Here is a 115,343-nt window from a genome sequence, read left to right as displayed (position 1 = left end):
CCGAAGGCACCCATGTTGGCACTATGCGACACGGTGACGATTTGATCCCGATTAAATTGCGTAGCGCCGATGCCTCTTTGGAACATTTTGAAAATATTCCCGTGCGTTCATTACTCGGCACACACAGTGTACCTATGGGGCAAGTGGTTGAGAGTATTGAGATAAAAGGTGAAGAAAGCATGGTATGGCGTCGCAATCGCTTACCTGCGATCACCGCTCAAGCGGGCGTGAGTGGCGATACCGCATCGAACGTGCGCCAAAACATTGCGGCAGATATCGAGGCGATTGCGCTGCCCGAAGGCTATCGGATGGAATGGGGCGGTGAATACTACGATGAGCAGCGCTCGATTGACGACTTGATGCAGCAAAACCCTAAGGCAACCCTGTTGATGGTGATTATTTTGGTGGCGATGTTCAACGCCTTCCGTCAACCGCTGATCATTATGATTACTCTGCCATTAGCAGCTATAGGCATTGTCTTGAGTTTACTGTTATTGGACAAACCCTTCGGCTTTATGGCGATCGTCGGCATGATCTGTCTGTCGGGAATGATCATCAAAAATGGCATTGTGCTAATGGATCAGATTGAACTCGAACGCCGCAATGGCCGCAGAATTGCCGAGGCGATTAAGGCGGCGACGCTCAACCGCACTATGGCGATTTCGATGGCGGCCCTGACGACGGCGCTGGGGATGATCCCCTTGTTGACCGACAGACTGTTTGACCAAATGGCCGCGACCATTATTGGCGGTTTGACCGCAGCGTCTGTGCTGTCCTTGTTTGTGATGCCTGCCTTGTATCGACTCTTTTATCGTCGAGAAGAGCGTGAGGAAGATGCATTACTCGATGCTCAAACGGACAACACACCATCGGTTGTTAGCAGTGCCAAAGGGGCCTAAACATGAATAAACATCTATTAATGGCCTTTACGGCAATAAGCTTGCTTGGCGGATGCAGTATGTCTCCTGATTACACACCGCCAAAGGTGAAAGTCAGCGAGCTGTATTTAAATGCGGCGACGGAGGGCGTGAGCCAAGAGGCCTTGGCTTACCAAGCTTGGTGGCGTCAGTTTAACGACCCTCAGCTCAATGCGCTGGTGACAAAGGCGCAGCAGCAGAATATTAGTCTGCAGATCGCCAGTGAGCGCGTGCGCGCCGCACGGGCCTATCAGGCGGCGGTGTCATCGTTAAAAGTACCCACCATTTCGGTGGGCGCGGGCTACCTCGATATGCGCATCAGTGAAAACGATCCGCTGATGGGCAGTGCGGTAGGAGGTATCGATCTGCCCGCAGGTTTGGGTGGCGGCAACCTTAAGTTGATGAATCGTGACCCCAACAGTACAACCGTGGGCGCGACCATTGCTTGGGAAGCGGATTTGTTTGGCCGAATCGCGAGTTTAACTCAGGCTGCAGAAATCCGCGCCGAGCAGGCGCAATTGTACCGCGCTAATCTGACCACCCTAATGACGGCGGAGGTTATCGATAACTATCTGCAATACCGTGGTACGCAGGAGCGGATGGCGATCGCAAGGCAAAACATTGCCGAACAAGCCGAAGTCTTGGCCTTGGTGGAATCCTTGGAGCGCAATGGTTATGGCTCGCCGCTGGATGTCGCTAATGCCAAGGCGGCGCTTGCCGCCAGCGAGGCCATGTTACCCATGTTAAGTTCGGCCGAGCAGGCGCATTTGCATCGATTGGCGATTTTGCTCGGGGAAAACCTCAATGAGACGTCAGGGCGCCTTAGCACCGCGGTATTACCCGCAATGACGGAGTTAATCCCAACGGGCGTACCTTCAGAGTTACTGACACGCCGTTTAGATATTGCCATTGCCGAGCGTGAAATGGCCGCCAAAAACCAAGAGCTTGGCGCGGCGATTGCGGCTAAGTATCCGAGCTTTTTCTTAACGGGGGCACCGGGATTATCGGCCGATCATATTGACGATCTCTTCTCATCGGATTCCCTTACCTGGGCTCTAGGTGCGGGTGTGAGCTGGAATGTTTTCGATGGTGGTCGTACCCAAGCCATGGTGGAGATACAGGAAGCGGGTTTTAAAACTGCGGCGCTTAGCTACCAGCAGGCGGTGAATAACGCCATCAATGAAGTCGAAACCGTACTTAAGCATTATGGCAATAATCAGCAATATCATCGCTTTATTGCAAAAGCTGAAGCGCAATCTGAGGTTGCAGTACAAAAAGCGACTTCGCTGTATCGCGCCGGTTTAGAAAATCACTTGAGCGTATTAACTGCGCAGAATGTCAAAAACAATATGCAGGATGCGGAAGTGTTAGCCCGCCTACAAACGGCATCGAGTGTGGTGTCGCTTTATAAGGCATTGGGCGGCGACTGGACTCTGGCAAACACTGCGGATTAACGATTGTATGAGGTGCTCTTGTCGTTAGGTGGTACTACAGCGGCAGGGGCGCCTGATTTCATGACGATTATTCGTTGCTAATAATCCTCTTTAATCGTGACCAGAGTGAGGAGTTGCCGTGTCACAGAACATTTATTCCCGCCATGATGGCGTGTTACAGGCCTGTGAGGAGTGTGGTTTAGTCACGCCTTACACCGAGCCTCAGCCTGGCTATCGTGCCCATTGCCCAAGATGTCAGCATGGATTGCAGTCCGTGTTGGCCACTCCCTTTCAGCCGATTTGGGCCTATGGGGCCGCGACCTTAATCATGCTAGGGCTGAGTCTGGGGTTCCCTTTCTTATCCTTTAGCGTGCAGGGCTTATCCCAAAAGGCGAGTCTGTGGTCGGCGCTGATCAGTATGCACTATGCCAGTAACAGTCTGTTGGCCTTGGTCATCTTACTGTGTGTGGTGATCTTGCCACTGATTTATATCAGTTTTTCAATGCTGATTTATCGACAGGCCTATTTAGTCCAGCAAGGGAGAACGATTGAACTGAGCTGGCTTAAACGCGCTAGCAAGTGGGTATTTCGTTTTGAGTCTTGGTTAATGGCGGATGTGTTCCTTGTGGGGATCTTAGTCGCCATGGTGAAAATTTTGTCGCTGGCAGAAGTCGGCTTTGGACCGTCTTTCTGGGCGTTTTGCATTTATACCTTGCTGCTAGTGAAGTTTGTCAGCCTAGTCGACAGTTCATGGGTATGGGATAAATTAACCCCAAGAGTCACAACGCCGTACGTGAGGGTAGGTGAGTCGCACCTGCAACAGAATCATGGCGTTTGCCCTATTTGTGGTCAGTTAAATGCCATCAATGCGGCTGAATGCAGCCGCTGCGATGGCGCTGTGCACAAGTACTTACCCGCACACAGTATGCAAGCCGCGTGGGCATTTTTGCTGGCGGCAACGGTGTTTTATATTCCGGCAAACTTCTATCCGATTATGTACACCACCAGTGTCGGCCAAACCGAGGCGTCAACCATTATCAGTGGTGTCGTGCTGTTATGGCATTTGGGTTCTTACCCTGTGGCCTCAATTATCTTCTTTGCCAGCATAGTGATCCCCACGGCCAAAATCGCTTCTCTAGCGTATTTGTTCCGCCAAGCGGGTAAAGCTCACTCATCAGACCAATCCATTATAAATCAACAGTTATACCGCGTGACTGAATTTATTGGTCGTTGGTCGATGATTGATATTTTTGTGGTGGCCTTACTCACGGCACTGGTCCAGCTCGATGAACTAATGGCGATTAAACCCGGCCCAGCGGCACTGTCCTTTGCCATGGTGGTGATCTTAACCATGCTGTCAGCAATCACCTTTGATTCTCGCGTGCTGTGGCGACAATCCAGCACCACCAACTGCGAAAAATGACCCATTTAATATGAGTAGTAACATGATAAATAATGAAAATATCCGAGCGAAAGAGTCTAAGGTTAGACAGCTTTCGCCCGTGTGGTTGATCCCTATCATCGCAGCCCTGATTGGCTGCTGGATGTTGTATAGCTATTTCAACCAATTAGGGACCGAAATCCAGCTGCATTTAAAAACCGCCGAGGGCATAGAAGTCGGTAAAACCTTTTTAAAATCCCGCAATGTGAATGTTGGGGTGATAGAAAGCATTAAATTGAGCGATGACTACAGCGCCATAGTGGCGACGGCGCGGATCTCAAACGATGCCAAACGCATGTTAAAGCAAGATGCACGTTTTTGGGTGGTAAAACCACGGATTGGTATGGAAGGCGTCTCGGGATTAGATACCTTGCTCTCAGGCGCTTATATCGAACTAGAGCCAGGGAAATCTTCGACGCCCCAGTATGAATTTACTGTGCTGGACAATCCGCCAGTGGCATCGGCCGACGAGGAGGGGATGCGGATCACCCTGACTAGCCCGCAGGCCGGTAAGTTAAGTGTGGGCGATCCTGTGCTGTATGAAGGTTTTAGAGTCGGTCGAGTGGAAACCTTAGGCTTTAACACCGAGCGATGCGAAGCCTTTTACCAACTGTTTATCAATAAACCCTACGATGAACTCGTTCGGGACAACAGCCAGTTTTGGTTGACCTCTGGCATTAACATGCAACTCTCGGCCAAAGGGGTAAATCTGCAGGTGGGGTCGCTCGAAACCTTGCTCTCTGGTGGTGTGAGTTTCCGTTTGCCCGAAGGGCGCCTCGCGGGGGCAAAAATCACAGAGGATGGTCATGATTTTAGGTTGTATGACTCGCAGGAGCTTGCGAGCCAAAGCGTGTACGACAAGTACTTAGAATTCGTGATGTTATTCGATGAGTCTATTCGTGGATTACACGACGGTGCGACGGTGGAGTTCCGTGGCATCACCATAGGCGAAGTGGTGAAATCACCGCTCACTTTGCAGCAACTCGATCCGCATTTTGGTCGCTTTAGCCATGGCACGATTCCCGTATTGGTCAAAATAGAACTAGCACGTGTGTTTGAGCATGCCGAACAGGTCGGCTTGGACAATTTACGCGCTGAAATCGAGCGAGAGTTGCACTCGGGTCTGCGGGCGAGCCTGAAAACCGGCAATTTACTCACGGGTGCCTTGTTTATCGATCTGGATTTATACGCCGATGCTAAGCCCTATCAAACCGCCGATTTTATGGGCTATCCGGTATTCCCGACGCAGCGTGCGGGTGTGGCTGAGATCCAAAAGCAAGTTGGGCAGCTTATCAGCAAGCTTAATAACTTACCGCTGGAAAAAACCTTCTCTGAGGTCAATACCACGCTACAAAATACCGCCAGTGCATTGGCGCAGTGGGATAAGGTGGGCGCGAGCTTAGACCAAGTGTTACAGCAGCAAGAAATGATGTCACTGCCCGCAGAAATACAGCAAACCTTGAAAGCCGTAAGCTTGACGGCGAAGGGATATGGGCCAGAGTCGAGCGTTTATGCCGAACTTCAGACCAGTCTGCAGCAACTGCAAACCTTGATGAAAGAATTAGCGCCCTTGTCGCGTCAGCTGAATCAAAAGCCTAACGCACTTATTTTAGGGGCAGAACTGCCCGCGGATCCCATCCCAGTTAAAGGTAACTAATATGCGTATTTTACTGTTATTGATTGCATTTTTAATGGCGGGCTGTAGCAGTCAGCCCGCACCTCAAACCTATTTTATCGCCCTGCAACATACGGCAGTTTCAGGTACAACGGATACCCATCGTGACGTTATCCGTTCTGGCGAGCCGTGCGCATTAAGGGTTAATCGGGTGAACTTGGCTGACTATCTCAATACCCATGGTTTGATCTATCAAACTTCAGCACAGGAGTTGGTCGTAGCAAGGCAGCATTTATGGGCAGGTTCTCTGGCCGAGCAAATCCAATTGAGGTTAAACAATTTGCTAAGCCAGTCATGCAGCTTGCCTACTAGTTGGGCCTTAGCAACCGATAGCCCTGCTAAATCCGTCCAACTCGACCTAATAGTGACAGAATTTTATGGCAGCTATACAGGTGAGGCTGTTGTGGGCGGGCAGTGGCGCCTGATGGATAATACGCAGCTAGTGCTACGAGAGCAGGCGTTCCAATATCGTGTCTCTTTGCCTGAAGAAGGTTATCCGGCTCTCGTCAGCAGCCTAGATAAAGGCTTAATACAGCTTGCTGAAGATATACGCACAATGGCGTCGCCGCATACTACTCAGTCACAGCCTGTTGAGTTAGCGTCAGCTCAATAGGCAGCAATATTGCGCTGGCAGTGATAAGGCGAAATCACTGCTAAAGGGGACATTAAGCTAAGCTTTTGCCTAAGCTCAGGCATATGGGCTTTGGTCTGCGAGCTTTGGCATAACTGGCCAAAGTATAAATTGCTTAATGTCGCCTTTATCTTAACGTTTGTCGCAGGGAAAACCGATTAATGTTTCTGTGAGATAGTGCTAGCTTATCCATCCCAGTAAGTGCCACCAGAGGTAGTCGAGCGGCATCAGCACCAATAAGGTGATCAGCGCTAAGGGTAAAGTGACTTTCAGCAGATGGGCGAGGGACTCCTGAGACAATTGCATCGCCAAAATCAGCGGCGGCGCTTGATAGGGGAAAATTACCGTCGAAAAGCCGATCACTTGGGTCATCAATACCGCAGGGAGATAAAACCCTGTCGCATTCGCTAAGTCGGCAGCCATTGGGGTTAATACCGTGGGCACGCCAGGCACGGTTGCCACTAATCCGGTTAAGGTCGATATCAGTGATAAGGACATAAAGTTGAGGAAGGAGGCGCCTTGTGACAAGGGAAGGTATTGACTGAATACTTGGCCGAGTTCGCTGCCAAGCCCCGATTGATTGACTAAGACGCCGAGTCCGAGTGCGGCGGCAACAAAGATAACCGTTGAAAAATCAACCGATTGATTAAAACGCTTTGGCTCAATAATGCCCCATTTCGGTAGCAAAAGGATGATGGCGGTCGTTAGCCCCACCCATGCTGGATTGATCCCATGCCATGAGTCTGTTATCCAAAATAACAGGGTGATGATGAGTAACACCCCTAGTTTAACTTGCTTGACCACATCATACGTTTCGATATCCGTCGCTGCTGCCATCTGGGTTTTATCTATCTTGGCCGGAAACAAATACACCACGAGTGCCACTATGATGGCCGATTTGAGCAGACCTAAAATCGGAAAGTGCAGAAACAGATATTCTGCATAGCCAAAATGCACGTTAAACAGATTTTCGCTCGCACCAGCCAAAATCATGTTGGGAATATTGGCGGGCAGTACCGCAAGGCTTGGCATATTACAGGCGAGTGCTAGGGCGGTGGCTATGCCTATTCTACCATTGCTGCCGCGGCTAAACCCGAGTTGCTCGGCCAAGGCCATGCCGATGGGCAGCATCACAACCGCGCGCCCTACGGAGGATGGCATCACAAATCCCAGTAACATCGCGCTGATGACCAATCCTGCAATCATGCGCGGATAACTCATGGTTAACGCGGGGGCGATAAGGGCGGCGAGGCGGCGACTCAATCCCGATTCTGAAATGGCACTGCCAATCACAAAGCCGGAGATAATTAACCACACCGCCGCCGAACCGAATCCCGAGAACAACGCACTGGGATCGATCAGCTTGAAAATGGTGGCCAAGGCAAAAAAGATCAGCCCCGCCATAAAGGGCGGAATAAAACCCGTGCTCCAAAATAGCAGGGTAATGAGTACGACCGATGCGCTGTAGGAAAAAAGGGCCGGGTGCTGCTTGAGTGGAAACATGGCCAACAAAACGGCGACGAGCATGGCGCTAAACATCAACCATTTTTTAATACTTAACTTACCCATAGGGGATCACCTTAATATTGCGGGCATTGATATTGCGACCTAAGATAGCCCAGTTGATATGGCGTTTTAAGGTGGTAATGTGTCAGATGTTATTTCTAAAGCGACAATGTTGGCGCCCAGCCAATTTGCGTTCACGTTAGACGCAAATCGTCCCGTATTGAGTAATGCGCGCAATCTCGAGGCCGAAATGGGCGTCGAACCCCATTCTCACCCACGGGGGCAGTTACTTTGGGCGGCAAAAGGAATTTTACGGGTACAGAGCGACAATGCGGTTTGGGTGGTGCCATCGACCCATGCCGTGTGGCTCCCCAGTGGTTGTCGGCATCAAATTAACTGTGAAACCCATGCCCATCTTCGCAACTTGTATATCGATCCCAGTTATCGCGTAAGAGTGCAGGACACGCAGGTGGTGATGGTTACTATGACGCCGCTAATGCGCGAAATGGTGCTGAAGCTATGTCAAAACACCTCGATGGAACCCGCAAAGTATTTCCGCTTGGGCTTAAGTGCCATTGACGAGCTAGATACACTCGACAGTGTGAATACCTATTTGAATGCGGGCTCGGATCCGCGTCTTGGCCGAGTGATCCAACTGTTGATCAAAAAACCGCAGGCGGAGTATACCTTGGCCGAATTAGCTCAAGGCGCGGGGGCGAGTATCAGAACCATAGAACGACTCTTTAAAGCCGAAACCGGACAGACCTATAGACAATGGCGCCAAAGGTATCGATTACTCAACTCCCTTGAGCGGTTAACCCAAGGGGAGAGCACGACGGGCGTGGCCCATAGTCTGGGGTATTTGAGTGTCAGTAGCTTTAGCGCAGCATTTAAAGTCTTATTTGGTTGCACGCCTCAGGAATACGCCCAAAAAAGCGTGCAAGCCACGCGGTAGTATTACCATGTCTAAATCAAATTGTTACAAAGAAATCTGCATTGGATAGCTGCAAAGATAGTTCTTTAAGATAGTTCCTTAAGATTGCTCTTAAGGTTAGATCGTAGAGATAGCTCTTAGAAGTAGATCTTAGAGATCGACCTTAGAAATAGCCCCTTAAGAGCGTTCTTAAACAGAGTCCTTTAGTGCTAATCAGCACTAAAGGACACAATTAGATTGTCTCGAGTAGGATTTATTTCAACGCTTCTGGGACGATAGGGTAGTTATCCCATACTCGACCATCGCTCATTGAACGCACCAGCTTGATATATTCAGCGTGGGTCCAAGCGAGCGGGGTGGCGGAGTTAGTGCCTTGACCGAGTTGATATTGGTAGCGTGTGGCGTTACCCACACCGTCCCATGCTTGCTCGGGGAGCATCAGACCCGCGTTGGCGAAGGTTTCCATCCCTTGCACATAGGTATTGATAAGCTGCTGCTTGGTTTGCTGTGCGTTTGCACCCGTTAGCTCTCCCTTGGCGCTGGCGAGGGCCAGCTCAAAATGCCCACGCTCACCGGTGAAGAAGGGCCATATGCGGCCGCGTTGGTTGTCGCTATTACTGCCCGATTCGGCGTAGTTTGCGCCAGTGAGGGTATCTTCACCGTAGCCATCGTTACCGTAACGTCTAAAGCCGGGAACACTACTGCCATCTTTTGCAGTAAAGCTGTATTTGAGGCGTAAATTATCCTCAAGTTCGGTGTTATCCACCAGCGCAAGGCTTTGATTGATGAGCTTATCGGTTGCGCCACGTACGCCGTAGCGCACCAGTTCTAAAAAGCCGCCATCGAGGATCTGACGTTGGTCTAATCCCACACGACCATTATTAGCGGCGAGTGTCTCGGCCGTGTTTGGCTCACCGTTGGGGCTTAAGCGCAGATAATAAGGTGCCTTAATGCCTTGGCTATCCGTGAGCAAACCTTGAGTCGTCACTAAGTGTTTTTCAAGTTGTTGATTAAGCATTTTGGCGGTCGCTAAATAACGCTGACTAGCATCGCTGTCGTTTACTGCCTTGGCAATATCACTCGCAGCCACTAAGCCTGCGATCACGGCGGCCGTGGTCGATGGCGAATAACCTGCTTGTTCTTCCCAACGTTCTTGCTGGGTTTTTGGCGGTGTAATTTGGGTGTGGTTCCAGTCGAGATTGACCTCACCGCCGCTAACTAAAAAGTCCGCCGCGGCTTTTAACATCTCTTGATACCAGTGGCTCAGTTCAGCTTGACTCAGCACACCTGCCTGCCAGAGTTTCCAGCCGAGCATGATCGGCATCGCCGTTTGGTCGAGCTGTACGCCCACCCATTCGATTTGGCCATCCACATGGGTCTTTTGTAAGAACCAACCGGGCGTGCCGCTATAGCCTGGAGTTTTGTCACTCACTTGCACCTTTTTAAGGTACTCAAAGGCGACTTTAGGCGTTTGTGTATCGCCCATGGCGAGAAATGCCATGGCGCACTGGTAAAAGTCTCGGGGCCAAACGGCCTTGTAGCCCGTGCTGGGTGTGACAGCTGGGACGGTATCGCCCCAAGGATTAGAAAGCGACGCGATAAGGGCGCCCGCGTAGGTTTTATCTTCCTGCGCCTTGAGTACCATGGCACTGGTATACAGCAGTTTGCCATGATCTGTGGTGCTTTGCGCCATAGTAGGCATCGCAGGCAGCGATTGTAAATAACTGTGCCAACCTGCGTTGTATTGGCTCAGCACCGCATCATACCCCGCCGTTAAGCTGGCGTTGGCATTGGCTAAACTGTTAGTTTCATCATGGCCAAAACCGATGGCCAAATTCACATTAAGAGGTTGATTCGCTTGGAGTGTGGGATAACTGGCGGTAAAGGCAATGTTGCCTTGAGTCGGATTTTCGGCGCTGCTGGTGGCCTGATACAGCGTATCGAGCTTACCATTATCGGCTAAATCGGCCAAACCATCAGATACACCGACAAAGCCTGTGGTCGCCTGCGCAAAATCAATATCGGATTTAACCGTCATCACGCTGCTGTGTGGATCGGCGGTGCGAGCGATAAGGGCTTGATGATCGACTCGGCCAATATCATTCGCCCCCGCATTATCGATATGGGGGTTAACGTATAAATGCGGTGTGATGCCCGCTTCAAAGGCGGTAAACGTCACGCGCATCATCAGCGTATCGCGGTCGGGATCGGTAAAGATATGTTTTTCTATCTGATACTTACCTTCAACGTCGCGATTGATAATCTTATAAGCCAAGGATTGTGGGCGGCCATTAGCGTCGGTATCTAAGTATTCAATGCTGCTGATCGTGTTGTCTTTTTCGGTATCGACAAAGCCATTGCCGGTGATCACAAATTGCAACTCTTTGAGCTGAGCATTGTGAATAAGGCCGTACATGGTTTCGGTTAATATCCCCTGCGCGACGGAGAACCACACGCGGCTGATGGGATTTTGCGCATTATCTTGATATTGCCCTTGAGTATAAGGCTCATACGAGGTGCCAATCCCGGTTTTACCGGAGAACGCCCAAGTAGGCGCTTTGCCGGGGGCGCCGGGGGCAATCTGTACGTTTGCGTCTGAGGATTTGGCGACAGTCGGTGTGGATACGTCTGCATTGGGGGCCGAGGGTGAGCAGCCTGTTAAGCTGGCAACGCCGATAAGGCTTGCGGCAATCGCAAGCGCAATCGGCTTACGGTTTAAGTTGCGGCGGTCAGAAAAGCTGCGAACTGTTGTTGATTCCATATTCATCAAAATCTCCCCAATCAATAGATGGTGCTAATTGCGATTTATTCTTGTTGTAAGCTAAGTGGCTATACGTCTTGGCGTTTCGATGCCCAAACGCCTAAACGCCAAGTGTGCTGAGTTGTAGGATTTACACTTGAGTGTGCTGAGTATTCGGTTGCTCAACAAAGAGCACGGCAATCCCGGCGCAGAGCATCAGGACGCCACCGGTGATCAGGGCGTAGATGGGTTGACCATCAAACAAACCATTAAGAATTAAGCCTAAAACACTGGCTGCGAGCAGCTGTGGGATCACAATAAAGAAGTTAAAGATCCCCATGTACACGCCCATCTTTTTTGGTGGCAAGGCGCCGGATAACATGGCGTAGGGCACGGAGAGAATCGAGGCCCAGGCGATACCCACGCCAATCATAGGCAGCCATAACAGGCTAGGATCTTTGATAAAATAGAAACTGATCAAGCCAAAACCACCACAGAACATATTAAAAGTGTGGGTCAGTTTGATGCCGATACGTTTAGCAAGCAGTGGGATAAACAGGGCCGCAACGGCCGAAAATCCATTGTAGGAGGCGAACAGTACACCCACCCAATCGGCGCCATCGTTATAGGCCTTAGACAACACATCGCTGCTGCCAAAATGGTAGGACGTCACTGCCGAGGTGGTGTAAATCCACATCGCAAAGAGCGCGAACCAAGAGAAAAATTGCACTATCGCTAACTGATGCATGGCCTTCGGCATATGGAATAAATCATCGACCACATTAAAGACAATGCCCAGTTCCGAGCGTTGTGATGGCGTAGATTTGCCTAAACGCAGGGCGCAGTACAGTTGCAATGGGCCAAAGGCAAAAATCCCTAAGGTTAAAATATACAGCTGTTTATCTAAATCTTGTGCCCACACCGCAAGCGTCAGTAGTGCGCCTACGGCCATCCAAACGATAGCGGCAAATTGATAATTCTTATGGGTGCGAGTGCGATATTGTTGCTCATCTATGCCAGCGTCAGCATTGCCATGGAAGGCGGCGAGTTCATCGGGGGAATATTCTTTGGTGGACACAACAGTCCAAGCCACACTGAGAAACAGCACTGCGCCACCAAAATAGAAGGCATAACGCACCGAATCGGCGATCTCACCCGCGGGCGCGGTGTTGGCGACATTAAAGAAGTTACTGAGAATATAGGGTAGGGCCGAGGCCACAACTGCACCGATGCCAATAAAAAAGCTTTGCATGGCATAACCTTGGGTGCGCTGCTTGGGAGGCAAATTATCTCCCACAAAGGCACGGAAGGGTTCCATGGCGATATTGATTGAGGCGTCCATAATCCACAGCATGCCCGCGGCAATCCATAATGTAGGGGAATGCGGCATCACAAATATCGCAAGAGTCGTACAAATAGCGCCGATTAAAAAATACGGTCGGCGGCGACCTAAACGTCCCCAAGTGTTATCGCTAAGATAACCAATAATAGGTTGAACCAGCAGACCCGTTAACGGTGCGGCAATCCACAGGATGGGAATGTCATCGATAGAGGCGCCAAGGGTTTGGAAAATGCGACTGACGTTGGCATTTTGCAGGGCAAAACCGAATTGGATCCCCAAAAAACCAAAGCACATATTAAAAATTTGCCAGAAATTTAGCTCGGGTTGTAGCTTATGAACGGCGCGATGCACCACCTTGGGTGAGACACTTTCTAATGGGGTAATCGTTTGTTGATCCGTGGACATGCAACTTCCCTTCAGTAGCGGGCAGCGGGGCTGCCTTGAGTCATTTATCGTTATAATGTTTGGCCTATTCAATGGCCTTTGCTCAGTTTTACGCGTGTTGTGCTAGCTTCCACAAAAGTGCATTGGCGCTTGGCCGTGTGGGTGAAAAAATGGCGAATATACCTCTCCCTCAGAAGCATATTCGCCAATAAATTCATTTTCATACGCTATGATGCAAATGCTCAGTAGCAGAAAAGAACCTAAGCCTGACAGCTATCCTCAAAGGCAACCACCAGAAACGACCTCACATTGTTCAACCCCACAAGCAGAGGGTGAAACTAGCGAATTTATAGTAGCCGCAGCGCCAATTGACGCACAACCGCTTACATACGTATTCATCATTCCTTGATAACCCTAGCGAAACAGCCCTGTAACTAATAGTGTGTGGATTTTACGTGAGGCGTGGATGGGTTTAAACCCTCGATGTATCCAGTTATCACATCGGTGGGGATGAGTGCAGCGTCTTAGAATTGGGTTACTCGCGTTGTAATGAGGGGGAATGCGTTGAAATCTGCTAATTAGTAGGTAACTACATGGATCATTTTCAATTTAATTAACACGCCCTAGGCTATTGATAGCGAAAGCATAATGCATCACTATGTCGTCAGACTTTACGTACTGTTGGCTACTTGCCGCCATTGACGTGTGTGGCAAGTGCAATTGAATATTTATTCTGGCTTGGTATTACGCCCTTAAGGAACCCTATGTTTGTAATCACCTTAACCTACAAAAAACCGCTGGCCGATGTAGAACAGCATTTGGTGGCCCATATTGCCTATCTCGATGAATATTATGCCAAGGGGACCTTTATCGCCTCCGGCCGTAAGGTGCCCCGCACTGGCGGAGTGATCCTTGCCAAAGCAAATGGTCGCGCCGAACTTGAAGCCATTGTCAAACTCGACCCCTTCTATATCGAAGAGGTGGCCGAATTTGAGGTGGTAGAATTTGTCCCTACTCGAACCGCAGCAGGTTTAGAAGCTTTAATTGAGCAGATTTAAGTGTGCTTTCAATTTTTCTGATATCACCATTTATACCTATGGCTATATAACGAAATTTAAAGGTCCAAAGAATTTGCTCTAACTTGATTTGTTGGTAAATCAATGTGGGTGTATTTGTGTTAGTTAATTAATTTAAAGCGGATGTATATTTATTAAGCGAGTAAAGGTATTGCGATGAAATCTACAGATATTATTCAAGAAGTTAAAAAAGCTTTGGCTAATGCAAAGCAGAAAGGTGCTGTCTCGGTGTCAATTGATTCTATGGAAAAATTCATGCATCAACTTGATGAACGTGCTCAAAAGCAAGGTGATTTCAATCAACTTGAACATGCAAGAATATTAAAGGAGTTTGAAGCTGAAAACGCTCGAAATATTGCTCACTCTCAAAATGTTAACGCACATAGCGTTGAGATGTTCAAATCAGTCATAGCTTCAGGTCAAGGAGCCCTTAAATCGAGCATGATCATAAATGGCGGTGCAGCTGCGGCATTGCTTGCTTTTACGGGTAAAATATGGAGTGAAGGCTCAATTGTTCAAGTTACAAATGCGTTGACTCAGTCAATATTGTGGTTCTGTGTTGGCTTGTTAGTTGCCTGTGTGGCATCGGGAACAACTTACCTTTCCCAATTTGCTTATGCGAAAGGTCATGATAGGACTGGAGATGTCGTTAACGTGTTCACTGTTCTTATAGTTTTATCCTCTTACGTTATATTTGGTTTTAGCTGTTTCAATGCATCTAGTACATTCACTTTACATTTCGGTTCGTTATAAAAAGAGCTTAATAATATTAAGTATTGTGAGTATGGATCTCGAATGATGCGTTATTTCACGGCAGTCTTATTCGCACTGTTCTCTGAAGTCGCACTGTTTTCAGAAGTCACAGTTGCTGAGCCGCTTAAGTGGCAGACAAATTTTGCTGATCATGACGCGGTGATTTTTGCCTCAAGCACGGGTTTAGATAGCTTGAAAGACGTGATAGCCGCTGTTCCCAAGTCGGTGTGGATTCGCTCGGTACAAGTGTCAACCCTTGCACAGTTCGATGGTCTTCAGCACGAGTTGCACACTTATCTGCAGCGACATTACCCTCAGGAGTTAGCCGATGCTTTGGCTTCGGCGGGCAATATGCATAACCCCAAGGTGGTGGCCCTACGGGAGGGATTTAAGGAAGCCGTTCTCGCCTCAGATTTTGTTAAGCAGATGAATGCCGATTTTAGTGCGCGCTGCGAAAATATCACTTCCGTTGATATTGAGAAGTTTTTTATCACGACACAATCCGCAACGCCCCAATTTGAGGCCATGCTTTGGTTAAAGACCGAACAGTGCCACTAGGCTACAAAAATCCCTTATCTAGCGTGTGTCGCTATCAATATTTCCCTGACCAAACTGCTATCCCTCTATACTGAGTTAGCCAGTCAATGCTGTTAGATATTGGATACTCGCCAAAACATGACTGCTACGAGTACAGGTATTGAGGGCACTAGAGTAGGTGCCCTTGCTGGCTTTGAGGAACAGGCTTCCGATAAGCGTATTTAGCGCGATTAGAGCGGCTGTAGATGGAAGGCGATCGCGATGCGGTTCCAACCATTAATGGCGATGATGAGACTGGTCAGATCGACAATCTCCTTCTCTGAATAATGCTCGGCGAGCGCGGTATATTCACTGTCGTGCACTGGCGATATGGCGACGCGGGTTAAGGTTTCCGTCCAGCGCAGCGCTGCTTGCTCCCGTGCATCAAAGAGACCATCGACTTCGTGCCAAGCAGCCAGTAAATCTAAACGGCGCTGGGTTTCACCGTCGTTGCGCGCTTCTTCGGCGTGCATTCGCTGACAAAACGCGCAGCCATTGAGTTGTGATGCCCTCAGTTTGACTAAATGCACCAATAATGGCGAAAACGCCGAGTCAGCGGCTGCTTTATCTAGGCTAATGAGTGCCTTGGCGAGCTCGGGTTGGAGTTGGTAAATCTGTTGGCGCGGAATACGTTCTGACATAAAGCCTCCTGTAAGTTGAGGCTTGAATCTAAGGGATTAATCGGCCGTTATATTGGAGATTTGCGACATCTTGCGTTTTTTATATTGTCCCGGTGTTTGCTGCATCACCCGTAAAAAGTGCTGATGTAAATGGGCTTGATCGTAAAATCCACAATCGAAGGCCACCTGCGCTAGGCTAAGGGACGGCGATTGACTCAACAGGTTGCGGGCAATTTTGACTCGATTCAGCTGCAATAACTGCGCGGGCGATAAACCCGTTTCTTGCTTAAATTTGCGTTCAAATTGGCGTCGACTCATGGGGAGTTGCCCGTAAAAGGTCTCCAAATTGGCTTGGGTTTGAATGAGTCGAGGCAGAGTTGCCGGCACTAGGCTCATGCGCGTCGATAAGCTTAAGTCTAATTGCTGCGCTCGTAGCAATAGCCAACGTTCCACGAGGGCGATACGCTGGCTAGGCTTGGGCGTATCAACGAGTTGGTATAAGAGCGTTGTTAAACCAACGATGGGCCACTGCGTTACATCGATAACGCTTGCTGTCGTATCGGCCTGCATGGCGGCAAGCTCAACCCCCAGTAAATGGAAGGCGCCACCGGGCTGAAAACGCACCGTAATTTGCTCGGTACCCGGCGCGAAGCTGTGACAGTGCCGCTGCTGACTCGAGTAAAAATACACCGAAGGCGTGTCGCCAATACCGGGTGATGGCAAATAAAAATGCAGGCTTGTGCCGCCATCGGGATAGAAGGTTTGGTCGATTGGCTCGAGTAAATTCGCCGCGACATGCAAATGAAAATAGCGCTGCACCCAAGGGCGCAGTGGGGCAATGGCTTGAAAATGATTAAAGCCTAAGTGGGCAAATTGGGTCTCAAAACGCTTAAAACTGCGCATTTCGAGTTCATCGGCCGTGTATCGCAAGGTCGTTACCATTAAGCATTGGGGAGTTTAGCTTAAGCTAACTTAATGCAATTTGCATCCGTGTCGAGTGTGACTCAGTAGTGGAGGGCAGTGGTCCTGCTCAAATGAAATCCGCCAACGGTTGTTAGGCGCTGTAACTAAAACGAAGCAACTCAATAATAAAAAAATAGTCACTAAGAAGGGCTTCTTGGTGACTATTGTAATGGCCACTATCGCTTCGATTGCTGTTGCAAGAGTGACTGTCGCAAGAGTGACTATTGCTCGGGACTTTTAGCGTCCATTTAGCGCTTGAGTTTACAGCGCTTTAAAGCGGATCGCTGTGCCGCCACTGCTGGCTAGCTGTAATGTCAGGCTATCTTTGGAGATAACCTCTTTGGTTTCAATCACATAATCATAGGGATTGGTTTTCCAATCGGCTTTTGCGCCATCACGGTAGATCTGTGCTTGATAGCGTTTATTTGGGTCGAGGAAATCCAGTTTGACTTTAACCTGACGGGCATTTTCATCGGTCAGCGCGCCTAAGTACCAATCCTGTTGGTCCTTGGCTTGGCGGGCAAACACGACATAATCACCCACTTCACCAGCCAGTGCGATACTTTGATACCAGTCTGTTGGTACATCGCGAATAAACTGGAAAGCATCTAGATGTTTTTGGTAATTGCGCGGCAAATCTGCGGCCATTTGGATTGGGCTATAGAGCACCACATACAGGGCGAGTTGCTTCATCAAGGTGGTTTGCACGCGGTTTTCGGCATCTAAGCCCTTGGGGGCTAAGTCAAAAATCCCTGGGGTAAAGTCCATAGGGCCCGCCAGCATACGGGTAAAAGGCAACATGGCAGTGTGTTCTGGGCTATTTGGTGGACTGCCCCAGGCATTGTATTCCTGTCCACGTGCGCCTTCGCGGGTAAGCCAGTTCGGATAGGTGCGACGAAGCCCAGTATCTTTAATCGGCTCATGGCTGTTGATGCTGATATGGTGCTTGGCGGCTTCAGTCACGCTATGCAGATATTCGCCAACCATAAACTGACCATCGTGCCATTCGTGACGGGTAATACCGTTCTCATCGATGTGTTTGATTTGTCCACCGTCAGCCACATAGCCGGTTTTGACTTGGGTCACGCCATGTTTTTCATACAGGGCGAAGGCATCATCCATTTGATTACGGTAATGGGTTACTGAACCTGCGGTTTCATGATGACCAATCAGACGTACGCCTTTTTTCGCGCCGTAGGCGGTAATGGCGGGTAAATCGAAATCATCATAGGCTTTGGTAAAACTGAATTGATCGCCATTATGGAACCAATCACCATCCCAACCTTGGTTCCAACCCTCAACCAAGACACCATCAAACTGGTACTTGGCGGCGAAATCCATATAACGCTCTGTTTCGCTGGTGGTTGCGCCGTGTTTTGGGCCCGAGCCCCAAGTGTTTTCATTGAGGTGCATTCCCCACCAAATACCGACATATTTGCCCGGTTTAACCCAAGAGACATCCCCCAGTTTATTGGGCTCATTCAGGTTGAGGATTAGGTGAGAATTAAGCAGTCCCGTGGCCTTGTCGGCGATTTGAATCGTGCGCCATGGAGTATAAAAGCCCGCTTGGGTTTTAACCCGAATACCATCTGACCAAGGGGTGAGATCGGCCTTGAGCTTGCCATCGCGCTGTTGGTCGAGGGTCATCGAGGCAAAATCAACTAACGCCGCCTCGTGAATGCTTAAATGGGTGCCATCGACCAGTTTAAAGGTAAAAGGGGTGTGGGCTCGGTCGACCTGATTGAGCGCGCTGGTGCGATACAAATATTCGTAGCGGTTCCATCCACGAGAAGGGATCCACCAGGCGGTGGCCTTATCACTCTGACCAATATTAAATTCGGTGAGTTCATCTGTAATGGCAAGCGATGTATCAGCTGGCAGGGCGTTTTGAGCGGCTAAGTGATAACGAAAGCCGATGCCATCGTCAAAGGCTTTAAACTCGAGGTTTAAGTCGATTTTTCCGTCGGTTAATACCACGCTCAGTTGATTGTGTTGATCCTTTATCCACTCTTGTTCACCCCAAGGTTGCTGCCATTTGTCATCGGTGCTGGCGCTGTTGCTCGATTTGATACGTAGACCTTGGCCTAATTCGCCCAGTGAGGCAAAGACTAGCCCTAAGCGGCTCGGTTCGATAATGGTTTTGCCATGGAAACGGATTTGGTATTCGGGGCGGCCCGTATCATCACTCAGACTCAAGACGATTTGTTTATCGGGGGAGCTTAGGTTGAGAGTCTGCGCTGTGGCACTGGTGCTGAGCAGGCTGCCAATACTGAGTGCTAGCAAGCTGGGCGTAAATAGGCCGGCGGCCCAATGGCGGCTATTTCGCGTTGGCGAGTTGATGTGGCGTGCATGGGTAAGAGGATTGCTGAACATTCCCTGATCCTTGTTTTTATAGTGAATATGGGTCAATGCATACTAGTGGCGATGGGTTTTTGCTCGCAATGGTTTGCATACGTATTCACCATAGTGAGCGGTTAGGCGGCAGTCGGATAGTAAGGCGTAAAGAGATGGGTTTTAACCGCTGACTCGGGTAGAATGCGCGGCTTTCTTATTGTGTTTAAGGGGCTTTAGCTTAAGCCGATATGGGCAGTGATATAAACGCGTTTGGGAGTGAGCGGTGAAAATCAGTCAGCGATTACAGCAGATCAATCGAATGGTGGGCCCTGGATACGATCATATTTGGGACTGCTGCTGCGATCATGGTTTACTCGGCATGCTGTTACTGCAAAGAAATGCCGCACCTAAGGTGCATTTTGTCGATTGTGTCGCGCCCTTGATGCAGCAACTTAGCCTTGAGTTAGCAAGGTTTTTCCCCGAGCCGTCTATCTCAAACACTCAAAACGCTGAGCAACAGGCCAATCCCCAGAGTGAATGGCAAGTGCATTGCCTCGATGTGGCGGCCTTGCCACTGGCGCAATACGGAAAGCAAGCCAAGCACTTAGTGATTATTGCGGGTGTCGGTGGTGAATTATTGGTTGAATTGGTGCGCAGTATTGTGGCGAATCAGCAAAGTCAAAGTGATGCTCACAGTGGAAATGATTCGAGTAATCATGACCTTAGTCAATGCGCCTGCCAGCTCGAATTTATTTTGTGTCCCGTGCATCATAATTACCATGTGCGCAGCGCGTTGTCGGAATTGGGCTTAAAACTTAAAGATGAATATTTACTCGAAGAAAACCAACGTTTCTACGAAATACTGCATTTAACTCAGGCCAATGCCTGCTCAAAAACGAATACCTGCTCAAAAACAAATCAAGCTGTGCCCTTAAGTGCGACGGGCTCAATCATGTGGCAAGGGCTAAATGCGGATAAAACCAACCAAGCCAAGCGTTATCTTGACCAAACCATAGGCCATTATCAGCGTATTCCTGAGCATCGCATGCCCAACAAGTCGCAAATTGTGGCGGCCTATCAACACATTTTGCAGCAACTGAATTGTTAACCTCATAGGTCAACATGTGGTCATTGAGTACTTAGCCTTGGCGTTGAAACGGTTTTACTCTGTAAATCCATCGAGTTGGTTTATGCTATTAGGCCGTTAATCTTGAGTTTTATTATGCGTTTATTGAAGTCTACCCAAGCCGCCAATCTCAATCTTAAACAGGCGAAGATTTTTTATCGCCAAGCCGCCCGTGCCATAGTGCTGTCGGGGGAGGATATTTTGCTGCTCTATACCCAAAAATATCGAGATTATGGTTTGCCTGGTGGTGGAGTGGATAAAGGCGAGAGCCTCGAAGTTGGACTTATCCGTGAGTTGCAAGAAGAAACCGGCGCCATTGCCGCCAAAGTGTTAGCGCCCTTTGGTCGTTATGAGGAATATCGTTCCTGGTTTCGTGAGGGCGCAAATGTTGTACATATGGACTCTTACTGTTACCTGTGCGAAATCGATACGAGCCTTGGTGAGCGCGGCTTAGGTGAGCCAAGACTAGAAGCTCATGAGATAAAAAATGGCATGCGCCCAGGGTGGATCAATATTCACCAAGCGATTGCCCATAATGAAGAAATTCAGCGAACGTTTGCAAATAAAGGGCAATCCATTAACAGGGAAACCTTTCTGCTCAAACGAATCGTCGCAGAGTTGCTGTAGGTATAACCTGCTTGGAACATTAAGGAACAAAATTCACGCCATTTGAGACTATAACAAGAATTTTAAACTTTATTTAGCTAACCGATTCATTTTCAAATACGTCTCAAGTAGAGCTTCTACATTCAAAATGTTGACACACCAAAGCAATAAGCCGAAAATGACTTAACTTACTTAATTGTTTAATATTTTTGGTAAAGGACTTGCACATTGGCCATACCTAGAGTTTTCATTAGCTCCACATGCTACGACTTGAAGCATATTAGAGAAACCTAAAATACTTTGTTAAGACTATAGGTTATGAGCCTGTGCTATCCGATGATGGTGATGTTTACTACAGTGTCGATGCGCATACCCATGACGCTTGCCTTACCGAGGTAGCCACTTGCCAACTGTTTATCTTAATCATAGGTGGGCGCTATGGTGGAGAACATAAAGGCAAGGAAGGTTCAATTACTAACAATGAATATCGAGAAGCTGTTAAAAATAAAATTCCAGTCTTCGCTTTGGTTGAAAGTGCTGTGTATTCAGACCATTACACTTATCTATCTAATAAGAAAACTAATCCTGATTTCTACGAAAAAATCACCTACCCAAGCATAGATAACATCAAAATCTTTGGTTTTATTGACGAAGTTAGAAAAAATAGCCTCAACAACGCTATAGTTTCATTCAACGATTTTTCTGATATGGAAACATATTTGAAGAAACAGTGGGCAGGTATGATGTATGACTTGCTCGCTGAAAGAACCAGAAACGGTAACGCCAAAATAACCAATAGGTTAATTGATGATCTGACTATTGCTGCTAAGAAGTCTGAAGAATTAATTAAGGTATTACTTAGAACAACTAATACAGAACAGTTAGAGGTAGAGGATAAAATTAGCAAGATTGAGTTAATAGCTAAAGCAAGAAGTTTTCCTAATTTAGTTGAAACTTTGTACAATTCTCGATACTTGTCTGTGTTGGATCTTGGAGAGTTTCCTGACCCAAAAGAACACAAATATTGGTATGATTTTTTGGTTGCAACAAATGATTTCGTAATTCATGTTGATGACGATAGTGGTTATGAAACTTATTATTTATACGATAAAGCAAATACTTATATTGAACTTGGGCCAGAGCTTGACTCTAAGAAAGACGATCCTATGTTCCGCGAAATCCAATCAGCATTTGAAGCCTTAAAACAAGTTGACCCTGAGACAAGGAAATCTATATTAGAAGAAATGATTATTCCTTTTTAATCAAAAGATTAAGTTTTTTTTGGGTAAGATAAATTAAGCTTAAAAACTATTGTTACCCATTGCGGTGCTTGATGGTCTTATTGCACAGTGGTTTAAAGCGCAGCCATCAAAAAGCCATCCTGAAGATGGCTTATGAGGATCTGTTGTGCGAGTAGGCTAGCGTCTAGATCACGGTTGAATAAATACAAAAGAAATGGCTCATCGCGCCCGCCAATACAAATAAATGCCAAATCGCGTGATTGTATGGGATGCGTTTACCAACATAGAAGACCACCCCTAAGGTGTAAAACAACCCGCCCAATAGTAGAAGCTTAAATCCTAGCGGTGACATCGCCGCCGTCAAATCGCCCATTACAGTCACACACAGCCAACCCATCACTAAATAGAGCACTAGGCTCATTTTTTTAAAGCGATGAATAAACAAAGTCTTAAATAAAATCCCACCAATAGCCAAGGACCAAATCGCCGTCAGGATAATGGTCGAAAGTTGTCCTTGCAGGCTGATTAACATCAGTGGGGTATAGGTGCCTGCAATTAAGCAGTAGATGGCACAGTGATCGGCAATCTTAAGTTTATGTTTCCAGCCTACATGCGTCACGCTGTGATACAGGGTAGAACTTAAAAACAACAGGATAAGGCTTGCACCATAAATAATAACACCTGTGAGCTGAATGCTGGTGAGGTGGTCGGCGCCCTTGAGGATCATAAACACTAAGCCGACCACGCCTGCGATCACCCCTAGGCCATGGCTGATGCTATTGGCTATCTCCTCACTAAGGCTATAGCCACTGATATTCAATGGTTTTTCATGACTCATTTGCGGCTCTATCAAACTCTGGCTTGGCATGCTGTTGATCCACTCGATGGCGATAATGACTGAGTCTATCAGTTGATAAATTGGAAAGCCATAATTAGCTTACACGTGTAAGCTAATTTATTTTAAGGGTAACATCATCAACTGAGACTTAGGCGAGCTCTTATCTAGTTGTACAACATTATGGAGCCTGTTTACGACTGATTAATGTCAACGCCTTGGAACTTTGTGCGATACGCTTTCTCTAATCCCCCGTAGATGTCATGGATTTGTTAAGTACTTTGTCCATTAAGTACTAAGGGATGGATTTTGCCTGTTCGCTCGAATATAACCCCAGAAGATGATCTTAGTTTTGATGCGTACGGCCGTGTTAGAAACGACGAGACCGCACCATTTTCCGTTATGCCTTTTTGTGCAACGTCTTTCAGCGCTACAGCCCAGGGCACTACAGATTTAAACCCTAAGCCTTTTAGCGCTCATGCAGAGCCTTTGGGGAGCGATATAAGCCTTAATTTGCATGAAACTAACCCAAAAGATATCGATAGCACATTTCAAACATCTTCAAATCTAAGTGGGCGAGAGTGGTCGCAGTATTTCAATCTTAAGCCATTGTTTTGGGTCATCTTGGGCCATGGCTTACTGCTGTTATTATTAATTTTTTTATGGCGAACCCAGTCGGAACACTTAGGGCTGTCCTTTACTGAATCTTCAGCCAACACACGGACTACCACCAAGGCGTTAAAGGCATATTTTTTTTATGCGCCGCCAACGCAAACCGCTCCAACGGATCCGCCTCAAGATTCCTCCGTTGAAGAACCTACCGTTTCTAGTGAGCCGATCACTTTCCCGCCTAACACTACGCAGCTGAAAGTGGATGTTGAACCCGCCGCAAAAGTGCCACCAAAACCCGCGGAAAAGCTTGCGCCAAAAACTACAGAGCAGATTGCAAAACCTCCTGAAGTCAGCGCACAAGGGTCAAATAGAGCAGCTTCAAACACTTCAACACAGGGCCAAACCCAGCAGAGTGCAAAAGAAGCTATTAAACCTCAAAAGGCAGAAGTCCAATCAAGCTCGGCTGAAGCGGCAAGTACTGAGCAGTCAGATACTGGTGAGCAAAGCAGCGGTGCGGCTGGTAGCGTGGGGTTATTTACCCAGCGTTATTTTGAACGTCAGCGTGAGCAAGCCTTAGATGATTTAGTGCTAGAGCAGGCAAATCATTACACTAAACGGTCGACTATGTCTGAAATGAGCCCCGAGATGGAGGTGTTGATTGTGCCCAATGCCGACGATTTTAGCGGCCCCACCAGTTTAGATTTAGAGCTGGATCCCAATCGAATTGTCCGTAAAGGGGATACCTGCTATCGGGTCGTTAAAGTCGGCACCCAAATTAATCCCTATGCTGAGAATTTAGGGTTTCCCTTCAATTGCAGTGGCAAGAAAATGAATCAAGAAATTGACGATGCTATTAAGGCGCAACTGGATAAAATGATGGTAAAGCGGCCAAAAGGTTAAAAAGTAGTGATGATAAATTTTCACTGAAAATAGTTTTATCCATGAGCCATAAAACATATTTAAATTAAAAATGTTTAAATACAATGCGTTATATATTCTTTATTTTTGATTGATAATTTAATTTTTATTCTGAAATTACGCTTGTTTGTTCACTGCGCTTCTGCCTATACTTTTGCCCATCTTGTCGGAGTGCCTCTTGGCTGAGACCGTTTATTCGGGATCCGTTGAACCTGATCAGGTTAAAACCTGCGAAGGAAACAAGCATAATAACATCCATTAAATCGTACCAGCGGCCACCTTTTGCCCTGTATTAACCCATCGATTTAGTCGTTATTGAGTCCGCAAATCCGCTTCGGGTTTGCAGCGCTCAGCTTCAACACTCAAGTCTCCAGACAAGCAACCCCATTTTTATTTGTTAAAGTGAGATTGCTTATGTCCAGTTTAGAATCGTCCTCAGAATCGATTGCCGTGAACACCCAAGGGCAAACGAGCCGCCGTGCGGCGCGCGCCCAGGCCCAAGCCTTTATCGATACCCTTAAACCATTACAACACCCTAATTCGCAAAAGTTGTATTTGCAGGGAAGCCGTGAGGATCTCCGTGTAGGGATGCGGCAAATTCTGCAAACCGATACGCGGATTGGCGGCACTGCGACCGCGCCTGTAGTCGAGAAAAACCCTCCCATTCCTGTGTACGACTGCGCGGGGCCTTATTCCGATCCAGCTGCGCAAATTAACGTGCGCCAAGGCTTAGCCAAACTCAGATTACCTTGGATTATCGAGCGCCAAGATACCGAAGTGCTCGATTGTGCGACCTCAGATTTTACCCAGCAGCGCCTGAAGGATGATGGGCTCGATCATCTGCGCTTCGAAGCCGGCTCAAGTGCGATTGTTCGTCCTCGCCGTGCCTTACCGGGTAAGCGCGTGAGCCAATTACACTATGCCCGCCAAGGGATCATTACCCCCGAAATGGAGTATGTGGCGATTCGGGAAAATATGGCGCTCGCCGAGGTGCAAGATGAAATCTTAAACCGCCGCGGCCAAGGTGAATCCTTTGGCGCCGTAATCGGTAAATCGATTACCCCTGAATTTGTCCGCGATGAAATTGCCCGTGGCCGCGCCATTATTCCGTTAAATATCAATCACCCTGAAGCTGAGCCCATGATTATTGGCCGTAACTTTTTGGTGAAAGTGAATGCCAATATCGGCAACTCGGCGGTTACGTCCTCCATTGAGGAGGAAGTCGAAAAGTTAGTCTGGTCAACCCGTTGGGGCGCGGACACTGTGATGGACTTGTCCACTGGGCGGTATATCCATGAAACCCGCGAATGGATCATTCGCAACTCGCCAGTGCCGATTGGCACAGTGCCGATTTATCAAGCACTTGAAAAAGTAAACGGTGTTGCCGAGCACCTGACCTGGGAAGTATTTCGCGATACCTTGATTGAGCAAGCGGAGCAGGGTGTCGATTACTTTACCATCCACGCGGGCGTGTTATTGCGCTATGTGCCCATGACCGCCAAACGGGTGACTGGGATTGTATCCCGCGGCGGGTCGATTATGGCCAAATGGTGCTTGAGCCATCATCAGGAAAACTTCCTCTATACCCATTTCCGTGAAATTTGCGAGCTGTGCGTTGCCTACGATGTCTCGCTGTCATTAGGTGACGGTATGCGTCCTGGCTCTATTGCCGATGCCAATGATGAGGCGCAGTTTGCCGAGCTTGAAACCTTAGGCGAGCTGGTCAAAATCGCCTGGGAATACGATGTGCAGACCATTATCGAAGGGCCTGGGCATATCCCGATGCAGCTTATCAAGGAGAATATGGATAAGCAGCTCATTCACTGCGCAGAGGCGCCATTTTATACATTAGGGCCACAAATTACCGATATCGCACCGGGTTACGATCATTTCACCTCTGGGATCGGTGCGGCGATGATCGCATGGTATGGCTGCGCCATGCTCTGCTATGTGACGCCGAAAGAGCACTTAGGTTTACCCAATAAGCAGGACGTCAAACAAGGGCTGATTGCCTACAAGATTGCCGCCCATGCGGCCGATATTGCTAAAGGCCACCCAGGCGCGCAGATCCGCGACAATGCGTTATCTAAGGCGCGTTTTGAATTCCGTTGGGAAGACCAATATAACTTGGGACTCGACCCTGACACCGCGCGTGCCTATCACGATGAATCCCTGCCACAGGAGTCGGCCAAGGTTGCGCATTTTTGCTCTATGTGTGGCCCTAAGTTCTGCTCGATGAAGATCACCCAAGATGTGCGCGACTATGCGGCAAGTTTAGCGGCGGGTACGTTGTCAGTGGCTTCGTCAAGCCAAAATGTTGAGAGCGTTGAAGCGCTTGCATCGATAAATTCAGCTCCACAAGGGCAAGCTAGCAAAGAAGCAATCCAGCAGATCAGAGTCAAAACCCAAGATGAATTAGCGGCGGCCATGGCGAAAAAATCGGCCGAGTTTGCGGCCTCGGGCGCCAAACTGTATCTACCGCTAGGCGATGCTAATGCAGCCAATGAATCGGCAAAGCATCAGGATGGGACAGAGCTCAAACCCACAGTACAGGTTGCGGAGGTTTGATAATGACCCCTGCTATACATGTTAGCCACTTAGCGCCTAAACCTATCGTCTGGACCATTGCGGGTTCCGACAGCGGTGGCGGCGCGGGGATCCAAGCCGACTTAGCCACCATCAAGGATTTGGGCGGCCATGGATGCAGCGTGATTACCACGTTAACGGCCCAAAATTCGGTGGCGGTGGATTTAGTTGAGCCTGTGAGTGATGCAATGCTACTCACGCAGCTTTCGACCCTGTTCGCCGATCTACCGCCTCAGGCGATTAAAATTGGCTTACTCGCGAATCAGCAGCAAGTGCATTTAGTTGCCGATTGGTTGGCTGGTTTTAAAACCCAGTATCCACTCGTCCCCGTTATTCTCGACCCTGTAATGGTCGCAAGCTGTGGGGATGAACTAGGGGATAAGAGCACGGCGAGCCAGCCACTGGATTTTACTCCCTTTAAGGGTTTGATTAGCCTGATAACGCCGAATGTGCAGGAGCTGGCAAGGCTTACTGTCGCAAAAGACATACAAGCGTCACGACTGCACACAAAAGCAGAATTCGCCGCTGCGGCAATGCAACTCTCAACGCAATTAGCTTGCAGCGTATTAGCCAAGGGCGGCGATATTTACTTTGCGGCTCAGGCAAGTGTAGGCATTAATACAAGGGATAACTTTAGCGATCAAAAAAGCGATATCACAAGTCATCGCAGTGCCACAGATAATCAGGGTTTGGCGGAAGATTTGCTGATTTGTCATCAAGTTACTGGTTGCTCACCGCTCGACGCGAATGGCGGCTTTTGGCTCAGCAGTGCAAGGATAAACACGCGGCATAATCACGGCAGTGGTTGTACTCTGTCTTCAGCCATCGCCTCGGTGTTAGCCTTTGGCTTTGTGTTGCAGGATGCCGTTGTGGTAGCAAAAGCCTATGTTAATCAAGGTTTAACCCAAGCTCAGGGTATTGGCCAAGGCCCAGGGCCACTCGCGCGTACCGCTTGGCCGCAAAGCTTAACGGCGTTTCCTCATGTTACGGCTTATTCTCTAAACAGCTTGAGTGAATCCAGTGATGTGCAATGCGGCGCGTTTAAGCGCCTTGAGCCTGACTTAGGAATCTATCCCGTTGTCGATAACCTACTGTTACTAGAGCAGTTATTAGCGGCAGGCGTGAAGACGGTGCAGCTCAGGATAAAGTCTAATGCGCTAACGACAGATGTACTCGAGGCACAAATCCAAACCGCGATTGCCTTAGGTAAACATTATGATGCGCAGCTTTTTATCAATGATCATTGGCAGTTAGCGATAAAGCATGGCGCATTTGGGGTCCATCTTGGCCAAGAAGATTTGGTGGTGACGGATCTTAACGCCATTCATGCAGCAGGATTGGCGCTGGGCATCTCGAGCCACGGTTATTTTGAGTTGCTGCGTGCCCATCAACATGCGCCATCTTACATCGCCCTTGGGCATATCTTCCCGACGACCACCAAGCAAATGCCATCGGCGCCGCAGGGATTACTCAAATTAACTCATTATGTTGAGCTGTTAAAGGCGCACTATCCCTTAGTCGCAATTGGTGGCATAGGACCTTCGAATCTTGCGCAAGTCAAAGCGACTGGGGTGCGCAATATTGCCGTGGTGCGGGCGATTACCGAGGCAATAGACCCAATAATGGCCCTTGCCGAATTGACGCGAGCCTGGGAGTCACGCCTATGAGCATGACGCAGGCGCAATCCCTTGCCGATAAAGACTTTATTCGTTATTCGCGGCAAATATTCTTACCCGAGGTCGGCGAGGCTGGCCAGTTGCAGCTGAAACAGGCTCATGTGCTTATCGTAGGCCTAGGCGGCCTTGGACAATTGGCGGCGCAGTATTTAGCCTGCGCCGGTGTAGGACGCTTAACGCTTGTCGACAGCGATAGGGTGGAATTGTCCAATCTACCGCGACAATTGCTCTTTAGTGACGACGATATTGGCCATCACAAAGCCCTAATTGCTAAACAGAAATTAGCCGTGTTGGCGCAAGGTTGTGAGATTGATGCCGTTGCTGAGCATCTGACTCTTGAGTCTGCGAACGCGGTATTTGCTCGTCTGTTAGACCATAGCAAAGAAACGAGATTAGTACTTGATTGCACTGATAATCTTGTGGCGCGCCATTGCATCAATCGGCTGAGTGTTGAGCATGCCTTGCCTCTGGTGAGCGCCTCGATAGCCGCTTTCAACGGCCAATTGTTTGCCGTAGATCAGCAGCGTTTCCCTTTGGGAGGCTGTTATCACTGTATTTTCCCCTCGGATACTCGCGCGCCACAAAACTGTACCAGCCAAGGTGTACTTGGCCCCAGTGTCGGCGTGATGGCATCGATGCAGGCGCTGCTAGCCATGCAATTGTTGCTCCTAGCCACGCCGCCAACTTCTACAACACAACAAACGGGTAATCAATCTTTCGAAGAGACAAGTCCACCAATAGCCTCCACTAGAGCGTTACTTGGAAGATTTTGGCGCTTCGATGCCAAGTTGCTGCAATGGCATTCGGCCGCCTTAACCCGTGATCCCGAGTGCGAGGTGTGCGGATTAAAACCGAGTTCATTAAAGTCTAGTGCGTTAATGTCACGCGAACCAAGCAAGAGTGTAGAAAGAGCTAATGCTAACACCCATCATTCAACTACAGCCGTTTCATTCAAATCTGTCCCTAATCGAGGTTTGTTATGATTTTAATTCATCTCAATAATGTGCCCCAGACACTTCAACAACCGCTGAGTTTACAAGCCCTGTTAGAAGCACAAAATATTTGCCAACACTCGGTTGCCTTAGTGCTTAACGAAGCCGTTGTACCCAAACATAGATGGTCATCTATCCTCTGTCACCATGAGGATAAAATTGATGTATTTGCCGTTGTCGCGGGAGGTTAAGATGTTAACGATTGCGGGTGTGGAATTTGAATCACGATTATTTACCGGCACGGGTAAGTTCAGCTCAAGTCAGCTGATGCTGGAGTCAATTAAGGCGTCTAAATCGCAGTTAGTGACAGTTGCAATGAAAAGAATTGATTTAAAAACAGGGGCCGATGATTTGCTATCGCCGCTTAGGCAAGCGGGCGTGCGACTCTTACCTAATACCTCGGGTGCGCGTAATGCTAAGGAAGCGATATTCGCCGCCGAATTAGCGCGGGAAATGCTGGGAACACGATGGGTTAAACTTGAAATTCATCCCGATCCTAAATACCTGATGCCCGATGCGGTCGAGACGTTAGCCGCGGCCAAAACCCTGTGTGAACGTGGGTTTATCGTGATGCCCTATGTGCATGCCGATCCTGTGCTGTGTCGACGTTTAGAAGAGGTGGGCTGCGCCGCCGTAATGCCATTGGCAAGCCCAATTGGAACCAATCAGGGGCTGGTGACTGAGCCTTTTATCAAGATGATTATTGAGCAGGCAAAAGTGCCCGTGGTGATTGATGCGGGAATTGGCGCGCCATCCCATGCGGCCCACGCGATGGAGCTGGGAGCCGATGCCGTACTGGTGAATACCGCCATCGCAAGCAGTGCCTCTCCCATTGAAATGGCGCAGTGCTTTAAGGATGCGGTGGCTTGCGGACGACGCGCCTTTGAAGCGGGTCTTGGCCGAGTGCAGACTCAGGCTGTACATACCAGTCCACTAACAGGATTTTTGCAGCAATGAGTTTTGTCGACCAATTTGCCCGTATTGAACGGGATAAGTTATTGCTGGCGTTATATTCCTGCACCGCAGTAGAGGTTGAGCGCGCCCTAATGCAACCCGAGGGTAATCTAGAGAGTTTACTTGCCTTATTGTCTCCTGCAGCAGAACCCTATATCGAAGAAATAGCTCAACGCTCGGCGGCACTCACTCGGCAACGCTTTGGGGCCAATATCGGACTCTATCTGCCCTTATACCTGTCGAACCTGTGTGCCAACGAGTGCGACTATTGCGGCTTTAGCATGAGCAATAAGCTAAAGCGCAAAGTGCTCAATGAGCAGGAACTTGCGGCCGAAATGGCAATTATCAAATCCCGTGGTTTTGACTCCATCTTGCTGGTGTCGGGGGAACATGAAACCAAAGTGGGGATGGATTACTTTAAGCGTGTGTTACCCATTGTAAAACAGCAGTTTAGTTATTTGGCCATGGAGGTACAGCCACTTGAGAAGATTGATTATCGTCAGCTTGTCGAGCTAGGGCTGGATGCTGTGATGGTGTATCAAGAAACCTATCAAGCGGCGACCTATGCCAAGCATCATACCCGAGGCAATAAACAGGACTTTGCATATCGGCTGGCAACGCCCGACCGCGTTGCCCGAGCGGGTGTCGATAAGATAGGCCTAGGTGTGCTTCTGGGTTTAGATGACTGGCGGCTCGATGCGTTACTGATGGGCCATCATCTGGACTATTTAGAACGGCATTACTGGCGTACTCGCTTTAGTATTTCGTTACCGCGTTTACGACCTTGTACTGGTGGCATAACGCCAAAAGTGCATTTAACCGATCTTGGACTGGTGCAAATGATCTGTGCCTTTAGACTGTTTAATCAGCAACTTGATATCAGTTTATCGACACGCGAGGCGCCATCGCTTCGGGACAATTTACTGCCGCTTGGGATCACACAGATGAGTGCTGGGAGCTCAACACAGCCAGGCGGTTATCAGGCGCCAGAGAGCCAATTAGATCAGTTTGAGATAAGCGATGAACGCACCGTTGAGCAGGTCATGACTCAAATGCGGCTCAGGGGATTTAATCCGGTTTTTAAGGATTGGGAATCGGCTTGGATTGCGCGTTAATCGTGGGCTTAAAGTGATTTTAAAATGCCTTTATGGCGGGGGATAAACCTGTACTTTGCCTGAGGTTTGATTAATAATTAACCCAGTTATCATCAGATGCAGGAAAACTCCTATGCAAATCCAATCTGCTTATGCTTCCGGTCTGCAAGGCTTGCAAACAGCTCAATCAGGGTTAACGCAGGCAACGATTGATGTGGCAAAGCCTAGCCCTTCGCAAAGTGCTGCGCCCACAGAAACCGCTAAAGCGGTAGATGAGCCCGATAAAACCTCTGCATTACTGTCGGCAAATGAATCATTGCGACAAGGAGAGGCATCGACTGAGGTGCTTGAACGTGAATCTGAAGCAATAGGTTCGATAATCAACATCAAGGTATAGTTATGTCGGTTATGGCGCTGTCATCACAAATTGGCGCGCCATCCACTTCGTTTTTAGGTGTTGATAAGTCAATTGAGTCACCAAAAGGGGGAAAACCTCAAGGCGGACAGACTTATCAAGGAGGAATTGGTCAGGCGGTCGCAACGCTCTCCGCCTCAACCGTTAACCTGAATACACCAAAATTCGAAGCGAGTGGGGCACTTGCGCCATCATTAAGCAGTCTCGGGGCTGCGATGGACCAAGCTGTGCCCATGAGTACGACAACGCCCGCGTTATCGACAGATGTCAAACCTGCTAGTCCTCCGATTTCATCTAATGTTGATACAGTCTCTGTTCAGAAGGCTTTCACCGCACTCGGTGGAAACGCCACGGCACAGCTGAATTCAAAACAGTTACATTCGAATAAAGCGCCTTTACAAGCACTACAATTCAATCAGTCACATTCGGCTCCGTTAGATACAAGCCTACTAGCATCAAGTAATAGTAGTTTCAGCTTACTTACCGGCCCCCGCTCTATTGGTGGAATGAGGGAGGGGCAAATTGCTGCCATAGCCACTCAGCCATCAGTATCAGCCTTAAGTGCATCGGACGTCGGTTTTAGCGCCACAAGTGGTGCTATTACGCCTTTTGCTCCACCAGCCCCAAGCCTTGCGGCCACCATTGCTACTACTGGTAGTAGTGTTGGCTCCGCGAGTGTGGGGGTAGCCAATATATTCTCTACATCAACGCCAATAGATGCGAATATTGGCCCAACAGAGTCAAATGGCATATTGCCAAATGCGTCAAGTGCTGTAGTTACTCCTTTTACGACCGAATTTGCTGGTGCCGATGCGATGGGCAAAGCGTCAGATTTCAGCGCTTCAGCTTTTGCCAATTCAAATGCGCTTCCTGATAGCAATCAATCAAGCGGTTTAAGTGAGCAGTTAAGCCTTGTTTTTAATGAACCCTCGGAGGAAATTGGCCAAGTCGGTGCTGGGATAACCCCAAATGCTCAAACGCAACAGCAGCAGACTCAAGCGGAACAAATTCAAGCTCAAAATGCACGAGATGAACAAGCCAAGCAGGCAAGGGCACAGGCGGTACAAGAGCAGGAACAAAAGCAGCAAGCCTTAGCCGAGGTTTTTGCCAAAGCCGACCAAAGTAAACAAGCGCAGCAGGCTCAGGACGAGCAAACTCGTCAGCAAGATTTAGCGAAAGAGCAAGTCAAACAAGCGCAAGAAAAGGCAATTGAGCAGCAAAAAGCCCAACTGGACGCATTAAAATCAAGGGACACAGAAGTCAAAGCCCATGAGCATGCCCATGCGAGTGTGGGCGGTCAATATGCTCAAAGCCCCAGTTTCAAGTATGAAAAAGGTGCCGATGGTCAGCGCTATGCGACTGATGGTGAGGTGCAAATCGATGTGTCGATAGTGCCTGGCGATCCGCTGGCGACCATCAATAAGATGAAGCAAGTCTATGCGGCGGCAATGGCGCCAGTAGATCCCTCTTCGGCCGATATTCGTGTTGCCGCAGAAGCGCTACAGAAAATGAATGATGCCAAGGCTAAACTTGCTGAGGAACGTCAGCAGCAGATTGTTGATCAACCGACAACAGAAACCCTGATTGGCGCCGAGGCTCAGATTGACGGTTTACCACCGCTTAAGGTGCGCCAAATTCAAGTCACGGGCAAGATTGATGCTAATGGCAATATCACTGTGCCCCAAGAGGAACCATCGGCACCTGTGACAGAAGTGATTGATAAGATTAAGCAAGCCATTGCGGCGCAGGTTGCATCGAGTAAAACTTCAGATGCAGCAAGTACCCCTGAAGTTGATACGACAGAGACCATCGAGCCGCCAACGGCGATCTTAGCGATCGGCGCCGTATCAAATAAGGATGAAGCGCCAGAGGTTGCTATGCAGCGGTTGGCGTCGTCTCGTGACAACAAGGGCACATCGAGTCACACATTAAACGGCAGTAATGCGGTGCGTTTCTATGGCTCTGTCGCCGTGGCAACTCTAGCGAGTAAGGGAAACACTGAAGTTAATCAATCAGGTTCGAATGATGTTTCACTTGAGCGGATAAGTGATTCGTCTAGCTACGAGCCAGATAGTGTTATGTCCAATGGATTGGCGCTCGAGTCCTCAAGCGGTCAAAATACACGCGGTCTGTTCAATCCTCAAACCTTAGCACTGCACCGTCCACGCTTCTTAGATGTGAATGTCTAGCCTCTCGTTCTCGAAATGCCCGCAAATCTTAACTAACTAGCGTTTGGCCATTAAGACTAATCACTTAAGCCTGCTTTGTTTGGCAAGTTCAGTCGCCATTAAAGGATAAACCCATAGTGATTCCCTGCTAGCCAAGAGTTGGTTTTGGCGCACACGGTGGAAGAATGTGAGCGTGGTTACTCGCTTGTACTTACACCATGATGCTTAAGGAGATAAGAAGCCAGCAGTTTTGAAGCGGGCCCCTGTTGATCACGATTTGGGATCACAAGGCTTAGCATAATGCGCCGTTTTTGGCTGCCTTGGAGGTGTAAGCGCACCAGTTTGCCTGCGGCTAATTCTTCTTGAATCAGGAAAGATGGGATCCAACAGAAACCAATGCCCTGATTTAAAATGACTTTCGCCTCATGGAAGTTCGATACTGTCCAGCGCTGCTCGGCCTTTAACCAACCGATATCCACATTGGGTTGCAAGCCCGTGTCTTTGATGACCAGTTGCAGGTGCTGCGCCAGTAGTTTGTCATCGTCTAAGGTACCCATTTCAGCCAAGGGATGGCTCGGGTGGCAAACCAGATGCAGCTCCTGCTCACACAGAGGCTCGGATAAATAGCCCTTCGGTGGAATTCCGGCGCAAATCGCAATATCGACCTTATTTTGAAGGATTAATTCTTGAGTACCAGTGATGACTGAGTCCAACATTATGATGCGTGTGCCGCGGCTATGGGGTAAAAAGTCACTTAACGCGCACACTAGACTTTCCATCGGATAGACGATTTCGCGGGCAATGGTGAGTGTGGGCTCCCAACCTTGCTCGAGGTTGCTAGCAAGTTGTTCTAACTCATTCACCGCCTGAGTCACATGGCGCGAACGGCGCAATAATACTTCGCCCTGTGGTGTCAGGTAAGCTTTGCGGCCTCGAACTTCGAGTAGCTCTATGCCAAGCTGGTGTTGCAACTTTGCCACCGCATGATTGAGTGAGGATTGGCTCTTATTAAGCTTTTCCGCCGCCTGCGCGTAGCCGCCATAGTCGACGACAGCCTGTAAAATACGCCATTGCTCAAGGGTGGATTTCGCGCGAGTCATGGTTGTCCTCATGTCGAAAACGACAGGTTTCTAAAAAAGCGATAGATTGAGGCTTATAGTGGCGAGCTATGATCGTTTTTTCAATACTATTATCGTGTTAATTGAAAAAGAGGTTATCGCGTTGCAATGCAGCGGCGTGACAACCTCTTATCAGTAAGCTTTATGGGTAATGGGTTAATCGATAACCTTAGGCGTCACGCCCATAGGTAAATACTTTTTCGTCGCGTTAAGTTCGTTAAGATAAGGTCCGGGATAGAGGGTTTCTGGCCAATTAAGCAACATTATCGCAAGCACATTGCGATGCTCGCCAAGGGCTAAGTCAGGATTGCCCTTGGGTGAGGGGATAATTTGGCTGTCGGCATCAAACGAATTGGCAATATAAGCCCGAGTTTGAGCCACGATAGGATGGTCAGTTTTGCCTGCTAGCAGAAAACTAATGCCGACTTCGGCAATAATATCATCGGTCGCATCCTGTAAAATCCGCTCAATGTTGGCGTCAAAGTAATCCAAAATCCATGCAAATTCAGTGGTATCAACCCGATGCTGATAATATTCACTCGCGGCAAAGATAAAATGCGTCATGCCGTAGAGCTTATTGCGAAACTGTGCTTTGCTGAGAGTGGCATCGTGCGCGTCGGGGTAAACCCGAGTAAATGCCGTTTTATAATCCTCTAGATAATCTCCCACCCCCAATTGTTTGGCCCAATACACATAGTTAATCAGCTGCGCTGCCCAGGCTTTAATCATCGCGGGATCGGTCAAACCTTGGCGTAGGTCGGCCTTTTTGAGGGCTTGGATCATTTGACTATGGCATGGACCTGTAAAGCCTAACTCATCGATTCGACTGGCAAATCGCAGTAGTACATCGGAATAAAATAAAAATTCAGGAAAGGGCGCGAGGGCTTTTTTTCGGGCCTTGGCTCTGGGACCATTACCCAGTTCGGCGATAGCGTTCTGTGAGGCTTGGCGTACAAACTCAGGGTTATCCATTTGGCAGGCATAAAACGCTTGAGCTTCGGTTACCGCATAAAGATCGACTAATGCGGCGTTGGCATATTGCTCATCGCCCGTCAGGCGATAGAGGCGGATCCCATAATGCCCCTGTACCCGAGGCGGGAGTGTATAGAGATGGGTTTCAAGGTTGTGTTGAATAAGCTGCGCAACGTCGCTTTGGCTTAATTCAGTTTTATCCGCTGCGTTTGGCTTGAGAACGTTTTGTGAGTTCTCAAGCCCAACGTGACTCGGGGGCGTACTTTGTGTGTTGGAAAAAGCACTCTGTGCTGTAAAGAAGGCTAAACCGCTAAAAAGCGCAATGGATAGCGTGAGTTTGTGTTTCGGTTGTGCCGTGTGGGTGATTTTCAGATCCTGAGACATGGATAATCCTTTGGATAAGCGCAGCGGCATCCACGGGTTCGCCAAGTATGGCGCGCAGTTGCTCGCTCAAGGTGAGTGCGGTCTCATTGACCACGAGTAGATTAAAAAGCCCAAGTTTATCTTGGCAGTCTTGGGTGGATTGATGGACAAGCGTTGCGAGTTTGGCTTGCCACAGGGATTGATAATAGCGTGGGCCTTCGCTGGCGATAGCATTGAAACTATAGGGGTAATCAATCGCTTGCGCCCAGTTCGCCCCAAAGCTTTTGCTAAATTCAGCAGGTAAATCCGGATAGCTCTGCTGGTTTAAGGACTGGTAAAAGTTAAGTGCCACCTTAGCGCGAAAAACTTTAAGCTGAGTCGCATAGGCGCTTGCGAGCGTTTCCCTCGGTTGAATATATTGGGTATCAAATTGGGGAAATAGTGCTTGGCGTAACACCTTAGCGAGCCAAAGGCTTGGTAATTGATTGGTATCGAGAGTCGGGCCTAAGGTGTTGTTAAGGTAAAAATGACTGCCGCGTGCCAGCGAGGTCATCGCATCGGCAAGGGCTTGGGTAAAGCGTTCAATATCTTTGAAATTATTGAGTGTCGCGGGCAGCTCGAGCGCCTGTTGACCAAATTGCTGCCCAATCACACTTTGCCTGAGGGTGTGTTGGTTGGCATTGCTAGGTTTGTTCACTTTATCTTGAGCGCCTAAAGCCAGATACACTTCTCCTAATAATCTATCTGTATGGTAAACACGGAGGATCTGTTGCTGCGCTTGTGCTGGTGCCGTTTGAGAAAGTGCCGTTTGAGAAAGTGTCGTTTGCGTGGCTGTTGAATCTAGATGCTCGCCAATCACCTCAAAACGTAAACCAAACTCGCCTAAGGTTGTTAAGGCCTTGTCGAGTAGTTCACGGGTATTGAGGGCGGTGGTTTGTGCACTGGGTAATTGCGATAAGGTTCGGCCAAGATCCCAAGGGGCAACTTGAATCGCTTCGGTTTGACTGTCGAGAAACGCTTTAACTAATTCAGGGGTATTGAGTAGCTGATCCTTGAGGCTATAACTGGCGTAATCGCTAAAGCCTGCGTCATTGGCAATACGTTGGCGCAGCTCGGCAATACGGTGTAAGGCGACTTGATTATGCTCCCTAGCTCGACCTTGATAGGCTTGCCACAGGGTTTGACGGCATTCGGCATCGGGTTGCTTTAACAGATAACTGGCAATAGTCCCTGAGAAAGTGCCTGAATTTGCCGTTTCTTCCTCGTTATTGGCTGTATTCACTTCGGCTACTTCATCTGTAAGCTGGCAGTTAGCCGCTTGAATATCCAGTTGAAACTGCTGATTGCCCAAGCCTTGGCGAATGCTGGCCTGCGCCGTGTGCAGCTTAGCTTTATCCATAATGGATAGATGCTGGCGCAACAAAGCAGTTAGTTGCTCACCGAGTAAAGCCTGTTCCTGACTTGCTGCAGCATGATTTTCTAAAGCTGCTTGCGTCAGCTCAAACGCCAGTTGGCTAAATTCAGCTTGGTTTAGTAAGTGGCTCAGAGTGTCGGCCAAGCGCAACTGACACTGTAGTAAACCTTGGCGCTCATCCCCCGACAGCGGCAAACCTCGGTAGTAGGTGAGTCTGTCGTTGACGTTATTGAGCCCTATGGTTTGCTGCTCTAACACTAGGACCTTATCCGCCAGTGTTAAGGCAGATAGATTGCGGGTGCGAGCATAACTGGCGAAGGCGCCAGCCAAATCGATATTGGGTTGGCGCAAACACTGCTCAACCAGCAGCGGCACAGGACTTGGCGCAGCATAGGCTGCACCGAGGGAGGATAAACACCAGCCAAACAGGCTAGCCGTTAAAATGGATTTTTGCATAGGCTACACGTTCTGCAACTGTCATTGAATGGGATGACATGGCTTCGACATGCTTAAGTCTAGGCAAAATGCCTTTTCCATTTGCAATCTGGATCGCCAGTCCCGGGCGTGCATTGAGTTCCAATAACAGCGGGCCTTTAGTCTGATCAAGCACCATATCCGTGCCCAAGTAACCCATCTCACACATTTCAAAGGCGCTTGATGCGGTATGCAGCAAGCTGTCCCAGTGGGGGACGACGATATCGGTGAGCTTTTTGCCTGTATCTGGATGAAACTCAATTGGAGCATCAAATTGCACAGCATGTAACCCTTTTCCCGTGGCAATGTCAACGCCCACACCCACGGCGCCTTGGTGCAAATTGGCCTTGCCATCGGAGGCGGCGGTGGAGAGCCTGAGCATCCCCATCACCGGAAAACCTTTAAAGACAATCAAGCGGATATCGGGCACGCCTTCATGGCTGTAACCGTCAAACACGGGATCGAATTCAATCAGCCCCTCGACAATCGCCACATCGGGTTTGCCGCCAAGGGAGAATAATCCGCTGAGGATATTGGACACGTGTCTATCCAATTCCGATGGGCTGACCTCGTGTCCGCTGGGTTTATAGTAACGGCCATGTTCGATATGAGTGATCACTAAAATGCCTTTACCACCAGAGCCCTTGGCGGGTTTGATCACAAACCCCGTGCGGCCTTTCACGCGCTCGGGAATGTGCACGATTTCGTGCTGTTCGCGCACAACGGCGATTAAATCGGGCACGGCAATATCATTGGCCAGTGCTAATTGTTTCGTCAGCAGCTTATCGTCCACTCGTTTATAAAATTTACGCGGATTATAGCGACCTATGTAATCGATATTGCGCTTATTCATATTGAGCACGCCGCGCGCGCGAAGCTCCCATGGCCAGGCAATATTCATTAGGCATCTCCCGCGAGTGGTTTAAAGCGCTTGAGTTCCAGTAGGCGATAACCTGTGTATTGGCCCATTAATAGCACTAGGGCCAAGATCACTAAGTGGATCCCAAGGAAGTTAAATACCCAGTGTTGTACCCAACTGGCGCTCATGGCTAAGTAGGCGAGGGTGGCGACCATTAGACTGCCACCGCCTTGCACTATCACTTCTTTCGGGCCTTCTTCCTCCCACAGGATAGACATACGTTCGATGGTCCATGCCAAAATAATCATCGGGAAGAAGGTAATTGTCAGTCCTTCGCTTAAACCGAATTTATAAGACAGCAAGGTAAAGACGCCGATAATACCGATCACGACGATGATCACCGCCGATATTCGCGAGATCAGTAACAGATTTAATTGGGATAAATAGGAGCGGATCATCAGGCCGCAAGCAACGATCAGTAAAAAGCCTACTAAGCCCGTGACTAAACTAGTCTGAATAAAGGCGAGGGCGATAAGGACTGGCATAAAGGTGCCCGAGGTCTTGATCCCAATGATCACCCGTAAAAACACCACCATCAGTACCCCGATAGGGATCAATAAAATGCCCTTGAATAGACTCTGCTCCTCTAGCGGTAATTGGTAGAGTGAGAAATCCAAGGCATTGTTATTCATCATCATATCGATGGAGGTCGCTAATGCTGAGCGGGTGTCTTGCAACATCGAGAAATGCACCTGCGAGTTCACTCCGCCCATCACATCGAGCACGGAATGGCCCGAGCGTTCCCACAGCAGTAAGTTCTCTGGACGACCTTGCTTGCCTTTAACCAAATCGAATAAGACCCACTCGCCGTTATGGAACACTTCAACAAAGGGCGAGAGGGATTGACGGCGGCGTTGATCTTCAAGGTAGAGCCCGCTGACTTCACGGGCGGGAATGCCCTTAGTTTGCAGCATATGCAAAAACACTTGCGTCGCGGTTTGGCTCGACAGCAACAGCTCCATATTCTGACTGCGCTTAGTGGCCGTGATTGCATTCATCAATTGCTGGGCGAAGGATAAGTTCGATGCACTGCGCACCCAGGTTTCGTTAATCACTTGCTCTGCGGCGGTTTTCTCGGTCGCGGGCCAGAGGTATGGCTCTGGTTGACTAGGAATATCGTCGCTGTGGATTTGGGGCACGCCCGTCGGCACTAGGGTCACTTTATAGTAGAGATCTTGGCTGCCATAGGCCTCGCGAATCGACCAAATTGCACGGCGCGCGTCCTTATCATCACTCACCGATAACCCAAACCCCGGGGAACTGGCGTTCTCGACCAAGACTTCATAGGCGGGATCCTGCGGTAAGGAGAAGGACACTTCGGCCGCATCGCCAGTGCCATCGAAGCTTATCTTGGCGTCTACCGCCCAGCTTTGCACTTGCTCGCCGGGTAGAAAAGGCACTTGATGCTTAACGCCGCGGTAGATGCTGGCGCTTAGACCGACAATAAAAAGTAATGCCACCAAAATGTAAAAAGGTTTACGTGAATGCATACGTGTTTCCCATGTTGCGCCAATGGCCGAAAAGCGTGGGATTTCCCAGGGCATTGGCGGTTCGAACTCGACGTCACGCGTTAGATTGTCGCGTGGCGGGTTTTAGCTATGTCAGGCTCCGTCAGATTGAGCGTCGATGTCACAAGCTGGCAGACCAATGAGCGCAAGCGGCTCTATGCTTAGCTTGTGAACGGCTTTAGACCAAGCGGTTATTTTTTGCCGCTGGAGACGATAGCCGACTCTGCTTTAGGTTGCTCAGGATCGGCTTGTTTGGGTTTGGGCTGTTTGGCTTTACCGTGCACATAGCGCTGGCCGACATCGACAACGGCGATATCTTTGATAAATTTACGGCCGAGCAATAAGGGATAGTCGAGGTGACTACGGTCGGTGAGGTTAAGATCTGTCTCTGCGGAATATTGGCCAATCTTAAGGTGCGCGTGGATCACGGGGCGGCGGTCGTCCTTTTCATTGGCGTCCTGCTTGATGCGTACAAAACGCACGACCTTAGATTCGAAATTTGTCGCAGGCTGTTTTTCCCCTTGGGTAAACACATCGAAGCGTACCCATTGGGCGCCATCGCGCTCAAACAGGGTGATATTACGGGCATCGATGGAGGAAGATTCTGCGCCGGTATCAATGCGAGTGGCAAAACTGGCATTGAGTTCATCGATAAACACATTTTCGATTTCACCGAGTAAAAACTTGTCCCCAAGAGCGGATTTAGGGCATTGGCTCGGCGCTGGCGTCACCACCGCGGCTTGCTTTTGCGCGGTGAGATTTTTCGCCGCTTGATTTAAGTGATTGATTTGCTGACTTAACTGCTCGACTTGGCTGCTCAGGGTCGCAAGCGAGGTTAAATCTGCAGGCTGGCATTGCTGATTAATCGCAGCGACTAACTGATCTTGCTGCTGATTAAGACGGGTATTAAAGGTATCAGTATCGAGTGGTTTGGGGGCGTGGGCGGTCGGTTCTGTCGCTGCGCATCCCATTAAGCTGCTGGCAACGGCGATAGCGATCAACTGCTTTAGCATAGTACTTCCTATTGGCGTTAAAACGGGTTTTATGCCTAGGGTTTACCTAGGCATAAGCGTATTAGGCCACTGGAGTTAACTCGTTAGGTCAAATCTTGATTGGGTTGATTTTTCACCGCAATAATCGTTGCGCGTTTCGGCGCGGGGTAACCCTCGATAGTCTTAGTGATATCGTTAGGGTCAAGATATTCAACCAGTGACTCATTCGGCATCCAATCGGTTCGGCGCTGTTCGGCTAATGCGGTGACATCGGTGTCGACACAACGTATGTCTGTGAAATCACACTTCTTTAGCCAGAGCATCAGCGCCGCGACGGATGGAATAAACCATACATTATTCATTTTCCCATATCTATCTTGAGGGACGAGTACGGCGTTTTCATCACCATCTATTACCAAAGTCTCTAACACTAACTCCCCACCCATACGTAACTGATCACGTAATTGTAACAAGTGATCAATAGGCGAACGTCTGTGATACAAGACGCCCATGGAGAAAACCGTATCGAATGCATCCAGCGGTGGTAGCTCTTCAATGCCTAGCGGCAATAAGTGTACGGGGTGATTTTCACCGCTCAGGCGCTTAACCGCTTCAAACTGGCATAAAAACAATGGTGAAGGGTCGATGCCCACCACGCGCTTGGCGCCCGCGCCAAGCATGCGCCACATGTGATAGCCGCTGCCACAGCCGACGTCGAGCACAGTGCGGTTTTGCAAAGGAGAAATATGTGGGCTCACGCGATCCCACTTCCAATCGCTGCGCCATTCGGTATCGATATGAATGCCGTGAATATGGAAAGGGCCTTTGCGCCAAGGCATAAACAGGCGCAGTAGGTTCTCAAGCTTTTCCTTTTCGCCGGGCGTGAGTTGCTCACCTGTGCCGACGGTGACACTGCTGACAAAGTCCACTTGGTCTGGGGCGGGATAGTGCAGCTTATTGAGCACTTTTTCCCACTTGGGTAAGTTGCCGTGTTTATGTTCTCTTTGCCATTTGCCGAGAATGGCAGGCAAAGTCTCGAGCCAATGCTGCAAATTGGAGTCGGCAATTTGTTGGTAAAAGGAGCTGAAACTGATCACTTGATGGCCACCATGGAAGAGAAGTTAAAACATTGGAACCACAAGCTAAAGTGGCTAAACCCTTGGCGAGTCAAACGTTGCTGGTGGAGAGTTAAGGTATCGGGCTTCATCACGTTTTCGAGTGCGCTGCGCTTTTGGCTGATTTCGAGCTCGCTGTAGCCATTGGCGCGTTTAAAGTCTAAGTGCAGCTCTTCGAGCACACTTTGAATCGGCGCATCATCGAAGCGAATTTTTTCCGACAGCACTAACAGACCGCCGGGATTCAAGCCGTGATAAATCTTTGCGATCAGCGCTTCTCTGTCCTCTGGCGGTAAAAATTGCAGGGTAAAGTTAAGCACGACTAAAGAGGCGTTTTCGATGTGAATATCGCGAATATCGCCGCAGATCAGCTCAACCTCGGTATCACTCACATAGGCATTGAGGTTTTCTTGGCAGCGGGTCACCATGGATTCGCTATTGTCCACGGCGATAATGCGGCAATCGCGGCCCTGGATTTGACGGCGAATGCTTAAGGTAGCTGCACCTAAAGAGCAACCTAAATCATATACTTGGGTATTAGGCTTGACGAAACGATCCGCAAAATCGCCAATAGTATTGATAATTTGCGTATAGCCAGGCACCGAGCGGCGGATCATGTCACTGAAGACACCCGCGACACGGTTATCAAACTGGAAATCGCTAATGTGTTCGCTCGCTTGAGCGTAGATAGTATCTTGGGAAGCGTTCATCTGGGAATATCTCGAAAATTCAGCCATGCATTTTAACGAATCCCGTCGACTAGCAGCAAGTCTCGGCTAGTAATTTGCCCGAAATTTCTGTCTAATATGCATCAATAACAAAGTATTTACATTGTACATCAAGTACTAGGGACCCCAGTTGAAGTTAGTGCTCCAGCTTATCGTGATCCTGTGTTGCAGCATGTTGAGTAACGCAGTAAACGCCAGTCAAGGACAGACTGAATCGCTTATCGTGGTGATGGGGGAAGACAGTTTCCCCTATCAGTTTGTCGACAACGACGGCGAAGCCACGGGTTTATTAGTCGATCTCTGGAAGGAATGGGGCAAGCGCACCAATACACCACTAGTGTTTGTGGCGCGGCACTGGAATGAGTCGCTACAGCAATTGCAGCAGGGCAAAGCCCAAGTGCATATCGGTATGGGCCAGACGCCTGAGCGTGAGCAGCTGTTTGATTTCGCAGAGCCTATCGCCGATGTCAGTACCTATCTTTACCTGCATAAATCCTTGCAGGGTAAAAAGTCCATCAAGGAACTTGTTCCTTATCAAATCGGGATAGTGAGTGGTTCATCCCATGAGGCTGAGCTTCGCCGTATCGAGCCTAGTTTAGTTTTCAAATATTATGAAAGCCGTGAAAAACTGCTGGCGGGGGTTGCGGCGGGCGAGACGGTTGTATTTGCCGGGCTCGACGGCTATTTGCGCGATCCCGCATCAAGCCAAGCGATTGCGGGCAGTTTTCCCATCAGTGCACGTATTCCAATTAAGGCCATGCAGTTTGTCCCCGCCGTGATGAAAGGCAATCAGGCTTTAATTGAGAAGATTAATAAGGGTTTTGATTCACTCGATGCTCGTTTTGTGCAACAAACCGAGCGCCGCTGGTTAGGCTATCACGGGCAAAAGGCGGGACTTGTGGTGGCGATGCAGTTAGGTGTTGAGCCCTTTGTCGATTTAGGTGTTGATGGCTTACCCCATGGATTTTATGTGGATCTCTGGCAATTATGGTCGGCCAAGACGGGCATCAATGTGGATTTTATCTCGGGCGACATGAATGCCAGTGTTAACGATGTGCGCCAAGGTTTAGCCGATGCGCATATTGGTTACCCTGAAAGTGACGAGTTAAAAACCGGTTTAACCCGCGCTTGGCAACTCTATACGGTCAAGAGTCGACTGTTTTTATATCAACAGCAACTGACCGATTTGCAGAGTCTAAAGGGCAAACGCATCGGCGTTGTGCCGACCGCGCCTTATTTAGTTGCGCTGCGTAAAGCGCTGCCCGATGTTACGCTGCGCTATTACGAAAACATGGATAACATGGTGGCAGGCGCACGGTCTGGTGAGATAGCCGGTTTTGTTGCGGCAGGAGCATGGACTTCCCACTATTTACTGCAAAATAAGGCTTGGTCCGAATTTCACCAATATCCTGAGCTTGAGTTTCCGACCGATGTGTATGTACTGACCCGCAGTGACGATCCAGGCTTAACCCAGCGCATCGCCAATGGTTTTCGCAGTATCAGCATGCAAGAGTTTGCCGAGGTAGAGCAGAAATGGATGCTGAACCCTAAGGATCGTATTTTTAACCAGAAGGGATTACACGGCATTCAGCTTTCAAACAGTGAACAAGATTACCTCTCACAATTAGGTGAACTTAAACTCGGTTACTTAAAACAGTGGCCGCCGATGGAGTTTAGCGATGAGCAAGGTGAGTTTGCGGGGATCAACAGCGACATTGCCCACATTTTGGCAGAGCAATTACGGATCAAGATAGAACCTGTTGGCTTTGATGATTGGCAATCACTAATAAGTGCATTACGTTCAGGGGACATTGCTCTGGCTGGCAGCGTGGCGCAAACCGCCGAGCGCCAGCAATTTTTAACCTTTAGCGATCCCTACTGGCCATCGCCGTGGGGAATGGTGTCGCAGCTTGAGCAGGTGTCGGTGTTTAATCTGGCACAATTGGCGGGGCAGAGAGTCGCTGTGGTGGAAGGCTATCATCTGGTGGCACAACTGATGGCATTACAACCTTCGCTCAAGCTGGTGTTAGTGCCCGATACCCAATCTGGGCTCGCGGCGGTCAACGATGGCCATGCCGATGTGTTTATTGATAAGGTGGTGACGCTGGCCTCTGAGCTAAAAACGGGCCAATATCCGTTGCTGAAAATGTCGTTACTCAGTGACTTAGCCGATCAGCACAGCCACTTTGGGCTCAATCCGCAATATGCTCAGTTAATTCCGTTAATCAATCGCGTGTTAGCGCAAATCGATCAACACACCCAGCAGCAAATCTATTCCCATTGGGTCAGTTTTTCCCTCGACTCAGACAATAGTCAGTATCTGCAATGGATCCGTTATCTATTAATGGGTGCACTGGTGTTGTCTGTGGTGATGGTGGCGGTGTTAGTGGTCAATCGTCGCTTAAATGTGGAGATCACCCGCCGACTTGCCGCCGAAAAACGTTTGCAACATGTTGCCAGTCATGATGCGCTAACTCAGCTGCCGAATCGTGCTTTATTAGATGATAGGCTGTCACAGGCCTTACTTGCCCATCGTCGGGATCATAGCCATTTCGCCTTATTGTTTATCGATTTAGATGGCTTTAAACAAATTAACGATCAATATGGTCATCCTGTGGGGGATGCCTTGCTATTAAAAGTGGCGGGATTATTGAGCAAAGCCATTCGCAATTCTGATACAGTGGCAAGATTCGGTGGTGATGAATTTGTGATCCTGCTAAATCGTGTGCAAGATCTCGATGCCGCGACCCAAGTAGCTGATAATATTCTGCACTCGCTTGCATCGCCTTTCAGTGTAGAAGGGGTGATGGTAGAGGTTGCCGTCAGCATTGGTGTGGTCATTTATCCCCGCGATGGCGATACGGCTATCGAGTTAATGAAGCAAGCCGACCAACTGATGTATCAAGCTAAAATGGCGGGTGGCCGTTGCTACCGCGTGGCTTGATGGTTTTTTGAACGCTTATACGCAGATAGTGCGTTCGCCTCTAGTCAAGGGCGTAAAACTGTTTGATACTTCACCGCCTAAAAGTGAAGTACTTTGGTAATCGGCATTATTTGACTATAATGCCGCTTTTATCTCGTTTTGATTATTTCCAAAGCACCGGTTTCCGGATAAAGGATAGAGTTAGATGCGCAGTCATTATTGTGGAGACGTCAATAAGTCTCACGTTGGACAAGAAGTTACCTTGGTAGGTTGGGTTAATCGTAGCCGTGATTTGGGTGGCGTGGTCTTTTTAGATTTAAGAGACAGAGAAGGTCTGGTCCAAGTGGTTTACGATCCAGATTTACCTGAGGTGTTCAATGTGGCCAGTACGCTGCGCGCCGAGTTTTGTGTGCAGGTAAAAGGTGTGGTTCGTGCCCGTCCTGATAGCCAAGTCAACGCGCAAATGAAGACCGGCGAAATTGAAGTATTAGGTAAAGAGCTGACGATTATCAACAGTTCTGAGCCGCTGCCGCTGAGCTTAGATAACTATCAAAACAACAGTGAAGAGCAGCGTCTAAAGTACCGTTATTTAGATTTACGTCGCCCAGAAATGGCGCAGCGCTTAATGTTCCGCGCGAAAGTGACCAGTGCTGTGCGTCGTTTCCTCGACTCAAACGGCTTCTTAGATATCGAGACGCCTATCCTGACCAAGGCGACGCCAGAAGGTGCCCGTGACTATTTAGTGCCAAGCCGCACCTACAAAGGGCAATTCTTCGCACTGCCACAATCACCACAGCTGTTTAAACAGTTACTGATGATGTCAGGGTTTGACCGTTACTATCAAATCGTAAAATGCTTCCGTGACGAAGACTTACGTGCTGACCGTCAGCCAGAATTTACTCAAATCGATATCGAAACCTCATTTATGACGTCTGAGCAAGTGATGGCTAAGACCGAAGAGATGATGCGCGGACTGTTCCTTGAGATGCTGAACGTCGATTTAGGCGAATTCCCACGTATGACCTATAACGAAGCCATGCGTCGTTTCGGTTCAGATAAGCCAGATTTACGTAACCCATTAGAACTGGTTGACGTAGCTGACTTACTGAAAGAAGTGGAGTTTGCGGTATTCTCAGGCCCAGCTAATGACGAAGAAGGCCGTGTTGCGGCGCTGCGTATTCCTGGTGGCGCGAGCTTATCCCGTAAGCAAATCGATGATTATACTAAGTTTGTCGGTATCTACGGTGCTAAAGGTTTAGCGTGGATGAAGCTAAACGATCTGACTCAAGGGTTAGAAGGCATTCAATCACCTGTGCTGAAGTTCTTAAACGAAGGCATTGTGAACGAAATCATCAGCCGCACTGGCGCACAAACGGGCGATATCATCCTATTTGGTGCCGATAACGCGACTGTGGTTGCCGAATCTATGGGCGCACTGCGTCTAAAAGCCGGTGAAGACTTTAACCTGCTCGAAGGTCAATGGCGTCCACTGTGGGTGGTTGACTTCCCAATGTTTGAGAAGATCAACGGCAGCTTCCATGCGGTTCACCATCCGTTTACTGCGCCACGCGGCGTGACACCACAAGAGCTGGAAGCCAATCCGGCTAACCGTGTGTCAGATGCCTACGACATGGTATTAAACGGCTGTGAATTAGGTGGTGGTTCAGTTCGTATTCACAACCAAGAAATGCAATCTGCGGTATTCCGTATCCTTGGCATTACCGATGAAGAAGCGAAAGAGAAATTCGGCTTCCTACTCGAAGCACTGCGCTACGGTACGCCACCACATGCGGGTCTGGCATTCGGTTTAGACCGTATTATCATGCTGATGACGGGCGCAAGCTCCATCCGTGATGTGATGGCTTTCCCTAAAACCACCACAGCGGCGTGTCCGTTAACCAATGCCCCAGGTTTTGCTAACCCACAACAATTAGCTGAACTAGGTATTTCCGTGGTGAAAGCCGCGAAGACTGAAGACTAATCTTTAGTGATTATCGAGTACCGAGGCGCAAGCCTCGGTCTATTTTTACCCCGTCATTTCATTTCTTATCAATATCTGCGTTATCGACGTCACTGAATTTGCCGTCAATCTTTGTGTAAAGGAACATTGGCTGTTGGAACCTCACAAGAGGCGCCGTCAAGGTTACCTTAGGCTATTGATAAGATGTGCAATGGCTATGTGTAGAGGAGAACTCCCATGGCAGGTCATAGTAAGTGGGCCAACATTAAACACCGCAAAGCAGCGCAAGATGCCAAACGCGGTAAACTCTTTACTAAATTTATCCGTGAGTTAACGGTTTCTGCCCGTGAAGGTGGCTCGGATCCCGATTCAAACCCGCGTCTGCGTATCGCCATTGATAAAGCACTCGGCGGAAACATGACCCGCGACACCATTGAGCGCGCAATCAAACGTGGCGCCGGTGAGCTTGAAGGGCAACAACTCGAAACCATTATTTACGAAGGCTATGGCCCGGGTGGCACCGCTGTGATGGTTGAAACCATGACAGATAACCGTAACCGCACCGTGAGTGGCGTGCGTAATGCCTTTAGTAAATCGGGTGGGAATTTAGGTACCGATGGCTCGGTTGCCTATTTGTTCACTAAGCGTGGGGTGTTGTCCTATGCGCCGGGTACAGATGAAGACGCCCTGATGGACGCGGCGTTGGAAGCGGGCGCCGAAGATGTGGTGAGTTACGATGATGGTGCGATTGACGTATTTACCGAACCGACCGAGTTTTATGGGGTGAAAGATGCCCTCGATGCGGCGGGATTTGTCAGTGATAACGCCGAAATCGCGATGATCGCCTCAACCAAAGCCGAGTTAGATGCCGAGACCGCGGAGAAGTTTATGCGTCTTATCGATACCCTCGAAGAGCACGATGATGTGCAAGAGGTGTATCATAATGCCGAAATCTCCGATGAGATTATGGAAAGTTTAGGTTAGGTCTTAGCATTAACCTGAGTTAGGTGGCCTAAAGTCAGCTGACAAACTTAGCTCCATAGCTTGATACAGCGATTGAGCTTAGCGCCAGCGTTTTGCTTTAGGGCCACCCTCAGTTAGATTTATGATTTTTTGCACTGTTGCTAGTGCTTAAGTTATCCGTTGAATGGATTGTCTTAAGTCGGGAACAGGCATTAGGGATAGCATGGCAATTATTTTAGGGGTTGACCCAGGTTCTCGGATCACAGGTTACGGCGTTATCCAATGCCAAGGGCGACAGCAACTTTATTTGGGCAGCGGCTGCATTCGCACCTCGGGTGAGGATTTACCATTAAGACTCAAGCAAATCTTTGATGGGATTAGTGAAATTATTCGCCAATACCAACCCGATGAATTTGCGATTGAGCGGGTGTTTCTCGCCAAAAATGCCGACTCGGCCTTGAAATTAGGCCAAGCCCGTGGTGCGGCTATCGTGGCTGCGACAGTGGCCAATTTGCCCGTTGCCGAATACAGTGCCACCCAAATTAAGAATGCGGTGGTCGGGACGGGGCGGGCTAAGAAAGAACAGGTTCAACATATGATCCAGCAATTGCTTAAGCTGCCCGCGGCGCCACAGGCCGACGCTGCGGATGCACTCGGCGTTGCGGTATGTCATTATCACACCAATCAAAGTTTGGTCGCCTTAAGTGGCCGAGCGACAACAAGAACATATGGACGGTACAGATGATAGGTCGTTTACATGGCGTGTTAATTGAAAAGCAAGCGCCAGAGGTATTGATTGATGTCAATGGTGTGGGCTACGAGTTACAGATGCCCCTCACCAGCTTTTATGAGCTCCCCGAGGTCAATCAACCGACCACAGTGTATACCCATTTTGTGGTGCGTGAAGATGCCCAGCTGCTTTACGGCTTTATCACTAAACAAGAGCGCTCACTGTTTCGTTTGCTTATCAAGGCTAACGGTGTGGGCCCTAAACTGGCGTTAACTATTCTTTCAGGCATGACCGCCAGTGAGTTTGTCGGCTGCGTCGAGCGTGATGATATAGTGACGCTGGTGAAATTACCCGGTGTCGGTAAAAAGACCGCTGAGCGTTTATTGGTTGAGATGCGCGATAAACTGAAGAGTTTGATGGAGGCATCCGTAGGCTCTGAGCGTGAGTTTGTGCTGCAATCCAACTACTCACCGGCTCCGACGGTCAACAGTGCCGAAGAGGATGCGATTTCAGCCTTGATCTCCCTCGGTTATAAACCACCACAGGCGAGTAAAGCCGTTTCCGCCGCCTATAAAGAAGGCATGGACAGTGAGACCTTGATTAAGGCCGCGTTAAAATCGATGCTCTAATGGCATGGTTTTTATTGAGGCGAGTGTTATATTGCGGTACGCGATTTTTGCAGCCAGTTAGGTTGCAACAGCGCCCAAATTGCAAGTGCCGTATGCCGATGCGGTAACAGGAATAGGTAAATGATTGAAGCAGATAGACTGATCCAGCCGCAGCTGCAAGGTCAAGACGATGTTATCGACAGGGCGATGCGCCCTAAATTACTCGATGAATATACTGGGCAGGATGATACGCGTGCCCAATTAAAAGTGTTTATTCAAGCGGCAAAGAATCGTGAAGAGGCATTAGATCATATGTTGATCTACGGCCCGCCGGGTTTAGGTAAAACCACCTTAGCCATGATCGTGGCTAATGAAATGGGCGTAAATATTAAATCGACGTCGGGGCCTGTGCTTGAGAAAGCTGGGGATTTGGCGGCGCTGCTCACCAATCTTGAGGCGGGGGATGTGCTTTTTATCGATGAAATCCATCGCTTAAGTCCCGTCGTCGAAGAAATTCTGTATCCAGCGATGGAAGACTATCAGCTGGATATTATGATCGGCGAGGGGCCTGCTGCACGTTCAATTAAGTTAGATCTACCGCCTTTTACCTTAGTGGGCGCGACCACGCGGGCAGGGGCGTTAACCTCTCCGCTAAGGGCGCGTTTTGGCATTCCACTGCGGCTCGAGTTTTATAATGTTAAAGATTTAAGCACCATTGTGACCCGCTCGGCGCAGGTGATGGGATTGGCGATTGATGCTGAAGGGGCCACCGAAATTGCCAAACGCTCACGGGGAACACCGAGGATCGCCAACCGTTTACTGCGTCGAGTGCGTGACTATGCGGAAGTGAAACACGACGGCGCTGTGACGCAAAAAGTCGCGGAGCAAGCGCTTGATTTGCTCGATGTCGATGGTGAAGGTTTCGATTACATGGATCGAAAACTGCTGCTTGCCATTATCGATAAGTTTATGGGGGGGCCTGTGGGGCTTGATAACCTCGCCGCAGCTATTGGTGAGGAGCGTGAAACCATCGAAGATGTATTGGAGCCTTTCCTTATCCAACAAGGCTTTATCCAACGAACGCCACGCGGTCGCATTGCCACAACCAGAGCCTATCTGCATTTTGGCATGATAAAACCAGAGTAACATCCAAGAAGGATGACTTTGTTACCAAAAAAGCGGCCTTGGCCGCTTTTTTGTTTTACCGATTTTGTTATTGCTGCTTTTTGTCACCAGATTACTTGCCGCTAGGAGTATCCACATCTATATCGTTAAATGAATATTATTTAATGAATAACGACTTAATTAAATGGGCTGTGGAGCAGGTGTGTCACTTGAATACTGTTTTTATTTAAATTTATTCGGCTAAATAATGCTCTTATTTTGGTTTGTAAATAATATTTAATCTAGTTGATTAACAATAATAAAACAAATGTATTTATATGTTGAGTTTAAACCGCTCGAAATGACATTTGTGTTGTTTGCAAAATAAGCATTCTCATAATTCTTTTACATTGTAATGGTTCGTCTTATGTTCACTTTTTAGCCCTTATCCCGCTCTAAAACACCTAGAACTTAAGCTTGATATTATAATCGACAATGAATTGTTGCATTTGTGTTTATTGCACACTTGCGGTGCATAAAAATCACAAGTTATTCATTTTGTATCAATGTGCGATGTGAAACCCATGATATCTACACGATTCTTTCTGTTGCAATGATTACCAATATGCATATTTTTTCATAATTAATCGACATATTATTCTGTGCATCAGATAGTCTTCTTTCAAAAAAGTGTGACATGCATCACATTTTTGTGGTAATCATATGTTTTCTTAATGTTATTTTTTTAACAGTTTTTGTCGCTGAAAATTATCGTTATATATGGTTTTTAATGCTAACAATAGGATTGAAATAGCATTCAAGATTTAAATAAAACAATCGATTTACAATATTGATAAAAATACAGAACAAAATGATGCTCAAGGTTAAAAAAATGAACATTGACTGAATGAAAGTGAATCCTCAGTATCAAGCGCAACAGTCGTACAGCAAATTGTTGTACAAGCTGTAAGCATAAAAATAATAGTAAGATCTAGGGAGCATTCATTCATGATCAAAAGAACCAAAGTTGCGTCGGCTATTAATTTAGCTGTCGTTAGCTCAATTGCTGCTGGTACCTTTGTAGCATCAAGCGCATTTGCAGCTGAAGAGACTGCAAAAGTAGAACGTATTGAAGTCACGGGTTCACGTATTCAACGTCAAGATATGGAAACAGCTTCTCCTGTTACCGTTATTGATGCTGCTGCAATTAAAGCCGAAGGCTTTACCTCTGTAGACCAAATGTTGCAAGTTCAAACCTCTATGGCGGGTGCTGCGGTTGGTTCAACCACCAACAACGGTGCGGACGGTGTTGCACAAGTTGACTTACGTGGTATGGGCTCACAACGTACTCTCGTATTGCTAAACGGTCGTCGCATGGTGAACTCAGGTTCAGGTGCTGACAGTGCTGTGGATTTAAACTCTATCCCAGTTGCTATGATCGCTCGCGTTGAAATCCTGAAAGACGGCGCTTCAGCGGTATACGGTTCTGATGCGATTGCCGGTGTAGTGAACATCATCACTAAGAAAGATTTCGATGGTTTCCAATTAGACTTCAACGGCAGCGGTACCGACAAAGGTGACGGCGAAAACGGTGACATCAGCGCGCTGTATGGCTTCAATACTGAAGGCGGTAACTACACTTTTGGTGCAGCTTACTCAGATCGTCGTGGTGTGATTCAAGGTGACCGTGATTGGTATGATCCATTGGATAATACCAGTTCAATTATTCCAACAGGTGCATTGAACCAAAAAGTTATCGATGCCAATGGTAATTGGGTTAATCGAACAACAGGTTATAACTACTCTGATGACGTTTATTTCCAAACACCAAGTGAGCGTCGTAGCTTATTTGCCAATATGACACAAGAGTTAGGCAATGATGTTGTTCTGACTGCGGATGCTATTTATACCAATCGCCGTTCTAACCAACAACTTGCAGCGCAGCCAGCTCAAATCAAATTGAATGTGTGTGGCGATCCAAGAGTAACAGATCCAACTGCTGGTTGCCTAACCCTTGACCAGGGCATGATTGATGCGGGGATCAAGGCTGATGCCCGTGGACAAGTGCAATACAACAGACGTATGAACGATGTTGGCCCGCGTATTTATAACCAAGATACTGATACTTGGCGTTTATCAGCTGGTTTAGCAGGTTCTTTAGACGTTCATACGGGTATGAATTGGAATGTGGATTACACATTTGGTAAGAACGAAGCTAAGACAGGTGTTGCTAACTCTATTAACGCAACATTGATGGCTAATTCAATCTATGCTGACCCATATGCTTGGTTTGAAGGTTCTCCTTTGACTGATGAGATGAAGGATGTTTCTTATGACCAGCAAGAGACGGGTGGTAATGAGCAGCAAACATTATCTGCAGGCTTAAACGGTGAATTATTCGATCTGAGTGCTGGAGCCGTGGGTTTCGCTATTGGTGCTGAATACCGTCGTGAAAGTGGTTTCTACAATCCAGATGCAATTGTTGTTGCAGGTGACAGTACTGCCGCTCAACAAGATCCTACAAGTGGCAACTACAACGTTATTTCTATCTTCCAAGAAGTGAGCGTACCATTTACTGAAAAACTAACGGGTGAATTTGCGCTGCGCTTAGACGATTACTCAACTTTCGGTAAAGCAACCACTTGGAAAATTGGTTTAACTTACACTGCGACTGATGAGCTGATGGTTCGTACCGTAGCAGCGACCGGTTTCCGTGCTCCTAGCGTTGCTGAGCTGTATGGCGGTAACTCAGGTTCATTTGATTATTTAACGAATCCTTGGTTACCTCTGAGTGAGCAAACTGGTCAGATTTTAGTGAATCGTACATCTGATCCTGATTTGAAACCGGAAGAATCAGAGTCTTATACAGCTGGCTTGGTGTATTCGCCAAGCTATATTGATGGCATGTCAATCACCCTTGACTACTGGCGTTTCAAAGTCACTGATGCAATTGCTCGTGCAGACGTGCAAGTTGGTTTAGACGCGTGTCATGGTGGTGATGCGGAAGCTTGTAGCACATTCAATATCACAGCTGATGGTGACTTATTCAACTTAACAAGTGCACTGACTAACGTAGGCTCACAGGACACCAGCGGTGTTGACTTCAACTTAGCTTATAACTTTGAGCTACTTGGTTTAGATTGGAAAGTGAGTAACGATACTACTTACTTGATTAAGTTCGAACAGGATGGTGAAAACTATACTGGCACAATCGATGGTAATACGGGAGCTTATGCCCGCGTACGTAACAACTTCAGCATCTCTGCAGGTCAAGATGATTGGAGCGTGATGTACTTCAACCGTTATATCAGATCAATGGATGATGTTTACACTGACTATGATGCGAACGATAACCCATTCGTTGCAGTAAGAGGTGTAGATTCAATTCTGTATCACAACATTTCTGGTACTTACCATGTAAATGACAGCACAACTGTTAGTTTAGGTGTGAAGAACTTTACTGATGAGAAACCTCTTTACGTCACTAACGGCAGTGATGCTGGTACTGTTCCAGAAGTTTACGACACTATCGGCCGTACTATTTACGGTGGTGTAACAGTTAAGTTCTAATCTAAAATAGAACCAACCTTTAAAAAGCGCCTTCGGGCGCTTTTTTGTTTTGGTGCAAAAGGTTACAGGCCATTATCTATCGCTGCCAACTTGATCACAATTAAGCGAATACTGATTTTTAATCATCTTCTAATGCTAGAGACAAATTTTTAGTTATGGTAACATAAATGATATTGATTCTCGTTTGGTGTTTAGGGATGAGTAAAATACTGCTAGTCGATGATGATCCATTATTCAGAGTTTGGTTAACCGAGGCGCTTAAAGCACAGGGACATGAAGTTGAATGTGCCGTAAACGGCGTTGAAGGGCTCAAACGTATTCGCAGCTTTATGCCCGATATTATTATGCTCGATCTGGTGATGCCGCAAATGGATGGTTTCTCACTATTAGAGGCGAGGGACTGTATGACGCCTATCATGATGCTCTCTGCCCGTGATAATGAGGCTGACAGGATCCGAAGTTACGAGCTTGGTGCGGATGATTTCTTAACGAAACCCTTTAGCATTAAAGAGTTATTGGTGCGTTTGCATGCCTTAGAGCGGCGATTAATTCCGCGCGCCATAGAGCCAATGGCAATCGAGCAGGCGACAATCCAGCCAGTCAAATTCGATGAGGCTGCCTATAGGATCACTATTGGTAAAAATGCCGTGGAGCTCACCCAAACCGAGTTTAGGTTGTTTAAGTATCTGTTCGAGCGTAAGGGGCAAGTGATCACTAAGCAAGAACTGCAAAAGTCAGTATTGCAGAAGGACTTAGGCCGCTTCGATCGTAACTTGGATATGCATATCAGTAATACAAGGCGCAAACTGGCGAATACCCGCTTACCGCGGACATTAATCAATACGGTCCGTGGTCAAGGATACAGTTTTTCCGCTTGATGTGTTGTTAGAGGTTAACAAACTAGGCACTGATGAATTACAGCGCGACTGCTGGCTTCTTAGGCAATTTTAGTCGCTTTCATTTTCCCCTGATACGGATTTGGTTTATTCTAACGGGCATTATAGTAGATGCGTATTCAGCATCATTACCCTCACATGAATAACCAAGTAGGAATCATTATGCGGATCAGTGCCAATTTTGATGGCGGAAATATCCAAGTCATTAATCTTGATAATAAAGACGATATTCAACTGGCAATACGTCCCGATGCGGGCGGTGAGTTTTATCAATGGTTCAACTTCCGATTCGAAGGTGAGGTGGGTAATCAATACACCTTAAATATCATCAATGCGGGCACCGCTTCCTATCCTAAGGGCTGGCAAGATTATCACGCTGTCGCCAGTTACGATCGCCAACATTGGTTCCGTGTGCCAACCCAATATATCGATGGCAAACTGAGCATTCAGTTAGCACTTGATTGTGATGCAATTCAAATCGCTTACTTTGCGCCCTACAGCTACGAGCGTCACTTAGATCTTCTCAGCAATGCACAATTGCATCCCGATGTTAATCTTGAGCATTTAGGTCTGACCTTAGATGGCCGCGATATCACCCTGATGAAAGTGGGCGATGGCAATCCTGATAAACGCAATATCTGGATCACTGCAAGACAACATCCCGGTGAAACCATGGCGGAATGGTTAGTCGATGGCTTAGTGAATCGTCTGCTGGATAATGATTGTCCAACGGCAAAAGCGCTGCTCGATAAAGCGAACTTCTACATAGTGCCTAACATGAACCCGGATGGCAGCGTAAGAGGCCATCTACGTACCAATGCGATTGGGGTTAACCTTAACCGTGAATGGCAAACTCCGAGCTTAGAAAGAAGCCCTGAGGTTTACCATGTAGTGCATAAAATGCAGCAGACGGGCGTAGATTTATTTTACGATGTCCATGGCGATGAAGGCCTGCCCTATGTATTCCTCGCGGGTTGTGAGGGTGTGCCTGCTTACAATGAGCGATTGACACAGCTGCAAGCTGATTTTAGTCAGGCATTAACCTTGGCCAGTGCCGATTTCCAAACTGAGTTTGGTTACGCTAAAGACGAGCCAGGTCAAGCCAACTTGACCGTGGCCTCTAATTGGGTGGCGCAAACCTTTGATTGCTTATCGAACACCTTAGAAATGCCTTTTAAAGACAACAACAACCTGCAGGATCCGTTTGTGGGTTGGTCGCCAGAGCGCAGCATTTATTTAGGCGAAGCGTCATTGATTGCCATGCTCGCCGTGGTTGATAAGTTAAGATAGGTGCGACTATGGCATTAATCGAATGTCCAATCTGCCGTAAACGGATGTCGAGCAAAGCACCAGCTTGCCCGCATTGTGAGGCAAAAACCAATGGTGACAATAGCTCGCTCGCACGGATCAGTCATATCCAAAAATCCAGCAGCTTAATGAACCAAAGCTTTGTCGCCATGACGCTGTTTATTGCGGGGGTGGTGATTTGGTTTTGGGGCGGCGAGCCCGCCGAAGGCTTGCGCGCGACCATTGGCGCCATCTGTTTTGTCTTTGGTTTTGTGGGCTATTTAATTACCCGCGTTAGAATCGTATTACATAAGCGAAAGAGTGTATGACCGACATTAATCAAGTGATCGACCAAATGCCCGAAGAAGTCTATGAAAGGCTGCGTAGCGCCGCTGAATTAGGCAAATGGGAAGATGGCACTGTATTGACCGAAGCCCAGCGTGAATCGACTCTTCAAGTGGTGATGCTCTATCAGGCGCGCCGCTTAGATCAAACTGAGCATTTCACCATAGCGGCCGGTGGCAAATTAAATGAGCTGTCGAAGGCGGAGTTGAAGAAACAATTCCGTGGCGAGTCGATTGCCGAGTTTAAAGCTGACGAACTCTAATTGTTGTGTTAATGCTTAAACAACAAAAAGCCCACGAATGTGGGCTTTTTCATGCGTAACGTTTCGATACTTAGTCGGGGCTGAGCTCACCAACCAAGTTTTGCAGCATGGCAGTTTTAATTTCGCTCGGCTTTAAGTTTTTCGATAGCAGATAATGCAACTTAGCCAGTGCGGCTTCAATGGTCATGTCTGCACCACTGATCACCCCCGCTTTGGCGAGGGCATTGCCCGTAGCGTAACCGCCCATATTCACTTTGCCTTGGAAACACTGAGTTAGGTTCACTAACACAATTCCACGCTCATCCGCTTGCTTTAGGGTATCGAGTAATGCCGCATCCTGTGGTGCATTGCCCACGCCAAAGGTCAGTAAAATGAGCGCCTTTACGGGTTGCTGTAGAATGTTCTCAAAAATTTGTGTCGAAATACCAGGGTAGAGCGTCACTACACCGACGGGCTGCGGGCTGATATTCGCCACTTCCAACGGCTTATCGCTTGGCGTGGCAATTTTACCTGCACGCAGATTAATTTTAATCCCCGCTTCAAGCAGTAAGGGGAAGTTTGGTGAGGCAAAGGCATCGAAGCCATCGGCGTGGGCTTTTGTGGAACGATTGCCGCGAAACAGTTTGTTATTAAAGAATAAACACACTTCAGCCACCGGATAATTGGCGGCGATATACAAAGAGTTGAGCAGATTGGTTTGACCGTCGGATCTCAGTTGTGCCAAAGGAATTTGAGAGCCGGTGACAATAACTGGTTTTGACAGGCCTTGGAGCATAAAGGATAAGGCAGATGCGGTATAGGCCATGGTATCAGTGCCGTGGAGGATCACAAAGCCATCGTACTTGTCGTAATTGGCCTTAATATCATCGGCGATCATTTGCCAGTCGGTCGGTGCCATGTTTGATGAGTCGATGAGCGGGCAGTACTCATGGATCACAAATTCAGGCATTTCGTCATGGTAAAACTCGGGCATGGATTGGACGCATTGGGTCAAAAACCCTGCCACCGGTGCAAAGCCATTCGCGGTTTTTTGCATGCCTATGGTGCCGCCCGTATAGGCGACGTAAATGGAGCGTTTAGTCATTCTTGTCGTTATCTTAGCTGCAAGTGAGCTAATTATACGATTTTGCAGGCATAAACCCAATAAAAAAGCCCGAGGCAATCGGGCTTTTGTGTCCTTCATCTTGAGTCTGCGTTAGTTGATCGCACAGCTGTCACAATATACATACACATGGTTTGGATCGTTAAAGGCCGCGATGGTCTTTAAGCTGCCCGTCCATTGCGCCAGCATTTGCTCAAGCAGTGTTGAATGGCTGAGAGACGCGGGTAAATAGGCCGACACTGAGGCAAACATTTGCTGCACAAAACGCTGCTCAGGCGTGAGCTCTTGTTCAATTACGCGGGTATCGAATAGGCTTAAATCCGCGAGTTTAGCGGCTTTGGCAACGGCTTGGTCGATATCGCCAAGCTCGTCCACTAAACCTAACTCTAGGGCTTTTTTACCACTCCACACACGGCCTTGGGCGATGCTATCCACTTGTTCTAAGGTCATTTTACGTTCCTTAGCGACCAGTGAAATAAAGTCTAAGTAGCCACGCTCGATATGGCGTTGGATAACCGATTCAATTTGTGGAGAGAGGGTACGAGTTACAGACAATCCCGCCCATTCAGAGGTCGATACACCATCGGTATGAATACCTAAGCTAGCGAGTGAATCTTCGAAAGTGGTGATCATCCCGAAGATCCCGATAGAGCCCGTCAGCGTGGTTGGCGTTGCGAAGATATAATCTGCGCTGGCCGAAATCCAATAGCCGCCGGATGCCGCAAGGCTGCCCATACTCACCACCACAGGTTTACCCGCCGCTTTGAGGGCGAGTAATTCTTGGCGGATTTGCTCTGAGGCAAAGGCGCTGCCGCCAGGGCTGTCGACTCTAAGCACCAGCGCTTTGATATGTTTATCAAATCGTGCCTTGCGTAACAGCTCAGCGGTGCTATCGCCACCGATTTGGCCGGCGGGTTGGCTGCCATTTAAAATGGTGCCGCTGGCAACGATAATGCCGACACTGTCTTGCTCAACAAAGCTTGGCAAAGGCGTCACTAAGGTTAAGTAGTCGTAAAAGCTGACCTGCTTAAAGCTGTCACCTGACTTCTCTTTCCCCAAGCTATCGAGCATGACTTTACGGAACTCTTCATCGGTCGCTAGGGTATCGACCCATTTCATATTGATCGCCATAGTGGCGGAGTCGCCTTCGGCCTTATCGAGTTGCGCGAGGTAGCTTGCCGAGTCGAGCACTAAGGTATTGGCATCGATTTGGCGATTTTCTGCCACTGTTTGAGTGTAGCTCTGCCAAACATCGGCGAGTAGGGCGCTGCTGGCCTCTCTGGCCGCATCCGACATATCGTCACGCATGTAGGGTTCTACTGCCGATTTAAAGGTGCCAACGCGGAAAATGTGTGCCTTGATCTTGAGCTTCTCGAGGGCGGATTTGAAGTATTGGTTATACATACTCAAGCCATCGAGAGAAACACTGCCTTGTGGATTGAGGTAAATAGTATCGGCAAAGCTGGCGAGAAAATATTGGTTTTGCTCGTAATAGTTTCCAATTGCTACCACCTTTTTGCCGCTTTCTTTAAAACGATTCAGGGCATCGCCAATGGATTGTAATTTGCTGATCCCTGCGCGTTTCAGCTCGGCTAAGTCTAAGACTATGGTGCTGATCCTGTTATCGTGCGTCGCGTTATCAATCACATAGATAATATCCGCCAGCAGGATTTCGCCATCGCTGCTGCCGTTATTGCCTTGCTTAAGTGCGGCTTCAATTGGGTCGACCTGCTGTTTTTGATCGACAATGGAACCCGCCAGATTAAGTACCAATGCTGAGTTCTCTTCGACCTGAATATCTTCACTGCTACCAATAGTAATGAGGATGATGGCGAGGAAGCCAAAAAAAATCAGGTTGAGTATGAATTTACGGATCCCGTTGAGGGTGTTCCATATAAATAAACATATTCTCTTGAAAAACGATGGGTTAGCGGACATTAGCCACTCCTTTGCTTATCGAATCTGCCAATGCTAACTGAAAATCCCCTCACTGGCTAAACACAATTGTAAAGGATTTTAACTTTTAACCCCCTAGCAACAGTTGAGCTTACATTTGACTCAAGGTATGCTCATTTAAATCACTTGTTTAAAAAGGATGTTTGAATGTCGTTTCCCCATTTATTAGAACCCTTAGATCTGGGATTCACCCAGCTCAAAAATCGTGTGTTAATGGGCTCCATGCACACGGGTTTAGAAGAAGAAAAGGGCGGATTTGAGAAACTGGCAGCGTTTTATAAAGAGCGCGCGTTAGGCGGCGTCGGTTTAATTGTCACCGGCGGTATCTCACCAAACCTACGTGGCCGCTTGACTCCCCATGCTTGTCAGCTGAGTTTCCCTTGGCAAGTAGGTAAACACCGCATTGTGACTCAAGCGGTGCATGAGTCTGGCGGTAAGATCTGTATGCAAATCCTGCATGCGGGGCGCTATGGTTACCATCCTTTTTCGCAGGCGCCGAGTAGAATCAAGTCGCCTATCACTCCCTTTACACCTTCGGCCATGTCGAGCCGTCAAGTTCGCGCCACCATTAAGGATTACGCCAGTTCTGCCGCCTTAGCGAAAAGAGCGGGGTACGATGGCGTAGAAGTGATGGGCTCTGAAGGCTATTTGATCAACCAATTTATCAGTTCGCGAACCAACACCCGCACCGATGAATGGGGCGGCAGTTTTGAAAAACGTGCGCAATTCCCGATTGAGGTTGTGAATGCGATTCGCGCCAAAGTAGGCAAAGATTTCATTATTATCTTCCGCTTATCCATGCTCGACTTAGTCGATAACGGCTCCACCTGGGACGAAGTAGTGCAATTGGCCAAGTGGCTCGAGCATGCGGGCGTGTCGATTATCAATACTGGGATTGGCTGGCATGAGGCCCGTGTGCCAACGATTGCGACCAGCGTGCCCCGCGGCGCCTTTGCTTGGGTGACTGAAAAACTTAAAAAGTCGGTTTCAGTGCCTTTGATTGCCACAAACCGTATCAATACGCCTGAGATTGGCGAGCAAATCATCGCCTCTGGTCAAGCGGATATGGTGTCTATGGCGCGGCCGTTTTTGGCCGATCCTGAATTTGTGAATAAAGCGGCGGCCAACACGCCAGAGCTTATCAATACCTGTATTGGCTGTAATCAGGCCTGTTTGGATCATACGTTCTCACTCAAACGTGCCACTTGCTTGGTCAACCCTCGCGCCTGTTATGAGACCGAAATTAACTTTTTACCCACCAGCAACAAGAAGCGTATTGCGGTGATGGGCGCGGGCCCTGCGGGGATGGCATTTTCGGTGTATGCGGCGATGCGCGGCCATGAAGTGGTGCTCTTCGAGGCAAAATCCGAGGTGGGTGGGCAGTTTAATCTGGCACGTAAAATCCCAGGAAAAGAAGAGTTTAACGAGACGATTCGTTATTTCCTCAATCAAATCAAACTGCATAAAATCGATTTACGCTTAAATACCCGTTTAGATGCTAAGGTGCTGGAAACCGAAACCTTTGATGAAATCGTTATCGCCTCGGGCGTGGTCCCGCGCGAGTTAAGTTTGCCAGGATTTGATAGCCCCAAAGTGGTGGATTATCAACAGGTACTGACGGGCCAAGCTTCGATTGGCAACAAAGTGGCCCTGATTGGTGCTGGCGGCATCGGGTTTGATATGGCGCATTACCTCTGCGAATCTGAGTCGAGTACGCTCAATCCTGAAAAATGGTTGAAGCAGTGGGGCATTGACAAGCAATATCAGCATGCGGGTGGTTTAGCCGAGCCTGAAGTCGATAATGCCGATCATAGACAAGTCTACTTGCTACAACGTAAAACCTCTAAGATGGGCCAAGGCTTAGGTAAAACCACCGGCTGGATCCACCGTTTAGTGTTAAAACAGCATGATGTGAAGATGAAAACCGGCGTCAACTATGACAAGTTTGACGATGCGGGTCTGCATATACGCGTTGGCGAGCAAACCGAAGTGTTGGCCGTGGATAATGTGATCCTCTGCGCCGGACAAGAATCTAACCGCACCTTAGTCGATGAGATGGAAGCAACGGGGATTCCTGTGCATTTGATTGGCGGTGTCGATGTGGCCGCCGAGCTCGATGCAAAACGCGCCATTCGCCAAGGCGCCGAGCTTGCCATGCGACTCTAGTTGTAAAGCTATTTCACCAATAAAAAGCCTGAGTTTAACTCAGGCTTTTTTGTTGATTGATATGAAGATAAGAGCCTATCTGCATGAGTGGGTCATTTGCTTAGTTGGGTAAATGCCCATAACTGACGACCCGCGTGACTTGCCACTGGTTATTGGTGCGTTGCCAGAGCATTAAAAATTTGGCTTTGCCATCACAACTGCCTGTTTCTAGACTGCAAAATTTATGAATGCCCTCAGTTATCGCGCCAAAGTCTTTGATCGGATAGGCTTGAAAGCTTTCTTCAACCAGTGACCGAGTGTATTTGCCGCAGGCATAGTTTTTAGTGTTGTTGATCATCGATTGTCGGTCCCAAGTGACACCACCATTGTCGTGGTAAAACTCGACTTTCTCTGCAAAGTAACTCTCGTGCAACTTGAGTTGTTGCTCATCGGCACAGTGATTAAATGAATCAAATACCTTGCTATCCATGTCTTTCATCTCGGCAACGAGGTTATCTTCACTCGAAAACGCACTCATTGACACAAGCAGCAAGCTGATTGCAATTAACTTATCCATAGCTCTCCTTGGCATAAACGGGCCACCTAATACAAAGTAAAAGTAAGTCAAAAGCAATAACATAATGATCTTTTGGCAAGCTAACAAGGGCGAGTGGTAAAGCGTTTGGGATGCTGTAAAGATTTGTCTTTTGCTAATCAGTAAGCGTTATACAGGGAAGAGGGTCGTGAATACCCATTTGTTGCAGACGACTCTGTTAATCTTCTACTACTTCTTGCTGTGGCACGGCTTTTAGATTGGCGGTTTTACGCGTCGATGGGGTTTGGGCGCGCCTGTTACCGCAAGAATAGGTCACCATGGCAGCACCTTCGGGGGATAAATCGAGTTCTAAATCTTCGCTAGGAATACAGCAGCAGGGCAGGCATTCGTCGGCATTAAGCTCGGCTAAAGGCTCGGTTAAATAGCTGACGCTGCCGCTAATAATACGGGTCTTGCAAGCGCCGCAAAAACCACTGCGGCACTCAGAGAAAATGGTCACTTTTTTGGCTTCGAGTGCTTGTAACAACGAATTGTGCTGCTCGGTAAACAGCAGCACAGGTTGCCCTTGAAGGCGCACAATGGGCGCCTTGGCAAAGGGGTTGTTTAACAGCAGGTTCGATTTAGCCATAAGCAATCAAATCCCGTTAGAGATCGAAATCGAGGAATTCGTCACTGTCGACGGCCGAATCGATTTGACCGACAAGATAAGATGACACTTCGACTTCCTGTGGCGCCACTTGTACCGCGTCACTCTCTAACCAGTTCTTCATCCAAGGCAGTGGGTTAGACTGCTCGGCATAAGGCAGTGGCAGGTTAACGGACTTCATCCGTTGGTTGGTGATGTACTCAACGTATTGGCAGAGGATTTGCTCATTGAGACCGATCATCGAACCGTCTTTGAACAGGTATTTTGCCCATTCTTTTTCTTGCTCTGCGGCCTTGAGGAACAGGTTGTACGCTTCCTGTTGGCATTCTGCGGCAATCTCAGCCATTTCAGGATCGTCTTTGCCGCCCTGCATAATGGTTAAGATATGCTGGGTGCTGTTTAAGTGCAGCGCTTCATCACGAGCGATAAGACGAATAATTTTCGCGTTACCTTCCATGAGCTTACGCTCAGCAAATGCAAATGAGCAGGCAAAACTGACGTAGAAGCGGATCGCTTCGAGGGCGTTAACTGACATCATACATAGGTACAATGCTTTCTTCAGGGTACGAGTGTTGACTTCAATCGGCTCGCCATCGATCACATGGGTGCCTTCGCCTAACAGGTGGTAAACCTGCGTCAGCTTGATCAAGTGATCGTAGTATTCGGCAATGTCAGTCGCGCGGCGCAGGATCTCTTGATTCACCACGATATCGTCAAAAATCACCGAAGGATCGTTCACGATATTGCGAATAATGTGCGTGTAAGAGCGCGAGTGGATGGTCTCGGAGAATGACCAAGTCTCAATCCAAGTTTCTAATTCGGGCAGCGACACTAAAGGCAGAAACGCCACGTTAGGCGAGCGACCTTGGATAGAATCGAGCAGCGTTTGGTATTTCAGGTTCGAAATAAAAATATGCTTTTCATGATCTGGCAGTGAGTTGTAGTCGATTTTATCGCGGCTCACGTCAACTTCCTCTGGGCGCCAGAAGAAAGACAATTGCTTTTCAATCAGTTTTTCAAACACTTCATATTTTTGTTGGTCATAACGAGCGACGTTAACCGATTGTCCGAAGAACATAGGTTCACGGGTGGCATCGTTGGGTGTTTGGCAAAAAGTAGAGTAGGTCATGGTACGAGTATTCCAATAAGTCGGGATCCCAAAGGGATCCCGCAACCGTTAACATTGAAGATTAGATTTTGCAGGCGCCGCCAGCACAGCCGTCATCTTCTTTCTCTATGTTGGTAATGTCATCGTGTTGATCCGATGCACCATCGCGAGTGTTATGGTAGTACAGCGTTTTTACACCTAACTTATAGGCATTGAGTAAGTCTTTCAGCAGAGTCTGCATCGGAACCTTACGGCCTTCGAAACGCGTTGGGTCATAGTTAGTGTTGGCCGAAATTGCTTGGTCAACGAATTTTTGCATGATACCCACGAGCTGTAAGTAACCTTCGTTGCTTGGCATTTGCCATAGCAGCTCGTAGTTGTATTTCAGCTCATCAAAATCAGGTACCACTTGCTTTAACTGGCCATCTTTACTCGCTTTAACGCTGATCAAACCGCGTGGCGGTTCGATACCGTTAGTCGCGTTTGAGATCTGTGATGAAGTCTCAGACGGCATCAATGCAGACAGGGTCGAGTTACGTAAACCGTGTTGTTTGATGTCTTGGCGCAGTGTTTCCCAGTCTAAATGCAATGGTTCGCTGCAAATCTTATCTAAATCACGTTTGTAGGTATCGATAGGTAAAATACCTTGAGCGTAAGTGGTCTCATTAAATAATGGGCACGCACCTTTCTCTTTCGCCAGATTCATTGACGCCTTGAGCAGATAGAACTGAATCGCTTCAAAGGTCTTGTGAGTCAGGTTGTTCGCGCTACCATCGGAGTACTTCATGCCATTCTTCGCTAAGTAGTTAGCGAAGTTGATAACACCAATACCTAAGGTACGACGGTTCATCGATGAAATTTCGGCCGCTTTGATTGGATAATCTTGGTAATCCAGTAGGTTATCCAGTGCACGTACCGCTAAATCGGCTAATGGCTCAAGCTCGGCTAAGTTTTTGATCGCACCTAAGTTTAATGCTGACAGTGTACAGAGCGCGATTTCACCGTTTGGATCGTCAATGTTGTTCAACGGCTTAGTCGGCAGCGCGATTTCAAGACAAAGGTTAGATTGTCTGATCGGAGCGACTTTCGAGTCGAACGGACTGTGGGTATTACAGTGGTCAACGTTTTGGATGTAGATACGGCCCGTTGAAGCACGCTCTTGCATCATCAATGAGAACAGTTCGACCGCTTTCAATGTCTTCTTACGAATGCTGCTGTCTTGCTCATATTGCAGGTACAGACGTTCGAATTCGTCTTGATCTTCGAAGAAGGCATCGTAAAGACCTGGTACGTCCGATGGGCTGAACAGGCTAATGTTTTCGCCTTTGATCAGACGTTGGTACATCAGCTTGTTGAGCTGCACGCCGTAGTCTAAGTGGCGAATACGGTTATCTTCAACACCGCGGTTGTTTTTCAGTACCAGCAGAGACTCCACTTCTAAGTGCCAAATAGGGTAGAAGAGGGTCGCAGCACCACCACGAACGCCGCCTTGCGAGCAAGATTTTACCGCCGTTTGGAAATACTTGTAGAAAGGTAAGCAACCGGTGTGGAAGGCTTCGCCGCCACGGATTGGACTACCTAATGCACGGATACGACCGGCGTTGATACCGATACCCGCGCGTTGGCTGACATACTTCACGATAGAAGAGGCGGTCGCGTTGATGGAATCTAAGCTGTCGCCACATTCAATCAGTACACATGAACTGAATTGACGTGTTGGCGTACGCACACCCGCCATGATTGGCGTGGGCAGCGAAATCTTAAAGGTCGATACCGCATCGTAAAAATCTTTAACGTATTGCAGGCGCGTTTCTTTTGGATAACGGGCAAACAAACAGGCCGCCACCAGAATATAGAGGAACTGGGCGCTCTCGTAGATCTCGTGGGTCACACGGTTTTGTACCAGATACTTACCTTCGAGCTGTTTTACCGCCGCGTAGGAGAAGTTCATATCGCGCCAATGGTCGATATAGCTGTCCATGATATCGAGTTCTTCGCGGGTGTAATCCTGCAGAATATGCATATCATACTTGCCTAGCTCGACCAGTTTAGTCACATGGTCGTATAACTTTGGCGGCTCGAACTGACCAAAGGCCTTCTTACGTAAATGGAATACGGCTAAGCGCGCAGCAAGAAACTGATAATCCGGTGATTCTGGGGAAATTAAATCCGCCGCAGATTTGATGATCGTTTCGTGGATAGCTTCGGTTGGGATCCCGTCGAAAAACTGTAAATGCGTGCGAAGTTCAACTTCAGAAACAGAAACGTTTTTTAATCCCTTGGCTGCCCAAGTAATTACGCGGTGTATCTTATCGAGATCGATTGTCTCACGTGCACCACAGCGTTTTGTGACTGTCATATTGCTATTCATTGAAGAGAGGCCTTGGTTCTGATATCTGTTCAGGTGAACTAAGTCACCGTACGTTTCCTTGTAAAACAATCAACCTGAAAACCCTTAATACTGCTGACTATGCAGGAGATAGTCGATTTAACGGGGAACTTCTAGTGTGTCTGATTGCTACCTATACACAAGATATGGTGTTTTAAATAATCTGAGATACAAGATAGTGAGGTTTGCCGCTATTTGCAAGTCTCAATTCAGGGGGTATCTTGTGGATATCTTGAGGATAAAGAAAAGCGTTAGTGATGACTAACCCTGAAGCTCAAATTGAGATTAGCGTGCGACATTGATGACGTTTTTTTGCGCAAATTTCACCGTGTGATCGATCGCTAAAATAAGCAGCGATCGCGATCGCAAGGATTGACCCTTAGCCTAAATTGCATTACCCGCAAATGGGGCAGAATTTCGTCATTAATGGTTCAGTTGAGCAATTAGCACGAGTCAATTCGTAACTGCTATTTCGCTAATGCTTGGCTTAAGGCCGAATGCAAACTCGATGGCGAGGTAAACTGCGCATAGGCAGGCCATGCATCGGGTGTATCGGCCTCACCTAAATATCCCCACAACGCCACACCGCCGAGCATGCCCGCCGCTTGGGCCGCGAGTAAATCCCGCTCTGCATCCCCTAAATAGAGGATGTGCTGTGGCCGGCATTGCAATTGCTGCGCGCCCAATAGCATAGGTGCGGTATGGGGCTTAGGGTGTCGAGTCGAATCGCCACTGATCATCACCGGCATACGCGAGCTGAGCTTCAGCTTATGCAATAGAGGTCGTGTAAAGCGGGCGGGTTTATTGGTGATCACCCCAAATGGCACACGGCATAACTCGAGCCAGTCGAGTAGGGGGGCGATACCATCAAACAACTGGCAATGGTCGCCATTGATCCTTTGATAGTGGGCGAGGAGTCCTTGCTGTACTTGAGTGCGCAGGGCGTCATCCGCACCCGGAATCGCCGCATCGACTAAGGCAAAGCTGCCATGGGAGGCGGCGCTACGCATGTCAGCGAGAGGTTTTGCCGCGATACCGACATCAAACAAACTGAGGTTAAGGGCCTGAACCAGATCCGGCGCGGTATCGGCAAGGGTACCGTCAAGGTCGAATAAGACCCCTTTAACCTCATCTAAGCTCATCTTAATCTACCTTTTGCGTCGCGATCATATAGTTAACATCGACTTTTGGGGTGTACTTAAAGATCCCCGTCAGTGGATTGTAGGTGATCCCAAGTGCATCTTTACAGAGAAGTTCGGTGTTATCGACTAAGGCCATGAGTTCCGATGGCTTGATGAACTTATTATGGTCATGGGTGCCAATGGGCAGCATCTTTAATAGGTACTCGGCGCCGATAATGGTCTCGACGAAAGACTTAATATTACGGTTGATGGTTGAGAAAAACACAAAACCGCCGGGTTTAACCATATCGCAGCAGGCTTGAATCACCGATTGTGGATCAGGCACATGCTCGAGCATCTCCATGCAGGTCACCACATCATAGTATTCGCGGTGTTCTTCCCTATGGGCCTCGGCGGTGTTTTTGACATAGTTGATGCTCACGCCTGTTTCCAGTGCATGTAAGCGCGCGACTTCTAAAGGTTCTTCACCCATATCTAGGCCGTGAACGATCGCGCCGATGCGCGCCATGCTTTCGGATAAAATGCCACCGCCGCAGCCGACGTCGAGCACTTTCTTACCAAAAATCCCGCCTGCCGTTTGATCGATATAGTTAAGGCGCAGGGGATTTAATAGATGCAGCGGCTTAAACTCGCCGTTGAGATCCCACCAAGTTTCGGCCATACGTTCAAACTTTGCGATTTCCTGCGGGTCTACGTTGGTATTCTGTTGCATGCTATTACCTATTACGGCTGTCATTGTGCGGCTATTATAACGACAATGGGGGATAAACACAGTATTGGCTGATCCTAAGTCTTTGTGGTTGAGTGAAATTTCAGCAATTATCATTAATTCTTAAACACTTTGTGAAGCTGAGCGGTTTTTCTGCTCGGATATTAATCAAGTCTTGGCCTCAATTTCGCCATTAACAACGGATTTTATCGGGTTTAAAAGGGCAAATTGACAGTGTTTTCATCTATTAAGCCACATCCTTCGCAATTCACGTAGGATAGGTCTGGCGACATTAAATAACTGTGTTAGAATGCCAAATCACGTTTTTGGGCCGCTCAATGATACGGATTATACGTTGTCGGCTAATTTTCAGGGGAACGAGCAGTTTATGACTGATCTGGCATCATCTATTTCGCCAATTAATATCGAAGACGAACTAAAGAATTCGTACCTTGATTACGCCATGAGCGTCATCGTGGGACGTGCATTACCAGACGTGCGTGATGGCCTTAAGCCTGTGCATCGCCGCGTGCTGTTTGCCATGAGTGAATTGAAGAACGATTGGAACAAGCCGTACAAAAAGTCTGCCCGTGTGGTTGGTGACGTGATCGGTAAATATCACCCCCATGGTGATTCGGCGGTTTACGATACTATCGTACGTATGGCTCAGCCTTTCTCTCTGCGTTATACCTTAGTCGACGGTCAAGGAAACTTCGGTTCGGTTGACGGTGACTCCGCAGCGGCAATGCGTTATACCGAAATCCGTATGGACAAGTTAGCGCACCAGCTCCTCGCCGATCTTGAAAAAGAAACCGTTGACTATGTGCCCAACTACGATGGCACAGAACAAATTCCCGCTGTATTACCGACACGTGTCCCTAACCTGTTAATCAACGGTTCATCGGGTATTGCGGTAGGTATGGCGACAAACATTCCGCCTCACAACTTAACCGAAGTGGTCAAAGGCTGTTTAGCGCTGATCGCCGATCCTGCGCTGTCTATCGAACAGTTAATGGAACATATTCCAGGCCCTGACTTCCCAACGGCTGCGATTATCAACGGCCGTAAAGGCATTATCGATGCGTATAAGACGGGCCGCGGCCGCGCAGTGATGCGCGCACTGGCTGAAGTCGAAACCGAAGATAACGGCCGTGAACGCATTATCGTTACCGAAATCCCTTATCAGGTGAACAAGGCGAAACTCATCGAGAAAATCGCTGAGTTAGTGAAAGATAAGAAGATTGAAGGCATCAGCGGCCTGCGCGACGAGTCTGACAAAGACGGTATGCGCATCGTTATCGAAATCAAACGCGGTGAAGTAGGCGAAGTTGTCCTGAACAACCTCTATGCCCAGACACAAATGCAATGTTCTTTTGGTATCAACATGGTGGCCTTGACCAATGGTCAGCCTAAGTTGTTCAACCTAAAAGAAATGCTCGAATGCTTTATCCTGCACCGCCGTGAAGTGGTGACTCGTCGTACCGTATTCGAACTGCGTAAGGCCCGTGAACGTGCCCATATCCTTGAGGCATTAGCGGTCGCACTCGCCAATATCGATCCGATTATTGCGCTGATCAAAGCGTCGCCAACGCCAGCTGATGCTAAAGTCAAACTGGTTGAGCAGGGCTGGGCACTTGGTCATGTGCAGGGCATGCTTGAAAAAGCGGGTGACGATGCGGCGCGTCCTGAATGGTTAGAGCCAGAATTCGGCATCCGTGATGGCTTATATTACCTGACCGAGCAACAGGCTCAGGCGATCCTTGAGCTGCGCTTACACCGTTTAACTGGTCTTGAGCACGATAAGATCATCGCCGAATACGAAGAGTTGCTTGAATTCATCGCGGGTCTGCTGTTTATTCTGCGAAGCCCAGAGCGTTTGATGGAAGTGATCAAAGAAGAGCTAGAAGAAATTCTGGCTGAATACGGTGATGCCCGCCGTACTGTCATCAACGCCAACGAAATTGATATGAGTCTTGAAGACTTAATCAACGAAGAAGACGTGGTTGTGACCCTGTCACACTTAGGTTACGCCAAGTACCAACCGCTGAGCGATTACCAAGCCCAGCGCCGTGGTGGTAAGGGTAAAGCTGCTACTAAGGTGAAAGACGAAGATTTCGTTGAAAAACTGCTGGTTGCCAACACCCACGATACCATTCTGTGCTTCTCAGACTTCGGTAAGATGTACTGGCTCAAGGTCTATCAATTACCGCTGGCAAGCCGCACATCGCGCGGGCGTCCGATTGTTAACTTACTGCCGCTGTCCGATGGAGAACGCATTACGGCGATTCTGCCGGTGCGTGAATACGCAGAAGATAAGTACATCATCATGGCGACCTCTAACGGTACCGTGAAGAAAACTGCGCTGACGGCTTACAGCAACCCACGTGCTAACGGCATTATCGCCGTGAACCTGAAAGACGGTGACCAACTGATCGGTGTCGATATCACCAATGGTGATGATGAGATCATGTTGTTCTCGAACGAAGGTAAAGTGGTTCGCTTTAAAGAAGGCGAAGAAGTCGCCGTACTCGATGAAAACGGCAACCCAGTGCTGGACGAAGAAGGCAACCCACAAATCAACTTCAAGGGCGTGCGTCCAATGGGCCGTGGCGCGACCGGTGTTCGCGGTATCAAGCTTGAAGAAGGTCAAAGAGTGGTGTCTCTTATCGTACCTAAGGGCGATGGCGCTATCTTAACCGTGACCGAAAACGGTTACGGTAAACGTACCGAACTGTCTGAATACCCATCGAAGAGCCGCGCGACCAAAGGTGTGGTATCGATCAAGGTGAGCGAGCGTAACGGTGCAGTGGTTGGCGCGGTACAAGTTGGCGGCAATGACGAAATCATGCTGATCAGCGACAAAGGTACCTTAGTCCGTACGCCAGCGAACGGTGTGTCTATCATCGGCCGTAACACCCAAGGTGTGACCATTATCCGTACCGCAAGTGACGAGAAAGTGGTTGGTCTGCAACGTATCGATGAGATCCAAGGCGACGAAGATGAAGTCGAATTGGATGAAAACGGTATGCCAATCGTTCCAGTTGTCGCTGAAGGTGACTCTGTTCAAGAAGAGCCTTTAGAAGATGAACTGGAAGAAGAATTAGACGAAGACGAAGAGCTTGACGACGAGCAAGACGAAGACTAATTCGAGAGTATGAAAACGAGCGTCCAATTGGACGCTCGTTTTTTTCATGGCAACGTTTTATTTTATGAATTCTAATATCATGGTTTGTAAATAAGGAGAGTGGCAGTGAGCGCGATTTATAATTTCTGTGCAGGTCCTGCGATGTTACCCGCAGCGGTAATGAAAAAAGCACAACAGGAATTACTCGATTGGAATGGGCTAGGTGTCTCCGTGATGGAAGTCAGCCACAGAGGTAAGGAATTTATCGCGCTGACCAAGCAAGCTGAGGCGGATTTACGCGAGCTGATGCATATTCCACAGAACTATCATGTGCTGTTTATGCACGGCGGTGGACGCGGTCAGTTCTCTGCCGTTGTGAATAATTTTTTAGGCAACCAAGGCCGTGCCCTGTATTTAGTCAGTGGTCAATGGTCTTCTGCGGCATTAGCCGAAGCACAAAAGCTGGCGGGCGATGCGCAAATTGATAGCCTTAATATTGTTGAAAAACATAATGGGCTCAATGCTGTTGTGCTGCCTGAACTGCATAAGATTGATGCCGATTACCGTTATGTGCACTACTGCCCAAATGAGACAGTTGATGGTATCGAAATTTTTGATGAGTTAGACAGTCCATGGCCGATTGTCGCCGACTTATCATCTACCATTATGTCGCGTGAAATCGATGTCAGCCGTTACGGCTTAATCTATGCTGGCGCACAGAAAAACATTGGTCCTTCGGGCTTATCTATTGTGATCGTGCGTGATGATATGCTGAAACTGCCGAGTTTAACCCAATCATCCATTATGGATTACCGTTTAGCCGTCGAGCATGACTCTATGTTCAACACGCCACCAACCTTTGCTTGGTACTTAGCGGCTGAAGTGTTTGCTTGGCTCAGATCCTTAGGTGGTGTGGCCAGTATCGCGAAAATCAATCAGCAAAAAGCGCAAATGCTGTATGCCTGTATCGATGCTAATCCTTTCTATAAGAATGGTGTGGTGGCTGCGAACCGCTCACAAATGAACGTGACTTTCCAACTGGCGGATGAATCCCTTGATGGCGCCTTCTTAAAAGAGGCTGAAGCGGCGGGTCTAGTGGCCTTAAAAGGGCACCGAATCGTCGGTGGCATGCGTGCAAGCCTTTACAATGCAATGCCACTGGAAGGCGTAGCCGCACTGGTGAGCTTTATGAACGAATTTGCGGCAAAGCATAGTTAAGCTTTGTGCATAGAGCTTCCCTTGCTTAACTAGCAGATTGATACCCGTCGAATAAAGTCAGTTTTAACCGCGTAAAGTGAGACAAAAAAACGAATGCCTAGGCATTCGTTTTTTATTGGTTGCATAAACCTATAGGTTGATATGAAAGCGGGTACTTATGTCAAAGCTAGCACTAAGCTATAGCGAAAAGAAAGCTAGGGGACTTAGGCGCTTTCATATCAACAGTCTCGTTATAGTACTTTAGCAATCGACTTAGCTAAGTAATCCACATTGTCTTCGCTAATGCCTGCAATGCTAATACGGCTCGAACCCACCATATAGATGCTGAATTCTTTCTGCAGGCGTGCCACTTGCTCAGGATTAACCCCTAGGAAAGAGAACATGCCTTTTTGGCGAGCGATAAAGCTAAAGTCGCGCTCAACACCATTGGCCTTGAGTTTTTCCACTAAAATCGCGCGGTTACCATTGATGCGGTCGCGCATCACTTTGAGCTCCTCTAACCACTCTTGTTTTAATTCTGCTGAACCGAGAATGGTTTCGACAATTGCCGCGCCGTGGGCTGGCGGCATGGAGTAGAGGCAGCGAACCACGTAAAGCAGCACAGAGTGCGCAATGTTTGCCGTGTTCGCATCCTTTGCAACCACAGAGCATGAACCGATACGCTCACGGTACAGACCAAAGTTTTTCGAGCAAGAGCTACACAGGATCATATTATCGACAGCAGCGGCCATTTTACGCACGCCGTAGGCATCGATATCGACACCATCACCAAAACCTTGGTAAGCCATGTCGATAAGCGGGGTAAAACCTTGCTCCTTGGTGAGGGCAACCACGTTATCCCATTGCTCAGTGGTTAAATCCATCCCGCTCGGGTTATGGCAACAGGCGTGGAACAGCACCACATCGTTCGGACCAACTTGAGCAAGCGCGCTGAGCATCTCATCAAACTTTAACGATTTAGTGTCGTAATCATAGTAAGGGTAGGTTTTAACGGTAATGCCTGCCGCTTCAAACAAGCCTGTGTGGTTCGCCCAGGTGGGATCGCTTACCCACAGTACCGCATTAGGATTGCAGCGTTTAATAAAATCACCTGCAACGCGCAGGGCGCCCGTACCACCAGGAGTGGATACAGTACGAATGCGGTTGGCGATAATCGCGCTGTGATCACTGCCAAAGGCTAATTCTGTTATCAGGGTATTAAACTGAGGCGAACCAGTTGGGCCGATATACACTTTGGTGGTTTCAGTGTCTAAACGGAATTTTTCGGCTTTTTTCACGCAATTAAGGATGGGAGTGTTTCCAGCGGGATCCTTATACACGCCCACACCTAAGTCGACTTTTTGAGGATGTGAGTCTTCACGGTACTGGGTTAATAGGCCGAGGATAGGATCCGCAGGCATTGCGACGAGTGAGTTAAACATGGCTCCATCTACCTTTTTGGTTATATTGCGACAACAGGAATTGCAAAGAATATGCGTGATTTATCGTTTGAAACCTAGAATAGCGTGGATAGATGAAAAATTTAAAGCAAAAACTGTGAACTATGGCCAATTAATCTGGCAAAAAAGCCTGCCAAAAAACGCTTTAGATCACAATTTAACCGCTGATATTTTGTATTTTTGTTATTTTTAGACTGACTTGAGTAATTTTCCGGTTTAAAAAGCCGTTTTTTAGTAAAAAACGGTTGAATCCTGCGTCACTATCGGTAATTTTATAACGACGAAGCACCAACAAGGTCCCCAATCTCCTTTAATTTGTAATCTTAACTTGACGCTATGTAGCGTGAGGTTGCCATTTACCTATTTTCAATCAGCGTGCCGTCGATGGTAACGCCCTAAGAGAAAGAAGATTTATTCATGAAGCAATTACGTCTTGAACCTGTTGTGCAAGTCCGCGGTGAGATCAACATTCCGGGCTCAAAAAGTATTTCTAACCGCGCGTTATTATTAGCGACCTTAGCCAAAGGCACCACCACGCTAACCAATTTGCTCGATTCCGATGATATTCGTCATATGTTGGCGTCTTTAAAGCAGTTGGGCGTCGAATACCGCTTATCGCAAAATAATACTGTCTGTGAACTGACTGGCTTAGGCGGCGTGATTTCATCAGATACCGCGCAAACGCTGTTTTTAGGCAATGCGGGCACTGCTATGCGTCCATTGTGCGCTGCGCTCACCTTAGGCCGTGGCGAATTTACCTTAACCGGCGAGCCGCGCATGGAAGAGCGTCCCATTGGCGATTTGGTCGATGCCTTAAAGCAATTGGGCGCCAATATTGTTTACCTTAAGAATGAAGGATTTCCACCACTGACCATCAATGCAACCGGTCTTAACGGTGGCGATGTGGAAATTGCTGGCGATCTGTCTAGCCAGTTCTTAACCGCGCTGTTAATGGTTGCGCCCCTCGCGAAGGGCAGTGTGAATATTCATGTCAAAGGTGAACTGGTTTCAAAGCCTTATATCGACATTACTTTAGCCCTGATGACGCAGTTTGGCGTTCAGGTGATTAACCATGACTATGCCCGCTTTGAAATCCCAGCCGGGCAGCAGTATGTGTCTCCGGGTAAAGTGTTAGTGGAAGGGGATGCGTCTTCTGCATCTTACTTTTTAGCGGCGGGAGCCATCAAAGGTGGTAAGGTGAAAGTCACGGGTGTTGGCCGTTTAAGCATTCAGGGCGATGTGAAATTTGCCGATGTGCTGGAAAAAATGGGCGCCGATATTGAGTGGGGCGATGATTACATTATTGCCCGTGGAGCACCGTTAACCGCAGTTGATTTAGACATGAATCATATTCCCGATGCGGCGATGACCATTGCCACTGCGGCTTTGTTTGCTAAGGGCACGACCACTATACGCAACATCTATAACTGGCGCATTAAGGAGACCGATCGATTAGCGGCGATGGCCACCGAGCTGCGTAAAGTTGGCGCGTTAGTGGAAGAGGGCCATGATTATATTCAAATCACCCCGCCAGTGGTGCTCAATACCGCAGAGATTGACACTTATAACGATCATCGCATGGCGATGTGCTTCTCCATGCTGGCTTTTGCCGATTGCGGGATCACCATCAATGATCCCGATTGTACCTCGAAAACCTTCCCAGACTATTTTGCCCAATTTGCCAGTCTCAAAGCCTAACCGCTTCCTGTAACAGACTCACTTTGGGTCATATCAAGATGATGAAGCCGCATTTGAGCGGCTTCTAAACTTCATAAAAAATCCACGGATTTTATTTGTATTGTATTGTACAATGCGGCGCGCTCATTTTCGGGGCTCTAGTTAAGAACTCACGGATGATGATTATTTTTTGCGGAGGAATGTATGTCTGAACGGGCTCCTGTAGTCACAATCGACGGCCCAAGTGGTGCTGGTAAAGGGACAATTAGCCAATTGTTGGCTAAGCATCTCGGATGGCAACTGCTTGATAGTGGTGCTATTTACCGAGTGCTGGCGTTAGCTGCAATTCACCACGATGTAGAACTGGAAAATGAAGAATCCATCACACTCCTTGCTGCGCACCTTGATGTGAAATTTTTAACCGGCAATGAGAAAGACCCAGTTCAAGTGATCTTAGAAGGTGAAGACGTCACTACTGCGATACGTACTCAAGAATGCTCAAATGCGGCCTCTAAAGTGGCGGCATTTCCCCGTGTGCGGGAAGCCTTATTACGTCGTCAACGTGCCTTTAGAACGGCACCCGGATTAATCGCCGATGGCCGCGATATGGGCACGGTTGTTTTCCCAACGGCATCGGCTAAATTATATTTAACTGCTTCTGCAGAGGAGCGGGCTCAAAGACGCTATAATCAGTTGCAGGACAAGGGCTTCGATGTTAATATCGAGCGCCTTTTAGCTGAAATTATCGAGCGTGACGACCGCGATATGAATCGTCCAGTGGCCCCTTTGGTCCCTGCCGAGGATGCGCTTGTTATCGATACTAGCGATAAAGGTATTGATGAAGTACTTGAGCTTGCGCTCAACTACATCAACCAAAAATTATCCAACACTAACTAAATTATTGTTTGGATAGGTATTCGTATTAAGGATGATACGGATAATTTGACTGACTCCACGTCTAGGATTGACTGTGGTTTATTACATTAAAGTAACTTAAACATGACTGAATCTTTTGCTGATCTATTTGAACAATCCCTTCAAACTCTGGAATTCCGTCCAGGCTCTATCGTTCGTGGTACTGTAGTTGCTATCGAAAACGGTATGGTTCTGGTTGATGCAGGTCTGAAGTCTGAAAGCCCAATCCCAGCTGAACAATTCAAAAACGCTCAAGGCGTTTTAGAAATCGCTGTTGGTGATGAAGTTGACGTAGCTCTTGACTCTGTTGAAGACGGCTTCGGTGAGACTCAACTGTCTCGCGAAAAAGCGAAACGTCACGAAGCTTGGATCGTTCTGGAAAAAGCTTACGAAGATGCTGAAACTGTAATCGGTATCATCAATGGTAAAGTGAAAGGCGGTTTCACTGTTGAATTAAACGGTATCCGTGCCTTCTTACCAGGTTCTCTAGTTGACGTGCGCCCAGTTCGCGACACCGCTCACTTAGAGTACAAAGAATTAGAATTCAAAGTTATCAAACTAGACCAGAAGCGTAACAACGTAGTTGTTTCTCGTCGTGCAGTTATCGAATCAGAAAGCAGCGCTGAGCGTGATGCACTGTTAGAAAATCTGCAAGAAGGTCAAGCAGTTAAAGGTATCGTTAAGAACCTGACTGACTACGGTGCATTCGTAGATTTAGGTGGCGTTGACGGTCTGTTACATATCACTGATATGGCATGGAAACGCGTTAAGCACCCATCTGAAATCGTAAACGTTGGTGATGAAATCAACGTTAAAGTTCTGAAGTACGATCGTGAGCGCACTCGTGTGTCTTTAGGTCTGAAACAACTTGGCGAAGATCCATGGTTAGAAATCAGCAAGCGCTACCCAGAAAACACTAAGTTAACTGGTCGCGTAACTAACCTGACTGACTACGGCTGTTTCGTTGAAATCGAAGAAGGCGTTGAAGGTTTAGTTCACGTTTCTGAAATGGATTGGACTAACAAGAACATTCACCCATCTAAAGTGGTTAACTTAGGTGACGAAGTTGAAGTTCTGGTTCTGGACATCGATGAAGAGCGTCGTCGTATTTCTCTAGGTCTGAAGCAATGTAAGACCAACCCATGGGATGACTTCGCAACTCGTTACAACAAAGGCGACAAGGTTTCTGGTAAGATCAAGTCAATCACTGACTTCGGTATCTTCATCGGTCTTGACGGCGGTATCGATGGTTTAGTTCACCTGTCTGACATTTCTTGGAACGGCACTGGCGAAGACGCAGTATCTGAGTACAAGAAAGGCGACGAAATCCACGCAGTGGTTCTGTCTGTTGACCCAGAGCGCGAGCGCATCAGCTTAGGTGTTAAACAAACTGAAGACGATCCATTCAACGCTTACTTAGCTGACAAGAAGAAAGGAACTATCGTAAACGGTACTGTTTCTGCTGTTGACGCTAAAGGCGTGACTGTTGAACTAGCTGACACTGTTGAAGGTTACATCCGTGTAGCTGACATCAGCCGTGAGCGCATCGAAGATGCATCTACTGTTTACTCAGTAGGTGACGCTATCGAAGCTAAGTTCATGGGTGTTGACCGTAAGAACCGTTCTATCAGCCTGTCAATCAAAGCGAAAGACGAAGCTGAAGAAAAAGAAGTAATGGCGACCTTGAATAAACAAGAAGACGCTGTTATTAGTAATGCAATGGCTGAAGCGTTTAAAGCAGCTCGCAAATAATCGCCTGTTGTATGGGGAGTTTTTTCTCCCCATTAGGTGACTGTGTTTGGCTTGATAATAGGGGATAGCTAGGATGACAAAATCCGAACTGATCGAAAAACTCGCCACCAGGCAGTCGCAGCTGTCGGCGAAAGAGGTTGAAGGCGCAATCAAAGAGATGTTGGAGCAAATGGCAACAACATTAGAAAGCGGTGATCGTATTGAAATCCGTGGCTTTGGTAGTTTCTCGCTTCATTATCGTGCACCGCGTACTGGCCGTAATCCAAAGACTGGTTCATCAGTTGAATTGGAAGGCAAATACGTCCCGCACTTTAAGCCAGGCAAAGAACTGCGCGAACGCGTTGACGCAGTTAATGTATAATTGACCGCATTACAAAAAGCCTCCGTAAGGGGGCTTTTTTATATCTAATGCAAGGCAAAGCTGGTCAGCTCAGTAAATTTCTTGGATAATCAGAAAATTGAAAGGCGTTTAAGGGAGTGCGACGTGAAATCTTTTGTAGCGACAGTCCTTGTGGCACTGTTATTTATCGTGGCATTGATTTTTGGTGCGCGTAATGAACAAGTAGTGACGATCAGCTACTTTGTGGCTCAGGGTGAGTACCGTTTACCCGTAGTCTTGGCCGTGGTTTTCTTTGCAGGCTTTATGTTGAGTTGGCTCGTGGCCAGCTATTATATTGTCAAACTGAAATTGGCTTTAGCGGCGACCAGAAAGAAATTAACGGTTCAAACCGCTAAAACTCCTCAAGGTGTAGACGCCTAATATGCTTGAGATCCTCTTCCTGTTGCTTCCTATTGCTGCCGGTTACGGTTGGTATATGGGGCGGCGGAGCATAAGGCAAAACCAGAGTAATCAGCGTAAGCAATTAAGTCGTGATTATTTCACCGGCTTGAATTTCCTGTTGTCGAACGAGTCAGACAAAGCGGTCGACTTGTTTATCAGTATGCTCGATGTGGACGATGAAACCATCGATACCCATCTTTCCCTCGGGTCGTTATTCCGCAAACGCGGTGAAGTTGACCGATCCATTCGTATCCATCAAAACCTAATCGCACGCCCAACGCTCACCAATGAGCAGCGCGATATCGCGATGATGGAACTGGGTAAAGATTACCTTGCGGCGGGGTTTTACGACCGCGCAGAAGAGATTTTCCTGAATTTGGTGAGTCAAGATGACCATAGCGAAGAGTCTGAGACGCAGCTGATTGCCATTTATCAAGTCATTAAGGAATGGCAAAAGGCCATCGACATCACCAAGCGCTTAAGTCGCAAGCGTCAGCAGGTGCTTAAACCGATTATCGCTCATTTTTATTGCCAGCTTGCGGATGAAACCAGCGACGATGCCGACAAGATCAAGTTATTACAACAAGCATTAAAACAAGATCCTAAGTGCGGCCGAGCCTTACTCACACTCGCTAAAAAATTCCTCGACGCCAAAGATTACAACCAGTGTAAATCTATGCTGATGGCACTGAAAAAGGCTGATATAGAACTCTTTGCCGATGCTTTGCCGACGGCGAAGCAAGTGTATCGCGATACTCAAGATAAAGAGGGCTATCAAGAATTATTAGCAGGTGCTATGGCCGAAGGGGCGGGCGCTTCAGTGGTGGTAGCGCTTGCTCAGCATATGATTAGTCTCGATGAGATAAAAGCTGCTGAAAACATGGTGTTGGACGCCCTGTATCGCCATCCCACCATGAAGGGATTTCAGCACTTAATGCAGATGCACCTGCGTCAAGCAGAAGAAGGGCAAGCCAAACAAAGTTTGACTATGCTTGAGCAACTTGTTGAACAACAAATTAAATTCCGTCCCAGTTATCGCTGTAAAGAATGCGGTTTCCCATCCCACACCCTGTATTGGCATTGCCCCTCCTGTAAAAAATGGGGCACCATTAAACGGATCCGTGGCTTAGACGGTGAATAACCTTTAGAAATACCTTGTTAGTGTAACTCAGTTGGAGAGATGATGACGACCAAACCTATCCTCGTAGCGCTTGATTACGATAATAAAAACCACGCCTTACAACTGATAGATCAACTCGATCCCAACATGTGCCGCCTCAAAGTGGGCAAAGAAATGTTTACCCTATTTGGCCCACAATTGGTTAAAGACATTCACGACCGCGGTTTCGATCTTTTCCTCGACCTAAAGTTTCACGATATTCCCAATACGGTCGCCAAAGCAGTCGCGGCCGCGGCAGAACTTGGCGTGTGGATGACAAACGTGCATGCCAGTGGTGGCTTGGCCATGATGGAAGCAGCGAAAAAAGCGTTGCAGCCCTATGGTAAGGATGCACCTCTGCTAATCGCAGTAACGGTTCTCACTTCCATGAGCGATGAGGATTTAAAACTCATCGGCATTGATGTTCCAGCTTTTGAGCATGTGCAACGTCTCGCGAAACTCACCAAGCAGGCAGGTCTTGATGGTGTGGTCTGTTCGGCGCAAGAGGCGAGCGTACTTAAATCGCTCTTAGGTCAAGATTTTAAACTTATCACCCCGGGGATCCGCCCCGTGGGCAGTGACGTGGGTGACCAACACCGGGTGATGACGCCACCGGAGGCGCTTGCCGCTGGTTCTGATTATTTAGTGATTGGTCGACCAATCACTAAGGCCGCCGATCCTCTGGCGGCGTTGCAGGCGATTCATCAATCTCTCGCTAGAGAGGCATGATGACAACCATTGCGGCTTAAGCACTTGTTCGCACGTTAATTTGACCGTTCACGGAGAATGCCCATGCTGAATACTACGATGTTTAATTATCAAGGTAAGAATGTTGTCGTTGTCGGTGGTACGAGTGGAATTAACCTCGCGATAGCCAACGCCTTTGCGCAGGCTGGCGCGAATGTGGCGGTGGCGAGTCGCAGTCAAGACAAGATTGATGCCGCCGTGTTGCAACTCAAACAGTCAAATCCAGATGGGATCCACCTCGGGGTGAGTTTTGATGTCAGGGATTTGGCTGCGGTTGAGCAGGGCTTTGAAGCCATAGCTTCCGAATTCGGCTTTATCGATGTGTTGGTCAGTGGCGCGGCAGGCAACTTTCCGGCGACTGCGGCAAAACTCTCTGCTAATGGCTTTAAGGCCGTGATGGATATTGATCTCTTGGGCAGTTTTCAAGTGCTAAAGACGGCTTATCCTTTACTGCGTCGCCCCCAAGGGAATATTATTCAAATCTCGGCGCCGCAGGCATCCATAGCAATGCCAATGCAAGCCCATGTTTGCGCCGCCAAAGCGGGCGTAGACATGCTCACTCGGACACTGGCGATAGAATGGGGCTGCGAAGGGATCCGTATAAACTCCATTATTCCAGGCCCAATTGCGGACACTGAAGGATTTAACCGTTTAGCACCGAGCGCCGCGCTACAACAGCAAGTTGCACAGTCTGTACCGTTAAAACGCAATGGTATCGGGCAGGATATTGCTAATGCCGCGATGTTTTTAGGATCAGAGTATGCCTCGTACATTACAGGGGTTGTGTTACCCGTCGATGGTGGCTGGTCGCTTGGCGGAGCGAGCATTGCAATGACGGCATTAGACGAGTTGGCGATTAAAGCTCAGCTGTAATCGCACAATATATGAACGTTGTAACTTATTTATTTGATAGAGAAATCGGGTGAAAATCCATGGCGAATGCATTACAAGAGCAGCTGCTTAAGGCTGGCCTTGCTAGTAAACAAAAAGTACGTGACGTGAAGACGCAAAAACGTCGCGATAAAAAGGCGCGGGTGGATGATGGTTCGAGCGCATTGAAGAGTGACATCGCCGAGCAAAAACGACTCCAAGCTGAAAAAGATAAGGCATTGAACGAGCAGCGCTTTGCCGAAGCGACGGCCCGTGGGCAAGTGCGTGGTTTAGTGAGTGAATTCACTCAATTTGCGATTAAGATCCCAAGCCATGCCGAGGTGAAGTTTAACTATACCCTCGATAATAAAATCTATTCAGTCTATATTGATGAAAAGATCCAATCAGAACTGCTAAAAGGTCTATTAGGGATTGTTCGATACGAAGATAAGAGCTACCTAGTCCCCCATAAATTAGCAGAGCGCGTCAATCTACTGGTGCCACAATGGTGCGGTTACTTGTGGCAACAAGATGAAGGCAAAGCGGTTGAGGTCGAAGATGACCCCTATGCTGATTATGCGATCCCAGACGATTTAATGTGGTAATCAATGCGTTAATCGTGAGCTAAGCCGACGACGCATCGCTTATCTCTGGCTACACTAAAACCCTTAAGGCAACTTAAGGGTTTTTTATTGCCCGCATTTCACATTAACGGTTTTGCTGGTTCTGAGTTGCAAAGTGAATTTGTAATGAGATTGTTTTCTGTATTGAACTGGTATAAATTAAAACAACTGTTTAAATCCTACGTTTAAGAGTCTACCCATGAATCCTTACCAAGCTCCGTTAGCGGATATGCGTTTCTTATTGGAACAGGTTTTTGATGCGCCAAATACTTGGGCACAACTCCCTGATATTGCTGAAATGGTCGATATGGATACGGCCAGCGCGATTCTCGAAGAAGCCGCGAAAATCAGTGCTGAATTAATCCATCCGCTTAACCGTGCTGGCGATGAGCAAGGCGTTCTTCATCAGGATAATCGAGTGATTACCCCTGATGGTTATAAAGCTGTTTACGATCAATATTCCCAAGGCGGCTGGGTGGGCCTATGTGGTGAACCCGAGTTCGGTGGTATGGGCATGCCGAAAATGCTGGGTGTGTTAGTCGATGAAATGGCTTACAGCGCCTGCAATGCATTCACTCTGTATGGCTCACTCACGGCGGGGGCGGCATTATGTATTAATGCCCACGGCAGTGAAGAGATTAAAGAAACCTATTTGCCGAAGCTTTACAGCGGGGAATGGGCAGGGGCCATGGACATGACTGAGCCTCAGGCGGGCTCAGATCTACGTAATATCCGTACCCGTGCTATCCCACAGGATGACGGCAGTTATGCCATTAGCGGCAGCAAAATCTTTATCACGGGTGGCGATCATGATTTAACCGAGAACGTCATTCACTTAGTGCTGGCAAAGCTTCCTGAAAGTAAAGGGATTTCACTGTTCCTCGTGCCTAAAATCACGGTTGATGCCGACGGTAATTTAGGCCAGGCTAACGGCGTGAGCGTGGGTTCCATCGAGCATAAAATGGGGCTTAAGGGTTCGGCTACCTGTGTGATGAACTTTGATGAGGCAAAAGGTTACCTAATTGGTGAGCCAAATCGAGGTTTAGTGTGTATGTTCACTATGATGAACTACGAGCGCTTAGCCATCGGTATTCAAGGGCTTGGCAGTGCGCAGGCCGCTTATCAAATGGCCGCCGATTATGCCAAAGAGCGCAACCAAGGCGTTGCCGCTGGCGGTTCACCTACGGGCAGCGATTCCGATCCTATTATTGTTCATGGCGACGTGCGTCGTATGCTGCTGACCATTCGTGCGATGACAGAAGCGGGGCGCGCACTCTCGGTATTTACTGGTAAACAACTCGATTTAGCAAAATATGCCGAGGGTGAGGTTAAAGCTAAGGCCGCTCGTTATGTGGGCTTGTTAACTCCCGTGGCAAAAGCGTTTTTAACCGACCGCGGTTTAGATGCCACTATCATGGCGCAGCAAGTGTTTGGTGGTCATGGCTATATTCGTGAAACAGGTATTGAGCAGTTAGTACGTGATACTCGTATTGCCCAGATCTACGAAGGCACTAACGGTATTCAGGCTATCGACTTCCTCGGCCGAAAAGTCACTGGCGATAACTTGGCAACGCTCAAGGAGTTTGTGGCCGAGTTAAAGGCGCAAATGCGTGAGTTTACTCAGGTCGATGCGGTGAAAGTGTCCGCTGTTTGTGCCCGTTTGGATGCCTTAGTCAATGTAGCTGAATCCATCAATGAGCAAAAGCTGACTCAACCAGCACTCATTAACGCCAGTGCGGTCGACTTTTTGGATGCCTTCGGCTTCACTCTCTATGGATTCTATTGGTTAGCCATGCTGGATAAAGCGGTGGGTGCTGAAGATAAGCAGTTTGCCGAGCAAAAATCCTACCTCGCCAAATTCTATTTCGATAAGCTGTTACCTAAAGCAGACTATCACTTAGCGCAAGTGCGTGCGGGGGATGTCAGCACTATGGCGATGCCTGCAGAGCTGTTCTAACGTAAACTTAATCGCGTTAAACGTTCGAATTAACCCAATAAAAAAGCACTGATATTCAGTGCTTTTTCTTTTTAATACTTTGCATATTGCTATGCACGTATTGGGAGTTAATCACTTAACTTAACGGTGCTCTGCTCTGTGGTCGTTGTTTGGCTGGTCTGAGTTTGAATTTCGACAGCGCTCAGCAGCCGAGTTAAAAAGTCGGCGCTAAAGGCGGGCTTACGTTGCTTTTTGGTCTCAGGGCTTATGCCATTCTCGAGCACGACAAAGAGAATATCCCGCTGCTGCGCTAAACGCATAAAGCCAGCTAAATTGGCGACACCCTGCATCGAGCCAGTCTTGGCAAACACTCGATGTTTTAAGGGCGGTTTAGTGTATCCCAAGCGATATTGCAGTGTGCCGCTGACACCGGCTTCGGGCAAACTGTCAATGAGGCTGTGAAAGCGTGCATCTTGGTAAATGAGCACCAGCACATCGGCTAATTGTTTTGCGCTCAACAGGTTATAGCGAGAAAGCCCTGAACCATCGACAATATTGGCGTTGGTTAAATCAATTCCAAGCTCAGTCAGTATATGCCGCATCGCCGCAGCTCCATGGGTAAAGCTACCTTGGGTTTTGTAATAACTTTGCCCCACGCGCTTAAACAAACTGTCGGCAATCAGGTTATCCGACTTCAGCAGCATGGTTTTGAGCAGCTCAGGCAAAGGCGCGCTACTATGGCTGGCAATGAGTTTTGCCTTGGAAGGGATGGCGTTGCCTATCTTCACTTTACCAGAGAGTGACATTTCACCCTTGAGCGTTGCTGTTAGGGTGTCCATGGCAAATTTTTCGGGATCGCTAATGGCAATCGCCAGCGGTATCGCTTCACTGCCAGGATAGCACCCCCGTAGATGATACTGATTCTGGCCAAGGCGTACTAAATCGAGTTGGCAAAAATCATGGCCTGCTTTGGGGGAGAATATGGCGTCGCTACTCACTTTCACCCCAAAACTCGATGCCCTTAATTTGACCTCAGAAGCATGCTTGGTTGAGCTTGGGGCAAACTGCCCGTACACGCAGTTTTGGTTGATGATATAACTCGACACTGGCGCGGCAAAGCAAATCCCGAGATCATCCCACACCCAGCCAGGTGCTTGTAATTGCTCTTGTTTATCCCCGATAAGATAGAGATGCCCCTCAATGCTTGTTATGCCTTGCTTTTGTAGATGAGCAAACAAGGCCTTAAGATCGTCCTGAGTTAGCGTCGGATCGCCGCTAAAACGCAGATAAACACTGCCCGCAATATGACCTTGACGAATAGGCGCATCGCTCCACAGCTCAGTAACATAGCGAAAATCTGGGCCAAGGCTAGCCATAGCGGTAACGGCGGTCAGCACTTTTTGTGTGCTGGCTGGGATAAATAAGGTATCGGCTTGCTGGCTGTATAACAGGGTATTAGTACTTAAATCACGGGCCAACAAAGCCACTTGCGAATGGCGCGGAGCAATATCGGCGATTTGCTTGGCCAATATCGACTCATCCATCGGATGAATTGCCGCATGGGCTTGGGTTGACAGCAGCATGCTTACCAAGCCGCCTAAGAATAACCCTTTAATCTTGGGCCGAGTGAATGATGCCTGTAACTTATCCTTGTTTAGCGAGTGCGTCATAGGTGTCCTGAATATCATTTTTACCATTAGCGGTCATTGTTGCCATCGTCTTTTTCCATTAGACGATACAGCCTTAGGGTGACAAATAAAACCAATCCGATAAAAAGCGGCAAAATGAGTAAGCCGAGTTGCGCTTTAAAATGAAAAATGCCCCAAGCTAAGGCTAAGGTGAGGGCGAGGGTCAGTAGGATTTTTTTGTTCATGGTGTTAGGCAATGAGGACTTAAGATGTTTTAGTTTACGCTAAAACAACGATCACAGGCACGCTTGCCTGTTGCTGAAGCCCTGTTTTGTGACTCACACACCATTTTGTTTATGGCCTGATTAGTGTTGGTTAATCGTCATGGACAAAAGATTCATAGAAAAACAGAAAAAGCATTTAGTTAGCCGTGAATAGAGGCATAGAAGCCTGCCATTTGCGGACTAAATTGCTGCATTTTAGTTCCATCGATGTGGAATGCGTCGTTTCAGGTCAAATTACCAGCAAAATAGGCGCTATCCCACGTGCTTTTCGCCGAAAAGTCTTGCCGAGTTGCAGTGAAGTCGGTAATTTCTACCCCTTACGATTTTAGGATCTCAGGTAACCACTAAAACCATGCCTCATATTAGTATGCGCGGCTTGCCACAGGCAGTTGTTGCAGAGCTTAGCCAAACATTACTGCAGTCTTTGGCGGCTATATGTAAAGGTAATGCAGAGAGTTTTACATTAGATTGGATCCCAAGCATCAGCTACCGTAATGGCAGAATTGATCAACGCTTTGTCCAAATCGAATTGCTTTGGTTTCCGGTCGACCCTGATATCCATCTTAAAGTAGAACAAACGATCAGGCTGGCAGTGACAGAAGCCTATCCAGAATTAACCCAAATTGCTGTGATGTTTTTGTCACTGACCCCAAGCGCTTCCTATCGGGGTGGTCAGCATGTTTAAAGGAGGATGCCTTGCTAGATAAGCTTGGTGGAATAGCCGTTCAACCCGAGGCTTTAACGTGGTTGCTTACGCCATGCCGATTTAAGGCAGAATTGCTTAGCCGTATTGAAAATGCCAAGGACAGCATTTATATCGCTGCACTCTATCTTGAAGACGATGAGGCGGGGCGCGAAATTTTACAGGCCTTGATGACGGCTAAGGCAAACAACCCCGCGTTAGATGTCAAGATTTTGGTGGATTTTCACCGCGCCAGACGCGGTTTGATTGGTCACAAGGGCGATAGCGGTAACTATCTGATGTACCGTAAGGTTATGGCCGAGGCAGAGCATCCTATCGACATTATGGGCGTGCCAGTAAAATCCCGTGAATTTATGGGCGTACTGCACCTTAAGGGTTTTGTGATTGACGATGCCGTGATTTACAGCGGTGCCAGCCTGAATAACATCTATCTGCAGCAAAACGATAAATACCGTTTCGACCGTTACCATGTGATTGAGTCGGCCGAGTTAGCGCGCAGTATGCGCACTATGATCCAGCGCTATATCATTGCCGATCCTGCCGTTGCATCACTTACTCAAGATGCGCAGCAAGAAGTCTTGCCACCCAAAACCGATGTGCGCAGCTTTAAACTTAGGTTATCGCAGGCACAGTATGAGTTTAACGCTACCCGCAGTGGTAATCGTGTCACCCCTTTACTGGGATTAGGCCGCAAACATAACCTGCTGAATAAAGCCGTGATTGCCATGGTGGAAGAGTCAAAAGACAGGCTGTTTATTTGCACGCCTTATTTTAATCCTCCCTATATTCTGGTGCGTGCCTTGGCAAAGCACCTGCGTAAAGGCAAACGTATCGACATAGTGGTTGGGGATAAAACGGCGAATGACTTTTACATTCCGCCCGAGCAGGATTTCTCTACCATTGGTGCTTTGCCGTATCTCTATGAGCAATCGCTGCGTAAATTTGCTAAGCGTCAGCAATGGGCAATCGATAATGGTCAGCTTAATATTCATCTGTGGAAACACGGTATCAATAGCTATCACCTCAAGGGTATCAGCGCCGATGGTCGTAAGCATTTGATCACGGGCTCAAACTTAAACCCAAGAGCATGGGCGCTGGATTTAGAGAATGGGTTACTCATTCACGATGAAAGCGGCAGCTGGAAGGCACAATTTGAGGCCGAGCAAAGCCATATCCTCGAACACACGCAAAGACTGTATCACTACAGCCAAGTGGATACCTTACAAAGCTATCCCGCGCCAGTGAAGAAGATTATGACTCGCATTAGAAGATTAAAGGCAGACTTCCTACTCAGACGCATTCTCTAATCGAAGCAATAAAAAAGCCCACCAATGTGGGCTTTTTTATTGGGTGTTATATGTCTGCTATGGATTTTGTGGCAACAGGGTGTGATGGGTATCGTTTTGGTCTTTTGCATAATGCAAGGCGACAATCACTAACAGCACCATCAGCGCGCTCAGCAAACCAATACTTAACTGGCCGCCCATTGGCACGAGCGACATGGTTAAGGCGGCAAGCCCCGCATCGAAGTTTTGTAGGCCACCGAGTAGGGCGCCCGCAATGCCTGCTTGGCGTGGGAACGGCTCTAGCGCCGCCGAGGTTAATGTCGGAAATAACATGCCTGCACCACTGAAAAACAGAATCGAGCCTATCAGTAAACTCCAGCCCACGACCAGCTGAAATATACCTGGGATCAACATAAACAAGGCGCCTGCGCCCAAGAGCGCAACCCCTTGTAACACCGTGCGCTGCGCCTGTTTTTGTCTACCCGCAATCAGGGCACCGAGTAAGTATCCAGGGATGGGCGCGACAAAATAGCAGCTCACCATAAACGGCGAGAGTTGCAAATATTGGCCATAGAGTACGCCAGCAATGGCTTCGAAGGCGGCAATGCCGGCAAAAGTCGCGATAAGCGAAAGCAAATAGGCCCTAAAACTGCGGTGGCGCAGTACATGGCGATAGGATGCCAAAATGGGTTGTTGCTCTCGCTTATCCTTGGGTAAGGATTCTCTAAAGCCAAAGCAGAGCAGTAGCCAAACCAAGGCGCCAAATCCAAACAGCACCCAATAAACGGCCTGCCAACCCCAGTAAGCGGAGGCAAAACTGCCTAAAAAGGGCGCGACCAAGGGCAAGAACACCACGGCCATGGACACATAACTATTAAATTTAACTAAGTTATCGCCGAAGTAATGATCCCTTGGAATACTTCGGCACAAGGCGCCCGCACTCGCGGTACCTAGCCCCTGTAGCAGGCTTGAGAAAATCAATTGGCTAAAACTTGTGGCATTTGCCGCCATCAAGGCGCCAAGGATAAAAATCCCAATGCCAATGAGCAGCGGCATTTTACGCCCAACGCGGTCGGATAATGGGCCATAGATAAACTGACATAGGCCGTAGGCGAGCAGATAGCAAGCCATAACTGCCTGCAATTTACTGGCATCCACAGCTAAGCCTTGGGCGATAAATGGAAGTGCAGGGACAAAAATAGTTTGTGCCATCTGCCCACAGGCCACCATAAAAACCAGCATAAAGAGTAACTGAGTGGCGCTGCCTGCGGCGGGTGTCGGCGCTTTTTGTGAGATTAAAGACGGTGTGTCGTCTGACATCATAATTCCATTAAAAAGCAGAGTTGAACGATGGCGCGCATCTTACGCCCAAAACATTTCAGTTCAAGTGGCAATCATATTGATTTACTGGAATATTTTTTAATCTTATTCATAAGTTTTTCTATCGAACTATCATTGTCAAACTAAGCTTACACTTAGTGAGTAACTTGTTAATTGGGTTTTGATTTTGATAAATAGCGGCAGCTTAAATTAATCAACACAAGTTATTTATTAACAAGATTTTTTATATCCGATGTGGATAAAAGAGTTATCGTTCAGATAAGTACAGAGATAGAGACGTAAAGCAGTATGCGAGTTAACAATTAAAAAGATGGAAAGCAGAATCTGCCTTCCATTGAATGAGGGGGCTAAGGGGTCATTTTGCTGGCAGTGCTGCTAAGCCCGTTAATATCTGGTAGCCAACAGTCACCCGAGGCGGTACGGGATAATTTTTATTGCTCAGTAACACCATGCCCAGTTTTTTAGCGGGAATATAAGCCACATAGGCGGCAAAGCCACCAGTTGAACCTGTCTTATTTATCCATAAATCAGGCTGTGGTGCTTGCGGCGGCTCGATTGGTTTCACTGGCAGACTGCCAAACACCACTTCTTGGGTATGTCCCGTAAGCAGCTTATCCAGGGCTATAGGATAGGGATAATGCTCCCAAATCATCTCTTGGGTCATCATACCGACATCAAAGTAGCCAACGTGAGTTGCATCTATGGCCTGCTGTAGTGCGGAAGGGAGAGGATGTTGCTGCATATTGGTTTCAACAAAACGCAGCAAATCCACGGCCGAGGTTTTTATCCCGTAAGCCTCGTCGGCTAACACACCGGGATTCAGGCGCACGGGCTGATCTTGCTTATTATATCCTTGGGCATAATCGGCCATCTTGTTGCTTGGCACTTGAAGATAGCTGTGAGTCATTCCCAGTTGTGGAAATAGGGTTTGCTCCATTGCGTTTGGAAAGCTTTGCCCTAACTGTTTAGCCGCAATTAAACCGAGTAATCCAATGCTGGGATTGGCATAATTTCGGTGTGTTCCCGCGGCATAGGCGGGTTGCCATTCTTTAAAATAACGCATCAATTCTGCATTGTTGGTCACTTTATCAGGCACTTGCATGGGCAAGTCGCCCGCGGTATGGGTCGCGAGATTGATAAGATTTATCTGGCCAAAGGCACTGCCCCTTAATTCGGGCAGGTATTGGCTTACCTTGTCAGTCAAAGTGAGCTTACCTTCGACTTGAGCATAGTTTGCGAGTGCCGCGGTAAAGGTTTTGCTGATAGAACCAATCTCGAACAGGGTATTCACGCTGACATCTTGCCCAGTGGTTTTTGAGCTAACACCATAGGGGAAGAAATACTGTTGACCATTCATACTGATCCCAACAATGGCTCCAGGGATCCCATATTCCTTCATTAAGGGATTAACCGCGGAGTTGACAAGGGATTGCATGGCTTCTGTCTGAACCTGTGATGCAGCATTGGCCACTAATGGCGCCGCCGTAATCAGCATTAAACCGAGAAGGGGTAATGGGTTCGATAAGCGTAAAAACCTCGCTGTTTTTACGGCTGGCTGAAGAGACTCTGGCATACAATTCCTTTCGGGATGATGGGATGATTGAACGGCACGGATTAACAATCTGCGCCGTTTGAAACTCGATAATGATGAAAGGTTTAGCATGATTTAGGCTCGACTCGCCATTTAATTTCGCTTGGGTGATAGGATTAACGGCAATATTTTAGTAAAGGGTGAACAAGAGGTTGATGCCTATATTGCAATGCTGAGTTTTTGATCTGATTTAATGGTGTTTTTGTTGTGTAGGGTCGTGAAATACCCAAAGGAAAATTTAAAGGCAATGCCACTTTTACTCTAGGCTAATTGCGCCTTTCACGGCCAAAGGATACACTGCGCCACCGCACGCAAGTACACGCATAAATGGCGTATACTGAGTCGCGCCTCTAAAAACAAGTTTGACCGAAATAGACTGAGAATTGGCTGCCATGGCTCTAGCCCCCCACGCTGTACATCGCTTATATGAATACCGTAAATCCATATCGACTAAGCCCTTTGGCGCCCGCGGTAAAAAACTGATCCGCTGTCATTTTTGCCTATTGGGCGAGCAATTTTGTACCTGTTCACTGCGTAAACAGTTGACCACTCAGGCCAGTTTTCTGCTGCTGATGTATAACGATGAGGTCTTAAAGCCGACCAACAGCGGTCGCTTAATTGCCGATCTTATCCCGGATACCCATGCCTTTCTCTGGTCGCGCACCGAACCCGCCCCTGAGCTGTTGGCGCTATTAGCTTCAAGCGACTATCAGCCCTTTTTAGTCTTTCCGGCGCAATATGCCGACCAAGGGCAAACCGTATTGACTGAGGTGCCCATGGACAGTCTTGCCGAGGGTAAACGACCACTTCTCATTATGCTCGACGGCAGTTGGCGTGAAGCGATTAAGATGTTTCGCAAAAGCACTTATTTGCAGGGGTTGCCTATGCTGTCCTTCGACCCCGATACCTTAGCCACCTATGCCTTACGTAAGGGCAGTCATGACTTTCAATTAGGGACGGCAGAAGTTGCCTCACTTGCGCTGGCGGCAATGGGCGAGGAGGCTAATGGTAAGGCACTAACGGCTTGGTTCGATCTGTTTGTGGAGTCCTCATTGCTCGGGCGCAATCGCCGCTGCCGCGAGGATATTTTACCCATCAGCGAGTTTACCGACGCCTTCGAAGCGGCTTACTGCGCCGCAACGCCAACCAGTGTTTAACACTAGATAGTTTTTAATCCCCCAAGAGTACACTGACACTCTTGGGGAGTGATTTCACTTGTTCTCATCCGCTGTAAATCCTCGCTTTAGCATTCCCATCACAAATCATTGAACTTATTGATTTTAAAATTTCAATTTTATGCTGTTTGCCTTACACTGAATTTGCATTGGTCACAGGACGTTACCTAGAACCGACTAAAATTGTTAAAACCACTTTGCCCATGCGAGTGGTTCCACTGTCTTTAGAGTGCGGGATTCGCATATGCCTCAACCATCTGTTACAGCTCGTTTTTTTGTTCCACGCTTAGGCTCATTTCCCCTTTATCTGAGTGGGCTTTTGCTCTGTCTCTCGGTGAGTGGCTGCCAAGATCCTGAAATTAAAATCTCCCCCAAAATGGTGGTGGTGGAAAAAGTCACCACGGCAACCGTACCGCTCTATGGCAATTATATTGGCGTGACCCAAGCTTCCTTAGATGTGGAAGTTCGGGCGCGTGTCGATGGCTTTGTGGAGGAGAAGCGTTTTGTCGAAGGTAGTGCTGTCAAAGCGGGTGAACTACTGTATCAGATTGATAATAAACCCTATGTGGCGGTGGTGAATCGTTTAAAGGCCAAGCTGTCTTCTCAGCAGGCTATTCTCGATAAGGCCGAGCGAGATGTGAAACGCTTAAAGCCGCTGTATGAGCAGGATGCAGCCAGTCAGCTCGATTACGATAATGCGCTCTCCACCTTGGCTCAGGCGCGTTCTAACCTCACCGCGAGTCGCGCCGAGGTGGAAGAGGCCGAATTAGAACTCAGCTATACCGAAATTAAGGCGCCAATAGCCGGACTGGTGAGTCGCTCCGAGGTCGATATTGGTGCACTTGTGGGCAGTAAGGGCCAATCGCTACTGACCCGCGTTAAACAGGTCGACCCGATTTATGTCAGCTTTAATATGTCGGCACTGGATTATTTAAATGCCCAGCGCCGCCTGACCAGTTATTCGGCGAAAAAAGAAGCCGAGGTCGAAGGTAAAGCACTCGCGGGTTTTGTGCGGATAACGCTCCCCGATAGCAGTGAATATCGCTACCTTGGGGATGTGAGTTTTACCGATCCCCAGGTGAACCCTAACACTGGCACCTTTGAGGTGCGCGCCATTCTGCCTAATCCTGAAAAAGAGCTGTTGCCCGGCCAATATACTAATGTGCGGATTAAACTGTCCGAAATCCCCAATGCGATTGTTATCCCGCAAAAGGCCACCCAAGTGGATCAGGGCGGGGTATACGTGATGGTGGTATTGCCCAATAACACGGTCGAGCGGCGCTTTATCGTGATCGATCATCAAGGGATTGAAGGGGTTGTGGTTAAAAGTGGTCTCAAGGCTGGCGAGATGGTGATCACCGAAGGCATGCACCGTGTACGCCACGGCCAGATTGCCGAGCCGTTAAGCGCGAAGGAATACGCCGAGAAGGAAGATGAGATGTCAAAAGCCGAGGCACTTAAGCGCCAAGCCTTGGAGCAGCAAAAGCAGGAGCAAAAATAATGGCGCAGTTTTTTATTAATCGGCCGATTTTTGCCAGCGTCATCTCGATTGTTATCGTGCTGCTCGGGGTGATTGCGATGTTTAAGCTGCCCGTCGATCAGTATCCTTATATCACGCCGCCACAGGTGACCATTTCTGCCTCATACCCTGGCGCAAGCTCTACCACAGCCGCCGAATCCGTCGCCACACCGCTCGAGCAGGAAGTGAACGGTGTGCCTAATATGATTTACATGAGTTCCAAGAGCACCAATTCGGGCGGCACCAGTGTGACCATTACCTTCGATGTGGGCACCAATGCGGACTTGGCGGCGGTGGATGTGCAAAACTCCGCTCAGCAAGCTTCGGGGGGGCTGCCAATCGATGTGCAAACCGAAGGAGTGACAGTCTCCAAAGATGCGTCGGTGGAATTGCTAAAACTCGCGTTAACTTCGAACGATGAAAGATTCGATGAGATTTACCTGAGTAATTACGCCACCATCAATATCGAATCGGCGCTGAGGCGTATTCCTGGCGTGGGCCGTACCCGTAACACGGGTTCACGCAGTTATGCGATGCGGATTTGGTTAAAACCCGATGCCATGGCGGGGTACAGCTTAACGACCACAGATGTGATCAACGCCATCAAGGCACAAAACAAAGAATCCCCCGCAGGCACCATTGGTACTCAACCTAATAATGACGACATCAGTTTAACTTTGCCCATCAGTGTGGCGGGCAGATTAAGCTCGGTGCAGGCTTTTAATGAGATCATAGTGCGCGCCAATCCCGATGGTTCGATTATCCGGCTGCGGGATATTGCCGGCGTAGAACTCGGCTCCTCCGCCTATACCTTACAATCCCAGTTAAATGGTGAAAATGCTACCATCTTGCAGGTCTATTTATTGCCAGGCGCGAATGCGTTAGAAGTGACCCGCAAGGTGAAACAGACGATGGCAGAGTTGTCGCAAAAGTTTCCCCAAGGGATAAAATGGGAAGTGTTTTATGATGCGTCCATCTTTATCCAAGAATCTATCGATGAGGTGATCCACACCCTGATAGAAGCCTTGGTGCTCGTGGTGTTGGTGGTGTACTTATTCCTGCAAAATGTGCGCGCCACTTTAATCCCGGCCATTGCCGTACCGGTTTCCTTGATTGGAACCTTAGCGGCCATGCTGGCCTTTGGTTTTACTATTAATACCGTGAGTTTACTCGCGCTGGTTCTCGCCATCGGCATTGTGGTCGACGATGCCATTGTGGTAGTTGAAAACGTGGAACGTTTAATCCATGAGAAGGGCATGAGCGCGATAGATGCAACCCGAATTGCGATGAAAGAATTGTCGGGCGCATTAGTGGCCACCAGTTTAGTGCTCTGCGCGGTATTCGTGCCCGTGTCGTTTTTAGCGGGGATCACCGGCATCATGTACCGCGAGTTTGCGGTGGCGATTACGGTCGCTGTGTTGATCTCCACCCTAGTCGCGCTGACCTTAAGTCCGGCACTGTGCGCCTTATTATTAAAACCCAGCAAGGCACCAGAAAGGGGATTCTTCCATTGGCTGAATCGTAAACTCGACCTAGGTACCAACCAATATGTCGGCTTAGTCGCCTTAACCAACAAATACGCCAAACGCAGTTATTTAGCCTTTGCGATTATGTTTGGTGGCACCTATTTCATCATGTCCCATTTGCCGAGCAGCTTTATGCCCGATGAGGACCAAGGTCGGTTCTTTATCGATATGACATTGCCCGATGGCTCAACGGTGAATCGTACCGAGACGATTTTAAAGAAAGCCGAGCAATATGTGCGCGCCAATCCCGCCGTGGCCTATTCATTTACCTTGGCGGGGGAAAACCGCCGCTCGGGGGCGAATCAGGCCAACGGTCAATTTGAAGTGGTACTCAAGCCTTGGGCTGAGCGCGAAGCCAGTCATGCTACGGTACAATCCGTGATGAAGGCGATAGATAAGGAGCTGAAAAACGTCTTAGAAGCTGAGTTTAACCTGTATTTGCCATCGGCCGTCCCCGGCTTAGGCAATGGCTCTGGGGTGGAAATGCAGCTCCAAGACACCTCTGGCACCCATTTTGATGGCTTAATAGAAACCGCTAACGAATTAGTCGAACAGCTAAAACTGCAGCCTGAAGTTGCCAGTGCCAGCGTGTCACTGCAGAGCGCAATTCCACAGTTGCATTTGACGGTCGATGAGGCAAAGGCGATGGCGATTGGGGTGAATGTTAGTGATATTTACAGCACCATCAAAACCTTAACGGACTCCTCAACCGTGAATGACTTTAACCTCTTTGGCCGTGTCTATCGGGTGAAGATCCAAGCGGAAGAAAGCTACCGTCAATTTCCGCACCAGATCAAAGATTATTATGTGCGCTCATCGAGCGGCGCTATGGTGCCGATTGGCGTGCTGGCGAAGTATGATTACACCGTTGGGCCATCTTCCGTGACCCACTACAATTTATTCTCCAGCGCCTCCATCAATGTCACGCCTGCAACGGGCTACGCCACTGGTGATGTTATCCAAGCCATAGAGCGGGTCGCAACGCCGATCCTGCCCGATGAGTTTAAATACGAATGGACAGGCATTACCTACCAAGAGGTGCAGTCGGCGAACCAAACTGGCATTGCTATTGGGTTAGCACTGTTATTTGTATTCCTGTTTTTAGCCGCGCTCTATGAGAGTTGGAGTATCCCAGTCGCGGTATTGCTGATCGCGCCCATCGCACTCTTAGGGGCGGCGGTGACGACCTTAATCAGTGGGATGCAGAGTAACTTATTCTTCCAAGTGGCATTTATCGCCTTAATCGGTATGGCGGCGAAGAATGCGATTTTAATTGTCGAGTTTGCCAATCAGTTGCACCAGCAAGGCCGGACGCGTATTTCGGCGGCGCTCGAAGCTGCGACCATGCGCTTTAGGCCGATTTTAATGACCTCCATGGCGTTTATTCTTGGGGTGTTGCCGCTGGTGTTATCCGAAGGGCCTGGGGCCGTGAGTCGGCAATCGATTTCTTTACCCATCCTGGGTGGCATGGTGTTGGCAACCACCATAGGCATAGTGTTTGTGCCGCTGTTCTTTGTAACGACCGCTGGCTGGGTTAAAAAGAAAGTCGTTAAACAACCCATTAAAACAAAAGAGGAATTACTTCTAGATCAAGAAACCGTCGAGGAGGTGAGCCGTGGTTAAGCATCATACTCTCTCCAGCCATCCATCATCGGCGACTCGGCCTGTGATCCAGTATTTTTCAGTGGGTTTGCGTTTAAAGCCGCTTTATTTGGGACTCGTGACGGCATTGAGTGTTGCAGGCTGCGCCATGGGGCCAGATTACCAGCGGCCAGAGCTGGCGTTACCGAGCCAGTATCAAGCGCAAATGTTGTCGCAAACTACTGCCGAGCAGGGGAATGTAAAGGAGGTCTCGGCCCTATCTTGGCGGCATTTTTATCAAGATCCTGTGCTGATTTCCTTGATTGAACATGCGCTTGCGAACAATCTGGACCTACAAATGGCGCAGTCGCGTCTTCTCGCTGCACGTTCAAAAATGACAGTGGTCGACAGTGCGCTTTGGCCTGAGGTTTCAGTCAAGGCGGGGTATGAACGCAGTTTAGATAGCGGTGCAACTAGCGCTAATCCAAGTCCGAGTACCACCTTAGATTTAGGCGGCGCGGTTTCGTGGGAGCTAGATCTTTGGGGCGCAAACCGCAGGGCGAGCGAGGCCGCTATGGCCGATTATCTTTCGGAGGTTGAAAAGCTCAGGCTCAGCCATGTCAGTCTTATCAGTGATATTGCTAGCCGTTATTACGAATGGCTCGATATCGAGCAGCGTTATAGTGTGTCTATCGACACCGTGGGATTACGGCAGAAAGAGCTGGATATCGCCAAGCTTCGCCATGCCAATGGCGTGATTTCGGGCCTCGATGTGCGTCAGGCAGAAGTTGAGCTTCAAAGCACCAAAGTGACCTTGCCGACATTAGACTACGAAAGAAAATATAAAATAAATCAGTTGCATATCTTACTCGGTGAATATGATTATGCATTACCATCTCCCCAAGGCTTACCCGAAAATATGGGGTTACCCTATGAACTCAATACAGGTGTTCCCTCTGAATTGTTGACATTGAGACCCGATGTCAACATTGCCGAGCAGCAGATGATTGCAGCGAATGCGGAAGTGGGTATCGCCAAGGCGGCCTTTTTCCCTAAATTTACCATTTCGGGTGTGTATGGTCGGGAGAACAATCATCTTAAAGATATCTTCGACAGTAATGGTGTCACTTGGTCACTGCTTGGCGGCATTAGTGCGCCAATTTTTAACCGCGGAAAGATTGCTGCTGAATATGATATTGCCATCGAAGCAGCTACACAGTCGATGCTGAATTATCGCAATGTGGTGCTGACCGCTTACTTTGATGTGAACGATGCGCTGAATAATCTTAAACGCGCCCAAGAGGCCATCAAAGCGCAAAAGGAATTAGTTGAATCTTCATCGGCTTATGCACGTCTTGCTAGACTGCGTTACCAAAATGGTGTGGCCACTTCGCTGGATTTAATGGATGCGCAGCGGCAATTGTTTAGCGCCCAATTGGCCTACAGCGAGATCTTAAGGGATAAGCAATTGGCCAAAATCGCCCTGTATCGAGCGCTGGGTGGTGGTGCCGTGAGTGAATAAAAAATCCCCGCTGGCGGGGATTTTTATCGGGTTTCGGTAGGGTGAGTGATTAGACCGCCACTTCTTTACCATCGAGTTTGCGGATCACAACAGTTGCCGCACGTGGACGCAGTACGGTACCAGCAGGCGTTATTTCGGCCGCATTATTCGAATAGGGCCAGTTACCCGGATGCTGGATGTTGGCAAAAACCGAAGTGTAATCTGGGCTGATAGCAAAGCCTGTGACTTCGCAATCGTTTGGCCCGACAAAGAAACGCTTTAATTCCATTTGGTTTTCGGCCGTGACACTGGCTTGTTTATTAGCACTGTCGACTAAGGTTGATGGCACAATCGCCAGCATTTGATCGTTGGTTTCTTCGGCGACTTCTTTGGCACCATTATCGGTTTGCACCCATAAAATACCGCGGGCGTCGAAGGCCAATCCATCGGGGCTGGCAAATTGGTTAAGGTCAGTTAAGCCCGACAGGTTGGTCTCGGCATTGCCATCACTCGGTGAGCCAAAGACAAAAATATCCCATGTGAATTCAGTGTCTTTATCACCTTCATCCCAACGAATAATGTGCCCAAAGGAGTTTTTAAGCCTTGGATTAGCTGGGTTTGCCTCGGTACGCTTAGAGTTGTTGGTCAGGGTTAAATAGGCTGAACCTGTGAAGGGGTCAACCGCACACCACTCTGGGCGGTCCATAGGCGTTGCGCCGACTAAATCCGCCGCACCAGCAGTATTTAAGATAATCTCGGCCAGACTGGCAAAGCTATCGCCTAAGGTTTTACCATCTGTCGTTTGGCTGTCTAAGGTCAAAGGCAACCATACACCAGCGCCATTTTCATTAAACTTAGCGGCATACAATGTTCCTTCATTCATATATTTATCACCCATTTGCAGGCGATTTGTGCTGTTTGCATCCTGTGGATCCCACACGGCATTCGACACAAATTTATATAAGTATTCGAATTGAGAATCGTGGCCAGAGTAGAACACCACAGGTTTACCTTCGGTTAATTTTCCAAAGGTACATCCCTCGTGGCGGAAGCGACCAAGGGCAGTGCGTTTGATGGCGCGTGAGCTTGGATTGTAGGGGTCAATTTCAACGATATAGCCGTGACCATTAGCCTCGTTGCGGTAATCATCTTGTGCACTATTCCCCTTTGGCGTGACATCAAAACGCGCGAATTCATCGAGACGCTCCTCGGCGTGACCCGCTAAATCATCCCAGCCATAGCGGGTACTGCTTTTGCTGATCCCAATGCGAGCTTGATCGGCGGCTAAAGTGCCACGGTTGGCAAAGTAACCCGGCCAGTTTTCTTCGCAGGTCAAATAGGTGCCCCAAGGCGTGAAACCATTACCACAGTTATTTAAGGTGCCACGAGCCTGACTTCCATCGGGCGAATAACGGGTTTCTAGTAGTGGCGAATAAGCGAGTGGCCCGGCGATATCCATCACAGTTGCGCCGGTAAAGCGGCGGTTATGACTGTCGTTGTAAACAACTTCCCATTGATTATTAATGAGTTTAATTCTTACCACCGACACGCCGTGGGCATTAATTTCCTTACGGATTTCATCGATGATGGTACGTAATCCAGTGGTTTCATCTACGGTTGGGCCATTAGGATGCAGGGCTATCTCGTCGATATATTCATGGTTGATACAGAGTAAACCGTCATCGCCGGCATCATTCAATGGGAAGAAATGCATACCATCATGATGCATACCGACAGAGTTTGCTTGGTCATCGGCGGTATTGCTGCCATCGGCTTTCCAAGGTGTGGCCTTTGCATTTAATGGTGTTCCCCAAGGGGCGAGTACTTGCGCGCTGTAACCTTCGGGTACCACAACCGCATCCAGGCGGGCGCCGGCGACTGATGTGAAGTTTAATTTGGCGCTACTTTGGGTCGGTGGTAATGGCGGTACGGGATCGATAGGTGTTGGGGCAGGGGAATTGTCCGAACCACAACCGACTAATCCCATGCCTGCAAAGGCGGTCATCGCACCTAGGCCTAATCCGCTTTTCACAAAATTACGGCGGGATAAATGTTTATCCAACACTTGGTTAAAAGGTTCGTTATTACTTTTATTATAAAGTGTTGGATCAAAGGTGGCCTTGCTCATATTTCACTCCAGCTAGTTCGAAGAATTAAATTTCGAAGCTAAGCCTAAAGTAGCAATATGACACTAAAGCTGAGTTTATATGACAGTAATACTGCAATATAATAATTTTTCTTATTTATTAAAAATAGCTTAAAAATAAAATTATTCTTAACATAAATATTAAAAACAGTGTTGTTAATTAAGTGCTAATGCTGCGGTTAATCTTCTTTAGGTTTGAGGTAATGGCGTAATGAACGGGGATCCGTATGTCCTGTTCTTGCCATAATATACAAGGTATCTTTATTATTTTCATGTAGTTGTGTTACGCATCCGCTGCGCAAACTGTGGGCGCCATAATATTGCGCCGGTAATCCCGCCTTTAAACAATACTGCTTAATGATCCGATAAATATCATCACCATTTAAGAATCCACTATTTCGGACGAGTGATGATTTAGATGTGACCTTATCACTGACTTGATAAGGTCTTAAGGTTTTTCCATCTCGCGAAATTGAGCGGAATAAATGACCTTCGGTAATTTTACTTTCATGTAACCAGTCCTTGACGGCATTATAGGCGGCAAAGGGTTCTGAGTCGGGTAAATTCTTCCATTCCCTTAATCCCTGTTGATTGCTTTTAGAAAAAGGCAGCCGTACTTTTAATTTATCCCGCATAAAACTTAAATATTGTACTTTTAAGTTTGCCAATTCAGAGCGGCGAAATCCGCCCTGTAGTCCGAGTTGAATGATGGCTTTATCCCTCAAGCGTAGCAGTGGATGGGGTTGTTGCTCTATCGCTTGGATCAGTAGTTCGACCTCATCGTACATGATTGGTTGCTGATCATAATCTTGAACTTGTCTATGGTGATTACGACTAAGACCACGCATCACACGGATCACTAGCGGATGTTCAGTGGGGGATGGAAATCCTGCTTGAATATGATAGTAACGGATCGCGGCTAGCCGAGTCGTTAAGGTTTGCTTTGATAGCTGAGTCCCATTGCTTGCTTGGAGCAATTCTTTTTGATGACCGATAAAAGAAATAATACTGCGCGGATCGGCGGGTAACGACTGCAGCTGATGCGTCGCGCAATATTGCTCAAATAGGCCAAAGCTAGTCCGATAAACCCGACGGGTATTGATGGAGATTTCGTATTCAGTTTCGGCGGCCGCATTAAAAAAATCACTGTGAACCGATTGGGGTAGTGAGCTTTCCTCAAAAAACGGCGGATCCATTTGTTTATCGCTTGATGTGATATTCGATGTTATGCCAGAGGAACGGCTAGGAGCACTTCCACCTGTGGAATAATGGATAATCGATTTAGACATGGGAGTATTTTGCCGCCGATAAAACTGCCGCAATTATACGTAAAACCAACCTTTATCTACCAGTGATAATCGTCATTATCACTGGTAGAGGTGTTATTTGTGTTTTAATTGATCGTATCGATTAAAAAGAAGGCATTATTTAACGTGGAACTGTTGGGAAGGCGGGCACAAAACTAACTCGAAGTATGAGATGCGTTCAAATAACACATTAATAATAGATAAAGAGGAGCTTAGTTTTGTTGTTTGTTATTTAGTCAACTTCAATAATCTAAGTTAAATTTGGCGAGAAAATAACCTGCATTTATTTTGCTAGTCGGCTAACTCTGTGGGTGAGTAACTTTATTTTTAAAAGGTGGTTTAACCATTTTATGTGGTTAAGAACTAGCAGCCAAAATTTATCTTATGGTTTAGTGATGTCAAACTGATGTCGATTTAGCCATGCGAAAACAGGGGATAAGTGGACAAGATAAGTATGTGCTCAAGCTCGTGTGTTTCTGGGGTGGGACGTTTAACCTTGTGCGGTAAAATTGAACTTATAAAATGGTGTAACCATTCTTTTAATCTATGCTGTTTATCGGTATCATGAGTTTATTCATAAACCAATATTAGAAAGTATAAAATCATACCAATGACGACAAACACGCTATGGGAATATCATCACACCGCGCCTACCGCGGGCCGAAAATTATTACTGTTAGATAAAACTGAATTAGTGTTTGCCTTACCGTTAATTTATCGCATGGTTCATCCCGAGATTGTCGCCGAACGGGCAGAGTGGTTTCAGTTAAATCAATCTCAATCCAGTTATACCGAATTAATTGCGAATTTAAATTTGCTGGTTCAACTGCGTAAAAAAAATCAGCCCGTTAACCAACAACTACAATTCGTAAATCGAATGCTGAATCAATATTTCAGTGATTTGGGTTGGCGCATGGTTCGAAAAGAACTTTCACAAATTAAGAAACGCCAGAAAAAATCCCATATCGAAGTTAGCAAAGATATTATTTTGCGTTTGAAGCGTTATATGGAACTCGAACGTTTGGACAGTTTTGATCAAGCGCTCGATACGTTATTATCGGAACATGCCTCTGCCATGGCTGATGACGATAGTGAGGCTTAAAATATCGATGTGTGATTTTTAACCTTAGCGTACGTGACTTCTTACGCGTGTCACATACACTCAAAGAGAGGGAGCTTAAGCGCAAAAATGACTTATTCGCTTTCGCTATCTCTTATATAACTATCTATTTTTAATGCGTTTTATACAGGGAAACAGCATGTCACAGCATAGAAAGGTTGCCGTCCTTTGCCGCGTCGAACCCGGGTGTTTGGGGCCCGATGGGCGTGAGCATATTGAAGCTTTTTGTGCCTTAGCGCAGCAAGCGATGAAGCACTTTGCCGCCGATGTAGTGACTTGGTCGCTTGTGCCTAGGTACGATAAAACTCTGCCAGAAATGGAATACAGTGTCGCCAATAAAAGCCTGTCTCGCACGCAAGTAACACAGTATTTCAATACCTTAGGTCAGGATGTTGATGCCTTTGAAGAAGCCTTCAACGACAAACTCACCGCCTTTATCAATTTATATTTAGCCAGAAAATCATAGCGACACGCTTACTCGCATTCACTAATTCAGTCATTTGTTTGCGTGGTCGCCTCCACCCTTGTGGTGGCATAAGGATTTGTTTATGTCTTATTCAATAACGCCGTCAGCTAACGCCACTGATTATGCGTCATTATTACAGCAACAGTTTGGTTTTGATGGATTCAGGCAAGGGCAGCAGGAGGTTGTCTCGCAACTGTTGTCAGGCCATTCGAGCCTTGCCATTTTCCCCACCGGCTCAGGAAAATCACTCTGTTACCAATTTACTGCGCTGCAACTTCCCCATTTAACCTTAGTAGTGTCACCCTTACTGGCATTGATCAAAGATCAACTGAGTTTTCTGCATGAGAAGGGTATTAAAGCGGCAAGTATCGACTCGACCTTAACGCCTGAATTAACCCAACAGGTCATGCGTGATGCTCGCTCTGGCGAGTTAAAACTTCTGATGGTGTCGGTTGAACGTTTTAAAAATGAGCGCTTTAGGCAATTTATTCAATCCATTCCTATCTCTATGCTGGTTGTTGACGAAGCACACTGTATCTCGGAATGGGGACATAATTTTCGCCCCGACTATTTAAAGCTTCCCGATTATCGCCGCGAATTAGCGATTCCATTGGTGCTGTTACTCACGGCCACGGCGACACGTAAAGTGAAACTGGATATGGCGGCGCGCTTCGATATCAAGCCACAACATATTGTGCAAACAGGCTTTTATCGTTCAAACCTCGACTTGACTGTCTTGCCTGTGGCAAGCCAACACAAACTGACTGCACTGCAACAACAGCTTAATCACTTTACTGGCGCGGGGATTGTATATGTGACTTTGCAGCATACTGCGGAGGATGTAGCGGCGAAACTTTGCCAAATGGGGTTTGATGCGAGTGCCTATCATGCGGGGTTTGAGGATGAAAAACGTCAGCAAATTCAGCAAGATTTTATGCAAGGTAAGATCCGCATTGTGGTTGCGACCATTGCCTTTGGAATGGGCATAGATAAAAGCAATATTCACTTTGTGGTCCACTACGACCTACCTAAATCCATCGAGAATTATTGCCAAGAAATCGGCCGTGCAGGAAGGGATGGCCAGCTCTCCCACTGCGTGACCTTGGCCAATTTAGATGGCATAAACACGGTCGAAAATTTTGTCTACGGCGATACGCCGGAACAGGCCAGTATTGCAGCCGTGATCGATAACATTCGCGAAGAAACCCACAATGGGCGTTGGGAGCTGCAACTTCATCAGCTGTCAAATGTGAGTAATATCAGACAACTCCCCCTTAAAACCTTGCTGGTTCAGCTTGAAATGCTGGGCGTGATTAAACCGCTTTATGCATATTACGCCGATATCAGTTACCGTTTTATTGAGCCACAAGCGCAGATCTTGAGTCAGTTTTCCCCCGAGCGTCAGGCATTTTTAAATGACATTTTTACCCATACTCAGATGAAGCGGGTATGGGGCAGTCTAGATTTTTCCGCACTGTATCAAGCCACAGGTGCGGAACGTACGCGGGTATTAGCTGCATTAGAATATCTTGCCAGTCAACAGCTTATCGAATTGGAAGCCAAGCGGGTGACGGATGTTTATCAAGTGGATGCTGATGCGTTAACGCAGGGGCATTTAGCCAATGAACTCCATCAATACTTTACCAACAAAGAGGCGAAAGAAGTCGCACGTATTGCCCAGTTAGTGCGATTTTTTGAGCTAACGACTTGTTTAAATTACAATTTGGCCCGCTACTTTGATGATAACGCCGCGCCTCAATCCTGTGGTCATTGCAGTGTATGCCGTGGCCAAATGGCTAAATTGGCGTATTCCGAAGTGCCAAAGTGGCCTGATGATGCGCAGCTTAAGGCCGATTTACATGAACTGGAACGAGCGGCGGAGTCGAAAGGTTTAGCTTTATTATCCCTAGATACTCGTTGTCGGTTTTTGGCTGGCATGACACTACCACTATTTACTCGCCTACAAGTACGGAAATTATCGGGTTTTGGTCGCTGCGAACACCTTAGATATGCCGAGATTAAAGCCAAATTAGTGCAGTTAGCCGACGAAGCTTGCTGATAAAAAAGGGCATATCTCGTGAGATATGCCCTTTATATCACCGTAGTAATACAATTAAATAAACAACTTATATTGATGCGAGTTTATTTAGCGTAGTGATACGTTGAATCGACTTTCCAGGTTCTAAAGCGCAGCTCTGTGCCTTCCGGTAGATAAAATACCTTAGGCAAACGGCTGTCGTAACGCATTTTAAGTTCACCTGGAATGCGGACAAAGGCTTCTTTTTTCGCCATATCTAAACAGGCCATCATAGTGCTTGGGCCTTCAGAGACTTCTGATACTTGATAATAGCTATAACCCCAGCCCTTAACCGAGAGTTCTTTTAACTCGCCGTTCAGACCATGCTTATTACAGTCGACTAATTGGGTCTGGCCAATTTGGATTTCGACCATGTAGTCGTCTTCATTCTCAAGTTTTGGTAAGGTCAAAATATGTTGCACCATACCCGCCTCAGGTGCCGGAAACATTTTCGTGGCTTCTTGCTCGGCATAATTTTTATGGTTGAAACTCGCGACACTGATCATAGGTGCATTTAATCCTGTTGGATGTGGTGGGCTCACTGCTGCGGCATTAAAAGACAATAATGCAAAGGCAACGGGAAGTGCCGCAGTGTTAAATAGGTGAGTCAATTTCATAATAGTCTCCTAGTGATGTTGATAAGGCATAGCACAAATGGTTGTACCATCATTTGCTGTATTCTTATCTTTGTAAACGTAGTAGCAGCAAAAAAGGGTTAATCTTTTTGAAAATTTTTTCAAAAAAGATCGGATTTTCCTACAACGTTATGAAAATAATAGCTTTTAAAACTTAAGCTCTGCGTGAATTTCTGGCGCTATGATACCCGCGCCGCGGTTAACCTGAGCTGAATAGCGCGGGAATATCCACCGAATGATTGATGGTAATATCTCTAAATGGCTTAAATTGTTGACTATAATCTGTTCAGAAATAATAAATATCGGGTTGAAATAGGGCATGAATGAATTTGAGCCATGGGATCAAGAAACGCTAGATCAGATTAAACAGGATCCGACCATTCTCAAGTTATTGGCCAAATTACCGCCACACATTGCCGACAGTTATACAAAAGAACAATTAATGGGGATACGTGTTGCCTTGGGGGATAGAACTTGGGGTAAACACTTTATAGATAACCGAGGTACGTTTGCGCTGCCTTTTATTAAATGGCGCTTTTATTATGTATTTCTTTTAGGCAAAAACAGACGCGCTTATACCCGCCGAGAAAAACGCTTCTCCTTGGTGATGTTTAGCCTGTTCTTTATTGCCTTTATCTTTCTGTGTACGCTGTTTGGCCTCTTGTTGTTATACCTGCTTAAATCGGCGCTCGGTATCGATTTATTACCCGAAACCTCACTCGGGATCTGGGATTGGTTTAAAGACACCTTCTAATAAATGGCTTTAAACCAAGTGTGATGGCGGATTTATTTATATCAGAGCTTTTATACCAGAACCTTTATATCTAACTTTCATATCCGAGGCTTGATATCAGTACCAAAGGCAAGCTTAAATGACTGAGTTTGCCCTTGGCGCAGGTGCCGCTCTAAACGTGCAAAACTGTCATCATGCCTTTCATCCACAGATATAGCATCTGTCGCTAAGTTATCCGCTGATAAACCGCTAGTGTGCTGCGACCAATATAATCGCTTTAATTGCAGGTAAGCCTCACTTGGCTGCGTTTTGGCGTTAAGCTGACTCATTTTCTGCAGCAATGCCAATAAGTCATCGAATTGATAGGCAACCTGACCAATACTGAGCGGTTCTTGACCTATATCGTAGCAATCGCGGCTCTGATTGAGATACTGCTCATGGTCAAAACGGTAGAAGAGAACAGGGATCTCAAGTGGCAGTACATCGATAAATAACGACGAATAATCGGTGATCAGCAGGTCGACACGATGCAAAATCCCGTAAACATCGTCCCAATCGCTGATATCGAGCACATTGGGATAGGCACAAAACTGCGCTGCGTAGTGGCGTTCATTGGGATGCAGACGTAACAGCAGCAAGGAATCTGTATCGACTAAATGTTGGGACAGGATTCGAACCACCGACCCCTACCATGTCAAGACGTTAATCCACTTATCCTATACTAACAGTTTAAACCTATAAAAACCAGTAATTCTTTTAAAAACAGGTGATTTATCAAAGATACCTTTGTCTTTAAAAACGATTTTGTTTGATTTTTGAGCTAAATAGAGCTTGATTTTGGCACGTTTTAGGCACAATCTGTAAATGTCATTTTTGACCACTATTCCATCGTAGGGCAGGTTTGCAGATGAATTATCAAGTTGAAATCATACGACGTGAATTGGAAAAACTGCTGGACGGTGTTCAGCTTGTGATAGTCAATTTGAAGTTCATCAGTCTTGATAAAGATGTGGAGGAATTTGCTAAGAGCTTTAATTTAATCAGCTCATTGAAGCCAAGTTCAGATGATTCGTTCGAATCACCAGTGACAACTTTACTCGATGCCTACCAATCCCCTTTTTTGGTTTGTAAAACCGAAGCAGGACATTTTAGGGTGCTATCTGGTTTATTAACTTATCAGAAGTTATGCAAGGCAAAATATGCAAAGAATGTGGATACAAACGTCCCTTGTTTAGTTCTGTCTCGAAGACCCAAGGCGCAACTGAGACGATTAATATTAATGAACGATGTAGTAAGGCCGCTGTTAAAAGAATTTGTGGATATTCGCGCCGATACCATCAACCATGTATTGTCCCATTTGTTTACCAGTATTGAGCAGCCGTCGGTATTTCGGTCCTCTGAATGGCAGACATTATTTCCGTCGATTAGAACAAAAACTGAACTATGCCAATGGCTACATATCAGTACTAAATCGGTAAAGTTGAAATGACAGCACTTAAACAAAAAATCCTAGAACATATAGAAGGATATTGTAAGAAAAACGCTATTGAAATTGAAGCAGAAAGTATCTTATCTGACCTCAATGAGTTTCTTGAACGAGTTAATGCGCCTGATGATCTGAGTGCTTTTTTCCAATTAATCGGGTTAATTACCCGAGTGAATAATGTTTCTACTGAAGTAGCGAATTTCATTCAAAAAATGCTGTGTCTTGCTCCTTACATTTATAATGCATTCCACGCACACCAAATGGTAGTCAACGATTTATCAATAAACAAAGAGTTTTATCGAAACACGTATCGTAAGGGATGGTGTCATGAACGCCCATTTTATGTGCTTTTGATTTGTTCTTGGAAATATAAAACTGATTATCATTCAATAGCTTTACTTGCTGCCTTCATCAAGCAGTATTTTGATACTATTGATTCGCTGACCGATCCTGAACTTGCAACTCAAACGACATCAAGAGAAGAGGAGGCATGCAGTAGTTTTCGATTAATGATGGAATTGAGATATAAGACGTTCGACCCTAGTCGAGCACACATATTGCATACTCATCTTGATACCCCAGAATCAATCGCAGCTAATCTCGATAGCATTTTTGCTGGAAAATATAGCAAGCTTAATATTTATCCTACATCCCATGTTAGAGTTCTGCGCCATTTTTTTCGGAATAGTTGGTGTCCCGCGATTAGCCGTACTCGTGGACTTGGCGATAAAGATAGAAGACCTAAGAGATATGGAGATCCGGTTACCTACCCTATAGTGGGGACTGATGATGGTTTATCTGCGATATTGCCAAAAGATAATCTGATTCCAGATAGTGAAGGTTTGGACGAAAATGATTTCTACCCATCGCAATCATTTGTGATGGCTAATGCTGATATGTCTGAAAAGCGAGACAGAAAGGCGTTGCTTGACGTTTCAATTAATTTTAATCCAATGGTAAAGCACCGGACAGAAATTGATGTTACTAGCCGAGTAAGACGATCTCATAACATCGGCATGCAAAATACTCAGTTATTGATGCCTGCCGAACTTTACCTGCTTGCTAATAAGTTATTGGTTTATGGTAGTCGCGACTCAAGTCGAGAAACCGCCATAATTCTATGGATTATGTTACTCCTTAGTAAATCGGTTTCAGAAGTCAAAAATCTGTGCGTCTTTCGTGAGCTAGCCTGTAAAAAGCAAGGTCTTTATATCGATCCTAACGGAAATGGATGGTGGTGTTTTCCTCTGTCACACTCAACTGGACCACGTCTGAGCCACATAGGGTTAAGAAAAACGGTTGAAGATGTTTTTACTGCATGTCCAAAATTTTTAGTTAAATTAATCACCACTCATATGGGAACACGTTTAGTCGGCAGTCTTATTGAGGACGCTAACGTTGAAATAATTGAGTCAACATTGGCCCAAAAACTGGCAAAAATTTCTGACAACTCAGGTGGTAAGCGTTTAAGTCTTAAAAGATTAACCAACTTTGTGAGCAATTACATCAACTCTACAAACGTCATAGATCCCATTTATATCGATTTTAGTTATGCAGTTAATATGTATACAACTCGAGTCGCCCGCAGTTATTCAAGCGTAAGAGATCAAAAGCGCTGTGATCAGCTATTGCACTTTTGGGATGATGTTGAAAAAGGGATCTCCGCTTACAGTGGGAAACCATTTGCTGTCAGCTTATTTGAGTTGAGATACTGGCAGCAAGACGAGCAATATTTGGGCTCAACATATACTCCTACACTAGCAACTATTAAGCAGTTGATAATCGATTTATCTTTGCAAACAAAGGCTTCATCCCCAAAAACTCTGCACAGGTTCGAGGAGATTACATACTTCCACAATGCATTTGTAGCATATACAGCATGGATGTTGCTATTCGGAACTGGTTATCGAGCAGCGTGGAATCCATTACCTTCCTTGGCTTTGTTTCTACCTTCTTTGAATTTAATGGGTATAAGTGACAAAGACGATTGTGACTTTACTCATTCACGTATTGTCGCAATCCCATCAGTGTTAACAGTTCAATTAATTGAATATCGGCGGCATCTAGGATGTTTACGCGGATTATTGCGGCTATTAATGCCTCAATTCTGTAGCGAACTAGATAATATAATCGATGTTGATCGGCAAGTATTGAGTTATGACAATTTACAAGCCTCAGCGTGGTATACAAAGATAAGAAACTCCCGCAGTCAGCATGGTCCATTTTTTTTCTTTCAAAAGCAAAAGTCTGGAATTGTCACCCGTAGCTTGTCTCCTTCACAACTAGTTAGCGTTCTAAAGGAAAAAAATTCCATACCAGCTAATGCTGGTCGTCATTGGCTAAAAAGTAGTTTATTAGATCGGGGTGTCGACCCTGAGTTAATCAACTTTCAGATGGGTCATTGGCAAGTTGGTGAAGTGCCGATAGGGAACTACTCAGCGTTAAGTACTATTGAAGCGATTACTGAATTAGTACCAATTTTAGATCTGTTATTCAGGGAGTTGGGATGGCAACCACTAAAGTCTGTGCTTTCATAATCCAGCTTTCAACACAAGGGAAGCTACATCCATTATACATAGAATGCCTCGCTGCATATTCAAGCAGTGTATTTCCATCAATCGCGGTAAAAAACAAAAAGTCAAAAAAAATTGAAAAAGAATTTTTTGCATCCTATAACAATTTGCTCGGACATCTAAAAAAGGAGATTAAACTTTCTGATAACGCTTTTTTATCTGAAGAGTTAGGAAATGTGCTTGCTGCATTGAAGCCCGAAGTGCTAAGCAAACAAGCACAACTTATCATACTGCAATCTATACTCAACTATGCCAAAAAGTTCTTAGACATAGACTCGCCAAACATTCCTTCAATCATCACGTTAAAACGTGATAAACCGATGTTGACTCCGGTAGATTTGACAAAATTACCCATAGTCGAGCTCATTAACACTCAATTAAGCAGGGAGTTGATAGCGCCCCATAGAGATTTAGATCAGAAGGCTAAATTGGGAAGGCTATTACTCATCTTATATTACACAGTGAACATAGAGAAAACCGAACATTTACAGCTTATGGTTAAATACCCACAGGACATATTCTACGTGGGAGGAATTTGTTATTGGCAATGCCGGAATATCAGAATAAATTCGCCACGATATGTGCTAAGTGATATGGCTGTCATGGCTTTACAGCAATGGCATAATGTTCACTATGGCGCGTCTTTCGCAATAAAGCCCAGTCAATTCAAAGCAGCTTTAGTGTATTATCTAAATTACGGATCTTGTTTCGATTGGTCAGATATATCACTATTGAAGCTAAGGGTACTGCGACGAATTGAAAATGTCCTTAGATATGGCGCGGTTCAATATCGTATGTACATGTTACCTGGCGTTTGCCAGCCATTGCCCACAAATGCGTTTGTACGTATCCTGACCGGCAAAGTTTCTGCAAACGCCGAACCGTACCTTTCAGAAGCCATTTCTGATAAAACTAAGGCTTTTCGTGATTGGTCCACGGTCGCGAACGAGAATACTTCTTTTGTGTCGATGGAAAAGACGCTCGAACAATTAGATAAGGTATATACCGAACTCTGTAAACTTTTAGAACGCAACAAACCTCGATCCGATAGTCTCATGGCTATAGCAATCATTCTGGATCAACCATCATCTAAGAGTAATCCATACTTTTGGATTTTATGTGCCTGGCTGTATTCTTTACTAAAGACAGGGGGGACGCACAAGCGGCGACTAAAAGTATTGACAACTATTGATTATGTCAAAAGTTTGAGCCGGCCATTTCTAATTATTTTTTGTACAAGTGATATTTACTTATTGTCAGGCGAAGATTGGGCTGAAAAGTTAAATGATGCCGCTGATCATTTCTCGTCGGCGCAGAGGAAAAAATATATTTATTATTTCGCCCAGTTTCTGATCGATTCTGGCTTTGTTCGAGATTTATGTTTGTCTGATATTGAGGTGCTAGGGAGTTCCAGCGAGGTAGATAGCAACCTCATTTCCCATGAGCATGTGCAAGTCATATTATCCTATTTAGACACTCAATCTGCATATTGCCCTGTACATCGTGATGCCTACTTTCTTTTGTGTTTCTGTTTCTTCACTGGATTACGTCGTAATGAAGCCGCCAAGTTAACCTGGGGAGATTTTTCATTCTCCCTTATTGAACCTAACCAGTACGACTTTGATTATGTACAACTTTCAGTGAGACCTAATAAACATAGGACATTAAAAACGACCTCTGCCAGACGGGAGTTACCTTTAGACGCTTTATGGCCGAAAACAGTATTGAGTAAGTTGCGATACACTCGGTGTTTTTCAAGGTAGTTGTCACTCTTTGCTTAAATATTAAGCTGCATTTATTACCCCTTCTATTGGTGCTTTATCTGGGTTTAGGGTCACGGGCCCAACTGCCTCACAATTTCTCACGTCTTTA

General features: G+C 47.5%; 91 protein-coding genes, 1 pseudogene and 1 riboswitch (1 of these 93 running past the window's edge). Of the genes and pseudogenes, 59 read left to right on the top strand and 33 right to left on the bottom strand.

What is annotated here, in order from left to right; genetic code table 11:
• The 5 genes from B5P39_RS08650 to B5P39_RS08630 all read left to right on the top strand — a co-directional run.
• On the top strand, positions 1 to 899 hold the 3' portion of the coding sequence (locus B5P39_RS08650) for an efflux RND transporter permease subunit (RefSeq protein WP_088211211.1). It extends 2,209 nt beyond the left edge of the window; the window shows 899 of its 3,108 coding nt (coding positions 2,210-3,108); its start codon lies off the left edge, out of view; its stop codon occupies positions 897 to 899.
• 2 nt (positions 900 to 901) lie between these two features.
• Entirely contained in the window at positions 902 to 2,371 is a 1,470-nt protein-coding gene (locus tag B5P39_RS08645; RefSeq protein WP_088211210.1) for an efflux transporter outer membrane subunit, read from the top strand.
• Between the two features lie 118 nt (positions 2,372 to 2,489).
• On the top strand, positions 2,490 to 3,773 hold the full coding sequence (locus B5P39_RS08640; RefSeq protein WP_088211209.1) for a paraquat-inducible protein A: 1,284 nt from the start codon (positions 2,490 to 2,492) through the stop codon (positions 3,771 to 3,773).
• 22 nt (positions 3,774 to 3,795) lie between these two features.
• Entirely contained in the window at positions 3,796 to 5,448 is a 1,653-nt protein-coding gene (gene pqiB, locus B5P39_RS08635) for an intermembrane transport protein PqiB (protein ID WP_254915737.1), read from the top strand.
• Position 5,449: 1 nt separating this feature from the next.
• A complete protein-coding gene (locus B5P39_RS08630) occupies positions 5,450 to 6,079 on the top strand; it encodes a PqiC family protein (RefSeq protein WP_088211207.1) in 630 nt (209 codons plus the stop codon).
• Positions 6,080 to 6,277: 198 nt separating this feature from the next.
• Here B5P39_RS08630 and B5P39_RS08625 read toward each other — a convergent pair whose 3' ends face one another.
• Positions 6,278 to 7,666, bottom strand: a complete 1,389-nt coding sequence (locus B5P39_RS08625; protein WP_088211206.1) for an SLC13 family permease — start codon at positions 7,664 to 7,666, stop codon at positions 6,278 to 6,280.
• Between the two features lie 79 nt (positions 7,667 to 7,745).
• Between B5P39_RS08625 and B5P39_RS08620 the strand changes: the two genes are divergently transcribed.
• Positions 7,746 to 8,558: an AraC family transcriptional regulator gene (locus tag B5P39_RS08620; RefSeq protein WP_088211205.1), complete on the top strand. Its 813-nt coding sequence runs from the start codon at positions 7,746 to 7,748 to the stop codon at positions 8,556 to 8,558.
• Positions 8,559 to 8,790: 232 nt separating this feature from the next.
• On the opposite strand, the gene B5P39_RS08615 is transcribed toward B5P39_RS08620, so the two are convergent.
• Both B5P39_RS08615 and B5P39_RS08610 read right to left on the bottom strand, forming a co-directional pair.
• On the bottom strand, positions 8,791 to 11,304 hold the full coding sequence (locus B5P39_RS08615; RefSeq protein WP_088211204.1) for a glucan 1,4-alpha-glucosidase: 2,514 nt from the start codon (positions 11,302 to 11,304) through the stop codon (positions 8,791 to 8,793).
• Positions 11,305 to 11,428: 124 nt separating this feature from the next.
• A complete protein-coding gene (locus tag B5P39_RS08610; protein WP_088211203.1) occupies positions 11,429 to 13,024 on the bottom strand; it encodes an MFS transporter in 1,596 nt (531 codons plus the stop codon).
• Positions 13,025 to 13,767: 743 nt separating this feature from the next.
• Here B5P39_RS08610 and B5P39_RS08605 point away from each other — a divergent pair.
• From B5P39_RS08605 to B5P39_RS08595, 3 genes are all read left to right on the top strand, one after another.
• Positions 13,768 to 14,061 carry a YciI family protein gene (locus B5P39_RS08605; protein ID WP_088211202.1) on the top strand — a complete coding sequence of 98 codons (294 nt, stop codon included), beginning with the start codon at positions 13,768 to 13,770 and terminating at the stop codon, positions 14,059 to 14,061.
• 174 nt (positions 14,062 to 14,235) lie between these two features.
• Positions 14,236 to 14,832, top strand: a complete 597-nt coding sequence (locus B5P39_RS08600) for a hypothetical protein (RefSeq protein ID WP_088211201.1) — start codon at positions 14,236 to 14,238, stop codon at positions 14,830 to 14,832.
• Between the two features lie 42 nt (positions 14,833 to 14,874).
• On the top strand, positions 14,875 to 15,390 hold the full coding sequence (locus tag B5P39_RS08595) for a hypothetical protein (protein WP_088211200.1): 516 nt from the start codon (positions 14,875 to 14,877) through the stop codon (positions 15,388 to 15,390).
• Between the two features lie 209 nt (positions 15,391 to 15,599).
• Here the strand turns inward: B5P39_RS08595 and B5P39_RS08590 are convergent, their stop codons facing one another.
• From B5P39_RS08590 to B5P39_RS08580, 3 genes are all read right to left on the bottom strand, one after another.
• On the bottom strand, positions 15,600 to 16,049 hold the full coding sequence (locus tag B5P39_RS08590) for a carboxymuconolactone decarboxylase family protein (RefSeq protein ID WP_088211199.1): 450 nt from the start codon (positions 16,047 to 16,049) through the stop codon (positions 15,600 to 15,602).
• A gap of 36 nt (positions 16,050 to 16,085) precedes the next feature.
• Complete coding sequence (locus B5P39_RS08585) at positions 16,086 to 16,970, bottom strand: helix-turn-helix domain-containing protein (RefSeq protein ID WP_088211198.1); 885 nt, start codon at positions 16,968 to 16,970, stop codon at positions 16,086 to 16,088.
• Positions 16,971 to 17,252: 282 nt separating this feature from the next.
• On the bottom strand, positions 17,253 to 19,364 hold the full coding sequence (locus B5P39_RS08580) for a glycoside hydrolase family 97 protein (RefSeq protein WP_088211197.1): 2,112 nt from the start codon (positions 19,362 to 19,364) through the stop codon (positions 17,253 to 17,255).
• 244 nt (positions 19,365 to 19,608) lie between these two features.
• Between B5P39_RS08580 and B5P39_RS08575 the strand changes: the two genes are divergently transcribed.
• From B5P39_RS08575 to B5P39_RS08565, 3 genes and pseudogenes are all read left to right on the top strand, one after another.
• Positions 19,609 to 20,433 (top strand): tRNA (adenine(22)-N(1))-methyltransferase, encoded by an 825-nt coding sequence (locus tag B5P39_RS08575; protein WP_088211196.1) that lies wholly within the window; start codon positions 19,609 to 19,611, stop codon positions 20,431 to 20,433.
• A 114-nt stretch (positions 20,434 to 20,547) separates the two neighbouring features.
• The gene (locus tag B5P39_RS08570; RefSeq protein ID WP_088211195.1) at positions 20,548 to 21,078 is read left to right on the top strand and encodes an NUDIX hydrolase; all 531 of its coding nucleotides are present in this window, start codon (positions 20,548 to 20,550) and stop codon (positions 21,076 to 21,078) included.
• A 281-nt stretch (positions 21,079 to 21,359) separates the two neighbouring features.
• Positions 21,360 to 22,319, top strand: a pseudogene (locus B5P39_RS08565) (DUF4062 domain-containing protein); the annotation flags it as partial.
• A gap of 163 nt (positions 22,320 to 22,482) precedes the next feature.
• Here the strand turns inward: B5P39_RS08565 and trhA are convergent.
• Positions 22,483 to 23,166, bottom strand: a complete 684-nt coding sequence (gene trhA, locus B5P39_RS08560) for a PAQR family membrane homeostasis protein TrhA (protein WP_088211193.1) — start codon at positions 23,164 to 23,166, stop codon at positions 22,483 to 22,485.
• A 276-nt stretch (positions 23,167 to 23,442) separates the two neighbouring features.
• On the opposite strand from trhA, the gene B5P39_RS08555 reads away from it, so the two are divergent.
• The 9 genes from B5P39_RS08555 to B5P39_RS08515 all read left to right on the top strand — a co-directional run bounded on the left by B5P39_RS08555 (position 23,443) and on the right by B5P39_RS08515 (position 34,569).
• Positions 23,443 to 24,645, top strand: coding sequence for a hypothetical protein (locus tag B5P39_RS08555; RefSeq protein ID WP_088211192.1), 1,203 nt, complete (start codon positions 23,443 to 23,445; stop codon positions 24,643 to 24,645).
• 175 nt (positions 24,646 to 24,820) lie between these two features.
• Positions 24,821 to 24,919: riboswitch (TPP riboswitch) on the top strand.
• Between the two features lie 158 nt (positions 24,920 to 25,077).
• The gene (gene thiC, locus B5P39_RS08550; protein ID WP_088211191.1) at positions 25,078 to 27,231 is read left to right on the top strand and encodes a phosphomethylpyrimidine synthase ThiC; all 2,154 of its coding nucleotides are present in this window, start codon (positions 25,078 to 25,080) and stop codon (positions 27,229 to 27,231) included.
• Between the two features lie 2 nt (positions 27,232 to 27,233).
• A complete protein-coding gene (gene thiE / locus B5P39_RS08545) occupies positions 27,234 to 28,916 on the top strand; it encodes a thiamine phosphate synthase (RefSeq protein ID WP_088211190.1) in 1,683 nt (560 codons plus the stop codon).
• Positions 28,913 to 29,908 carry a HesA/MoeB/ThiF family protein gene (locus B5P39_RS08540; protein ID WP_088211189.1) on the top strand — a complete coding sequence of 332 codons (996 nt, stop codon included), beginning with the start codon at positions 28,913 to 28,915 and terminating at the stop codon, positions 29,906 to 29,908. The genes thiE and B5P39_RS08540 overlap by 4 nt, the downstream gene beginning before the upstream one ends.
• A complete protein-coding gene (thiS, locus tag B5P39_RS08535) occupies positions 29,905 to 30,108 on the top strand; it encodes a sulfur carrier protein ThiS (RefSeq protein WP_037430926.1) in 204 nt (67 codons plus the stop codon). Before B5P39_RS08540 ends, thiS begins: the two co-directional genes overlap by 4 nt.
• 1 nt (position 30,109) lies before the next feature.
• Positions 30,110 to 30,874 (top strand): thiazole synthase, encoded by a 765-nt coding sequence (locus B5P39_RS08530; protein WP_088211188.1) that lies wholly within the window; start codon positions 30,110 to 30,112, stop codon positions 30,872 to 30,874.
• Positions 30,871 to 31,986, top strand: a complete 1,116-nt coding sequence (thiH, locus tag B5P39_RS08525; protein ID WP_088211187.1) for a 2-iminoacetate synthase ThiH — start codon at positions 30,871 to 30,873, stop codon at positions 31,984 to 31,986. The genes B5P39_RS08530 and thiH overlap by 4 nt, the downstream gene beginning before the upstream one ends.
• A gap of 112 nt (positions 31,987 to 32,098) precedes the next feature.
• Complete coding sequence (locus tag B5P39_RS08520) at positions 32,099 to 32,362, top strand: hypothetical protein (protein WP_011716940.1); 264 nt, start codon at positions 32,099 to 32,101, stop codon at positions 32,360 to 32,362.
• Positions 32,363 to 32,364: 2 nt separating this feature from the next.
• Positions 32,365 to 34,569: a putative metalloprotease CJM1_0395 family protein gene (locus B5P39_RS08515; RefSeq protein WP_088211186.1), complete on the top strand. Its 2,205-nt coding sequence runs from the start codon at positions 32,365 to 32,367 to the stop codon at positions 34,567 to 34,569.
• Positions 34,570 to 34,745: 176 nt separating this feature from the next.
• Here the strand turns inward: B5P39_RS08515 and B5P39_RS08510 are convergent, their stop codons facing one another.
• The 8 genes from B5P39_RS08510 to cmoA form a co-directional block, all read right to left on the bottom strand.
• Complete coding sequence (locus B5P39_RS08510; protein WP_011622660.1) at positions 34,746 to 35,648, bottom strand: LysR family transcriptional regulator; 903 nt, start codon at positions 35,646 to 35,648, stop codon at positions 34,746 to 34,748.
• Between the two features lie 174 nt (positions 35,649 to 35,822).
• Positions 35,823 to 37,022 carry a DUF3541 domain-containing protein gene (locus tag B5P39_RS08505; RefSeq protein WP_088211185.1) on the bottom strand — a complete coding sequence of 400 codons (1,200 nt, stop codon included), beginning with the start codon at positions 37,020 to 37,022 and terminating at the stop codon, positions 35,823 to 35,825.
• Positions 36,949 to 38,871: a M3 family metallopeptidase gene (locus tag B5P39_RS08500; protein WP_088211184.1), complete on the bottom strand. Its 1,923-nt coding sequence runs from the start codon at positions 38,869 to 38,871 to the stop codon at positions 36,949 to 36,951. Before B5P39_RS08500 ends, B5P39_RS08505 begins: the two co-directional genes overlap by 74 nt.
• Positions 38,846 to 39,790 carry an alpha-L-glutamate ligase-like protein gene (locus B5P39_RS08495; RefSeq protein WP_088211183.1) on the bottom strand — a complete coding sequence of 315 codons (945 nt, stop codon included), beginning with the start codon at positions 39,788 to 39,790 and terminating at the stop codon, positions 38,846 to 38,848. Before B5P39_RS08495 ends, B5P39_RS08500 begins: the two co-directional genes overlap by 26 nt.
• Complete coding sequence (locus B5P39_RS08490) at positions 39,790 to 41,298, bottom strand: UUP1 family membrane protein (protein ID WP_088211182.1); 1,509 nt, start codon at positions 41,296 to 41,298, stop codon at positions 39,790 to 39,792. Before B5P39_RS08490 ends, B5P39_RS08495 begins: the two co-directional genes overlap by 1 nt.
• Before the next feature lie 209 nt (positions 41,299 to 41,507).
• Positions 41,508 to 42,329: an ATP-dependent zinc protease family protein gene (locus B5P39_RS08485; RefSeq protein ID WP_088211181.1), complete on the bottom strand. Its 822-nt coding sequence runs from the start codon at positions 42,327 to 42,329 to the stop codon at positions 41,508 to 41,510.
• 83 nt (positions 42,330 to 42,412) lie between these two features.
• Positions 42,413 to 43,405 (bottom strand): tRNA 5-methoxyuridine(34)/uridine 5-oxyacetic acid(34) synthase CmoB, encoded by a 993-nt coding sequence (gene cmoB, locus B5P39_RS08480; protein ID WP_088211180.1) that lies wholly within the window; start codon positions 43,403 to 43,405, stop codon positions 42,413 to 42,415.
• Positions 43,402 to 44,133: a carboxy-S-adenosyl-L-methionine synthase CmoA gene (gene cmoA / locus B5P39_RS08475; RefSeq protein WP_011622667.1), complete on the bottom strand. Its 732-nt coding sequence runs from the start codon at positions 44,131 to 44,133 to the stop codon at positions 43,402 to 43,404. The genes cmoB and cmoA overlap by 4 nt, the downstream gene beginning before the upstream one ends.
• Positions 44,134 to 44,281: 148 nt before the next feature.
• On the opposite strand from cmoA, the gene B5P39_RS08470 reads away from it, so the two are divergent.
• The 11 genes from B5P39_RS08470 (at position 44,282) to B5P39_RS08420 (ending at position 58,799) form a co-directional block, all read left to right on the top strand.
• On the top strand, positions 44,282 to 47,095 hold the full coding sequence (locus tag B5P39_RS08470) for a transporter substrate-binding domain-containing protein (protein ID WP_088211179.1): 2,814 nt from the start codon (positions 44,282 to 44,284) through the stop codon (positions 47,093 to 47,095).
• 184 nt (positions 47,096 to 47,279) lie between these two features.
• Complete coding sequence (gene aspS / locus B5P39_RS08465; RefSeq protein WP_011716950.1) at positions 47,280 to 49,055, top strand: aspartate--tRNA ligase; 1,776 nt, start codon at positions 47,280 to 47,282, stop codon at positions 49,053 to 49,055.
• 216 nt (positions 49,056 to 49,271) lie between these two features.
• Positions 49,272 to 50,018: a YebC/PmpR family DNA-binding transcriptional regulator gene (locus B5P39_RS08460; protein WP_011622670.1), complete on the top strand. Its 747-nt coding sequence runs from the start codon at positions 49,272 to 49,274 to the stop codon at positions 50,016 to 50,018.
• Positions 50,019 to 50,220: 202 nt separating this feature from the next.
• On the top strand, positions 50,221 to 50,742 hold the full coding sequence (gene ruvC, locus B5P39_RS08455; RefSeq protein WP_011622671.1) for a crossover junction endodeoxyribonuclease RuvC: 522 nt from the start codon (positions 50,221 to 50,223) through the stop codon (positions 50,740 to 50,742).
• Positions 50,739 to 51,356 (top strand): Holliday junction branch migration protein RuvA, encoded by a 618-nt coding sequence (gene ruvA / locus B5P39_RS08450; protein WP_088211178.1) that lies wholly within the window; start codon positions 50,739 to 50,741, stop codon positions 51,354 to 51,356. Before ruvC ends, ruvA begins: the two co-directional genes overlap by 4 nt.
• Before the next feature lie 120 nt (positions 51,357 to 51,476).
• Positions 51,477 to 52,481 (top strand): Holliday junction branch migration DNA helicase RuvB, encoded by a 1,005-nt coding sequence (ruvB, locus tag B5P39_RS08445; protein ID WP_088211177.1) that lies wholly within the window; start codon positions 51,477 to 51,479, stop codon positions 52,479 to 52,481.
• 966 nt (positions 52,482 to 53,447) lie between these two features.
• The gene (locus B5P39_RS08440) at positions 53,448 to 56,009 is read left to right on the top strand and encodes a TonB-dependent receptor plug domain-containing protein (RefSeq protein ID WP_088211176.1); all 2,562 of its coding nucleotides are present in this window, start codon (positions 53,448 to 53,450) and stop codon (positions 56,007 to 56,009) included.
• Between the two features lie 197 nt (positions 56,010 to 56,206).
• Complete coding sequence (locus tag B5P39_RS08435; protein WP_088211175.1) at positions 56,207 to 56,887, top strand: response regulator transcription factor; 681 nt, start codon at positions 56,207 to 56,209, stop codon at positions 56,885 to 56,887.
• Between the two features lie 180 nt (positions 56,888 to 57,067).
• Positions 57,068 to 58,195, top strand: coding sequence for a M14 family metallopeptidase (locus B5P39_RS08430; protein WP_088211174.1), 1,128 nt, complete (start codon positions 57,068 to 57,070; stop codon positions 58,193 to 58,195).
• 8 nt (positions 58,196 to 58,203) lie between these two features.
• Positions 58,204 to 58,521: a hypothetical protein gene (locus tag B5P39_RS08425; RefSeq protein WP_039977219.1), complete on the top strand. Its 318-nt coding sequence runs from the start codon at positions 58,204 to 58,206 to the stop codon at positions 58,519 to 58,521.
• A complete protein-coding gene (locus B5P39_RS08420; protein ID WP_011716957.1) occupies positions 58,518 to 58,799 on the top strand; it encodes a YeaC family protein in 282 nt (93 codons plus the stop codon). The genes B5P39_RS08425 and B5P39_RS08420 overlap by 4 nt, the downstream gene beginning before the upstream one ends.
• Positions 58,800 to 58,869: 70 nt before the next feature.
• On the opposite strand, the gene ansA is transcribed toward B5P39_RS08420, so the two are convergent.
• Both ansA and sppA read right to left on the bottom strand, forming a co-directional pair.
• Positions 58,870 to 59,883, bottom strand: a complete 1,014-nt coding sequence (gene ansA / locus B5P39_RS08415) for an asparaginase (RefSeq protein ID WP_011716958.1) — start codon at positions 59,881 to 59,883, stop codon at positions 58,870 to 58,872.
• A 111-nt stretch (positions 59,884 to 59,994) separates the two neighbouring features.
• Positions 59,995 to 61,839 (bottom strand): signal peptide peptidase SppA, encoded by a 1,845-nt coding sequence (gene sppA, locus B5P39_RS08410; protein ID WP_088211173.1) that lies wholly within the window; start codon positions 61,837 to 61,839, stop codon positions 59,995 to 59,997.
• Between the two features lie 165 nt (positions 61,840 to 62,004).
• Between sppA and B5P39_RS08405 the strand changes: the two genes are divergently transcribed.
• A complete protein-coding gene (locus tag B5P39_RS08405) occupies positions 62,005 to 64,023 on the top strand; it encodes an oxidoreductase (protein WP_088211172.1) in 2,019 nt (672 codons plus the stop codon).
• Positions 64,024 to 64,123: 100 nt separating this feature from the next.
• Here B5P39_RS08405 and B5P39_RS08400 read toward each other — a convergent pair whose 3' ends face one another.
• From B5P39_RS08400 to ubiG, 6 genes are all read right to left on the bottom strand, one after another.
• Positions 64,124 to 64,579 (bottom strand): nuclear transport factor 2 family protein, encoded by a 456-nt coding sequence (locus B5P39_RS08400; RefSeq protein WP_254915732.1) that lies wholly within the window; start codon positions 64,577 to 64,579, stop codon positions 64,124 to 64,126.
• A gap of 196 nt (positions 64,580 to 64,775) precedes the next feature.
• Positions 64,776 to 65,186, bottom strand: a complete 411-nt coding sequence (gene yfaE / locus B5P39_RS08395) for a class I ribonucleotide reductase maintenance protein YfaE (RefSeq protein WP_088211171.1) — start codon at positions 65,184 to 65,186, stop codon at positions 64,776 to 64,778.
• 16 nt (positions 65,187 to 65,202) lie between these two features.
• Positions 65,203 to 66,333 (bottom strand): class Ia ribonucleoside-diphosphate reductase subunit beta, encoded by a 1,131-nt coding sequence (gene nrdB / locus B5P39_RS08390; protein WP_088211170.1) that lies wholly within the window; start codon positions 66,331 to 66,333, stop codon positions 65,203 to 65,205.
• 61 nt (positions 66,334 to 66,394) lie between these two features.
• Entirely contained in the window at positions 66,395 to 68,683 is a 2,289-nt protein-coding gene (gene nrdA / locus B5P39_RS08385) for a class 1a ribonucleoside-diphosphate reductase subunit alpha (protein WP_011716964.1), read from the bottom strand.
• Between the two features lie 485 nt (positions 68,684 to 69,168).
• On the bottom strand, positions 69,169 to 69,843 hold the full coding sequence (locus B5P39_RS08380; RefSeq protein WP_088211169.1) for an HAD family hydrolase: 675 nt from the start codon (positions 69,841 to 69,843) through the stop codon (positions 69,169 to 69,171).
• A gap of 1 nt (position 69,844) precedes the next feature.
• The gene (ubiG, locus tag B5P39_RS08375) at positions 69,845 to 70,555 is read right to left on the bottom strand and encodes a bifunctional 2-polyprenyl-6-hydroxyphenol methylase/3-demethylubiquinol 3-O-methyltransferase UbiG (RefSeq protein ID WP_088211168.1); all 711 of its coding nucleotides are present in this window, start codon (positions 70,553 to 70,555) and stop codon (positions 69,845 to 69,847) included.
• Between the two features lie 385 nt (positions 70,556 to 70,940).
• Between ubiG and gyrA the strand changes: the two genes are divergently transcribed.
• Together gyrA and serC are read left to right on the top strand one after the other, a co-directional pair.
• Positions 70,941 to 73,697 carry a DNA gyrase subunit A gene (gene gyrA / locus B5P39_RS08370; protein ID WP_088211443.1) on the top strand — a complete coding sequence of 919 codons (2,757 nt, stop codon included), beginning with the start codon at positions 70,941 to 70,943 and terminating at the stop codon, positions 73,695 to 73,697.
• A gap of 105 nt (positions 73,698 to 73,802) precedes the next feature.
• A complete protein-coding gene (gene serC / locus B5P39_RS08365) occupies positions 73,803 to 74,894 on the top strand; it encodes a 3-phosphoserine/phosphohydroxythreonine transaminase (protein ID WP_088211167.1) in 1,092 nt (363 codons plus the stop codon).
• A 230-nt stretch (positions 74,895 to 75,124) separates the two neighbouring features.
• Here the strand turns inward: serC and B5P39_RS08360 are convergent, their stop codons facing one another.
• The gene (locus B5P39_RS08360; RefSeq protein ID WP_088211166.1) at positions 75,125 to 76,315 is read right to left on the bottom strand and encodes an amino acid aminotransferase; all 1,191 of its coding nucleotides are present in this window, start codon (positions 76,313 to 76,315) and stop codon (positions 75,125 to 75,127) included.
• Here B5P39_RS08360 and B5P39_RS24440 point away from each other — a divergent pair.
• From B5P39_RS24440 to B5P39_RS08310, 11 genes are all read left to right on the top strand, one after another.
• Entirely contained in the window at positions 76,314 to 76,526 is a 213-nt protein-coding gene (locus B5P39_RS24440; protein WP_133181010.1) for a hypothetical protein, read from the top strand. The two genes, B5P39_RS08360 and B5P39_RS24440, sit on opposite strands and share 2 nt — an antisense overlap.
• 224 nt (positions 76,527 to 76,750) lie before the next feature.
• Positions 76,751 to 78,031 (top strand): 3-phosphoshikimate 1-carboxyvinyltransferase, encoded by a 1,281-nt coding sequence (aroA, locus tag B5P39_RS08355; RefSeq protein ID WP_088211165.1) that lies wholly within the window; start codon positions 76,751 to 76,753, stop codon positions 78,029 to 78,031.
• Positions 78,032 to 78,214: 183 nt separating this feature from the next.
• Positions 78,215 to 78,907 carry a (d)CMP kinase gene (cmk, locus tag B5P39_RS08350; protein ID WP_011622694.1) on the top strand — a complete coding sequence of 231 codons (693 nt, stop codon included), beginning with the start codon at positions 78,215 to 78,217 and terminating at the stop codon, positions 78,905 to 78,907.
• Positions 78,908 to 79,009: 102 nt separating this feature from the next.
• Positions 79,010 to 80,677 carry a 30S ribosomal protein S1 gene (gene rpsA, locus B5P39_RS08345; protein WP_011622695.1) on the top strand — a complete coding sequence of 556 codons (1,668 nt, stop codon included), beginning with the start codon at positions 79,010 to 79,012 and terminating at the stop codon, positions 80,675 to 80,677.
• Positions 80,678 to 80,750: 73 nt separating this feature from the next.
• A complete protein-coding gene (gene ihfB, locus B5P39_RS08340; RefSeq protein ID WP_011072380.1) occupies positions 80,751 to 81,038 on the top strand; it encodes an integration host factor subunit beta in 288 nt (95 codons plus the stop codon).
• Between the two features lie 123 nt (positions 81,039 to 81,161).
• Positions 81,162 to 81,437 (top strand): LapA family protein, encoded by a 276-nt coding sequence (locus B5P39_RS08335; protein ID WP_011626213.1) that lies wholly within the window; start codon positions 81,162 to 81,164, stop codon positions 81,435 to 81,437.
• 1 nt (position 81,438) lies between these two features.
• Entirely contained in the window at positions 81,439 to 82,599 is a 1,161-nt protein-coding gene (gene lapB, locus B5P39_RS08330) for a lipopolysaccharide assembly protein LapB (RefSeq protein ID WP_023267046.1), read from the top strand.
• 42 nt (positions 82,600 to 82,641) lie between these two features.
• Complete coding sequence (gene pyrF, locus B5P39_RS08325; RefSeq protein WP_088211164.1) at positions 82,642 to 83,346, top strand: orotidine-5'-phosphate decarboxylase; 705 nt, start codon at positions 82,642 to 82,644, stop codon at positions 83,344 to 83,346.
• 63 nt (positions 83,347 to 83,409) lie between these two features.
• The gene (locus B5P39_RS08320) at positions 83,410 to 84,237 is read left to right on the top strand and encodes an SDR family oxidoreductase (RefSeq protein ID WP_088211163.1); all 828 of its coding nucleotides are present in this window, start codon (positions 83,410 to 83,412) and stop codon (positions 84,235 to 84,237) included.
• 59 nt (positions 84,238 to 84,296) lie between these two features.
• Positions 84,297 to 84,839 (top strand): DUF2058 domain-containing protein, encoded by a 543-nt coding sequence (locus B5P39_RS08315; protein WP_011716975.1) that lies wholly within the window; start codon positions 84,297 to 84,299, stop codon positions 84,837 to 84,839.
• A 217-nt stretch (positions 84,840 to 85,056) separates the two neighbouring features.
• On the top strand, positions 85,057 to 86,814 hold the full coding sequence (locus B5P39_RS08310; RefSeq protein ID WP_088211162.1) for an acyl-CoA dehydrogenase family protein: 1,758 nt from the start codon (positions 85,057 to 85,059) through the stop codon (positions 86,812 to 86,814).
• A gap of 107 nt (positions 86,815 to 86,921) precedes the next feature.
• On the opposite strand, the gene dacB is transcribed toward B5P39_RS08310, so the two are convergent.
• Entirely contained in the window at positions 86,922 to 88,463 is a 1,542-nt protein-coding gene (gene dacB, locus B5P39_RS08305) for a D-alanyl-D-alanine carboxypeptidase/D-alanyl-D-alanine endopeptidase (protein ID WP_088211161.1), read from the bottom strand.
• Positions 88,464 to 88,489: 26 nt separating this feature from the next.
• Complete coding sequence (locus B5P39_RS08300; protein WP_088211160.1) at positions 88,490 to 88,666, bottom strand: hypothetical protein; 177 nt, start codon at positions 88,664 to 88,666, stop codon at positions 88,490 to 88,492.
• A gap of 391 nt (positions 88,667 to 89,057) precedes the next feature.
• Here B5P39_RS08300 and B5P39_RS08295 point away from each other — a divergent pair, with 391 nt between their 5' ends.
• On the top strand, positions 89,058 to 89,390 hold the full coding sequence (locus B5P39_RS08295; RefSeq protein WP_011622704.1) for a DUF1904 domain-containing protein: 333 nt from the start codon (positions 89,058 to 89,060) through the stop codon (positions 89,388 to 89,390).
• 11 nt (positions 89,391 to 89,401) lie between these two features.
• The gene (pssA, locus tag B5P39_RS08290; RefSeq protein WP_088211159.1) at positions 89,402 to 90,715 is read left to right on the top strand and encodes a CDP-diacylglycerol--serine O-phosphatidyltransferase; all 1,314 of its coding nucleotides are present in this window, start codon (positions 89,402 to 89,404) and stop codon (positions 90,713 to 90,715) included.
• A 57-nt stretch (positions 90,716 to 90,772) separates the two neighbouring features.
• Here the strand turns inward: pssA and emrD are convergent, their stop codons facing one another.
• The 3 genes from emrD to B5P39_RS24660 all read right to left on the bottom strand — a co-directional run bounded on the left by emrD (position 90,773) and on the right by B5P39_RS24660 (position 94,020).
• Positions 90,773 to 92,017 carry a multidrug efflux MFS transporter EmrD gene (gene emrD / locus B5P39_RS08285; RefSeq protein WP_088211158.1) on the bottom strand — a complete coding sequence of 415 codons (1,245 nt, stop codon included), beginning with the start codon at positions 92,015 to 92,017 and terminating at the stop codon, positions 90,773 to 90,775.
• Positions 92,018 to 92,390: 373 nt separating this feature from the next.
• Positions 92,391 to 93,530 carry a class C beta-lactamase gene (gene ampC / locus B5P39_RS08280; RefSeq protein ID WP_088211442.1) on the bottom strand — a complete coding sequence of 380 codons (1,140 nt, stop codon included), beginning with the start codon at positions 93,528 to 93,530 and terminating at the stop codon, positions 92,391 to 92,393.
• Positions 93,531 to 93,882: 352 nt separating this feature from the next.
• The gene (locus B5P39_RS24660; RefSeq protein WP_166485351.1) at positions 93,883 to 94,020 is read right to left on the bottom strand and encodes a hypothetical protein; all 138 of its coding nucleotides are present in this window, start codon (positions 94,018 to 94,020) and stop codon (positions 93,883 to 93,885) included.
• Here B5P39_RS24660 and B5P39_RS08275 point away from each other — a divergent pair.
• The 4 genes from B5P39_RS08275 (at position 94,019) to B5P39_RS08260 (ending at position 100,949) form a co-directional block, all read left to right on the top strand.
• Positions 94,019 to 94,783 (top strand): tRNA-uridine aminocarboxypropyltransferase, encoded by a 765-nt coding sequence (locus tag B5P39_RS08275; protein ID WP_088211157.1) that lies wholly within the window; start codon positions 94,019 to 94,021, stop codon positions 94,781 to 94,783. The genes B5P39_RS24660 and B5P39_RS08275 overlap by 2 nt on opposite strands.
• A gap of 262 nt (positions 94,784 to 95,045) precedes the next feature.
• Positions 95,046 to 96,302 (top strand): efflux RND transporter periplasmic adaptor subunit, encoded by a 1,257-nt coding sequence (locus tag B5P39_RS08270; RefSeq protein WP_088211156.1) that lies wholly within the window; start codon positions 95,046 to 95,048, stop codon positions 96,300 to 96,302.
• On the top strand, positions 96,302 to 99,469 hold the full coding sequence (locus B5P39_RS08265; protein WP_088211155.1) for an efflux RND transporter permease subunit: 3,168 nt from the start codon (positions 96,302 to 96,304) through the stop codon (positions 99,467 to 99,469). Before B5P39_RS08270 ends, B5P39_RS08265 begins: the two co-directional genes overlap by 1 nt.
• Entirely contained in the window at positions 99,462 to 100,949 is a 1,488-nt protein-coding gene (locus tag B5P39_RS08260) for an efflux transporter outer membrane subunit (protein ID WP_088211154.1), read from the top strand. Before B5P39_RS08265 ends, B5P39_RS08260 begins: the two co-directional genes overlap by 8 nt.
• Before the next feature lie 49 nt (positions 100,950 to 100,998).
• Here B5P39_RS08260 and B5P39_RS08255 read toward each other — a convergent pair whose 3' ends face one another.
• Both B5P39_RS08255 and B5P39_RS08250 read right to left on the bottom strand, forming a co-directional pair.
• The gene (locus tag B5P39_RS08255) at positions 100,999 to 103,056 is read right to left on the bottom strand and encodes a PhoX family protein (protein ID WP_088211153.1); all 2,058 of its coding nucleotides are present in this window, start codon (positions 103,054 to 103,056) and stop codon (positions 100,999 to 101,001) included.
• Positions 103,057 to 103,253: 197 nt separating this feature from the next.
• Positions 103,254 to 104,363: a tyrosine-type recombinase/integrase gene (locus tag B5P39_RS08250; protein ID WP_088211152.1), complete on the bottom strand. Its 1,110-nt coding sequence runs from the start codon at positions 104,361 to 104,363 to the stop codon at positions 103,254 to 103,256.
• 628 nt (positions 104,364 to 104,991) lie between these two features.
• On the opposite strand from B5P39_RS08250, the gene B5P39_RS08245 reads away from it, so the two are divergent.
• The 3 genes from B5P39_RS08245 to B5P39_RS08235 all read left to right on the top strand — a co-directional run bounded on the left by B5P39_RS08245 (position 104,992) and on the right by B5P39_RS08235 (position 108,026).
• Positions 104,992 to 105,483: a hypothetical protein gene (locus B5P39_RS08245; protein ID WP_088211151.1), complete on the top strand. Its 492-nt coding sequence runs from the start codon at positions 104,992 to 104,994 to the stop codon at positions 105,481 to 105,483.
• 157 nt (positions 105,484 to 105,640) lie between these two features.
• On the top strand, positions 105,641 to 105,967 hold the full coding sequence (locus B5P39_RS08240) for a hypothetical protein (protein ID WP_088211150.1): 327 nt from the start codon (positions 105,641 to 105,643) through the stop codon (positions 105,965 to 105,967).
• Positions 105,968 to 106,049: 82 nt separating this feature from the next.
• Positions 106,050 to 108,026 (top strand): RecQ family ATP-dependent DNA helicase, encoded by a 1,977-nt coding sequence (locus B5P39_RS08235; RefSeq protein ID WP_088211149.1) that lies wholly within the window; start codon positions 106,050 to 106,052, stop codon positions 108,024 to 108,026.
• Positions 108,027 to 108,109: 83 nt separating this feature from the next.
• Here the strand turns inward: B5P39_RS08235 and eco are convergent, their stop codons facing one another.
• On the bottom strand, positions 108,110 to 108,661 hold the full coding sequence (eco, locus tag B5P39_RS08230; RefSeq protein ID WP_088211148.1) for a serine protease inhibitor ecotin: 552 nt from the start codon (positions 108,659 to 108,661) through the stop codon (positions 108,110 to 108,112).
• A 337-nt stretch (positions 108,662 to 108,998) separates the two neighbouring features.
• Between eco and B5P39_RS08225 the strand changes: the two genes are divergently transcribed.
• Positions 108,999 to 109,433, top strand: a complete 435-nt coding sequence (locus tag B5P39_RS08225) for a hypothetical protein (RefSeq protein ID WP_088211147.1) — start codon at positions 108,999 to 109,001, stop codon at positions 109,431 to 109,433.
• 77 nt (positions 109,434 to 109,510) lie between these two features.
• Here B5P39_RS08225 and B5P39_RS08220 read toward each other — a convergent pair whose 3' ends face one another.
• Complete coding sequence (locus B5P39_RS08220) at positions 109,511 to 110,092, bottom strand: CDP-glycerol glycerophosphotransferase family protein (RefSeq protein ID WP_254915726.1); 582 nt, start codon at positions 110,090 to 110,092, stop codon at positions 109,511 to 109,513.
• A 227-nt stretch (positions 110,093 to 110,319) separates the two neighbouring features.
• On the opposite strand from B5P39_RS08220, the gene B5P39_RS08215 reads away from it, so the two are divergent.
• The 3 genes from B5P39_RS08215 to B5P39_RS08205 are packed head-to-tail and all read left to right on the top strand — an operon-like array spanning position 110,320 to position 115,234.
• Complete coding sequence (locus B5P39_RS08215) at positions 110,320 to 110,901, top strand: hypothetical protein (protein WP_088211146.1); 582 nt, start codon at positions 110,320 to 110,322, stop codon at positions 110,899 to 110,901.
• Positions 110,898 to 113,435, top strand: a complete 2,538-nt coding sequence (locus B5P39_RS08210) for a hypothetical protein (protein ID WP_088211145.1) — start codon at positions 110,898 to 110,900, stop codon at positions 113,433 to 113,435. The genes B5P39_RS08215 and B5P39_RS08210 overlap by 4 nt, the downstream gene beginning before the upstream one ends.
• Positions 113,405 to 115,234: a hypothetical protein gene (locus B5P39_RS08205; RefSeq protein ID WP_176399891.1), complete on the top strand. Its 1,830-nt coding sequence runs from the start codon at positions 113,405 to 113,407 to the stop codon at positions 115,232 to 115,234. Before B5P39_RS08210 ends, B5P39_RS08205 begins: the two co-directional genes overlap by 31 nt.
• Positions 115,235 to 115,343: the final 109 nt, after the last annotated feature.

The sequence above is a fragment of the Shewanella sp. Shew256 genome (assembly GCF_002196695.1).
Lineage (GTDB): Bacteria > Pseudomonadota > Gammaproteobacteria > Enterobacterales > Shewanellaceae > Shewanella > Shewanella mangrovisoli.
The sequence above is the reverse complement of the archived record's forward strand: the minus strand, read 5'-3'. Positions and strand labels throughout refer to the sequence as shown.

Bases quoted from the DNA above. Each gene is read 5' to 3' on its own strand.
- ruvB (WP_088211177.1), top strand. From the start codon at position 51,477: ATGATTGAAGCAGATAGACTGATCCAGCCGCAGCTGCAAGGTCAAGAC.
- B5P39_RS08295 (WP_011622704.1), top strand. From the start codon at position 89,058: ATGCCTCATATTAGTATGCGCGGCTTGCCACAGGCAGTTGTTGCAGAG.
- nrdA (WP_011716964.1), bottom strand. From the start codon at position 68,683: ATGAATAGCAATATGACAGTCACAAAACGCTGTGGTGCACGTGAGACA.
- B5P39_RS08235 (WP_088211149.1), top strand. From the start codon at position 106,050: ATGTCTTATTCAATAACGCCGTCAGCTAACGCCACTGATTATGCGTCA.
- B5P39_RS08610 (WP_088211203.1), bottom strand. From the start codon at position 13,024: ATGTCCACGGATCAACAAACGATTACCCCATTAGAAAGTGTCTCACCC.
- B5P39_RS08275 (WP_088211157.1), top strand. From the start codon at position 94,019: ATGGCTCTAGCCCCCCACGCTGTACATCGCTTATATGAATACCGTAAA.
- emrD (WP_088211158.1), bottom strand. From the start codon at position 92,017: ATGATGTCAGACGACACACCGTCTTTAATCTCACAAAAAGCGCCGACA.
- ansA (WP_011716958.1), bottom strand. From the start codon at position 59,883: ATGACTAAACGCTCCATTTACGTCGCCTATACGGGCGGCACCATAGGC.
- B5P39_RS08255 (WP_088211153.1), bottom strand. From the start codon at position 103,056: ATGAGCAAGGCCACCTTTGATCCAACACTTTATAATAAAAGTAATAAC.
- B5P39_RS08360 (WP_088211166.1), bottom strand. From the start codon at position 76,315: ATGTTTAACTCACTCGTCGCAATGCCTGCGGATCCTATCCTCGGCCTA.
- B5P39_RS08595 (WP_088211200.1), top strand. From the start codon at position 14,875: ATGATGCGTTATTTCACGGCAGTCTTATTCGCACTGTTCTCTGAAGTC.
- B5P39_RS08540 (WP_088211189.1), top strand. From the start codon at position 28,913: ATGAGCATGACGCAGGCGCAATCCCTTGCCGATAAAGACTTTATTCGT.
- pqiB (WP_254915737.1), top strand. From the start codon at position 3,796: ATGATAAATAATGAAAATATCCGAGCGAAAGAGTCTAAGGTTAGACAG.
- B5P39_RS08205 (WP_176399891.1), top strand. From the start codon at position 113,405: ATGGCAACCACTAAAGTCTGTGCTTTCATAATCCAGCTTTCAACACAA.
- B5P39_RS08490 (WP_088211182.1), bottom strand. From the start codon at position 41,298: ATGCATTCACGTAAACCTTTTTACATTTTGGTGGCATTACTTTTTATT.
- B5P39_RS08320 (WP_088211163.1), top strand. From the start codon at position 83,410: ATGCTGAATACTACGATGTTTAATTATCAAGGTAAGAATGTTGTCGTT.
- rpsA (WP_011622695.1), top strand. From the start codon at position 79,010: ATGACTGAATCTTTTGCTGATCTATTTGAACAATCCCTTCAAACTCTG.
- B5P39_RS08645 (WP_088211210.1), top strand. From the start codon at position 902: ATGAATAAACATCTATTAATGGCCTTTACGGCAATAAGCTTGCTTGGC.
- B5P39_RS08315 (WP_011716975.1), top strand. From the start codon at position 84,297: ATGGCGAATGCATTACAAGAGCAGCTGCTTAAGGCTGGCCTTGCTAGT.
- B5P39_RS08485 (WP_088211181.1), bottom strand. From the start codon at position 42,329: ATGCTAAAGCAGTTGATCGCTATCGCCGTTGCCAGCAGCTTAATGGGA.
- B5P39_RS08380 (WP_088211169.1), bottom strand. From the start codon at position 69,843: ATGAGCTTAGATGAGGTTAAAGGGGTCTTATTCGACCTTGACGGTACC.
- ubiG (WP_088211168.1), bottom strand. From the start codon at position 70,555: ATGCAACAGAATACCAACGTAGACCCGCAGGAAATCGCAAAGTTTGAA.
- B5P39_RS08590 (WP_088211199.1), bottom strand. From the start codon at position 16,049: ATGTCAGAACGTATTCCGCGCCAACAGATTTACCAACTCCAACCCGAG.
- B5P39_RS08430 (WP_088211174.1), top strand. From the start codon at position 57,068: ATGCGGATCAGTGCCAATTTTGATGGCGGAAATATCCAAGTCATTAAT.
- B5P39_RS08530 (WP_088211188.1), top strand. From the start codon at position 30,110: ATGTTAACGATTGCGGGTGTGGAATTTGAATCACGATTATTTACCGGC.
- B5P39_RS08270 (WP_088211156.1), top strand. From the start codon at position 95,046: ATGCCTCAACCATCTGTTACAGCTCGTTTTTTTGTTCCACGCTTAGGC.
- B5P39_RS08510 (WP_011622660.1), bottom strand. From the start codon at position 35,648: ATGACTCGCGCGAAATCCACCCTTGAGCAATGGCGTATTTTACAGGCT.
- B5P39_RS08460 (WP_011622670.1), top strand. From the start codon at position 49,272: ATGGCAGGTCATAGTAAGTGGGCCAACATTAAACACCGCAAAGCAGCG.
- B5P39_RS08520 (WP_011716940.1), top strand. From the start codon at position 32,099: ATGCAAATCCAATCTGCTTATGCTTCCGGTCTGCAAGGCTTGCAAACA.
- B5P39_RS08585 (WP_088211198.1), bottom strand. From the start codon at position 16,970: ATGGTAACGACCTTGCGATACACGGCCGATGAACTCGAAATGCGCAGT.
- B5P39_RS08505 (WP_088211185.1), bottom strand. From the start codon at position 37,022: ATGTCTCAGGATCTGAAAATCACCCACACGGCACAACCGAAACACAAA.
- B5P39_RS08250 (WP_088211152.1), bottom strand. From the start codon at position 104,363: ATGTCTAAATCGATTATCCATTATTCCACAGGTGGAAGTGCTCCTAGC.
- B5P39_RS08625 (WP_088211206.1), bottom strand. From the start codon at position 7,666: ATGGGTAAGTTAAGTATTAAAAAATGGTTGATGTTTAGCGCCATGCTC.
- B5P39_RS08245 (WP_088211151.1), top strand. From the start codon at position 104,992: ATGACGACAAACACGCTATGGGAATATCATCACACCGCGCCTACCGCG.
- ruvA (WP_088211178.1), top strand. From the start codon at position 50,739: ATGATAGGTCGTTTACATGGCGTGTTAATTGAAAAGCAAGCGCCAGAG.
- B5P39_RS08615 (WP_088211204.1), bottom strand. From the start codon at position 11,304: ATGAATATGGAATCAACAACAGTTCGCAGCTTTTCTGACCGCCGCAAC.
- sppA (WP_088211173.1), bottom strand. From the start codon at position 61,839: ATGTCCGCTAACCCATCGTTTTTCAAGAGAATATGTTTATTTATATGG.
- B5P39_RS08605 (WP_088211202.1), top strand. From the start codon at position 13,768: ATGTTTGTAATCACCTTAACCTACAAAAAACCGCTGGCCGATGTAGAA.
- B5P39_RS08265 (WP_088211155.1), top strand. From the start codon at position 96,302: ATGGCGCAGTTTTTTATTAATCGGCCGATTTTTGCCAGCGTCATCTCG.
- nrdB (WP_088211170.1), bottom strand. From the start codon at position 66,333: ATGACCTACTCTACTTTTTGCCAAACACCCAACGATGCCACCCGTGAA.
- cmoA (WP_011622667.1), bottom strand. From the start codon at position 44,133: ATGAACGCTTCCCAAGATACTATCTACGCTCAAGCGAGCGAACACATT.
- ampC (WP_088211442.1), bottom strand. From the start codon at position 93,530: ATGCTGATTACGGCGGCGCCATTAGTGGCCAATGCTGCATCACAGGTT.
- B5P39_RS08425 (WP_039977219.1), top strand. From the start codon at position 58,204: ATGGCATTAATCGAATGTCCAATCTGCCGTAAACGGATGTCGAGCAAA.
- eco (WP_088211148.1), bottom strand. From the start codon at position 108,661: ATGAAATTGACTCACCTATTTAACACTGCGGCACTTCCCGTTGCCTTT.
- B5P39_RS24440 (WP_133181010.1), top strand. From the start codon at position 76,314: ATGGCTCCATCTACCTTTTTGGTTATATTGCGACAACAGGAATTGCAA.
- B5P39_RS08435 (WP_088211175.1), top strand. From the start codon at position 56,207: ATGAGTAAAATACTGCTAGTCGATGATGATCCATTATTCAGAGTTTGG.
- thiH (WP_088211187.1), top strand. From the start codon at position 30,871: ATGAGTTTTGTCGACCAATTTGCCCGTATTGAACGGGATAAGTTATTG.
- B5P39_RS08400 (WP_254915732.1), bottom strand. From the start codon at position 64,579: ATGGATAAGTTAATTGCAATCAGCTTGCTGCTTGTGTCAATGAGTGCG.
- B5P39_RS08300 (WP_088211160.1), bottom strand. From the start codon at position 88,666: ATGAACAAAAAAATCCTACTGACCCTCGCCCTCACCTTAGCCTTAGCT.
- B5P39_RS08210 (WP_088211145.1), top strand. From the start codon at position 110,898: ATGACAGCACTTAAACAAAAAATCCTAGAACATATAGAAGGATATTGT.
- pyrF (WP_088211164.1), top strand. From the start codon at position 82,642: ATGACGACCAAACCTATCCTCGTAGCGCTTGATTACGATAATAAAAAC.
- ruvC (WP_011622671.1), top strand. From the start codon at position 50,221: ATGGCAATTATTTTAGGGGTTGACCCAGGTTCTCGGATCACAGGTTAC.
- B5P39_RS08420 (WP_011716957.1), top strand. From the start codon at position 58,518: ATGACCGACATTAATCAAGTGATCGACCAAATGCCCGAAGAAGTCTAT.
- B5P39_RS08500 (WP_088211184.1), bottom strand. From the start codon at position 38,871: ATGCAAAAATCCATTTTAACGGCTAGCCTGTTTGGCTGGTGTTTATCC.
- yfaE (WP_088211171.1), bottom strand. From the start codon at position 65,186: ATGGCTAAATCGAACCTGCTGTTAAACAACCCCTTTGCCAAGGCGCCC.
- cmk (WP_011622694.1), top strand. From the start codon at position 78,215: ATGTCTGAACGGGCTCCTGTAGTCACAATCGACGGCCCAAGTGGTGCT.
- thiE (WP_088211190.1), top strand. From the start codon at position 27,234: ATGACCCCTGCTATACATGTTAGCCACTTAGCGCCTAAACCTATCGTC.
- B5P39_RS08600 (WP_088211201.1), top strand. From the start codon at position 14,236: ATGAAATCTACAGATATTATTCAAGAAGTTAAAAAAGCTTTGGCTAAT.
- B5P39_RS08630 (WP_088211207.1), top strand. From the start codon at position 5,450: ATGCGTATTTTACTGTTATTGATTGCATTTTTAATGGCGGGCTGTAGC.
- trhA (WP_088211193.1), bottom strand. From the start codon at position 23,166: ATGCCAAGCCAGAGTTTGATAGAGCCGCAAATGAGTCATGAAAAACCA.
- gyrA (WP_088211443.1), top strand. From the start codon at position 70,941: ATGACTGATCTGGCATCATCTATTTCGCCAATTAATATCGAAGACGAA.
- B5P39_RS08225 (WP_088211147.1), top strand. From the start codon at position 108,999: ATGAATGAATTTGAGCCATGGGATCAAGAAACGCTAGATCAGATTAAA.
- ihfB (WP_011072380.1), top strand. From the start codon at position 80,751: ATGACAAAATCCGAACTGATCGAAAAACTCGCCACCAGGCAGTCGCAG.
- B5P39_RS08440 (WP_088211176.1), top strand. From the start codon at position 53,448: ATGATCAAAAGAACCAAAGTTGCGTCGGCTATTAATTTAGCTGTCGTT.
- dacB (WP_088211161.1), bottom strand. From the start codon at position 88,463: ATGACGCACTCGCTAAACAAGGATAAGTTACAGGCATCATTCACTCGG.
- B5P39_RS08570 (WP_088211195.1), top strand. From the start codon at position 20,548: ATGCGTTTATTGAAGTCTACCCAAGCCGCCAATCTCAATCTTAAACAG.
- B5P39_RS08515 (WP_088211186.1), top strand. From the start codon at position 32,365: ATGTCGGTTATGGCGCTGTCATCACAAATTGGCGCGCCATCCACTTCG.
- thiC (WP_088211191.1), top strand. From the start codon at position 25,078: ATGTCCAGTTTAGAATCGTCCTCAGAATCGATTGCCGTGAACACCCAA.
- B5P39_RS08240 (WP_088211150.1), top strand. From the start codon at position 105,641: ATGTCACAGCATAGAAAGGTTGCCGTCCTTTGCCGCGTCGAACCCGGG.
- B5P39_RS08580 (WP_088211197.1), bottom strand. From the start codon at position 19,364: ATGTTCAGCAATCCTCTTACCCATGCACGCCACATCAACTCGCCAACG.
- B5P39_RS08405 (WP_088211172.1), top strand. From the start codon at position 62,005: ATGTCGTTTCCCCATTTATTAGAACCCTTAGATCTGGGATTCACCCAG.
- B5P39_RS08495 (WP_088211183.1), bottom strand. From the start codon at position 39,790: ATGAATATTGCCTGGCCATGGGAGCTTCGCGCGCGCGGCGTGCTCAAT.
- aspS (WP_011716950.1), top strand. From the start codon at position 47,280: ATGCGCAGTCATTATTGTGGAGACGTCAATAAGTCTCACGTTGGACAA.
- lapB (WP_023267046.1), top strand. From the start codon at position 81,439: ATGCTTGAGATCCTCTTCCTGTTGCTTCCTATTGCTGCCGGTTACGGT.
- B5P39_RS08215 (WP_088211146.1), top strand. From the start codon at position 110,320: ATGAATTATCAAGTTGAAATCATACGACGTGAATTGGAAAAACTGCTG.
- B5P39_RS24660 (WP_166485351.1), bottom strand. From the start codon at position 94,020: ATGGCAGCCAATTCTCAGTCTATTTCGGTCAAACTTGTTTTTAGAGGC.
- B5P39_RS08310 (WP_088211162.1), top strand. From the start codon at position 85,057: ATGAATCCTTACCAAGCTCCGTTAGCGGATATGCGTTTCTTATTGGAA.
- aroA (WP_088211165.1), top strand. From the start codon at position 76,751: ATGAAGCAATTACGTCTTGAACCTGTTGTGCAAGTCCGCGGTGAGATC.
- thiS (WP_037430926.1), top strand. From the start codon at position 29,905: ATGATTTTAATTCATCTCAATAATGTGCCCCAGACACTTCAACAACCG.